The 94,800-nt window shown below is 61.0% G+C and carries 78 protein-coding genes and 2 pseudogenes; 54 read left to right on the top strand and 26 right to left on the bottom strand.

The features are described 5' to 3' along the window. Positions 1 to 15 precede the first annotated feature (15 nt). The 7 genes from CAY35_RS07980 to CAY35_RS07950 form a co-directional block, all read right to left on the bottom strand. Complete coding sequence (locus tag CAY35_RS07980) at positions 16 to 369, bottom strand: cupin domain-containing protein (protein WP_109304099.1); 354 nt, start codon at positions 367 to 369, stop codon at positions 16 to 18. Positions 370 to 399: 30 nt separating this feature from the next. Beyond that, entirely contained in the window at positions 400 to 1,002 is a 603-nt protein-coding gene (locus CAY35_RS07975; protein ID WP_109304098.1) for a response regulator transcription factor, read from the bottom strand. Positions 1,003 to 1,025: 23 nt separating this feature from the next. After that, positions 1,026 to 2,159, bottom strand: a complete 1,134-nt coding sequence (locus CAY35_RS07970; RefSeq protein ID WP_109304097.1) for a sensor histidine kinase — start codon at positions 2,157 to 2,159, stop codon at positions 1,026 to 1,028. Continuing rightward, positions 2,160 to 2,930, bottom strand: a complete 771-nt coding sequence (locus CAY35_RS07965; protein ID WP_109304096.1) for an ABC transporter permease — start codon at positions 2,928 to 2,930, stop codon at positions 2,160 to 2,162. Positions 2,931 to 2,945: 15 nt separating this feature from the next. Beyond that, entirely contained in the window at positions 2,946 to 3,851 is a 906-nt protein-coding gene (locus CAY35_RS07960) for an ABC transporter ATP-binding protein (protein WP_109304095.1), read from the bottom strand. A gap of 136 nt (positions 3,852 to 3,987) precedes the next feature. Further along, positions 3,988 to 4,458, bottom strand: coding sequence for a mycothiol transferase (locus tag CAY35_RS07955; RefSeq protein ID WP_109304094.1), 471 nt, complete (start codon positions 4,456 to 4,458; stop codon positions 3,988 to 3,990). Positions 4,459 to 4,506: 48 nt separating this feature from the next. Further along, positions 4,507 to 5,025, bottom strand: coding sequence for a hypothetical protein (locus CAY35_RS07950; protein ID WP_109304093.1), 519 nt, complete (start codon positions 5,023 to 5,025; stop codon positions 4,507 to 4,509). Between the two features lie 149 nt (positions 5,026 to 5,174). On the opposite strand from CAY35_RS07950, the gene CAY35_RS07945 reads away from it, so the two are divergent. The 3 genes from CAY35_RS07945 to CAY35_RS07935 all read left to right on the top strand — a co-directional run bounded on the left by CAY35_RS07945 (position 5,175) and on the right by CAY35_RS07935 (position 6,908). Beyond that, on the top strand, positions 5,175 to 5,606 hold the full coding sequence (locus CAY35_RS07945) for a hypothetical protein (RefSeq protein ID WP_109304092.1): 432 nt from the start codon (positions 5,175 to 5,177) through the stop codon (positions 5,604 to 5,606). 27 nt (positions 5,607 to 5,633) lie between these two features. Further along, positions 5,634 to 6,065, top strand: a complete 432-nt coding sequence (locus CAY35_RS07940) for a hypothetical protein (protein ID WP_258265703.1) — start codon at positions 5,634 to 5,636, stop codon at positions 6,063 to 6,065. A gap of 135 nt (positions 6,066 to 6,200) precedes the next feature. Further along, positions 6,201 to 6,908, top strand: a complete 708-nt coding sequence (locus CAY35_RS07935; RefSeq protein ID WP_109304091.1) for an FG-GAP repeat domain-containing protein — start codon at positions 6,201 to 6,203, stop codon at positions 6,906 to 6,908. Positions 6,909 to 6,926: 18 nt separating this feature from the next. On the opposite strand, the gene CAY35_RS07930 is transcribed toward CAY35_RS07935, so the two are convergent. From CAY35_RS07930 to CAY35_RS07890, 9 genes are all read right to left on the bottom strand, one after another. Then, entirely contained in the window at positions 6,927 to 7,310 is a 384-nt protein-coding gene (locus tag CAY35_RS07930; protein ID WP_146191952.1) for a hypothetical protein, read from the bottom strand. Next, positions 7,279 to 7,437 (bottom strand): hypothetical protein, encoded by a 159-nt coding sequence (locus CAY35_RS10045; protein ID WP_375231764.1) that lies wholly within the window; start codon positions 7,435 to 7,437, stop codon positions 7,279 to 7,281. The genes CAY35_RS07930 and CAY35_RS10045 overlap by 32 nt, the downstream gene beginning before the upstream one ends. A gap of 453 nt (positions 7,438 to 7,890) precedes the next feature. Further along, positions 7,891 to 9,516, bottom strand: a complete 1,626-nt coding sequence (locus tag CAY35_RS07920; RefSeq protein ID WP_109304088.1) for an inorganic phosphate transporter — start codon at positions 9,514 to 9,516, stop codon at positions 7,891 to 7,893. A gap of 138 nt (positions 9,517 to 9,654) precedes the next feature. Continuing rightward, a complete protein-coding gene (locus CAY35_RS07915; RefSeq protein WP_109304087.1) occupies positions 9,655 to 10,260 on the bottom strand; it encodes a response regulator transcription factor in 606 nt (201 codons plus the stop codon). Further along, on the bottom strand, positions 10,257 to 11,420 hold the full coding sequence (locus CAY35_RS07910) for a sensor histidine kinase (RefSeq protein WP_109304086.1): 1,164 nt from the start codon (positions 11,418 to 11,420) through the stop codon (positions 10,257 to 10,259). The genes CAY35_RS07915 and CAY35_RS07910 overlap by 4 nt, the downstream gene beginning before the upstream one ends. Continuing rightward, on the bottom strand, positions 11,420 to 12,226 hold the full coding sequence (locus CAY35_RS07905) for an ABC transporter permease (RefSeq protein ID WP_219930465.1): 807 nt from the start codon (positions 12,224 to 12,226) through the stop codon (positions 11,420 to 11,422). The genes CAY35_RS07910 and CAY35_RS07905 overlap by 1 nt, the downstream gene beginning before the upstream one ends. Before the next feature lie 5 nt (positions 12,227 to 12,231). Continuing rightward, positions 12,232 to 13,236, bottom strand: coding sequence for an ABC transporter ATP-binding protein (locus CAY35_RS07900; RefSeq protein WP_258265702.1), 1,005 nt, complete (start codon positions 13,234 to 13,236; stop codon positions 12,232 to 12,234). Positions 13,237 to 13,399: 163 nt separating this feature from the next. After that, a complete protein-coding gene (locus CAY35_RS07895) occupies positions 13,400 to 14,233 on the bottom strand; it encodes a PspA/IM30 family protein (protein ID WP_109304084.1) in 834 nt (277 codons plus the stop codon). 193 nt (positions 14,234 to 14,426) lie between these two features. Beyond that, the gene (locus CAY35_RS07890; protein ID WP_146191951.1) at positions 14,427 to 15,950 is read right to left on the bottom strand and encodes a hypothetical protein; all 1,524 of its coding nucleotides are present in this window, start codon (positions 15,948 to 15,950) and stop codon (positions 14,427 to 14,429) included. A 166-nt stretch (positions 15,951 to 16,116) separates the two neighbouring features. Here CAY35_RS07890 and CAY35_RS07885 point away from each other — a divergent pair, with 166 nt between their 5' ends. The 4 genes from CAY35_RS07885 to CAY35_RS07870 all read left to right on the top strand — a co-directional run bounded on the left by CAY35_RS07885 (position 16,117) and on the right by CAY35_RS07870 (position 20,473). Then, a complete protein-coding gene (locus tag CAY35_RS07885) occupies positions 16,117 to 17,619 on the top strand; it encodes a S1C family serine protease (RefSeq protein ID WP_109304082.1) in 1,503 nt (500 codons plus the stop codon). Positions 17,620 to 17,779: 160 nt separating this feature from the next. Then, complete coding sequence (locus tag CAY35_RS07880) at positions 17,780 to 18,586, top strand: electron transfer flavoprotein subunit beta/FixA family protein (protein WP_101629712.1); 807 nt, start codon at positions 17,780 to 17,782, stop codon at positions 18,584 to 18,586. Positions 18,587 to 18,676: 90 nt separating this feature from the next. Then, positions 18,677 to 19,648: an electron transfer flavoprotein subunit alpha/FixB family protein gene (locus tag CAY35_RS07875; RefSeq protein WP_181377529.1), complete on the top strand. Its 972-nt coding sequence runs from the start codon at positions 18,677 to 18,679 to the stop codon at positions 19,646 to 19,648. An 18-nt stretch (positions 19,649 to 19,666) separates the two neighbouring features. Further along, complete coding sequence (locus CAY35_RS07870) at positions 19,667 to 20,473, top strand: PIG-L deacetylase family protein (RefSeq protein WP_258265701.1); 807 nt, start codon at positions 19,667 to 19,669, stop codon at positions 20,471 to 20,473. A 9-nt stretch (positions 20,474 to 20,482) separates the two neighbouring features. Here the strand turns inward: CAY35_RS07870 and CAY35_RS07865 are convergent, their stop codons facing one another. The 3 genes from CAY35_RS07865 to CAY35_RS07855 are packed head-to-tail and all read right to left on the bottom strand — an operon-like array spanning position 20,483 to position 22,575. After that, the gene (locus CAY35_RS07865; RefSeq protein WP_109304080.1) at positions 20,483 to 21,031 is read right to left on the bottom strand and encodes an anti-sigma factor domain-containing protein; all 549 of its coding nucleotides are present in this window, start codon (positions 21,029 to 21,031) and stop codon (positions 20,483 to 20,485) included. A 14-nt stretch (positions 21,032 to 21,045) separates the two neighbouring features. Continuing rightward, complete coding sequence (locus CAY35_RS07860; protein WP_109304079.1) at positions 21,046 to 21,579, bottom strand: tRNA (cytidine(34)-2'-O)-methyltransferase; 534 nt, start codon at positions 21,577 to 21,579, stop codon at positions 21,046 to 21,048. Positions 21,580 to 21,609: 30 nt separating this feature from the next. Then, on the bottom strand, positions 21,610 to 22,575 hold the full coding sequence (locus CAY35_RS07855; RefSeq protein ID WP_109304078.1) for a J domain-containing protein: 966 nt from the start codon (positions 22,573 to 22,575) through the stop codon (positions 21,610 to 21,612). 80 nt (positions 22,576 to 22,655) lie between these two features. Between CAY35_RS07855 and CAY35_RS07850 the strand changes: the two genes are divergently transcribed. From CAY35_RS07850 to secA, 10 genes and pseudogenes are all read left to right on the top strand, one after another. Further along, on the top strand, positions 22,656 to 23,840 hold the full coding sequence (locus CAY35_RS07850) for a cysteine desulfurase family protein (RefSeq protein ID WP_109304077.1): 1,185 nt from the start codon (positions 22,656 to 22,658) through the stop codon (positions 23,838 to 23,840). Positions 23,841 to 23,899: 59 nt separating this feature from the next. Beyond that, positions 23,900 to 25,038 (top strand): annotated as a pseudogene (gene mnmA / locus CAY35_RS07845) (tRNA 2-thiouridine(34) synthase MnmA). 9 nt (positions 25,039 to 25,047) lie between these two features. After that, a complete protein-coding gene (locus tag CAY35_RS07840; protein WP_109304076.1) occupies positions 25,048 to 25,413 on the top strand; it encodes a chorismate mutase in 366 nt (121 codons plus the stop codon). A 27-nt stretch (positions 25,414 to 25,440) separates the two neighbouring features. Then, positions 25,441 to 26,625 carry a hypothetical protein gene (locus CAY35_RS07835; protein ID WP_109304075.1) on the top strand — a complete coding sequence of 395 codons (1,185 nt, stop codon included), beginning with the start codon at positions 25,441 to 25,443 and terminating at the stop codon, positions 26,623 to 26,625. Positions 26,626 to 26,723: 98 nt separating this feature from the next. Continuing rightward, positions 26,724 to 27,404 carry an MtrAB system response regulator MtrA gene (mtrA, locus tag CAY35_RS07830; protein ID WP_109304074.1) on the top strand — a complete coding sequence of 227 codons (681 nt, stop codon included), beginning with the start codon at positions 26,724 to 26,726 and terminating at the stop codon, positions 27,402 to 27,404. A 22-nt stretch (positions 27,405 to 27,426) separates the two neighbouring features. After that, entirely contained in the window at positions 27,427 to 29,208 is a 1,782-nt protein-coding gene (mtrB, locus tag CAY35_RS07825; protein WP_146191950.1) for an MtrAB system histidine kinase MtrB, read from the top strand. After that, positions 29,205 to 30,953: an LpqB family beta-propeller domain-containing protein gene (locus tag CAY35_RS07820; RefSeq protein WP_109304072.1), complete on the top strand. Its 1,749-nt coding sequence runs from the start codon at positions 29,205 to 29,207 to the stop codon at positions 30,951 to 30,953. The genes mtrB and CAY35_RS07820 overlap by 4 nt, the downstream gene beginning before the upstream one ends. A gap of 124 nt (positions 30,954 to 31,077) precedes the next feature. Continuing rightward, positions 31,078 to 31,911: a ComF family protein gene (locus tag CAY35_RS07815; protein ID WP_109304071.1), complete on the top strand. Its 834-nt coding sequence runs from the start codon at positions 31,078 to 31,080 to the stop codon at positions 31,909 to 31,911. A 187-nt stretch (positions 31,912 to 32,098) separates the two neighbouring features. Next, on the top strand, positions 32,099 to 32,743 hold the full coding sequence (hpf, locus tag CAY35_RS07810; protein WP_258265700.1) for a ribosome hibernation-promoting factor, HPF/YfiA family: 645 nt from the start codon (positions 32,099 to 32,101) through the stop codon (positions 32,741 to 32,743). A gap of 186 nt (positions 32,744 to 32,929) precedes the next feature. Beyond that, positions 32,930 to 35,620 (top strand): preprotein translocase subunit SecA, encoded by a 2,691-nt coding sequence (secA, locus tag CAY35_RS07805; RefSeq protein WP_109304069.1) that lies wholly within the window; start codon positions 32,930 to 32,932, stop codon positions 35,618 to 35,620. A gap of 144 nt (positions 35,621 to 35,764) precedes the next feature. Here secA and CAY35_RS09510 read toward each other — a convergent pair whose 3' ends face one another. Both CAY35_RS09510 and CAY35_RS07800 read right to left on the bottom strand, forming a co-directional pair. After that, on the bottom strand, positions 35,765 to 36,283 hold the full coding sequence (locus CAY35_RS09510; RefSeq protein ID WP_146191949.1) for an Rv3235 family protein: 519 nt from the start codon (positions 36,281 to 36,283) through the stop codon (positions 35,765 to 35,767). Between the two features lie 26 nt (positions 36,284 to 36,309). Beyond that, positions 36,310 to 37,071 (bottom strand): LysM peptidoglycan-binding domain-containing protein, encoded by a 762-nt coding sequence (locus CAY35_RS07800; RefSeq protein WP_109304068.1) that lies wholly within the window; start codon positions 37,069 to 37,071, stop codon positions 36,310 to 36,312. Between the two features lie 122 nt (positions 37,072 to 37,193). On the opposite strand from CAY35_RS07800, the gene CAY35_RS07795 reads away from it, so the two are divergent. From CAY35_RS07795 to CAY35_RS07780, 4 genes are all read left to right on the top strand, one after another. Next, positions 37,194 to 37,775: a hypothetical protein gene (locus CAY35_RS07795; RefSeq protein ID WP_146191948.1), complete on the top strand. Its 582-nt coding sequence runs from the start codon at positions 37,194 to 37,196 to the stop codon at positions 37,773 to 37,775. Between the two features lie 160 nt (positions 37,776 to 37,935). Continuing rightward, a complete protein-coding gene (locus tag CAY35_RS07790; protein ID WP_146191947.1) occupies positions 37,936 to 38,589 on the top strand; it encodes an SAF domain-containing protein in 654 nt (217 codons plus the stop codon). Between the two features lie 2 nt (positions 38,590 to 38,591). Further along, the gene (locus CAY35_RS07785; protein WP_109304065.1) at positions 38,592 to 40,004 is read left to right on the top strand and encodes an AAA family ATPase; all 1,413 of its coding nucleotides are present in this window, start codon (positions 38,592 to 38,594) and stop codon (positions 40,002 to 40,004) included. A gap of 52 nt (positions 40,005 to 40,056) precedes the next feature. Beyond that, positions 40,057 to 44,940 (top strand): NAD-glutamate dehydrogenase, encoded by a 4,884-nt coding sequence (locus CAY35_RS07780; protein WP_109304064.1) that lies wholly within the window; start codon positions 40,057 to 40,059, stop codon positions 44,938 to 44,940. A gap of 140 nt (positions 44,941 to 45,080) precedes the next feature. Here CAY35_RS07780 and CAY35_RS07775 read toward each other — a convergent pair whose 3' ends face one another. Then, entirely contained in the window at positions 45,081 to 46,412 is a 1,332-nt protein-coding gene (locus CAY35_RS07775; protein WP_109304063.1) for a lytic transglycosylase domain-containing protein, read from the bottom strand. Positions 46,413 to 46,714: 302 nt separating this feature from the next. Between CAY35_RS07775 and CAY35_RS07770 the strand changes: the two genes are divergently transcribed. Next, positions 46,715 to 47,107, top strand: a complete 393-nt coding sequence (locus tag CAY35_RS07770) for an Rv2175c family DNA-binding protein (protein WP_109304062.1) — start codon at positions 46,715 to 46,717, stop codon at positions 47,105 to 47,107. A gap of 33 nt (positions 47,108 to 47,140) precedes the next feature. Here CAY35_RS07770 and CAY35_RS07765 read toward each other — a convergent pair whose 3' ends face one another. Continuing rightward, positions 47,141 to 48,256 (bottom strand): polyprenyl synthetase family protein, encoded by a 1,116-nt coding sequence (locus tag CAY35_RS07765; RefSeq protein ID WP_109304061.1) that lies wholly within the window; start codon positions 48,254 to 48,256, stop codon positions 47,141 to 47,143. A 127-nt stretch (positions 48,257 to 48,383) separates the two neighbouring features. Between CAY35_RS07765 and dinB the strand changes: the two genes are divergently transcribed. The 6 genes from dinB to CAY35_RS07735 all read left to right on the top strand — a co-directional run bounded on the left by dinB (position 48,384) and on the right by CAY35_RS07735 (position 54,868). Beyond that, complete coding sequence (gene dinB, locus CAY35_RS07760) at positions 48,384 to 49,673, top strand: DNA polymerase IV (RefSeq protein ID WP_109304060.1); 1,290 nt, start codon at positions 48,384 to 48,386, stop codon at positions 49,671 to 49,673. 120 nt (positions 49,674 to 49,793) lie between these two features. Continuing rightward, positions 49,794 to 50,180: a DUF3040 domain-containing protein gene (locus CAY35_RS07755; protein ID WP_180754680.1), complete on the top strand. Its 387-nt coding sequence runs from the start codon at positions 49,794 to 49,796 to the stop codon at positions 50,178 to 50,180. Between the two features lie 288 nt (positions 50,181 to 50,468). Continuing rightward, positions 50,469 to 50,813, top strand: coding sequence for a hypothetical protein (locus CAY35_RS07750; protein WP_109304059.1), 345 nt, complete (start codon positions 50,469 to 50,471; stop codon positions 50,811 to 50,813). Between the two features lie 213 nt (positions 50,814 to 51,026). Then, positions 51,027 to 51,701: a hypothetical protein gene (locus CAY35_RS07745; protein WP_146191946.1), complete on the top strand. Its 675-nt coding sequence runs from the start codon at positions 51,027 to 51,029 to the stop codon at positions 51,699 to 51,701. 30 nt (positions 51,702 to 51,731) lie between these two features. Beyond that, complete coding sequence (locus tag CAY35_RS07740; RefSeq protein ID WP_109304057.1) at positions 51,732 to 52,955, top strand: hypothetical protein; 1,224 nt, start codon at positions 51,732 to 51,734, stop codon at positions 52,953 to 52,955. Further along, a complete protein-coding gene (locus CAY35_RS07735) occupies positions 52,955 to 54,868 on the top strand; it encodes an ABC transporter ATP-binding protein/permease (protein ID WP_109304056.1) in 1,914 nt (637 codons plus the stop codon). The genes CAY35_RS07740 and CAY35_RS07735 overlap by 1 nt, the downstream gene beginning before the upstream one ends. 126 nt (positions 54,869 to 54,994) lie before the next feature. Here CAY35_RS07735 and CAY35_RS07730 read toward each other — a convergent pair whose 3' ends face one another. After that, positions 54,995 to 59,512: a G5 domain-containing protein gene (locus CAY35_RS07730; protein WP_109304055.1), complete on the bottom strand. Its 4,518-nt coding sequence runs from the start codon at positions 59,510 to 59,512 to the stop codon at positions 54,995 to 54,997. An 811-nt stretch (positions 59,513 to 60,323) separates the two neighbouring features. Here CAY35_RS07730 and mraZ point away from each other — a divergent pair. From mraZ to nrdR, 23 genes and pseudogenes are all read left to right on the top strand, one after another. Further along, the gene (mraZ, locus tag CAY35_RS07725; RefSeq protein WP_101629624.1) at positions 60,324 to 60,755 is read left to right on the top strand and encodes a division/cell wall cluster transcriptional repressor MraZ; all 432 of its coding nucleotides are present in this window, start codon (positions 60,324 to 60,326) and stop codon (positions 60,753 to 60,755) included. Between the two features lie 258 nt (positions 60,756 to 61,013). Then, a complete protein-coding gene (rsmH, locus tag CAY35_RS07720) occupies positions 61,014 to 62,093 on the top strand; it encodes a 16S rRNA (cytosine(1402)-N(4))-methyltransferase RsmH (protein WP_109304054.1) in 1,080 nt (359 codons plus the stop codon). Continuing rightward, complete coding sequence (locus CAY35_RS07715) at positions 62,090 to 62,893, top strand: hypothetical protein (protein WP_109304053.1); 804 nt, start codon at positions 62,090 to 62,092, stop codon at positions 62,891 to 62,893. Before rsmH ends, CAY35_RS07715 begins: the two co-directional genes overlap by 4 nt. Before the next feature lie 47 nt (positions 62,894 to 62,940). Further along, entirely contained in the window at positions 62,941 to 64,743 is a 1,803-nt protein-coding gene (locus tag CAY35_RS07710) for a peptidoglycan D,D-transpeptidase FtsI family protein (RefSeq protein ID WP_258265699.1), read from the top strand. Then, a complete protein-coding gene (locus tag CAY35_RS07705; RefSeq protein ID WP_109304052.1) occupies positions 64,737 to 66,389 on the top strand; it encodes a UDP-N-acetylmuramoyl-L-alanyl-D-glutamate--2,6-diaminopimelate ligase in 1,653 nt (550 codons plus the stop codon). The genes CAY35_RS07710 and CAY35_RS07705 overlap by 7 nt, the downstream gene beginning before the upstream one ends. 17 nt (positions 66,390 to 66,406) lie before the next feature. Next, entirely contained in the window at positions 66,407 to 67,894 is a 1,488-nt protein-coding gene (locus CAY35_RS07700) for a UDP-N-acetylmuramoyl-tripeptide--D-alanyl-D-alanine ligase (RefSeq protein ID WP_109304051.1), read from the top strand. Between the two features lie 3 nt (positions 67,895 to 67,897). Continuing rightward, positions 67,898 to 69,007, top strand: a complete 1,110-nt coding sequence (gene mraY / locus CAY35_RS07695; RefSeq protein ID WP_109304050.1) for a phospho-N-acetylmuramoyl-pentapeptide-transferase — start codon at positions 67,898 to 67,900, stop codon at positions 69,005 to 69,007. Then, complete coding sequence (gene murD / locus CAY35_RS07690) at positions 69,004 to 70,542, top strand: UDP-N-acetylmuramoyl-L-alanine--D-glutamate ligase (RefSeq protein ID WP_109304049.1); 1,539 nt, start codon at positions 69,004 to 69,006, stop codon at positions 70,540 to 70,542. Before mraY ends, murD begins: the two co-directional genes overlap by 4 nt. A 46-nt stretch (positions 70,543 to 70,588) precedes the next feature. Beyond that, positions 70,589 to 71,806 (top strand): putative lipid II flippase FtsW, encoded by a 1,218-nt coding sequence (gene ftsW, locus CAY35_RS07685; RefSeq protein ID WP_109304048.1) that lies wholly within the window; start codon positions 70,589 to 70,591, stop codon positions 71,804 to 71,806. A gap of 23 nt (positions 71,807 to 71,829) precedes the next feature. Next, a complete protein-coding gene (gene murG, locus CAY35_RS07680; protein ID WP_258265698.1) occupies positions 71,830 to 72,933 on the top strand; it encodes an undecaprenyldiphospho-muramoylpentapeptide beta-N-acetylglucosaminyltransferase in 1,104 nt (367 codons plus the stop codon). Positions 72,934 to 72,995: 62 nt separating this feature from the next. After that, positions 72,996 to 74,462, top strand: coding sequence for a UDP-N-acetylmuramate--L-alanine ligase (gene murC, locus CAY35_RS07675; protein ID WP_109304047.1), 1,467 nt, complete (start codon positions 72,996 to 72,998; stop codon positions 74,460 to 74,462). Further along, complete coding sequence (locus CAY35_RS07670) at positions 74,459 to 75,349, top strand: cell division protein FtsQ/DivIB (RefSeq protein ID WP_109304046.1); 891 nt, start codon at positions 74,459 to 74,461, stop codon at positions 75,347 to 75,349. Before murC ends, CAY35_RS07670 begins: the two co-directional genes overlap by 4 nt. Before the next feature lie 335 nt (positions 75,350 to 75,684). Beyond that, positions 75,685 to 76,796 (top strand): annotated as a pseudogene (ftsZ, locus tag CAY35_RS07665) (cell division protein FtsZ). A 4-nt stretch (positions 76,797 to 76,800) separates the two neighbouring features. Continuing rightward, a complete protein-coding gene (locus CAY35_RS07660) occupies positions 76,801 to 77,553 on the top strand; it encodes a polyphenol oxidase family protein (protein ID WP_109304045.1) in 753 nt (250 codons plus the stop codon). A 12-nt stretch (positions 77,554 to 77,565) separates the two neighbouring features. Further along, complete coding sequence (locus CAY35_RS07655) at positions 77,566 to 78,339, top strand: YggS family pyridoxal phosphate-dependent enzyme (RefSeq protein ID WP_258265697.1); 774 nt, start codon at positions 77,566 to 77,568, stop codon at positions 78,337 to 78,339. Between the two features lie 55 nt (positions 78,340 to 78,394). Then, the gene (locus tag CAY35_RS07650) at positions 78,395 to 78,955 is read left to right on the top strand and encodes a cell division protein SepF (protein ID WP_109304044.1); all 561 of its coding nucleotides are present in this window, start codon (positions 78,395 to 78,397) and stop codon (positions 78,953 to 78,955) included. 75 nt (positions 78,956 to 79,030) lie between these two features. Further along, entirely contained in the window at positions 79,031 to 79,339 is a 309-nt protein-coding gene (locus CAY35_RS07645) for a YggT family protein (RefSeq protein ID WP_258265696.1), read from the top strand. 169 nt (positions 79,340 to 79,508) lie between these two features. After that, entirely contained in the window at positions 79,509 to 80,225 is a 717-nt protein-coding gene (locus tag CAY35_RS07640) for a DivIVA domain-containing protein (protein ID WP_109304043.1), read from the top strand. A gap of 187 nt (positions 80,226 to 80,412) precedes the next feature. Beyond that, complete coding sequence (gene lspA, locus CAY35_RS07635; protein WP_109304042.1) at positions 80,413 to 80,964, top strand: signal peptidase II; 552 nt, start codon at positions 80,413 to 80,415, stop codon at positions 80,962 to 80,964. Further along, entirely contained in the window at positions 80,961 to 81,878 is a 918-nt protein-coding gene (locus tag CAY35_RS07630) for an RluA family pseudouridine synthase (protein WP_109304041.1), read from the top strand. Before lspA ends, CAY35_RS07630 begins: the two co-directional genes overlap by 4 nt. Before the next feature lie 57 nt (positions 81,879 to 81,935). Continuing rightward, complete coding sequence (dnaE, locus tag CAY35_RS07625) at positions 81,936 to 85,499, top strand: DNA polymerase III subunit alpha (RefSeq protein ID WP_109304040.1); 3,564 nt, start codon at positions 81,936 to 81,938, stop codon at positions 85,497 to 85,499. Between the two features lie 107 nt (positions 85,500 to 85,606). After that, on the top strand, positions 85,607 to 86,953 hold the full coding sequence (gene hisD / locus CAY35_RS07620) for a histidinol dehydrogenase (protein ID WP_109304039.1): 1,347 nt from the start codon (positions 85,607 to 85,609) through the stop codon (positions 86,951 to 86,953). 227 nt (positions 86,954 to 87,180) lie between these two features. Continuing rightward, positions 87,181 to 87,669, top strand: a complete 489-nt coding sequence (gene nrdR, locus CAY35_RS07615) for a transcriptional regulator NrdR (RefSeq protein ID WP_101629606.1) — start codon at positions 87,181 to 87,183, stop codon at positions 87,667 to 87,669. Between the two features lie 113 nt (positions 87,670 to 87,782). On the opposite strand, the gene CAY35_RS07610 is transcribed toward nrdR, so the two are convergent. Together CAY35_RS07610 and map are read right to left on the bottom strand one after the other, a co-directional pair. After that, on the bottom strand, positions 87,783 to 88,733 hold the full coding sequence (locus CAY35_RS07610) for a dienelactone hydrolase family protein (protein WP_181377526.1): 951 nt from the start codon (positions 88,731 to 88,733) through the stop codon (positions 87,783 to 87,785). Between the two features lie 285 nt (positions 88,734 to 89,018). Further along, positions 89,019 to 89,918 (bottom strand): type I methionyl aminopeptidase, encoded by a 900-nt coding sequence (map, locus tag CAY35_RS07605; protein WP_109304037.1) that lies wholly within the window; start codon positions 89,916 to 89,918, stop codon positions 89,019 to 89,021. Positions 89,919 to 90,036: 118 nt separating this feature from the next. On the opposite strand from map, the gene CAY35_RS07600 reads away from it, so the two are divergent. From CAY35_RS07600 to CAY35_RS07590, 3 genes are all read left to right on the top strand, one after another. Further along, positions 90,037 to 90,219, top strand: coding sequence for a hypothetical protein (locus tag CAY35_RS07600; RefSeq protein ID WP_101629603.1), 183 nt, complete (start codon positions 90,037 to 90,039; stop codon positions 90,217 to 90,219). Positions 90,220 to 90,300: 81 nt separating this feature from the next. Further along, positions 90,301 to 91,641: a type I glutamate--ammonia ligase gene (glnA, locus tag CAY35_RS07595; protein ID WP_109304036.1), complete on the top strand. Its 1,341-nt coding sequence runs from the start codon at positions 90,301 to 90,303 to the stop codon at positions 91,639 to 91,641. Between the two features lie 22 nt (positions 91,642 to 91,663). Further along, positions 91,664 to 94,747, top strand: coding sequence for a bifunctional [glutamine synthetase] adenylyltransferase/[glutamine synthetase]-adenylyl-L-tyrosine phosphorylase (locus CAY35_RS07590; protein WP_109304035.1), 3,084 nt, complete (start codon positions 91,664 to 91,666; stop codon positions 94,745 to 94,747). Positions 94,748 to 94,800: the final 53 nt, after the last annotated feature.

Below are 94,800 nucleotides of genomic sequence, written 5' to 3'. Positions count from 1 at the left end.
ATCCCTAACCCGCGCTTATTTCGATGCGGGCCGGTTCAGCATATACAGCGCCATTTTTGCTTTGGTGAGCGCTTTGACAGCGTGCGGGAGGCGCGTGGTGAAATGAACCAGGCCGCCAGGGCGCAGCGTCACGGTTTCGCCGTCGCCGGTGACCTCCAATTCGCCTTCAAGAGCTTGCACAATAACAGGCATCGCCGCAGTGTGTTCGGTTAGTTCTTCCCCCTCATCGAACGCGAACAACACCACGTTCACGCCCTCAGCGCTCAGGACTTTCTTTGAGGCGGTTTCGCCCGGGGAGTAGTCGACGTGCTGCGCGAGGTTCTCGACGTAACCGAGCTTGCCGGTAGGTTCTGGTGTGGATTCACTCATGGTTGTGCTCCTTTGCATTGTTTGTACGAGTCAGCCGATCCAGCCGTTGCGGCGCGCGATCTCCGCAGCTTCATGCTTGGACCTGGCTCCAAGTTTGATCTGGATGTTGGAAAGATAGTTCCGTACTGTCCCGTCGGCGAGGTGTGCTCGCACCGCGATGTCATGCACAGGCAGGCCGAGCGCAGCGAGTTCAAGCACATCGGACTCCCGTGCAGTCAGCGGGGAATCCCCGGCGGCGATCGTGTCCGCCGCCAAAGTCGGGTCGATCGCGCGCCTACCGGTGTGAACCTCGGTGATAGCTCGCACAAGGTCCTCGGCGCGTGCATTCTTCGGCAGGAATCCCCGCACACCCGCCTCGAGCGCCTTCTTCAAATAGCCGGGCCTCGCGTGCGAAGTCAGGATCATCGTCGCGGCCGCAGCCCCGCTCGCCATGAGCGTTTGAGCGGTCTCGATCCCGTCGATCCCGCCCAGCTGCAGGTCGAGGATCGCGACATCCACCCCATCCATGTTCTCGACCGCTTCCTCCCCGGAAGCGTACTCAGCAACGACGGTGAGATCTTCATTGAGGGACAACAGCGAAGCCAGCGCTGAACGCACAATGGCCTCGTCGTCAACGAGCGCGAGCTTAATCATGATTCCTACCCGGCCTGCTTCCCTTACACATCACGTTCATTCTGGTTCCACTCTGCCGAGAGTATGAACGTGTCGTCCACTGTTTCCGCCGAGAGCGTGGTCGGGGAGAGGCGGCGTTGCAGCGCCGCCAGCCCAGTCCAGCTGCGCCCCGCACCGGCCGCATCGACTCCATTGTTGGAGACCTTCATGCCGGTGGCATCAAGCACGACGGAAACGTCAGTCGCGTTGGAATGCTTGAGGATGTTGGTGGTCGCTTCGCGGATGATGTAGGCGGCTTCGGGCTCCATGGAGGCCGGTGGTTTGCCCGTCACGGTGACGCGTGCGCCGCTCGCCTTGAGCAAGGAGATTGCGCCGGCAAGCTCGGCGCTCCACTCGGGCACTTGGTATGTGGTGACCATCGCCCTCATGTCCGTCATCGACTGATCGGCCAGCTCGACGATCGCTTCGATCGGAGCCGACGGGTCGCCACCTTGCCGGGCTAGCTGCCCGGCAGTCTGCGCCTGCAGTGAGATCGCAGCCAAACGTTGCCCCATGATGTCGTGCAGATCCGCGGCGAAGCGTAGCCGTTCTTCCGCCAACCGCATCGTGGTTTGGGCCTGCGCCGCTTCCTCCATCGCCCGCAGGATATCGAGGTACCAAACCGAGGATTTGAACGTCACCCACAAGGTTGCCGCGTAGATGGCGAAGCTGAAATACATCGGGGTAGGGGCGTCGATGGCGACGGAGTAGGCGAGTACGGTACCCACCGGGACGATGCCCGCCCACATCGGGCCCAAGGAGACGACGAGGGAAGACGCCGAGAGGAACGCGGCGACCATTCCCGCCGGGATCGCTTGGGGAGCGCCCGCCCACATGAACGCGAGCGGTGCAATCCCAACCGGGATGAGAAGGGCAACGGCCTGGCCCCACGAGGAGCGCAGGTCGATTCCCTTCATGATCCAGCCGCCATAGATGACGCCCGCGACGATGGCTTGGATGGCGATCGCCACATAGACCGGGGCGTTTGTGGCTGCCTCGAGGTGTTGAGGGTACACGTACAGCCACCAGGACAAAGCGGTGAGGATTGGTGCCGCTATGACTAGAGTCCATTGGAATCCGCGGTAGGCGCGTTGGCTCCGGTCAAGTTCGAAAGATTCAACGGGGCGGAAGCGCCACATTTACCCTCTCCTGGACCAGCGGAACTTTGTTGCAACGATCATAGCGGTAGCCACAACCCAGCCGATGAGGATCAGCATCGGCTTCGTGGCATCCGCTATGTCGCCGCCGAACCAGGCGATGGACATGACGTCGGCCATCGCTGTGGTGGGGACGTATTCGGTGATGGTTGCGAGCCTGTCGTTCATGATGCTGCGCATGGTGAGGAGGCTTGGGCCGATCGTGAGCACCATGATGACTGGCAACGATGTGATCTGTGCGGACTCCGGGGTGCGGGTGTAGATCGCGGTCACGAGGCCGGCGAGCAGGAACAACACCACAGTCACGATGACGCACGCGGCAAGCAAAGGAATGTTGGTGGGGATAGGTAGGTCGAGTGCCGCGATCGCGACGGCGAACATGCCCACTGACATGATCAGGCCGAGGAAGAGCCCTGGGGTGACGAGGGAAGTCAGGATGGTGCTGTCCCCAACTTCGCCGGCCCGCAGCCGGGTCAGCACTTGTTCCTCGCGGCGGTTCACGGCGGCTGAAAGCGTGTTGTAGTAAGAGACGAACGCGAGCCCGACCGCGAGGATGAGCGCCACGACCATGCTGATCTGCTCATTCATTGCCCCGTTATTAGCCAACGGGAGGAACAGCAGCGGGACGGCGAGTGGCAGCGCGATTGCGTACATGACTTGCACGGTGTTGCGGCGCAACAGCGTGAATTCTGCTTTAGCGAGCGCGGCCCACTGGGAGAACGGGGACACGGTGCGTGTTTCTTGCGTTGTCATTGTGCTCTCCAATCTTTAAGCGTTCTGCGCGGCGGCGTAGGTCGCGGGGTCGTCAGCGATGCTGAGGAACACGGATTCGAGCGATGCGTGGCGCGCGTCGATATCGGTCAGGGCCACGTTGTTGTTGCGCGCCCACAGAAGTAGCTCGGTCAGGTCGTGTTGCAGGTTCATGGTGCGGATCTCGGCCACGCCGTCGTTCGTGCTCATGTTCTCGAATCGAGGCAGGTCGGGGCGTGCACCCACCCGGATAGTTGAGTGGTGGCCGGCGACGACGTCGGCGAGGGTTCCGGAGGTTGCGATGCGTCCGCGGTGCATGATCGCGAGCCGGTCGCACAGTTGCTCGGCTTCCTCTAGGTAGTGGGTTGTGATGACGATGGTGGTGCCGTTCTCGTTGGCCTTGCGTAGCAGGTTCCAGGCGAGCCGGCGGGACTCTGGGTCGAGGCCGGTGGTTGGTTCGTCGAGGAATAGCAGACGCGGCTGGCCGACGAGCGCGCAAGCGAGGTCGAGGCGGCGGCGCTCGCCGCCGGAGAGTGAGGAGACGCGGACGCCGGCGCGGTCGGTCATGTCCACCATCGCGAGCACGTCGTCCACGGGGAGGGGAGTGGACAGCGTCCCGGCCCACATCTTCAGGGTCTCTTTGGTGGTGAGGTCGGGCGGGAATCCGCCTTCTTGAAGCATCACGGCCTGGTAGGGGCGGATCTTCTTGCGGTCCTTCACGGGGTTCTTACCGTAGACCCGCACGTGGCCTTCGCTGGGTTTCGCGAGACCCTCGAGGATTTCAAGGGTCGAGGTTTTCCCAGCACCGTTGGTGCCGAGGAGCCCGAAGATCTCCCCGGGGACAACATCGAGGTCAATGCCGTCCACGGCGGTGAAGTCTCCGTAGCGTCGGACGAGGTTTCTTACTTCGATGATTGAACTCATGTTTTCACCCTATGGAGGCTTGCTAGCCCGCCGGTAGGGCGTGATCACACGAGAAAACATGAGGATGTGTGGGGTAGGGGATGACAAATGTCACCGGTGTGGTTGTGGTTGTTGAGGTTCCGCAGTTTTCGGCCGATTAAATTTCAAGCAACTCGCAGACGGCGTCCATGTGCCCGGCGTGCCGAGCTACTTCGGCTAGCAGATGGGACAACACCCAGTCGACCGTGGGGCGGCTACCGTCCTCGTCAGCTTGGGACGCAAGCTCTCCCGGTGGGTACGCAGCGAGCAAAGACTGGGCGTGTTTCCACTCCTGTCGAAGAGCATCGACGAAGGTCTCGATTGGCACCTCAGGGTCGGCGTTCCAGTCTTCATGTGGCAGGTCATCAGTCCAGGGAACCGGAAGATCAGCTCCGACCACGACATTTGCGACCCAAAAGCGGATGACGTACCGCTGATGGTTCAGAAGCCCCGCAACGGTCCAGCGACTACGAAGGGGAACATGGGTCACACCTGCACGGTCGACTTGAATAGCCATTTCGATGATCGAATCGAGTTGGCGCTGGATCTGGTCAGTGAGCCCGGAATAGGGCTTCGCAGTGGTGGCCATGTGGTTTTCCTTCAGCGTCTATTGCGATCAAAGATACCGAATACCTCGTTACTTGAGGCCATCCATCAGCGTCTCAATTCTCGCCAGGCATGTTTTGTCGATTCCGCCTATATATTCTTCAATCCAGGTAAAGAACTCTCGCACAGCTCCCAAAACAGCCTTGACGAAAGAGTCAGGCTCCACGGGATACCTCTGTCCGCGTAGCTCAAAAACAGCTATCGTTCCCCTCTTCACGAGGGAGAAGGTAGCTGTTTCCTCGCTAAATTCCCCTTGCCCTCTGCCAGTAGATACATAGCTTTCAAGAGCATCAAGTAGTTCCTGCCAAAAAATGGCGACGTTTGTCCACGCATCCAGCGGCATGATCTGAGCCCCATTAAGGACGAACGAAACCCAGCCTTCACCAGGCAGAACCTTGTCGCTTTGCCAATGCCACCAACGAGCCGCCTCGGCTGGATTAGCGGAAATAGATACCAGATGCTCGTCGTGGTGCTGAGCAAAAAGCTCAGGAAACGTAACCCCTGTCCCTTTGAGGACAAAAGTTTCGATCTCCAGTTTCGTCTCATTCATCCAGTGGTTCATACGTTCCCAATCTGCCGTGGACAAAACCGCACAACGGACACAACTGCACAGCCCAGCCAATTAGTTCAAGCTTTACGAGCAGGCTTCCAATCAAGCATGATTCTGTGTGTAGCCCGAACGCAACTGGAGGGAACGCAGTGACTACACCCGACATCGAAGTTGACTACGATTCCGTGGACTCGATCCTGGACGTCATCGGCCGTTGCCTGCGTGTGGACCGGAAACTCAATCAGCGGAAACCGTGGGACGGCTTTGTGGTTGTGTCCGGCTACGAGGAAGGGCACTCGGCGCATCAGGCATGGCAGTTCAACGGCGACGAAACCCGCATCACCACGGTGTCCGGGGCCAACCCAGCGTTCAACCGTGCCTTGATCGCGCGGCTGCGCGAGCTCACCGCCGACCCGGAACGCGGAAACTGGCAGACCTGGATCGCCCGCTACGACCTCGCCTCCGACACCTTCGACCACACTTTCCTGTGGCCCGGAGAAGACGATGGCTACAACGTCCTCGCCTACGACACCCCGATGTCCACAATCAAAGCACTCAACCCGGCCTTCAAAGCTGAATAGCCTCACGACCGAACCGTAAGGAACGCAGTGTCTACACCTGATTTGAACGTCGACGCAGACTCCGCCGAATCGCTCCTTGAGGCCATGGCCCAATGCCTGGTCGTGGACGAACAGCTCAACGAGTACGACGATTGGCACGGCTTTGTGAGCATCGCCGGTCTTGATGAGACGCATGGCGCGCAACAGGCATGGCGGTTCGTCGGCGAAGAGACCCTGCCCACTCCGATATATATTATGAATCCGGCACTCAACCCTGACATTTTGGAGCGGCTGCGCGAGCTCACCGCTGACCCGGAACGCGGCAAGTGGCAGACCTGGATCGCACTCTACGACCGCGAGTCCGACACGTTCAAGCACACATTCCTGTGGCCAGGCGAAGACGCCGGGTTTAACGTCCTCGGCTACGACACCCCGATGGCCACGATCGAAACACTGAACCCGGCCTTCAAAGCCGAATAGCCTCTGCCCACCAATTCGATCCTGCGGCGTTGCCTTTTGCGGACACTTTTGACCCTTATAGATAGCCCGTTATAGATACCTGACCGAGTAAAATTAATGCACGGTTGTCACCAGGGATCTCCAAGGGGTTTCTTCATGAAGCGCTACGCTCTGCCGGTCATTGGTTTCGTGCTTGCGGGTGCCTTGGCCGGCTGCGGCCAAAGCCAAACTAGCGACAACGCTGCGTCGGCAACCGCAAGCGCTAGTGCTTCCCCATCTGAGAGCGCCTCAGAAACTCCGGGCGCGTCTGCATCTGAGAGCCCCGAAGCTACTGAAAAACCTGCCGAGAAACCCGCTGAGAAGTCGCCTCACGAAGAGCTCGCCGACGCCTACGACCACGTCCTGGACAACCCGGGCGACTACAAGTTCAACCATCCTGACCCTTACATGCCGTCAGGTTCCTACACGTACGCGCTCGCTGACATCACGGGAGACGGGCGCCCTGAGTTGCTTCTGCAACCTGACGTCACCGACTATTTCGCGCCAGTCACCGTATTCAGCAAACCTGCAGGCGAAAAGCTCTTCAACACGCGCCAAGTCCTCATCGCAGGAGCGGCCTCCACAGGCGGAAGCCGCTATTACATCGATGTTTCGGGCTCCGGGAACGGGCTCTACCAGATCTCTGGGCTCTCCACCCAACCCATGCACGAGGTTCAGCACTTCGTTGTGCGAGGCAACAAACTAGTGCCCGGCAAGCCCACTACCGAACGCCACATTGACGAGATCGAGGACAGCGAGCACGTCCTTCCTGATTGGCATCCATCCTCCGACCGCGGACCTTTGGAAGAGCTACGCAAGAAATAAGGCTTCCTCTACACCGGGTTACCGCTGGTAGGGGAGATCGCTACTATTCGGCAGCGGTTCAGGGTGCTCGATCACGTACTGCACTGAAGCCGCCTCGATAGCCTTGACCGCATCCTCGTCAATGAGCCCCCGCCTCAACGTCGCGATGGCCGCAGCATTGGTTCCGACGATGTTCAGCCAGGTATCGCACATGGCCCGGTAGTCGTCGTCCCAGTTCCCGCCGCCGTTGTTGAACAGTTCGCCGCCAATCCTCCCCGCGATGCGCACCATTTCACCCTGCACGGTCTCCGCTGGCCCGCCCATGGGCACTAGGTGATCCAACAGCCACGAGAACTGTTTCCGCACCGGAAGGTCAGGGACCTCGATGCGGCTAGTTCCATCGTGCGCTTCGATCAGTTGCACCGGCGGAACCCCGGAGAGCCGATACAGCTCCGGTGTAGTCGTGCGGCCATTCGAGGGCGTGGATGTTAGCGCCGTGCTCGAGGAGCATACGCACGTCTTCGACACGGCATGAGCGCGCCGAGATCATGAGTGGTAGGTGCCTGCTGTCAGGATTCGGGTTGGCACCAAGCTCCAGCAATAGCCGCATACGTGGAGTGTCCCAGTTGCTCGCCGCTTTCGAGGATCTCAGCGAAGTTCGAGGGGCAGGGTTTTACGCTTGCGAGCCATACGCTGATGTTAGCAACGTCACAGCGTGCCCGCCCGCTTGTGTTCCGCTATTGGGATGCGACGTCCTTGGCGCGCCGGTGACCCACTACGGCGCCCCAAACCAAGATGATGACCTGCAACGCGCACGCGGCGATCGGGATGACGCAGTGCAGAAAGGTGAGCGAACCGTCACTAGGCTCCCGGCTTCACCCCAGCATATGGGTTACGCGGTCCGGTTTGCGACCTGAACCACTGCCCAGCCGTCAGGCAATTCCCACACATAAAACGTGGCGGGCAGGTCCGAAAACCTGCCCGCCACAAGGACACTACTTAGTTAGGCGCCGAAGACGGCGCGCAGCACGAGCACGCCTCCCGCGCCCAAGATTGCTGCGACCGGAACCGTGATGACCCACGCGAGCGCGATCGGCTTCATGAGCTTCCAGTTAGCGGCCTTGTTGACAATACCGATACCCAAGACAGCGCCAATCAGGATGTGCGTCGAAGAAACCGGCAGGCCCATAACCGATGCCAACATCACGATACCCGCCGCGGAAAGCTCCGCCGCGAAACCGGACGCCGGGTGCATCTCAGTCAAACCAGAACCAACGGTCTTGATCACGAAGCGGCCGATGAACCACAGCCCGACAATCAGCGCGACGCCGGCGGTCAGCATCACGGCAGGCGGAACCCCGGCCTCGTCGTTGACCTGACCGGTTTTGAGAACATCGAGGATTGCTGCGAACGGACCAATCGCGTTAGCGATGTCGTTAGAACCATGGCTGAACGCAAACGCGGACGCCGTGAAAACCTGCATCCAGCTGAACAACACGAACGTGGAACGCGAAAGATCATGCTTCTTGAGCGAACGCGCGAAGATGAAAACCGCCATCCACACAGTCGCTGCGATCATCCCGAGAATCAGGAAGTTACCGACCGAGCTGAGCTCAAAGTTGAGGTTCTTCAACCCCTTGAACAGCATCATCGAACCGATCACAACCGCCCCGAACGCCGCGAGCAACGGAACCCATGTCTCAAGCGCGCGGTGCGCTTGAACCTCCCGAGCGCGGGTCTCTACGCTGTGCAGGTCCCGGTAGTACTCAGACTCGAGCTCTTCCGGGTCCAAGTCCTCACGCTGATACACCGAAGCGTCGCGGGCCATCGCGTTCGTGTAGGAAATCTTCTGCAGCTCGTCGAGCCGCTCAAAAGCCTTCTTATGGCGGGTACGCAGCTCAGCACGCTCACGCCTGAGCTCACGCAGCTTCACATCCATCTGCTCGTTATAAACCAGGATGTGCTTCTTGATCTGCCCGAACAGAACCCACGCAACAATGCCGCCCAGCAGCGGAGACAGCACCCACGAGAGCACGATCTTTCCGATCTCGCTCCACTGCACCATTTCGAAACCGCCGGTGCCGGTCGCGAAACCCAACGCGAGCGCCGCGCCAACAATACCGCCAACAATCGAGTGCGTCGTCGAAACCGGCCAACCCATGCGGGTAGCAATCAAGAGCCAGATCGCCGCACCGAACAGCGCCGACATCATGATGAACACGAAGTCCATCGGCGCAAGATCGATCGCGTTGAGGTCAACGATGCCGGAACGCACCGTCTCAGTCACCTCACCGCCCGCGAGCACCGCGCCACTGACCTCGAAAATCGCAGCGATAATGAGTGCTTGCTTCATTGTCAGCGTTCCCGCGCCAACACTGGTACCGAACGAGTTCGCGACGTCGTTACCGCCGATGTTGAACGCCATGAACAATCCGAGAAGGATCGTCAGAACAAGGACGGCCTTGTTCGCGCCCGGATCCACATAGCTGAACGACCACGTCATGAACACCGCGAGCGTGACCGCCATGAGAGTTCCGAAAGAAAGATGCCACCAGCGGTCTGGGCCTAAGAACCCTTGTTTGCCTGGTAGCGCTGAAGAATCTTGCTGGGGTTTGAGCGACTGCACCATAGAAAACCTTTCCCTACAGGGTTTATCGTGACGCAGACGGTTGAAATATAAGGAGGACTTACGTGAACTTCTTATGACCAGCGAGAACCGAAGGGGAGACCGTAAATTCCGCGGAATATCGCGGCAAGTGAGCGGTTATTAAATCCAACCATTTGACTTTGCGACATGAGCGGCCTCGAAGCGGTTACCGGCACCCGTCTTGGACATGATGCTCGAAATATGGTTGCGCACCGTGCCCGGCGATAAATGCAGCGCTTTCGCTATCGCAGGGGCGCTCTTCCCCTGAAACAGTTGGTCACATACCTCGGTTTCTCGTTCGCTCAACGGATTGTCCGGCGCCAACAAGCTATCCCGCGCCAGCGTCGGGTCGATGACCCGCAAACCAACGTGGACGCGCCGGATCGCCTCTGCGAGCTCATCAGGGGGAGTGTCCTTCACGATGAAGCCGTCCACACCCGCTTGCATCGCCTGCTTGACGTAGCCGGCCTTGCCGAACGTCGTCACGATCAAGCAACGGCACGGATGCCCCGCGAGTTCCTTAGCGACACCCAGACCGTTGAGGCCAGGCATCTCAATATCCAACAGCGCCACATCGATGGGGTGCTCACGTACCAGCTGCAGGGCTTCGGTTCCGGTGGCACATTGCGCGACAACCTCAAGGTCCGGCTCCGAACTCAGCAGAGCAACCAACGCCCCGCGAACCAGCGATTGGTCCTCAGCGATGAGTAAACGAATCTTCTTCACCGCACGCTCTCCTCAGATCCTGTACTGCCAGCAACAGCGCCATCCTTCAGCAGCACGTTGTCTCCACCCATCGAAACCAAAACGCGCGTCAGACCGTGATCGCGGGACACCGTCAGCGTCCCGCCCGCCGCCTCTACACGCTCACGCAAGCCAGCTAGCCCGCCGATATCGTTAGCCGGGGCATCAGCGCTACCCGTGGCATCAGCGCTGAAGCCGCAACCATCGTCGGTGACCTGCAGCTTATCCGCAGTCATACTGACCCAACACGTCCGCGCGCCGGAATGCCGAACCACGTTCGTCGTCAACTCACGCAAGCACCACGAGAACACGGTCTCGTGTTCGCCCGCCGGCGTAAGACGCTCCGGAAGGTGCGCCGCGATGCCCTTGGTCTCCAAGGCCCGACGCGCGCCCTGCACCTCGCCGGCAAAGGTTGGAGTGCGCATCCGAGTGACCGTCGCGCGAACCTCAGCAAGCGCCAAGCGCGACAGCTCACTGATCTCCTTGAGCTCCCTCTCCGCCTGCTCGGCGTTGTTGCGCAGCGCTCGCCGAGCAACCTCAGACTTCAGGTTGATCACGGTGAGCGAATGCCCCAAAAGATCGTGCACGTCGGTAGCGATATCTTCTCGTTGCTGCGCAAGATCAAGCTCATGTTGCAGCTGATAGCGGGACACGTCGTACTGACTGAAAACGCCCACCGCGACCAACAGGAAAGGCATCGCGAACAGAGGCAGCGACGACCAGCCAAGATCCTCCGGCGCTACAAGCCACACCGCAAGAGTGCCAACAACACCAGTCGCGGCCACGATGGGGAGTGACTTCCTCCACGGCACCGAGAACCCCAGGATCGCCGCGAGATACGGCGCGTAACTGATCACGCCCGTCTTGATGACTGGCACGCTCGCCAACGCAATCACCAGCAAGACGGCCCACCGCAGTATGGCCCGCGCAAACCGACTCCAGCCGCTCGGATAGGACTCCATCGAGCCGAACGCCCAGAAATAGAAGGCTGAAAAGACGGCCACGCACGCCGTCATCCACGCCTTGTCCCCGGTGCTATAGCCTGCCCCCACGTAAACCTGGACCAAGACCGCGGCCAGGAAAACGAGCCATATCGCGGCGAAGATCGCGTTGTTGAGCTGGAAGTTTTTGAAAGGGTGCATCAGCTTCGATTCTTGTCGCGTTTGCGCATCATCAGGCAGAAGCCCACGAAGATCGCCGTCCATACCGCGATGCTAACCCAGGCGTACCACATCGGCTCGTATGTAAAGCCCATGCCAGCTACCTGCCCGCCCTCGGCCAGCGGCCACCGAACCAGCATCATCGCGCCATACATCGGGGTGAACCGGCCAATATCCAGCAGTGCTCCCGTGAGCGGCATGAACATGTTGGCGGCGAACGCGAGGACCACGATCGAACCGGTAGCGATGCCCACAGTGTTTTCCTTCGGGATCGCCAGAGTCCAAGCCAAGCCATAGAAGCCGAACGGAATCGAACACAGAGCACACGCGAGGAAGGTCAACGCCCACTGCTCGGGTTGCATCTTCGCGTTCGTGAGAGCGCCAGCAATGAACACAGCGGCGATCGGCAACACTGCACGCACCGCGATGCTCACGGCATTCGCGAACGCAAGCTGCGCCGGGCGCAGGGGAGTCAGCGCGAGCTGACGGCCCCAACCGCTACGGCTATCCGTCACCGACGTTCCCGCCGCGCCGACCGCACCGACCACGCCCGCGTAGAACGCCATACCCAACATGACGTACGCGGCTACGTTGCCGCCGTTGATTTCCAACTGGCCGTAACTCTGCAACGCGCCGAAAATCAGATAGAAAAAGATCGGTAGCCCGATGCTGAAGAAGATCGTGGCCATGTCGCGGCGCAAACGCAGAAGCTCATGGCCGGCGAACCGAAGGGTCCGGCTCATTGAACTCGTTGACGTGGTGGTTGTGCTCATCGTTTTCGTGGTCATGAGTCCTACGCCTCCTGCGTGTTCTGCGTTGGAGCTGAGTTCTGGGTGAGTGCGGCGTCCTGGGGCAGTGCAGCATCCTGCGTGAGTGCGAGGAACGTGTCCTCGAGGCTGTGGCTCGTAATTCCGAGGTTGCGAGCGTCAGTTTCGGTCAGCAAGTACCGGGCCACCGCATCGGAATCCTGAGCGGTAATCTGCACACGGTTGCCGTTGGTTTCGTAGCTTTCAACGCCCGGTAGCTCGGCTAGTTCCGGGACCCCGCCGGGGAATTCGGCGCTCACCGTGCGGTGCGAGTTCATGTTGCGCAGCTCATCTGTGGTGCCGTCCGCGATGATCTCGCCCTTGTTGATGAGCACGATGCGCTGCGCGAACTGGTCTGCTTCCTCAAGGTAGTGGGTCGCGAAGATGATGGTGCGGCCCTGCTGTGCCTGATGCTTCATGGAATCCCAGAAGCGGTGGCGTGCGCCGGCGTCCATGCCGGCGGTGGGCTCGTCGAGGATGAGGATGTCCGGATCGCCGAGGATCGCCAGCGCGAAACGGATCCGCTGTTGCTCGCCGCCGGAACACTTGCCGACGCGGCGCTTATAGATCGGCTCAAGGTTGGCTTGGGCCACGACCTCGTCGAGGGGGAGGTGCTGCGGGAAGGTCGCCGCGATCATTTTCAACGTGTCTTTGACGGTGAGGTCATTGAGCAGGCCACCGGTCTGCATGAGCGCGCCGATGTTCTGGTTGTAGACCGCCTGCTTGGGCGTCTGGCCCATGACGCTGACGGTTCCTGAGGTCGGTGTGGTCAGTCCCAGGATGATGTCCACCAGGGTGGTCTTGCCCGCTCCGTTGGTGCCGAGCAACGCGATGATCTCACCCGGCTGGACCGTGAGGCTTACGTCCCTGAGCGCATGCACGGGATTGCCTGATCGGGCGTTAAACGTCTTGCTGACCCCGGCTAGTTCTATTGCCGGTGTGCGTGCCATGTTTGGAGTGCGGTGTGCCGATGTCTTATCTGCCGTTCTCATGGTTTTTACGCTATTCGGACAGCGTGCTTCGTGTGCATAGCGTGTGTCACCACTTACCCATGACAGTTGTCATGGGCGCGGTTAAAGCGGAAGGCTGGCTCCCTCGGGAAGTGAGGGAACCAGCCTGACGTTTGTCGCTAGTGCGGCGTTAGCTCAAGTGGCTTTAGCCTTCGAGCTTGCGCAGCGCCTCGAGCTGCTCTGGCGTCAAGTCCTCATCGATCTTGCCGCCAGCCTGCGCATCGTTGCCGGCCTGGGATTCAACAGCCTTAGGGGCCTGCTTGCCTGCACCGTGCTTGAGAGCCGCGAGACGAGCCTCAACCTCGGTCTTCTCGCCGAGGTCTTCAAGCTGCTCGAACTGCGAATCGATCGACGACGCCTGCAGCTCCTGCTGGCCACGAACCTGCGCCTCCTGGCGGCGGATCTTCTCCTCGAAACGGGAGATCTCGCTGGTTGGGTCCATGATGTCGATCGAACCGAGAGCCTCGTTGACCTTGCTCTGAGCATCAGCGGACTTCTGGCGAGCAACAAGCTGGTTGCGCTTAGTGCGCAGCTCCTCAAGCTTGTTCTTCATCTGAGCCAAGCCGTTCTTGAGGCGCTCAACAACATCCTCCTGAGCCGCGATGCCCGGCTCAGCTGCCTTCGCATCGTTCTCAGCGGACATCTGCTTCTGCAGAGCAACCTTGGCGAGGTTATCGAACTTATCCGCGTCTGCGGTGTTGCCTTCCGAACGGAACTCGTCAGCCTTGTTCGAAGCTGCGAGTGCCTTCTGGCCCCACTCCTGAGCAGCCTTAACGTCGGTCTGGTAGTCCTCCTGAGCCAGGCGCAGGTTACCGATCGTGGTGGCGATTGCAGCCTCAGCCTCACGAATGTTGTCCGTGTAGTCGCGGATCATCTGATCCAGCATCTTCTGCGGATCCTCCGCGTTGTCGAGCATCGCGTTGATGTTCGCACGGACCAACTGGCCAATACGGCCAAGGATCGACTGTTTCTTTGCCATGGTTCTCCTTTATTGGGGGCGTCAAGACTGATGAAGTATCAGGCTAGTGACATTTAACTTTCAGCCTAGTTGGCATGCGCCGTTCTGAGTAGATCTGACAGCGCCGAGTTTGCTGAGCGTTTGCCAAAGATTCCTCGGCAACAGCATCTCGGCATCGGCGGGCTCAGCTTCGGCCAACGCAGTTCCGTCAAGCTCAGTACCGGCGGCGTGAACGGTTGCGGCCGTTGTGCGGGTAGCCGTAGCCGAACGGGTTCCGGCGCCCGCCATAGCCTGGACGGCCGTAGCGTGGACCTGCGAACGTTTGGTTCAAGATGTTGAACACGCTTTCGAGGGTGTCGTCGTCTTCGTACCGGTTACTCGTTTCTGCCTCCGCGTTGCGTGCCGCTGCCTCGGCGAGCTTGAGCGCACGGTCAGCGTGCTGGGCCGCAGTCACAGGATCGCTCGCACGCATGTCCATCGCCTGATTCAGGAAACGCTGCGCTTCAGAAAGCCGCGTCCGGGTAGTGGACCCCACCTTGTTGCGGTTAGCGCGAACATAGTCCTCAACAGATTCGATGCGCGCCGCAGCACGGTTGGCAACGTCATCCAGGCGGGCCTGGGCGCTGGCCCGCTGCTCGTCCTCAGACTGCGCTTTACCGAGCGGGTCACTCAACGCATCGTGCGCGGTAGCGAGTTCATCGGTCAACGCGATCGGATCGTATGGGCCGGCATCCATCGCGCCGTAGACCTTCTTGACAACCCGATCCAGGCGGTCCGCCGGCCCCTGCAACGCGGAACGGCCCGCATCGACCATCGCGCGTGCCGCTTCGATATCCTTTTCAGCCTGGTGAATATGCTGCGGAAGCTCTTGCTTAGCGGTAGCAAGCCGCTCCCGCACAGTCTCCACGCGGGTCACCAAAGCATCGGCATCCACCTGCGCCGTCTCTGCCTGAACAATCGCGACGGCCGCGCTCGGCTGATCACCCGAATCCCACGCAGAACGCGCGCCCTTCAGGATCTCCGAAAGATCTTCGAGGCGGCTCGTCGCGCGCTCAACAACACCATCGACCCGGTCGCGGGCGCTCTGCGTGTACTCGGCTTCAACGCCGGCAATGTTCGCTTGCCCCTGCTCAAGCCGGCCCACCATCTCAACCAACGCCGCGTTCAGCTCGTCGATACGCTGTGGGGCATCGTGTTCGACGTTGCGCAGGTCGCTGAACTCTGACGCACGGCTCTGCAACGTATCGATAGCGCGCCTAGTACGCTCGAGGATCTCCTCGAGCCACGCGTTCTGATCCTGCGGGGAATCAGGCTTGTCATCATCAAGCAACTGCTGCCGCTGGAACGCTGCAGAAACATCGGCGCGAGCCTCTTCCAGCGTTGCGCGGAAAGACTCCACTTTCTCCTCGCCATACGCTGCCACAGCGAAATCGATCTCTTGGGTCGCGGCCCGCAACGCTTCATCGGCAGCGATGAGGGAAGCCGATGCGTCCTTGCGCTTGGCATCCAGCTGCTCAGCCGAAAGGATCTGCGGCGCCTGCTCAGCCACGCCCCCAACCGGGAGGCCCGTTGCGCCCCAGCCAGGGGAGTTGCGCCAGCGCTCACGCCGCTCTTTACGTTTCTTCCCTTGCAGGACGTTGAAAACCACGAACGCGCCAACGCCCGCGAGCACCAAGACTGCCAGCACCCCGGCCATCGAAAAGCTCGCGGCCAGCGGCAGCGGAGCGGTATGAAGCATGTCGATATGAAACGCCATGTCTAAAGCTTTCCACATAATTCCTGCGCTTCAAGGATTCTTTGGGCTACTTTCAAGAATCTGCAGACCCACATCCCAGCCACCTGCCAGGAGGTGTCGTTAGTGTGGACTGAGAAGTTTGGAACGCATCTCACACGAAAGTTCGCACATGTCCCATCCACATCCTGAAAACGAGCACACCGACACCGCGCGCTACAACGCGATGCCTCCAGCGCCAGGCGACAACGCGTTTGATCAAGCGCCGCCTCCTCCGCTCGAGAATGGTCCGCGCGAGAATGGTCTGCTCGAAGATGGGACGCAACAGCATCCTCAGCTGCACCCGCAGACGCAGCAACAGCAGAAGCAACAACACCCGCATCAGCCGCAGCATGAAGCAACGTATTCGGCACAGCAACATCAGCCGGCGAATCTGATGTATGGCGCGGTACAAGATCAGGATGCGTCAGCGCAGACTAAGAAAAAGTTGTCGCGGCGTCCTGGGTGGGGGATAGTCGCGGGTGCGCTGATCGTGGGTGCCGTGGCAGGTGGCGGTGCAGGTGCCGGTGTGGTTGCCCTCAACGGGAACAACACCACGCAGAACCCGGGAGTTCAGCAAGAGGTCCGCGATCAGATCGTCGCGAACCCCAAGACTGCAACCACGGTTTCGCAAGCGGCTCAGTCCGCGATGCCGTCCGTCGTGACGATTTCCGCGTCCGGGAACAACAAGTCGGGTAGCGGTTCCGGCGTCATCGTTTCTGAAGACGGCTACGTCCTGACTAATCAGCACGTCGCAACCTTGGGCGGCGCATCAGATAAGGCAACCATCGAGGTCCAGACCGCTGACGGCACGACGTACCCAGCCAAGCTAGTAGGGCAGGATCCGCTGTATGACCTCGCGGTGGTCAAGCTCGAGAACACGAACGGCAAGAAGTTCACCCCGATCACGTTCGCGAACATGGACGATGTGAACGTTGGGTCGGACGCGATCGCTATCGGTGCGCCGTTGGGGCTTCCGAACACGGTTTCGACGGGCATCATCTCTAATCGTGAGCGTTCCATTTCGATCGCCTCATCGGCGGTCAAGTCATCCCCTGAAGCCGATGGTGGGGAAAGTAGTCCGCATCAGTTCCAGATCCCAGGGCAAGAGCAACAAAAGGAGCCGGCAGGGCGTATTTCGATCAACGTGTTGCAGACCGACGCTTCGATCAACCACGGCAACTCAGGTGGCGCGCTCGTCAACAATAAGGGCGAACTGATTGGCATCAACGTTGCGATTTATGCTCCGAGCGAGGATTCCGGTTCGATCGGTTTGGGTTTCGCGGTTCCTGGCAATATCGCTCAGCGGGTTGCGAATGAGCTCATGAGCAACGGCAAGGCGTCCCACGGTCAGCTGGGTTTGTTGGCGCGTTCGCAGCCAAGCAACGAGGGCCGCTCTGCGATCTTCACTGAGGGCGCGGTGGTTTCGGAGGTTCCGTCTGGTTCACCCGCTGGTCAGGCCGGTATTCAGAAGGGAGACGTGATCACCAAGGTTGGCGGAAAACGCATGAATGACGCCGTTGATCTGACCGCGACGATTCGTTCGTACGCGGCCGGCACCAAGGTTCCGGTGACGATCCGACGTGACGGGCAGGAGCGCACGGTCGAGGTTACGTTGGGTAACGCGGAGGCATAACGGAGGCCTAGCGACGGGAACAGCCGAAAGCATAATCGGGGGCGTTTAAGGCCCCCAAGATAGCGGTGGCTTATACGATGGTCTAAGAACGGCGTCGTATAAGCCACCGTTTTGTGTTCATTGAGAGCAGTTTGTGTTCATTGCGACCGGGAGTGAAAACATGAGTACAGCCGAGACGAGCCCACAGAATGTGATGGTCTTGGTGAAGTACGTTCCTGATGCTCAGTTTGAGCGGCAGTTCGATTCGGAGAACCGTTTGGTGCGTGAGGAATCGATCTTGTCTGAGCTGGATGAGAACGCCATTGAGGCGGCTGTTGCGTTGTCTGAGGCTGCTGGCGGGGACAAGGTGTGCCCTGTGACGGTGGTGACGATGGGTCCGGAGGGCGCTAAGGCGGCGTTGAAGAAGGCTTTGCAGATGGGCGCTACGCGTGCGGTGCATGTTGTGGATGACCAGTTGGCTGGCTCTGATGCGCTTTCGACTTCGCGTGTTTTGGAGGCCGCTATCCGCAACGAGGATCCTGATGTTGTGGTGTTCGGCATGGAGTCCACGGACGCCGAGATGGGCGTCATGCCGTCGTTGGTTGCTGCTCGTCTTGGTTGGCCTCAGCTGACGATGCTGGACTCGCTTGAACTGGAATCGGGCCGTTTGCGGGGCCGCCGCGAGGGCATCGGCGAGACGCTTGAGGTTGCTAGCGGCTGGCCTGTTGTGGTTTCGGTGACGGATCAGGCGAATGAGCCTCGTTACCCGAACTTCAAGTCGATGCTTGCGGCGCGTAAGAAGAAGACGGATACGGTGACGCTCGCTGACCTTGGTTTGTCGGCTGATTGGGTGGGGTCGTCGGCGGCTTCGGCTGTTGTGACGTCGGCTGAGCCGGTTCCTGCGCGGAAGCCTGGCCGTGTGATTGTTGACGATGGTGCGGCTGGCGAGGCGTTGGCCGAGTATTTGGCTGAGAATAATCTGCTCTAACCCTGGTGCGCCGCTTGCGCTGGAAGTGTGCGTTGGGCGGCGTGTGAGGGCCGGGTCGGTATCGGATTTCGGACGTTTCTGGAGTTTCTTGTGACTGTTCTTGTGTATCTGGATTCTGTTGGGGCAGAGCTTTCGCCTTCGCAGAAGGATGTTGTTGCTGTTGCGGCTGGTGTGGGGCCGGTAGCGGTTGCTGTGGGCGCAGCTGTTACACCTGATGCGGTTGCCGCGTTGGGTGCGGCTGGTGCGGAGCGTGTGTACGCGGCTGAGCAGGATCCATCGGGTTCGCTTGCGGTGGGGCAGGCCGATCTTTTGGTGGGTGCTGTGCGCGCGAGTGAGGCCGTTGCGGTTCTGAGCGGTATTGAGCCGGTCGAGACGGAGGTCATGGCGCGTGCGGCTGCGTTGACGGAGTCGGCGCTGATCACGCAGGTTTCCTCGATTGCCTCCGCAGCCGAGGGTGAGCTCGCGACGGCTACGGGTCTCGCGGTGCGCAAGGATGTTCTTTCGGGTGAGTGGAGCTCCGCGGTGCGTCCGACGACCACGATCGCTTTCTTGACGCTTGTTCCGGGCATTCCTGCGCAGACCCCTGCACCGGTGGAAAGCCCCGAGGTGATTTCGGTGAGCACGGGCGGCCGCGAGGGCGCACAGGTTCTTTCGCGCACTCCGCTTGTTTACGGCGGCCGTCCTGATGTTTCCTCGGCGCGCGTCGTTGTTGCTGGTGGCCGCGGTACCGATGGTGATTTCGGTCCGGTTGAGCAGCTGGCTGACGCTTTGGGTGGCGCGGTCGGTTCAACCCGCGATGCGACGGATGAAGGCTGGATTCCTCACAACACGCAGGTGGGGCAGACGGGCGCTACCGTACGGCCTGAGCTGTATATCGCGGCGGGTATTTCGGGTGCGGTACACCACGTCGCTGGTATGCGTCAGTCCGGCACGATCGTTGTCGTGAACAATGACATGGATGCCCCGATTTTCGATATCGCCGATTTCGGTATTGTTGGCGACTTGAATACGGTTTTGCCTCAGGCCGCTGAGGCGATTCGCGCGCGCAAGCAGCAGGGGTAGTAGGGGAGTTGTGTGAACGTGTCAGCGTCGTTGAGCAGCTTCGCCGGGGTTGAAGGTACCGGGCCGTTGGATCCGCGCACGGGCGCTCCGGCGGATGTTTCGAAGGTTTTGGTGCTGACGGCACACCCCGACGATGTGGACTTCGGTTCCGCTGGCACGCTGGCCCGGTGGGCCGCCGGCGGCATCGAGATCCATTTGACGGTTGTGACCGGCGGTGGCGCTGGCGGTTTCAGCGATGAGGCGCGCGGTGACGACGTCGTGTCGCGGCGTCGCGATGAGCAGCGCCAGGCCGCTGAGGTTGTGGGGATCGCTTCGGTTGAGTTCTGGGATTACCCGGATGGCGACCTGCATGTGAGCGCTGACTTGCTCAAGAAGGTTGTTGAGGTGGGCCGCCGTGTTCGCCCCGACCTGATCCTGACGCATCACCCTGAGCGGGATTACACGAGCTTCCAGAAGTCACACCCGGATCATCTTGCGGTGGGGCAAGCTGTGACTCACGCGGTGTATCCGTCTCTTGAGAATCCGTACGCGTATCCGGAGCTTCTTGAAGCTGGGCTTGAACCGCATAAGTTGCGCCACTTGTGGTACTTCGCGCAGCCGGAGCATCTGACGAACATGGCGGTCGAGATCAGCTCGACTGTGGATACCAAGATCGAGGCGTTACTCAAGCACGCATCGCAACATCCTGATGTTGAGAAGATGCAGCAGTTCGTGCGGCAACAGGCCGCGCACATGGCGCAACAAGTGAACGTTGCAGAGTGGACAGCGGCAGAGACCTTCCACGCGGTGTGCGTGAACACCGCTGAAACGATCGCGGGCTTCTAACCCGCCCGGTTACTTCCCGCTGTCCTGCGGGATTTCGATGGACACGACGTCTTGCGCTGGTGGCCGTTGCTGGCCGCCTTTAGCGACCACGGTGACGTGGATTTCGCGTGTCGTGTTGAGTTCGTCGCGGACACCGAACCAGGTGTCGTTCGGCTTGGCGCCGAGCAAGGTCGATGGACGCAGGCCGTTCTCAGTGTCGCTCAGGTAAAGCTGGTATTCGTTGTCTTCAGGCGCGTTCGGCACACCTTTGACCTTGACCGCGAACGAGTTCAGCTCGGCGCTCGTGACCAACTCGATTTCGCCATCTTTGGTTTTGGTTGTGTGCGTTACGGCGTCGGACGCGTCGCGTACTTCTTTCGCTACCTCTGCAGCCATTTTGGCAGGGGAGGGCCACATTGCTTTGACCGCGAAGAACCCGATCACGGCGAGCACGACCACGGTGATGACGCTGAAGATCGCGATCTTGCCCGCGGAAGGCGCCTTGCGGCGGTTACGTGCCGATTCTTCCTCGTCGAAGTCCCCGAGCAGGTCAAGGTCGGCTTCATTGTGTTCGTTCATTGGGGAGCCTTTCCTTAGCCGTTTCCTGGGGCGAGTTCAGATGATGCTGCGTTGGGTGCTGTAACCGGCGTGGGCGTTCCGAGCGGCCGAGCGCCCGGGAATCCGTGTTGCCTCCACGCTTCATAGACCGCGATGGAGGCGGAGTTCGCGAGGTTCAAAGACCTGCGGGCCGGCTGCATCGGGATCGTGAGGCGGTCGGTGATGCGCGGATGGTTCTTTTCTTCTTCGGTGAGGCCCGATGACTCCTTGCCGAAGAGGAGAATGTCGTCTTCGCGGTATTCCACGGTGTCGTAACGGGTGTGCCCGTCGGTGGTGAACGCGAAGACACGGCCCGGGCCGAGTTTTTCGAGCGCGGTATTGAGATCCGGGTGGACGGTCACGACGGCGAGGTCGTGATAGTCGAGCCCGGCGCGGCGCAGCTTGGCGTCTTCAAAATCGAAACCCAGAGGCTCCACGAGGTGGAGTTCGGCACCGGTGATGGCCGCGAGTCGGATCGCGTTACCGGTGTTGCCGGGGATTTCAGGCGTATTGAAGACGATGCGTAGCACGCCGCCAGTTTAGCGAATGTAACGGTTTGATTACGAAACGCCGTTCTTTTTACGTGTGTCGCGTCCAGAGAGTTGGACGAGCTCTCCGTATACGGCGAGGTTGACACTGCTGGGGTTCGGGCCGCCCGCGAGGTAAGCGATCCCCTCGCCAGCGGCGCGGGCAATCGGCGAAGGACCAGTGTGTCCCGCGGCTGCGCCAACCCGTTTCACGACCGGATGCTGAGCCGAACGCCCCGGCGCGAACAACACGTGCAACGCTTCAGCTCGCGTGCCGCCGATCCTGCGTTCCAAAGCGTGTACCGCATCGTTGTTTGCGTTGTACGCCAGCGTCTTCCCGTTGGCGCGTAGCTTGGTTCCGTCCCACGTGTGTTCGGAGTCCACGGAGACCTCGACGTCCACCGCGAGCAGCCGCTGGCCCGCGAAGATCACGGCTTCAATGTCGGTGCCGTCGACGCGCACGCCCAGCACCATGCGGGCGGCGGGAACGTGTTCGTGGATGCGTTCAAATAGCTCAGTGACGGCCGCGGTGCGGGCTTCGCGGTAGACGCTGCGGTCGAGCAGGCCGCGGCGGCGGATCGAACCGCGCACGAGCGTGTGGGCGTCGTGTTCGCCCAGCGAAGCATGGCCGCCGTCGTAGGTCACGCCTTGAGAAGCTGGCCCGGATGGCGTGTAGCGGGTGCCGCTGGTGGCTCCCGATGTGGTGCGCGGGTTCCGCTGGCTAGGTTGCATCGGCCGTTGCGTTGGCGACTGTGTCGGCCGCTGCGCTGGTGGCTGCGCGGTCGCGGCGCGAGCTGATGCGGCGTCGGCCTGTGCTGCCGCGGCGGGGTCGGTCAGGACCGTGTAGGCGGTTGTGATCGCTTGGTAGGTTGCGGGGTCGCCGCCGAGGTCGGGGTGGTGGGTGCGGGACAGCGTGCGGAAAGCTTTGCGGATGGCTTGGGCATCGGCGTTATAGGGCAGGCCGAGGGTTTCGAAAGCTTGGCGGCGGCTGGCGGACATACACAGTATTCTGCCTTATCCGCCGCATCGAGTATGCGGCGCGGCCTTCGCTTCTACGCGGTGCCGACTACGCTTGAAGGGTGAGGAATCAGCCTGCCCATTACTTTGACCACGCCGCAACCACCCCGTTGTCTGAGCCGGCACGCGCCGCGCTCATCGAGCACATGGGGGTTGTGGGGAATGCGGGTTCGCTCCACACCGCTGGCCGTACCGCACGTCGCATCCATGATGCTGCGCGCATCGACGTGGCTCGTGCGGCAGGTGTGGACCCTGCCGAGATCATCTTCACCTCCGGCGGCACCGAGGCCGACAACCTCGCGATCAAGGGCCTCTACGCTCACCGTAACGCAGGCGATCAGGCGCGCCCGCGCATTATTTACACCGGCATCGAGCATCCCGCGGTGCTCGATGTGATCGAATACCTCGCCCAGCACCACGCGGCTGAGCCTGTTTTGGTTCCGGTGGGGCACGATGCGGTGGTTGATATCGATGCGTGGCGTGCGGCACTCGCTGAAGCTCCGGAACGCACGGCGTTGGCGACGCTGATGTGGGCTAATAATGAGGTCGGTACGATCCAGCCGATTGAAGAAGCCGCGGCCGCCGCGGCGGAGCATGGCGTCCCGTTCCACACTGACGCGGTTCAGGCGTTCGGCCACATCCCAACGCAACTGAACAACCCCGCGATCACGACCGCCGCGATCACCGCGCACAAACTCGGCGGGCCGGTCGGGATCGGGGCGCTCATCGTGCGTCGCGCGGCTCAGCTCACCCCGCACATCCACGGCGGAGGGCAAGAACGTGGGATGCGTTCCGGAACCGCAGACGTCGCCTCAGCGGCAGCCTTCGCGGCGGCCGTCCAGGCCGCGCAAGACGAGCTGGCAGCGGAAAGCGAGCGGCTCAGCCAGCTGCGCGAAAAGCTCGTCACTGCGATCACCGAAACCATCCCCAACGCAACCGTCTCCGGAAGTAACGACCCAGCGCAACAGTTACCCAGCATCGTGCACCTGAGCGTGCCGGGAGCCCAGGGTGACTCGGTTCTGTTCCTTCTGGACAGCCTCGGCTTCGCGACCTCGACCGGCTCCGCATGCACCGCCGGAATGGCGCAACCCTCGCACGTACTGCTCGCGATGGGCCGCAGCAAACAGGACGCGACCGACGTTCAACGCTTCAGCATGGGGCCGCTCACAACCCCCGAAGCGGTGCAAACGCTCATCGTCGCGCTTCCCGGGGTCATCGAGCAAGCCAGGGCCGCCGGCGGTGCATGAAACAATAGAAAACTGCTCTAGCATGCACAGCAACCACCACAGGTTTTGAGGGGGATCCCATGAAGGTTCTGGCCGCGATGTCCGGGGGAGTGGACTCCGCCGTTGCCGCCGCGCGCGCAGTTGAAGCCGGCCACGACGTCGTCGGCGTGCACCTTGCGCTGTCCCGCATGCCTGGAACCCTGCGCACCGGCTCCCGCGGTTGCTGCACCATTGAGGACTCGAACGACGCATTCCGTGCGTGCGAAACCCTAGGCATCCCGTTCTATGTGTGGGACTTCTCGGAACGGTTCAAGGCCGATGTGTGGATGACTTCATCGACGAATACGCCGCGGGCCGCACGCCTAACCCGTGCCTGCGGTGCAACGAAAAGATCAAATTCGAGGCGCTGCTGGATAAAGCGATCGCACTGGGTTTCGATGCGGTGGTGACTGGCCACTACGCCCGCGTTGATCAGGACGAGGACGGCCGCCCAACCCTGCACCGCGCCGCCGACATGGCCAAGGACCAGTCCTATGTGCTCGGGGTTCTGCGTGAAGATCAGCTCGCGCACTGCTGGTTCCCGCTCGCGCATGCTCCTACTAAGGCGGAGGTGCGCGCTGAAGCTGAACGCCGCGGGCTGGGTGTGGCCGAGAAGCCTGATTCCCACGACATCTGCTTCATCCCAGACGGCGACACCCGCGGCTGGCTCGCGGAACAGATAGAGATGCAGCCAGGCAAAATCATCGACCAAGAAGGCGCTCAGGTTGGCGAGCACGAAGGCGCTCAGGCGTTCACCGTGGGTCAGCGCCGCGGGCTTGCGATCGGCCGCCCAGCTCCCGACGGCAAGCCACGCTTCGTGCTGTCCATCCGCCCGAAAACCAACGAAGTCGTTGTTGGGCCTAAAGAAGCGCTCGCCGTGGATCGGCTGAGCGGCATCCGCGTCTCCTTCGCGGGTGCGGAGCCTGCCGAGGCCGCGCATGGTTCGTGGATGGACGTCACCGTTCAGGTTCGCGCCCACGGAACCCCGATCGCGGGCCGCGCCCGCTGGGTTGACGATGAGGAACACGGCCGCCGCGTAGAAGCCGAACTGGACGAGACCCTTAACGGTGTTGCGCCAGGCCAATCGATGGTCCTCTACACGGGCGACCGCGTCATCGGGCAAGCAACAATTGCGTCAGCTCATTCATCTACGTGGAATCCGGAGTCCCTCCCTGCGTAAGGTGAGGATATGAGCGAACAGCAGCCAGACATCGTGACCAACGAGTGGGATCCGTCAGCATCCTCACTGCCTGACAGTGTGGACCCTGCCGTGATGCAGGAGCTGTTGCGGATCCGCGGCAGCATCGACAACATCGACGCCACGCTCGTGTATCTGCTGGCCGAACGGTTCAAATGCACCCAGCGGGTCGGCCACCTCAAAGCCGAACACCAACTGCCGCCGAGCGACCCGGGCCGTGAAGCCGCACAGATCGCCCGACTGCATTCGCTCGCTCAAGACGCGCAGCTAGACCCGCAGTTCGCCGAGAAGTTCCTAAACTTCATCATCGCCGAGGTCATTCGCCACCACGAAGCGATCTCCGAACAACGCAACTGAGTTCGTTTTGTCAGGCTGGCTTTGCAGGTGACTTCCACATCTTCACTGTCCTCGGACGCTGGGCGTCCCGTCGCATGCGCGCCGCTGGTCCGCACGCGTGAACCGTTGCGTGCAACCCAGGTTCTCAACGAGGTCTTCGGCGGCCTCGACGGCGGCCCGCATGTTCTCCCTCTGCCGGAATCTGCCGGCGACACCGCGTGGGAACGCACCATCACGCATCTGGCCGATCTACCCGTGGACCTCACGGTTCACGGGTGGCGGCTGACCGGCTCCCGTGCCAAAGCGGGGATTGCGATGCGCCGCGCGGCCCGCGGGTTTAACGACCTCATCCAACGCACAGCGGATGACGCCCAAGACGCCCCGCTCGGGAAGCGCCTCGTGACCGTGATGGGCCCCGCGACAGTGATGTGCCGGTTGGCTCTGCCGAGCGGCGAACCCGTAGCGAGTGACCGTGGCGCCCGCATCGACATCGCGCAAGCCTGGCGCGAAGGGATCACGGAACTGGTTCCTGCGGTCGCATCGTTGCCGGGCGCGCAGCCCGTTGTGCGGATCATTGATCCCGATGTCGAGCTAGCGTTCGCGGGGAAGTGGCGTTCCAGCTCGGGTTACCGCACTCTGCCGCCGCTGGATCAGCAGTGGTGGGAATCCCTCATGGCCGATGCGGTGGAAGGAATATCGGCTCAGCCCGCCGCGCCGGAGGTGTGGGTTCCCGAAGCGGCGCGCGGCCGCGAGAACGCGGTGGCCAAAGCGGTTGCGAAGGCAGTCGAGAAGTCAGACGCTAACGCCGCGGTTGGTTTCGAGGTCGCCGCGTGGCCAACAACGGCCTACGATGCGGAACACCTTTTGGAGACCATCGAAGCCCTTCCCGACGATGATGAGGCTTATGCCGATCTGGTGGTTCCACTACCCAAGAACGCTGTAACAGCAAGCGCGGCTTCCGGGACAACCCAGCCCCTTTCACGCACAGCTGAGGATCTGTTGAAGCCGCTACACCAGGCCGGGATGGAACCCCGACACCTGCGCGCCATGACACTGCAAGCCAGCTTCGGCTACACAGAAACATTGCAGACCAACGCGGCAACCGCATCGGCCACCGCAACCACCGCATCGGGCCCCGCCGCCGCATCGGAACTCACCGACCTCGAGCTGGGCCGCGGCCTCACGAAACTCAACGACCTAGCGCAAGCCTTCACCGACATCGCGCACAGTTAACCCAAGCGGCATTTACGCGTTGATCGCATAGGATAAGAGGTGCGCCGGGGAGCACTCGGCGGTATCCGAGCGTCACTAGTGGGGGAATGCGGGGGACAATGAAGGGACACATCCTCGTCGTTGATGACGATGAAGCGTTGGCGGAAATGATCGGCATCGTTTTGAAAAACGATGAGCACGATCCCGTGTTCTGCCATGACGGTATGAAGGCCGTGGATATGTTCCGCCGCACCGAACCCGACCTCGTGCTACTTGACCTCATGCTTCCGGGTAAAGACGGCATCCAGATTTGCCGTGAAATCCGCGAAGAATCCGATGTCCCCATCATCATGCTCACCGCTAAATCTGACACACAGGACGTTGTGCGTGGGCTTGAGGCAGGGGCTGACGACTACATCCCTAAACCGTTCAAACCAGCCGAACTTTTGGCGCGCGTCCGGGCCCGCCTGCGTGGCGGCGGTCAACGCCACGACGGCAGCCAGCTCACCGTCAAGGACATCACGATCGACGTAGCCCGGCACACCGTTTTCCGTGGCAACGAACAGCTCCAGCTGACCCCGCTCGAGTTCGATCTGCTCTCCACGATGGCCCGCAAACCAGGTGAAGTGTTCACCCGCGAAGACCTCCTCAACGAAGTATGGGGATACCGCGAAAGCGCAGACACCCGCCTGGTCAACGTGCACGTCCAGCGTCTGCGTTCCAAAGTGGAACGCGACCCTGAAAACCCAGAGATCGTTTTGACTGTCCGAGGGGTCGGGTACAAGACCGGCCAGAACTAGCTCGGAAGGTAAGCGAGCACCCTTGCCCAATCGTTACTTGGTCCGCAGGCATCGCCGCAGCACGGTGGTGCCTGACCCGAGCGTGCACTCAAAGTGGGATCCACGCCGGTGGCTGGGCGTCGGGTTGCGGTTGTGGCGGCGTTCCGTCCAGTTCCGCACCGTCGTGATCACGGTGGTGCTGGTGGGGCTCGCAGAAGTTATTGTGGGCGGCTTCCTGAGCATCCAGATCTCCAAGGGCCTCTTCCAAGAACGCCTCGAACAGGTCTCCGCTGAAGCGACCAGGGGCCTCGAACAAGCCGATTCCTCGTTCTCGTCCGCATCTACCACCAATGCGAACGCGGCATCGACCCTCGTCATGGACACGCTGCGCGGCATGCAGGGCGACGGCGTGGCGGTGCGCCGCGACGTCGTGTTCCGGCTCCTTCCAGGCGCCTCCGCTTATTGGGTTCCGGGCCAGGACACCTCAGCGGAAGCATCGAGCGCCATCACCGATGAGCTGCAGAACCAAGTGGCCGCCGGCTCCGACATTTACTGGCAGTCCGTTGCGCTTCCGGGAGAGAAGGACCAGGTCAAGCCGGGGGTTGCGTTCGGCAAGCGCGTCACGGTTCCTCCTGGCCGCGACTACGCACTCTTCCTCGTGTACGACTTCTCGCAGGTCGCAGACACGCTCGTACTGGTTCAGCGCGTGCTGATCGCTGGCGGCGCGATCCTGTTGCTCACCATTACGGGTATTTCTTGGTACGTGGCTCGTCGTTCGCTTCAGCCGGTTGCGGAAGCCGCGCAGACAGCGGAGAAGGTTGCCGCGGGCAAACTCGAGGAACGCATGAAGGTGCGTGGCCAAGACGAGCTCGCCCGCTTGTCCACGTCCTTCAACAGGATGGCGGACTCGCTCGCCGAACAGATTGTGCAGCTTGAAGCGCTGTCGCAAATGCAGCAACGGTTCGTGTCCGATGTGTCCCACGAGTTGCGTACGCCACTCACCACGGTGCGTATGGCGGCGGAGGTTCTGTACCTGAGCCGCGACGAATTCAGTACAGTCAACGCACGCTCAACTGAGCTTCTGTACGACCAGGTTGAGCGCTTCCAGGGCCTGCTCAATGACTTGCTCGAGATTTCGCGTTTCGACGCGGGTGCGGCACAGCTAGCGGAAACGAAAACCGATGTTGAAGCGGTCGTATCCCGCGCAATGGCTACCGCTCAGCCGTGGGCCGAGAAAGCCGGCTCGAGGGTCAAAATCACGATCGTTGGTGCCGAGAAAGGCCAGCGCGGGGTCTACGCATCGATGGATCCTCGCCGCATCGAACGCATCATCCGTAACCTCATCCTCAACGCGGTTGAACACGGCGAAGGCAACCCGATCGAAGTGTTCATAGGTGAAGATTCCGATGCGGTGGCGGTCGCGGTACGAGACCACGGCATCGGCCTCAGCGAAGAAGACGCGGTGCGCGTGTTTGAACGGTTCTGGCGTAAAGACCCAGCCCGCGCACGCACAACCGGTGGTTCGGGCCTCGGTTTGTCCATCGCACGCGCCGACGCGCAACTGCACGGAGGGGCGCTTGAGGCCTGGGGTAAACCGGGCGTCGGCTCGACCTTCCGCCTCACTCTGCCTAAAACCCTCGGTGCAAAAATCGCTGAGTCCCCGCTACCGCTGGGCCCATATGGCAAGGAGATCGGCGCCGTTGAAGCCGCGGTGGCCGCGGAAGCGGAGGAGAGCAAGTCCGCAGAAGACAAGGCCGTAACCGCGGGTGCCGCGACAGAGGACAAGAACGATCCGGCAAGCACTGAGGGAAGTGAGGCGCGATGACCTCGTCGACGTCACCTAACCACAGCGCACACAGCGCAAACCAGCGGGCAGCGTCACCGAGCTGGCGCATCGTGCTGATGTCCGTGCTCGCCGTCGTGCTTGCAACAGTGCTCGCCGCGTGCACAAGCATTCCCACTTCCGGGCCAGTGGGAACCTACGCGCCAGAGGATAAAGACGGCAACGAACACAGCTACACGTTCGATGTGCCAGGCCCGTCCCCGGGGGATTCGCCGGAAACGATCGTGAGGGGCTTCCTTGCCGCGGGCGTTTCAGCGCAGGACGACTGGGCGGTTGCGCGCAGCTTCCTGACCGCGGAACGGTCGCCGCAGTGGAACCCCACTAAAGAAGTCATCGTCACGGATTCAACGCCAAGCGTGAACCGCTCAGAAGAAGGCCAGGGCACGCTGGTCGCTAAGCCTCGCGTGCTGCGCACCGTCGATGCGTACGGCGTTCAGAACGAGAACCCTAACCCTCAAACCCGCACTCTTGAGTTCGAGCTATTGAAGGAAAACGGGGAATGGAGGATTTCCCGGGCGCCCGATGGCGTGGTCGTTGAATCTCAGATGTTCCAACGGGCCTACGAATCGGTCACGCTCGCGTTCTATAACCCGCAGTTGACCGCTGTTGTGCCGGATGTTCGGTGGTTCGCGCGTCGCCAGGGCATGGCTACCGCCGTGGTGACGGCATTGCTGCACGGACCAGCACCGTATCTTGAGGGTTCCGTTTCGAGTGCTTTCCCTAAGGATGCGGGGCTTGCCAGGCCTACTGTCCCGGTTCAGGATGGCCTGGCGCAGGTTGATGTTCCGGAAGAAGTCGTCTCTAGTGCCGACGATCGCCAGCGCAGCCTCATGATGCGGCAGCTGGATTTGAGCTTGAGCGAGGTGCCTTCGGTTCAGAAGGTCTCGATGTCGGTCGACCAGCAGGAACTCAAGGTTTCGGCCGATGCTGAACGTAATCCTCCGGTGGTTGAGCCGCAGGTTTCGGACAAGCTCGTGGGGCTTCAGAACGACCTGTTGGTGCGCGCGAATGAGTCGGGTAACCGGCTTGTCGATGTGCAGTCAACGCTTGGACCTGGTCTGAGTTCGCCGGCGATGCAGCCGGGCAGCGATGTTGTTTACGCTGTTTTGGCCGCGCAAAAGACCAGGCTTTTGTCTGTTGATGGAAGCACGGGTTCGTACCGTGAACTGCAGACTGGGCCGGTCATGACGGCGCCGTCGATGGATGGTTTCGGCTGGGTGTGGACCTCGGATGCTGATGGTGTTGTGGCTTATGACTCCGCGAGCGGCAAATCGGCCCGCATGGATCTTGACCTGAAGCCCAATAGCACTGTGACGTCGGTGCGGGTTTCTCCTGATGGCGCTCGGCTTGCTTTCACGTTGACGGATGCGGAGGGGGAGCGTCTGCTGGTTTCTGGTATTCAGCGTTCTAAGAGCGATCGCCCTACCGGTTTGGCGAAGCCTCTCAAGGTCAAAACGACCTCGAAGCCTACCCGTGTGCAATGGATTGGTGCCTCGGATTTGGTGGTGTACAAGCCGGATCCGAAGTCTCGCGTAGATGTTGAGCAGGTCTCGCTTTTGGGTGAGACGAAGATGTGGCGTCAGCCTTTGCTCGGGATGACTCATTTGACGGTGGGCGCGGGACAGGATGCTGTGTATGCGGAGAACGCGGATGGCGTGTATCAGCGGACTTCGAACGGTTGGAAGCAGGTCCGCCGGGACGATCATGAGCTTTCGTACGCTGGCTGATGGCGCGGGCTGGTGACACCGGTTCTAACCCACTGCGATGATCCACAGCCGTGAGTTTGGGGCGTTCTATCCACATTTTCTGTGACCCGGCCGTTGCGGTGTAGTGGCACGCGATGCTGGATGCATGACATGGCGTGAAGCAGCCGATGCGGCGTGGTTTGGTCCTGTGGTGAGCGCGGCGCGCAACGCTCTGAACGAAGCAGCTTTGGCGATTCTTCCGTCCCGGTGTGTGGGATGTTCATCCGATGCCGGCCCGTTGTGTGTCGAATGTGGGTCGGATTTGGGGCGGGCGCTGTTGCATCCGTCTGTAGTTGATGATCTGAGGGAGCTTGACGTTTTAGCTCCGCAGCATCGGGCGCCGGTTGTGGCCGCGGCGGCCTATTCCGGGGTTGTTTCGAATGCATTGCTGGCAGCGAAAACCCGGGGTGGTCTTGGACTGATCAGGCGTTTTCGTCCTGCAGTGGATCGGGCGTGGAAGCTGATGCGGTCGGTTACTGAACGCGGGCCAGTCGCGGTTGTTCCGGTTCCGTCGAAGGCTTCATCGGTGCGTGCGCGTGGATTCTCACCGGTCGAGGAGCTCTTGCGGGAGTCTGAGGTTCAGTCGGTTATGAACTTCTTGAGGGTTCGAACACTCACGAGCTGGGGTTTGACGCGGCAGGGGCCACAGAAATCGCGTGGTCGCAGCGGGCGGAGCGCGGCGGTCAAGGGGCAGTTTGCCATCGACCAGGCCGCGCTACAGAACGCGAAGCGGCGGGACCGGCACGGAAGGATCCCACGCAGGGTCGTGTTGTTCGATGATGTTATGACGACCGGGTCAACTCTCGCCGAGGCTGCTCGAACTCTGAGGGCTCAGGGCTTTACGGTTGTTGGCGCGTTCTGTGTCGCGTGGGTCAGGCCTCCCTGTGGAACTGCAGCCGTCAGCGCAAGTGAAGAGACCGAAAATAAGCCACCCGCTTAACTTGCTTCCAATACGGTTCAAACAGGTGCGAAACACGGTGTGACCGATGTAACTTTAAGCATGGGCTTGAGTTCGAGGTAGAGCCTCTAGCCAAACCCATCACCTGGCGTCAACGGCGGTGATGAGTTCATAGTCTTCCCGCCGGACCGTCACCGGGTGCTGTTTCGGAATTGAGGGAGGACCTCTCATGGATGTCAACGTCATTGGCCGCAACGTCAGCGTTACGGACCGGTTCCGCGAATACGCCGAGGATCGTGCCGCGAAGGTTGAGCAGCTTTCCCCGAGGGCACAAACGATCGATATCAAGGTTTCCCGCCAACCTAACGCTCGCGTCGCTGATTCCGAAATGACCGTCGAAGTCACCGTCATCGGCCCGGGGCCGGCGGTCCGCGCTGAAGCTCACTCCTCTGAGAAGTTCTCGGCCTTCGACCTCGCGTTCGCAAAGCTGCTTGAGCGTTTGCGTCGCGCTCGCGACAAAGCCAAAGACCACCGTCGTAATGACCGCGCACTGAGCCAGCCGATCGACCCTGAGTCAGTGCCAGCAAGCGATAAGTCCCTGCTCGAACAGGTAGAGGAAGCCCGCCGCGCAGAAGAAGTTGGCGACGTCCCGGTTGAAATCCGCCGCAAGCGTTTCCCAGCCGTTCCGATGACCGAAGACGACGCCGTGGACAACATGGAACTCGTAGGCCACCCGTTCTACCTGTTCCTCGACTCTGAGACCGGCTTGCCTTCGCTCGTCTACCGTCGCCGCGGATGGTCCTACGGCGTGATCGCCCTGGACGAGAACCTCACCGAGGTATCCAAAGACGGCATCAAGACCTACCGCAGCTAACGACCGCATCGGAATTTAGTGTTCCCATAACAGTGGGGCAGTAGAATTCTAGTAACTGTCATTCAGGCTAATGGCGGGGGATTTTCAGGAATCTCCCGCCATTGGCTTGGGGTAAAAACGTATTCAACGCGTAAGATGGCGAAGGGCCGGTAGATTCCGGTCGCTTCGTCATGGGGGAGAAAACACGTGGCCAATCTGTTCGAGCGCATCTTGCGAGCTGGCGATAAACGCATTCTGAAGCGTCTGCGTTCTTACGTCTCACAGATCAACGCACTCGAAGACTCCATCAAGGAGCTCACGGATGAAGAGCTGCAGTCCATGACGGACCAGTTCCGTGAACGGCATGAAGCGGGCGAGAGCCTCGACGACCTCCTCCCTGAAGCGTTCGCGGTGGTGCGTGAAGCGTCGCAGCGCACCCTGGGTATGCGTCACTTCGACGTCCAGTTGATGGGTGCCGCGGCCCTCCACTTGGGCAACATCGCTGAAATGAAGACCGGTGAAGGTAAGACGCTCGTTGCAACCGCGGCTGCTTACCTCAACGCGATCTCCGGTAAGGGCGTCCATGTTGTGACGACCAACGACTTCCTCGCAAACTATCAGGGCGAGCTCATGTCCCGCCTCTACCGTTTCCTCGGTATGAGCACGGGCGTTATCGTTTCGAACCAGCCGCCTTCGGTGCGCCGCCAGCAGTACGCCGCGGACATCACATACGGAACCAACAACGAGTTCGGCTTCGATTATCTGCGTGACAACATGGCGTGGTCCATGGATGAGCTGGTTCAGCGCGGCCACAACTTCGCGATCGTCGATGAGGTTGACTCGATTCTGATCGATGAGGCCCGTACTCCGCTCATCATTTCCGGCCCGGCGCAGGGTGACGTGAACCGCTGGTACAGCGGGTTCTCCAAGCTCGTGCGCGGCATGAAGATCGACGAGGACTATGAGGTCGATATCAAGAAGCGCACGGTGGGTGTCAAGGCTTCGGGTATCGACAAGGTTGAGGATTACCTCGGCATTGAGAACCTGTACGAGTCCGCGAACACTCCGCTGATCGGTTTCTTGAACAATGCGATCAAGGCGAAGGAGCTGTTCAAGCGGGATAAGGACTATGTGGTCATGGACGGCGAGATCATGATCGTCGATGAGCACACGGGCCGTTCGCTTCCTGGTCGCCGTTATTCGGAGGGCATGCACCAGGCGATTGAGGCGAAAGAGAACGTCGAGATCAAGGCTGAAAACCAGACCTTGGCGACCGTGACGTTGCAGAACTACTTCCGCCTCTACGACAAGCTCTCCGGCATGACCGGTACCGCAGAAACCGAGGCGGCGGAGTTCAACAACACCTACAAGCTCGGCGTGGTTCCGATCCCAACGAACAAGCCGATGCAGCGCATCGATAAGCCGGACTTGATCTACAAGAACGAGATCGCGAAGTTCGAGGCTGTTGCTGAGGACATCGAGGAACGTCACCGTTCAGGTCAGCCGGTTCTGGTTGGTACGACTTCGGTTGAGAAGTCCGAGTACTTGTCTCAGAAGCTCGCGAAGCGCGGTATCCGCCACGAGGTTTTGAACGCTAAGCAGCACGAACGCGAAGCTGCGGTTGTTGCTCAGGCCGGTAAGAAGGGCGCGGTTACGGTCGCGACGAACATGGCTGGCCGTGGTACTGACATCATGCTCGGCGGTAACGCTGAGTTCTTGGCTGTCACTGAGATGAAGAACCGCGGCTTGGATGCCGATGTTGATCCTGAGGGTTACCAGGCTGTCTGGGATGAGGTTTTCGAGAAGTTCCAGGCCCAGTGTGAGGCTGAGGGCGACGAGGTTCGTGAGCTCGGCGGCTTGTATGTTCTGGGTACGGAGCGTCACGAATCGCGTCGTATCGATAACCAGTTGCGTGGTCGTTCGGGCCGTCAGGGTGACCCGGGTGAGTCCCGTTTCTACTTGTCGATGTCGGATGAGCTGATGCGTCGCTTCAACGCCGGTATGGCGGAGCGCATCATGAACTCGCCAAGCATGCCGGATGACATGGCGCTTGAATCCAAGATGGTTTCGCGTGCGATCGAGTCGGCTCAGCGTCAGGTTGAGTCTGTCAACACGGAGCAGCGTAAGAACGTCTTGAAGTATGACGACGTGATGAACCGTCAGCGTGAGGCGATCTATGCTGACCGCCGTCAGATCCTCGAAGGTGAGGACTTGGAGGAGCGTATGCAGCACTTCATTGAGGATGCTGTTGGCGCGATGGTTACGGAAGCGACCCTGGCGGGCGAACCGTATGACTGGGATCTTGAGGCGCTGTGGAATAACCTGCGTGTCCTGTACCCGGTTACGTTGACTCCGGAAGACCTCATCGAGGAGGCCGGTGGTGATCAGGGCGGCCTGACTGCGGAGATGCTCAAGGAAGAGATCGTCTCTGACGCGTTGGTCGCGTACGAGCGCCGTGAAGAGTACTTGGGCGCTACGACGATGCGTGACTTGGAACGCCGCGTTGTGTTGTCTTCGATTGGCCGTAAGTGGCAGGAACACCTCTACGAGATGGACTATCTCAAGGAAGGTATTGGCCTGCGTGCGATGGCCCAGCGTGACCCGCTGGTTGAGTACCAGCGTGAAGGCTACGAAATGTTCGAGGCCATGATGGAGGGGATCCGTGAGGACTCGGTTTCCTTGATGTTCCACGCAGAGGTCGAACCTGGCCACGACGCCGGTGAGGCTAAGGGCGCTGGTCTGATGGATTCTGAGTCCAGCCAGGAAGATCTCGAGTATTCGGCTCCGGATGAGTCTGGTGAGGCACGCACTCGCCGCACCCGCTCCAAGAAGGATGAGCCTAAGGTGACCGGTAAGCAGGCGCGTAAGGCTAAGAAGAACGCTAAGAAGCGCCGCTAGGGTTTTCATATCAGCGCTGCGCGGTTATCGGCGTTGCAACAAAGCGGGCTCGCGCACCGAAAGGTGTGCGAGCCCGCTTGCTTAACTACCTCGGGCCTAGCCGATGGGGGGGTAGGCATGCTTACCCCGTGTGCCCTTCAGCTTTCACCCGATCTGGACATCCGTGCACCGGAGCCTGCGGCCGTGTGGTTTCAGGGTGAAGGCGATGGCGCGGACTCCTCGTGGGGTGAGGATGCTTGCACAGCATTCGAGTGTGGGTAGCGCTTCGCTACTAGGGCTACGGTATTGGGCTTGCACGTGGGTTGAAAGCACGCCTAGGGTGCGCCACGGCCATGGGGTTCCTTTAGCTGCGGAGGCTTCGCGTTCCCATCCGGCGCGGTTTTGTACCTTGTTGAGAGGCATGAGTTCGAACCACCCTGCCAAGGCGAGGGAAGGGCGTCGGCCGGAAAGCACATCGGCGATTGCTTGAGCTATGGTGCGGGCGAGCTGTTGATGCGCCGGAGACCCTGGTCTCACGGAAGAATCTGGTTGCGCTGTAGTCGGGGTGCCCGAAGTGGTGGAGCCTGCAGCGGGGCCGGCTGTGGCTGGGTCGGATGGGGCAGGGAACGGCGTGACGTTCGTTGCGGGATCGAGGCGTGGTTCGCAGAGTGGTGCGGTGGTCATGGGAATCCTTCGGTGTGAGTGCGCCCTTAGGCAGGGATGAGTAGTTCTTGTCCGGGCTGGATGAGGTGCGGGTTATCGCCTAGCAGCTCGCGGTTGCTGTTGTGCCACCGCTGAGTTTCTTTGGCGATCTGTTGTGGAGTTGCTCCCGGGCCGAGGTGTCGGGCGGCGAGGTCCCAAAGCGTGTCTCCCGTTTTGACGATCACCGTGTCGGCTCGGGCGGGTGTCCCCATGCTCCGCGGTAGTGGGACGGGGTCGGCTTTCTTGACGGTGAAGGCCGCGGCCTCTTGCTGTGTAGCTTCTTGCTTTGCCGGCGTGGCCGCTTGCTTGCCGTCGATGGGGAAGGCGGCTGATGCAGAGGGCGTGGCCGTTGTCGCGTTGGTTTCTTGTGTGCGGGTTTCTTGTGTGATGACAGTCGTGTCCGGTGGTGGTCCGGCGTGCGATGGTGTTGGCGCTGTGAGGATGAGGCCGGCGGCCAGCGCTGATGCGCGGGGAACCCATCGGTTCCAGCGTTCGGTACGAACGCCGAGGGCATTGAGGCCGCGCAGTGAGAGCGCCAATGCGTGGTTGAGGAGGAAGTAGAGGCTGATGAGGCACAAGCTCCATGCGCCGAGGCGTGCGATGAGTAAGTCTGGCGATTCGGCGTTGGGGAACCAGGGCCCTAGAGCAGTGAGTGCGGGCGTTCCGATCGCGAGCCCGGCCACGGGGGCGAGCCATGCCGCGGTGATGTGCAGAGACGAAGGTGAAGACGTCAGGTTTCTCGGAAGCCTTCGTGAAGCGTTAGGTGTCATCGGTGGTCATTCCTTCGAATAGTAAGAACCTATGTTCGTTTGCTGTGCTTTGATTCTGTTTGATGTTTTCCGTTGGTGTCAAGAGGGGGTTTTGCGTGGTGGATTTTCAGTAGGCTGTGGGCATGCGTTTCGACGACCTGTTTGAGGACATGTCCCACGAATTGCTCGCGGGGCAGTGGCAAGAGATGCGCGCTGAGGCAGGCGAACTTGCCCGGGCTGAATATGCGCGCCGCGATTTCTTGACAGAAGTAGCGGGAGCGCAGGTCAAAGTCCACGTGACCGGACATTCTTTTACAGGGAAGGTCGCCGCGGTTGGTTCCGGGTGGTTCGGGATTGAGTCGGCGCGAGAGTCGTGGCTTTTCCCTGATCAAGCAGGCGTGTGGGTTGAGGTTCTCGGCTCTACTGCAGGGGTTGGCTCCGTGCCCCGTACTGAAGTGCAGCCCCGCAATACAGCACAGTTCCGCAATGCAGCACAGTGCCGGAGCACTAAGGCGCCGTGGAAGTCCGCGCTGCGCGCCGTTGGTCGGGATCGGCAGAGTGTGCGTTTCGTTTTGTCCGACGGGGTTGTCGGTAGCGGCTTGATTGTTGCGGTGGGTGGGGATTTTGTCCGCATGCAGGCGCAGGTGGGTGGCTCGGCGTCGCGGTCGTTGGTGCTGGTTCCTCTGGGCGCGCTTGCTGCGGTTTCGGCTGTTTCAACGATCTGAGTGCCCTCGCCCCGGCAACGGAGCGGTATAGCTGTGTGCGATCTGTGTCCGGGATGTTGGATTGCGCCGCTTGTTACCTCTTGTTGTGTTTCGCGTTGGTCGTTATCGTCAAATCATCTTGAAGAATGCCCTCGATGGGCGTGACGTGTTTGAGGTGGCTATGAGCGATCGCGGTGGTTCTGCTGGGTCGGTTTTGAGGTGGCAGCCGGCGAGCTGGCGTGACCCGAGGTTGGTGATCGGCGTTGTGCTGGTTGTCGCTTCGATCTTGGGCGTCGTCTTGCTGGTGCGTTCGGTGACTCGCACGGAAACGTACATGGTTGCGGCTCATGATTTGGCCCCGGGCACTGTTCTCACTGAGAAGGATCTGGTTCCGGTTGAAGCGCGCTTGGCTGGGCCGGGTGAGCGTTATGTTTCGCGTGATGTTCCGGTGGCTGGCGCGACGGTGAGCGATTACGTTTCGAAGGGCGAGCTGTTGACGCGTCGCGCAATCGAATCGGATGTGCCTGCCTATTTGCGTTCGTTTTCGTTGACGGTCGAGGGCCCGTTGCCGGCGGGTGTCAAGGTTGGTCAAGGCGTGGATGTGTATGTCACGCCGAAGGTTGCGGAGGCAGACACCGAGCCGCAGCTCGCGTTGTCCGGGGTCCGGGTAGTGAAGGTTGAGCGCGCGGATTCTGGTTTCGGGGCTTCGCAGGGGCATGTTTTGGAGGTTTTGATCCCGCGTGATGAAGTCTCCGCGATGGTGGGCCACATCGCGCGTGAGAGCGTTGTGAGCGTGGTTTCTGCGCCGATTGCGGCGAGTGCTGCGGGGGAGTGACCGTGAGCTCGTCTGTTGTTTTGTTTGGCGAGTCGCCCGATGTTTTTGCTCGTTTGGAGTCTGAGGTCGGGTTGGTCACGGTCGTGCGGGTGTGCACTGATGGGGCGGAGCTGTTGGCGACGCTGGCCGCTGGCTTGGCGCGGTATGTGATCGTTGTTGATCAGTTTGACGATGTCGATAGTGGCTTGGTCGATGCTGTTCACGCCGCGGGTGGTCGTCTTGTCGCGGTGACCGACGATGCGAAGGCGGCTTCGCGTTTGTTTCGGCTTGGTGTGGGGTCGGTAGGTTCTTCGGCTTCCGCTGAGGTGATAGCGGAAGCGTTGTCGCGGGCGGAGCCTCTCAAGAGGCGTGGGCGGCGTCGTGCTGAGACCGTCGATGAGTTCGAGTCCGTAATCCCGGACGACCTTTCTCAGCTTCACGGGGTAGAGCCGCGCACGGGTCTGCCACATCTCTCGGACATCGAAGATCCCGCGAACGAGGAAAACCAGTCCAGCCAACCCGAGGGCATCGAACCTGAAACGGTCCAGCGCGAGCCGGGCCGCATCGTCGTGGTGTGGAGTGGCGCTGGAGCGCCGGGCCGCAGCTTTCTATCGATCGAACTGGCGACGGAAGCGGCGCTCGCCGGGAAGTCTGTGACCTTGGTGGATGCGGATACGCGGGCATCGAGCATTGCGGCGCGTCTTGGGATGCTCGGGGAGACGTCCGGAATTGTGCGGTTGTGCCGTTCGGTTGAAGCGGGAACGTTTTCACCGAATTCGGATACGGACGCGCATGCGCGGGTCCGCATCGGGAAAGCGATCTTGCGCGTCACCACGGGGCTTCCTCGTCCGAGCCGCTGGCAGGAGGTCGGGAAGGCCGCGCTCAAGCGGAGTCTTGAGGCATTGCGGGAGGCATCGGAGCTTGTGATTGTGGACGTTGCGGCGCCTGCTGATAATGATCAGGACATCGCGTTCGATACGTTCGCTCCGCAGCGTGATGATGCGACGCTCACGGCTCTTGAGATGGCTGACGATGTGGTGGTGATCGGTACTGCGGATGCGGTGGGTTTGCCGCGGCTGATGCGTGCGGTTGGGCAGGCGCCGGAGCTGACGCAGGGCCGTATCTCTGTGGTGGTGAATCAGGTTTCTAAGGGCGCGGCGCGTGGCGTCAAGCTCGCATGGGAGAGGTTTGGCCCTAAGGGTTTTCGCCCGGAGGTTTTCATCCCGAAAGATGATGCCGCGGTAGAGCATGCGTTGGATGCAGCGACGGCTTTGAGCCATGCCGCAGCGAGGTCTGCGGCACGTGGAGCGATCCGGGATTTCGCTTGTAGCTTGTGTGAGTGTGGAGAGAATCTGGAAACTCCCTTAAAAGCTGCACGCGGTGGGCTGTTTAAGGCTAGGGTGAAGGGAGCCCCAAGTGTGACCGGGGGCACCTAATAGAGGCCGTTGTTGCGGCCGCGCGTCGATTCTTGTGAAGGCGGTGGGTTGCGTGGCAAACACGCAGTCAGTTCCTCAATCTGGTTCGTTTGGCGACGATATCGTTCAGCGTTATGGCGCGGACATTGATGCTCAGGAATATGAGGCTTTTGGGCACGATCGGGTGAGGGACCTGCTGGAGCGTCACGCGGCGGTGGGCCGAGTCCGTAAGCAGGGCTCCGCGGTAGTGAGCGTTGAGCCGCATGAGAAGGGGACTGTTGTGTTCCTGGTTGCGGATGACATGTCGTTCATCGTTGACTCGGTCACTAACTGTGTTCTGGATTTCTCGAATAAGATCGGGTTTGTTTTCCACCCGACGTATATGGTGCATCGTTCGGTTGAGGATGGTTCGCTGGTTGATGTGCGGAAGGTTCCGCTTTCGGAGTCGACGCCGGCTACGGAGAGCACTGCGGCGTTGCCTGCTTTGGGTATGTTGGCGGCACCTGAGGGTGCGCGTGCTGTGATCGAGTCGTGGACCGCGGTGTTGATCACTGAGGAGCTGGGTGCTGATCAGCGTGCAGAGCTTCAGCAGGCTGTCGAGTCGGTTCTGGCGGATGTGCGTAGCGCGGTTGAGGACTGGGAGCCGATGCGCGTGCAGGCTCGCCGCTTGGCTGAACGGCTTGAGCAGGAGATCCCGTCGGTTTCTGAACGTGATCGTCGTGAGGCTGCCGCGTTCTTGCGGTGGATGGATGATGATTCGTTCACGTTCTTGGGCTACCGCTATTACGCGCTTGAGCAGGAGAACGGTAACGAGATTTTGCGTGGTGACGTCGATTCGGCGCTGGGTTTGATGCGCCGTACGGATGCTGCGTCACGTCCGCTGAGCGGTAAGGCTGCGGAGAAAGCGCGCGAACCGCGCCCGCTGGTTTTGACTACCGCTAACCGCCGTTCTACGGTGCACCGCCGCGTGTACCTGGATTATGTGGGCGTCAAGGATTTCGCTGCTGATGGTTCGGTGGTGGGTGAGCACCGTTTCATTGGCTTGTACACGTTTGAGGCCCTGCGTCAGCCGGTCACTGAGGTTCCGGTGGTGCGCTCTAAGGTCCGGCATGTGTTGTCGCGCATGGGTTACCTGGCGACCTCGCACACGGGTAAGTCGATTCTGCGCATCCTGGAGTCGTATCCGCGTGAGGAACTCATCCAGTCGAGCACGGATGAGCTGGTCGAGATCGTTTCGAAGATTTCCCGTATGGGTGAGCAGCGCCGTACTCGCGCGTTTGTGCGTGGGGATGCGTTTGGCCGTTTCGTGACGGTCATGGTGTATTTGCCGCGTGACCGTTACAACACTACGGTTCGTTTGCGTGTTGAGGACGAACTGAAGCGCACGTTCGCGGCGGAGACCATGGACCTGGACGTCTGGAACTCGCCGACCACGGTGGTTCGGTTGACGTACCGCATCAAGGCGGGCGAAGGCGTCGACACTGTGGGTGTCGACGAGCAGGCGCTTGAGGCTCGGTTGACGCGTGCGGTGCGTTCGTGGAGTGAAGGCATCCTCGAGGTGTTCACGCAGGAGCGTGGCACGGAGAAGGGCATGCAGCATGCTCAGCAGTGGGCTGAGGCGTTCCCGGCTGATTATCGCGTGCGTTATGAGATTGAAGATGCGCTGGATGACGTTCGCGCGTTTGAACGTCTTGAGGCTGACGCGGATTCGGCGGGTATTGGCCTGAGCCTGGATTCGATTGATCGTCCTGAAGAGCTCGATGTTGAGGCTGATGGCTCGACGATCGCTAAGCTGCGCCTCTACCTGACGGATCAGGCTCCGCTGTCGTCGATCATGCCGCATCTTGAAGCGCTGGGGATCCGCGTGATTCAGGAGCGCCCATACGTCGTCGAGCCTTTGGGTGCGCCGGAGCGCTACCTGTACATTTTGACGGTCGCGTTGGCTCCTGAGACCGATGTTGAGCGGATCGCGCCGCTGGTTGAGGATGCGTACCGGGCTGTTGCGGCTGGCCGTACGGAGTCGGATGCTCTCGAAGGTCTGGTTACCGCGCAAGGCCTGACGTGGCATCAGGTCGCGATTTTCCGCGCTTATGTTCAGTATCTGCGCCAGTGTGGTTCCTCGAACAGTGTTGAGTTCGCTGCGGCGACTCTGCTGCGTTACCCGGCTGTGACGTCGGCTTTGTTGGGCTTGTTTGAGGCTCGTTTTGATCCGGAGTTTGCGGGTGATCGCGAGCAGTCTCAGCAGGACGCCCGCGATGCGTTGGCAACCGCGCTGGATGATGTTGCGACGTTGGACGCGGATACGTGGATTCGCCGTATGCGGGACGCGATCGGTGCGACGTTGCGCACGAACGCGTATCAGGGCCGCCCAACTGTTGCGTTGAAGATTGCGACGGGGGAGTTGGCTTTCGCTCCGATGCCGCGTCCGTTCCGTGAGATTTGGGTTGATTCGCCGCGTGTTGCTGGTGTGCATTTGCGTTACGGCGAGGTGGCCCGTGGTGGTTTGCGTTGGTCGGACCGTGAGGAGGATTTCCGTACGGAGGTTCTTGGTCTGGTCAAGGCGCAGGCTGTGAAGAACGCTGTGATTGTGCCGGCTGGCGCGAAGGGTGGTTTCTTCGCCAAGCAGTTGCCTGATCCTGCTGTGGATCGTGGCGCTTGGATTGAGGCTGGTCGCGCGGCGTATCAGGAGTTCATCCGTAGCTTGTTGGATATTACGGATAACTATGAGTACGCCGAGGACGGCTCGCGTTCGGTGGTTCGTCCTGAGCGGGTTGTGGCTCACGATGGTGATGACCCGTACCTCGTGGTCGCGGCAGATAAGGGCACCGCGGCGTTCTCGGATACCGCGAACGCGATTTCCGCTGAGCGTGGTTTCTGGCTGGGCGATGCTTTCGCGTCGGGTGGTTCGGTTGGTTACGACCACAAGGCGATGGGTATCACCGCACGCGGCGCGTGGGAGTCGGCTAAGCGTCACTTCAAGACGTTGGGTACCGATGTGCAGTCTGAGGACTTCACGATGATCGGTATCGGCGACATGTCGGGTGATGTTTTCGGTAACGGTTTGATGCGTACTGAGCACGCCAAGCTGGTGGCCGCGTTCGATCACCGCGATGTGTTCATTGACCCGAACCCGGATCCGAAGGTTTCGTTCGAGGAGCGCGTGCGTTTGTACAACACGCCGCGTTCTTCGTGGCAGGACTACAACCGTGAGCTGATTAGTGCTGGCGGTGGCGTGTTCTCGCGTTCAGCTAAGTCGGTTTCTGTGACGGAGCAGATGCGCGAGGCCCTGGGTCTTGCTGATGACGTGCGTGAGTTGACTCCGCTGGAGCTGATCCGTGCGGTGCTGATGGCGCCGGTTGATTTGATCTATAACGGTGGCGTTGGCACGTATGTGAAGTCGGAGTCGGAGACGAACGCCGATGTGGGGGACCGCGCTAACGATGCGATCCGCGTGAACGGCTCGCAGTTGCGTGCTCGCGTGGTCGTTGAGGGCGGTAACCTCGGTTTCACTCAGGCGGGCCGTATTGAGGCCGCACAGAAGGCCGGCACGGTCAACAACACTGACGCGATCGATAACTCGGGTGGCGTTGAGTCTTCGGACCGTGAGGTCAACATCAAGATTCTGATGGATGCCGCGGTTCGCGATGGTCGTCTTGCGTTTGATGACCGGCCGGCGTTGCTGGCGGAGATGACCGATAACGTCGCGGACGCTGTTTTGTCGACCAACAAGGCGCAGAACGTTTTGCTCGCTGTTGAGCGGGGTGTCGCCTCCGAGTTCGCGCCGGCCTATGAGCGGTTGATGAGCTTCCTGGAGGAGACGGTTGATCTGGACCGTGCACTCGAGGACCTTCCAAGCTCGGATGAGTTCAAGCTGCGCAGGCAGTCCGGCGCGGGGCTCACGACCCCTGAGGCCGCGGTAGTTGTCGCGTACACGAAGATGCAGCTGATCGATGCTCTGGTGGATTCTGATCTGCCGGAGGATCCAGCGATGCAGAAGGTCCTGGAAGCGTACTTCCCGCCTCAGCTCGTGGAGCGTTTCCCTGACGCGCTCGCCGCGCACCCGTTGCGCCGTGAGATCATCGCGACGATGGTCGCTAACCGCATCGTGAACATCGGCGGTGTGACGTATGCGTTCCGCGCGATGGAGGAGACCGGGGCGGATGCCGCGCGTCTGGCACGTGCGTTCTTGGCGATGGACGAGGTCTTCGGCATCGCTCAGCATGTTGAGGCGATCGCGCAGTTGCCTGCCGGGATTGACTATGAGCTGTGGCTGCAGCTGCATGTCGATTCGAGGCGCCTGTTGGACCGCGCAACGCGCTGGGTACTTGAGCATGAGTCGCTCGATGCGTCGGTTGACGAGATTCTCGCGAAGTTCGCTGAGCCAGTGGCTCGATTGCGTGAGGGCCTGGCCGACATGCTGTGCGGCGTGGACGCTGAGCGTGCTCGGGCGTGGTTTGAGCGTGACGTTGAGGCGGGCCTCCCTGAGGAGCTGGCGCGTCGTCACAGCTTGGATTTCGAGTCCTACACGCTGCTTGACATCACTCAGCTGGCATCCGCAAGCGAGTTCTCTGCCCAGGAGGCCGCGGAGATCTACTACGCGGTGTATGACCGCTACGGGATCGATGATTTGTTGACGCAGATCAGCGATTTGCCACGTTCTTCGCGTTGGGAGGCGTTGGCTCGTAGTTCGCTGCGTGATGACCTGTATGCCGCGGTGCTGGGCCTGACTCAGGCTGTGCTTGAGGCTCCGAAGGACGTCGATGCTGGTGCCGCCGATGCCGATGCCGCGGGCGATCTTTCGGCCGCGCAGGTTCGCGTGGTTGCGTGGGAGCAGCGTGACGCGGCCCGTATTGAGCGGGCGCATGAGCAGCTCGACGCGGTGCGTGAGGTGGGTGGCGGCCAGATGGCTCCGCTGCTGGTCGCCACGCGTACCATGCGTTCGATGGTTGGGCGCTGACGTTCCAGCTGGGCGGGTTCTAACTGACACAGGTTCTAACTGGCCCAGCTAAACGCTCTGGTTAAACTCAACTGGGGTGGTAGATCTTCCCCGGATCTACCACCCCAGTTGGGTTTGTGGGGGCCGTTTGGCCCGTACGGTTACATGTGCGACTTGACCTTGCGGACGTAGTCCTTGGTGTCTGGGTACATGCCGTTGTTTTGTACGCCTGCGAGGCCCTGGTAGTACGCTGCGATGCCTTCGTCGCGGTTCTTCGCGTTGCTCTGCAGGTACTTGATGAACAGGACGCCAGCGGTGACGTTGTCGTATGGGTCGAGCGGGTCGAGCTGGCGGCCTACGCGGTCGCCCATCCACTTAGCGGTGGATGGAAGCACCTGCATCGTGCCGATCGCGTTGGCTGGGGATACGGCGCGTGCGTCGAATCCGGATTCAACCTGTGCGTGTGCAAGAGCGAGTGCTGGGTCGACGCCGTGGCGTGCTGCGGTGTCTGCGACGATCTGACGCATCTGTGCCGGGCTTGGGACCTGGCGCGAGAGCAGGGTGCGCTTGGATACGTTCGCGTTGGTGTGGGTTTGCGCGTCGTAGGTGTAGTGCAGGAATTTGTTGGAGACCAACGAGTTGTCCTGTGCGGCTACCTTAGGCGCGCTCTTCGCAGCGGTTGCGGTGCCGTTGAGCTTGATCTTCTGACCTGGGTAGATGATGGTCGAGCCGTTGAAGTTGTTGGCTTTGAAGATCGCGGAGAGGCTCAGGCCGTGCTTGGCGGCGATGCCGGAGAGGGTGTCGCCTGCGCGGACGGTGTAGGTCTTCGATGCGGCAGCTGGCTTAGGTGCTGCCTTTGCCTTGGCTGCAGGCTTAGCAGCGGCTACACGGGCTGGTGCGGCGGCGCTACCGCTGAGCTTGATCTTCTGGCCAGGGTAGATGATCGTCGAGCCGTTCATCTTGTTGGCCTTGAAGAGAGTCGAGAGGCTCACACCGTGCTTGGCAGCGATGCCGGAGAGGGTATCGCCCGAACGCACCGTGTAAGTCTTCGCGGAAGCCGAGGTTTTGGACGCAGAGCGCGCTGGCTTCGACTTCTTGGTGGTTGGCTTTGGAAGGCTTGCACCCTCGCTGAGGGTGAGCTTCTGGCCAGGGAAGATCAGCGATGAGGCCTTGAGCTTGTTGAGGCGCAACACCTGCTCTACGGATACGCCGTGGCGGGATGCGAGGGCCCATACGGTGTCGCCAGCTTTGACGGTGACGGTCTTGGCCTTCGGCTTGGCAGCGGCAACGAGTGCTGCGGCGCGTGCCTTGGCATCCGCGACGTTGGATGGTGTTGGCGTTGCTGCAGGGCGTAGCGTCGGCTTGGTGGCGGGGATGTTGCTTGCGTTCGCGGTTCCCGCCAGGGAGCCGAGGGTCGACAGTGTGATGATGGGCAGAGCCGCCGTGGCGATGGCGCCATTGACGGTCGTGCGGCGCGGAGGCGTTGGAGCCATGATTGCTGACCTCACGTTATGTGGATTTACTTTCTGCACATTGCAGGTGGAGTCCGCGAGATCTCAGGGGGAATGAGTCCCTGTGGGTGGCGTTGGGTGTGGACGTCCCCGTGGCCGTTTTGTTATCTCGCGGACAACACCGTGATGCAAATGTGACATCTGTGAATATACAAGAAGAAAGTTCTGGATGTAAACCCAAGTGAAGAATGGTGCGTATGTGATACATGTGAAAGATGTGACTTCTGTGAATGTTGAGCTTCTCGAGTGTGGGATCTAGGCGCTCTGTGTGTCACAGTGGTGGTGTGCAGAATTCAGTACAGAATCATGAGGCGCCGAACGGCGGACAGGATCTTGAAACGCTCGTAGGCGAGTGGACGACCGTTCCAGACATTGTTGAATCCACTGGCTTGGATGTGCGCGAGCTACGCCGCTTGCTTGATGTTCGCGCGATCGTCGCGGTTCCGATCGGGGAGCGCGGTGTTAAGAAGATTCCGGCTCGTTTCTTCCGAGATGGCGAACCGTTGGATTCGCTCAAGGGCACCATCCAGGTGCTCACTGACGCCGGTTATAGCGATGAAGAGCTCATCGCGTGGCTCTTCACTGAGGACGAGACTCTCCCGGGCAGCCCGATGGATGCGCTGGAAGCGGGCCGCAAGACTGAGGTGCGTCGCCGAGCATCGGCCCTAGCCTGGTAGTCGCGCCGCCTACGCGTGCCGGCGCACAGCCGCCTACGCGTGCCGGCGCACAGCCGCCGCCGCAACTGAGCGGAGTCCTTCGCGGGCTTGCTCGGGGATGTCGAGGGCATCGAGTGCGGTCATGGCTTCGTCGTAGAGCGCATCGATCTGGCGGGCGTGATCTTCTGCCGCTCCTGAGTTTCGGATGAGTTCGCGGACTTCTTCGATCGTGGAGTCATCGAGGTCTTCGCGTCCGAGCACGGATTCGAGCCACGCTTGCTGCTCTTCGCTGATCCGTTGGCGGGTTAGCGCGATGAGCAGGGTGCGTTTGCCTTCACGGATGTCGTCGCCCGCTGGCTTACCGGTTTGGGCGGGGTCGCCGAATACGCCGAGTTCGTCGTCGCGCAGCTGGAACGCTTGCCCCGCAGGAAGCGAGAACGCAGACAGTCCGTCCAGTAGTTCCTGATCCGCGCCGGCAAGTGCGGCTCCGAGCAGGGTCGGTTTTTCCGCGGAGTAGCGGGCGGCCTTGTAGGTCACGATGGTCCAGGCATTTTCCGCGGCTTCGTTGGGGGTCAGCTGGGATCCGGTTTGTTCGGCCAGCACGTCGAGGTATTGGCCGGCCATGACCTGGGTGCGCATTTCGTCGAAGAGTTCGCGCGCCTTCGCGCCGGCGTTGGCCTGGTTGAAGAGTGTTTCGCTCAAGGCCAGGGCGATGTCGCCCGCGAGGATTGCGCCCGCGATACCGAATTCGGATGCGGACCGGTTCCACTCGTTTTCGCGGTGGAGGGCTTCGAGTTTGCGGTGTACTGCGGGTTGGCCGCGGCGGGTGTCTGAGTGGTCGATGATGTCGTCGTGGATGAGCGCGGCCGCCTGGAAGAGTTCGAGCGCGGTTCCAAGCGTCAGGAGGCGCTCGTCGTTGGCGTCGCCGCCGGCAGCGAGCGCTCCCCAGAGGGCGAAGATCGGCCGGAGCCGCTTTCCGCCCGAGCTGAGCGAGCTGATCGCGTCGACCAGGGCGTTGGTGCGGTGGCTGACGCGGCTGAGGTCGTGCCGCTGCTGGTCCATGAATGTTTTGACGTGTTCTTCGATGGCTTCGCGGAAGAGGGAGCTGATGTGCTCGGGCGAGGTGTCTGGGCTGATGTGTGCCAGGGGTGCCTTCGTAGAATCGGTCATGGCCCCTATTCTATCTGTGGCGTTGCCGTCTATCCGTGGCGTCGCCCCCGATGGTGGGGATGGCTGCCAATGGGGCATAAAGGTAGCGGTGCACAGCGTGATGCGTTGAACGGAGGTGGACGCTGGGATGAGTGAGTCCAGGCAGAAGCCCGAGCGCGTGATCGCCCATGTGGACGTCGACGCGTTCTTCGTGTCGGTTGAGCGGATTCTTGATCCGCGCCTGCAGAACCGCCCGATCATCGTTTCGCAGGATAGCCCGCGGGCCGTGGTGTTGTCGGCTTCATATGATGTGCGTGCGTACGGGGTTCATTCGGGCCAGCCGGTGGCTCAGGCTAAGAACATGGCGCCTCACGCGTTGATTGTTCCGCCCACGCGCTCGACCTATGGCAAGGCTTCGGCGCGGGTCATGGAGGTGCTGAGGGATGTGACTCCGCTGGTTGAGCAGGTGAGCGTGGATGAAGCGTTCATGGACATCACCGGAGTTATGCGTCACTACTCGAGCCCGTTTCATTGCGCTGAGGTGGTGCGTCAGCGCATCAAGCAGGCGGTGGGGTTGCCGGCGTCGGTGGGGCTTGCGCCGAATAAGTTTTTGGCAAAGATGGCCAGCGATAAAGCGAAACCTGACGGCGTGTACGCGATCACCCCGGGCGCTGTTGATGATTTCATGCGTGAGCTTCCGGTGGGTGAGCTGTTTGGCGTGGGGAAGGCTACTGAGCTAAAGCTGCATTCGCAGGGGCTCATGACGGCGGGCGATGTTGCGCAGGCTGATCCGCGCCGTATGCAACGGCTTCTGGGTAAGCACGGGCCGGAGCTCATCAAGCTTGCTCGGGGGATTGATCCGCGGCCGGTGGTGACGGAGCGTGTGGAGAAGTCGGTTTCGCATGAGCACACGTTCGATGCCGATGTCACTGATGAGGCGGTGTTGCGCAGGTGGGTCAAGGAGTTGTCGTTTAAGGTTGCGGAGCGTGTACGGGCGGCCGGACATCGTTTTTATGTTGTGGGTTTGAAGGTCCGGTGGGATGACTTCACGACGATTTCCCGGCAACGCCGCCTAAGCGACCCAACGGATTCCTCTGCTGTTATGAGTGAGGTCGCGTTGTCGCTGCTGTCCGCGTTGCCGCGTCCGTTAAAGCCTGTCCGGCTGATCGGCGTGAGGGCGGGCGAGTTCGCGTCCGCGCGCGAAGGCGAGCAGCTCATGTTCGACTGGGATCAAGCCGTGGCCGAGAGCAGTGCGTCGACCAAGCGTGATGAAAGCCCTGAGTCAGGGAAGAAAACGAGCACGAAGAAGACGGGCACAGAGAAGACGGCGGGCGCGGAGAAGATGATGGACGCAATCAACGCACGGTTCAAGGACAGCGTGCGGCCCGCATCGTTCTTGAAGGGGCCAGTCAAGAAGGACGATGCGGGGCCTCGGTGAGAAGCGACCGCTCGGTGAACGCGGGGTAAAGCGTTTCGGTGTTTGAGGAACCGGCTCGAACTGTGTGGGCCCGCCTGAGTACAATAGGAGTTCAGGAATGGTCCGATGAAGGGGGAGGCCGTGGGTTTATCTGAGAGTGAGCGCCGTATGCTCGCTGAGATGGAGAAGCAACTCCACGCAGATCCACAGTTTTCGAGCACGATGCGTCGCGTTGAGCAGACGCCGCAGAACAAGCTGAGCACCCGCAATATTGCGTTGGGTGCGTTGATCGCGTTCGCTGGCTTGGGTGTTCTCCTTTCGGGTATCGCGATTAGCGCTGGACTGATCGCGACGGTCATCTTGGGTATTGTCGGGTTCGGGATCATGGTTGTGGGTGCCGCCCTCGCTATGAGGAAGACCGAGCAGGTTGTTACTACGACGAGCTCGAATAGTTCGAATGCTCGCCGCGGCGATAGTTTCATGGCGCGGCTCGAAAAAGAATGGGATAACCGCCACAACCAGGGATAGTTTCCCTCAGTCCAAAGAACGGGGTGTAGGCCCCTAGTCAGAGCTTGCAAGGTGGGTTCGGAACACGGTTCCGAACCCACCTTTCGGATGAAATATGCCCCGGCCTAGGCCGATGCAGAGCGTATCGAAAAGCCCGGTTGGGTAACCTCAGGAAATCGTCTCAAAAAACTTACATTTGTTACTTGACTCACAGAGAACCTCATCCTACTGTTATCTCATCTCGTGGATGTTTCCATAAATATACGAGGTGATTTCTAATAGCTTTATTTCTCCAAAAGGGGGATAAGTATGTCTAAAAAAGTTTCATCGAAGTTCTTCAAGCGAGGACTCGCTGCTGGTGCCTTGAGCCTGGTCGCGCTGGGATCGAGCATGCAGGCTTCGCATGCCGCTGTTTTGTATGACCACATCAACTATTCCGGTGAAATGGGAACCTGGAACTCTGGAAATCTTCCTAAGTGGGCTAACGACCGCGCGAGCTCGATCAAGAAGGGCAAGTCGCGTCAGATGTGCGAAAACGCTGGCTGTTATGGGCGAACCGCTCCGCTCAGACACGATTACAGTGACCTGCGTTCACTTCGCACCAACCTGCACCTAGGTGAAACCTGGAGTGACCGGATCTCAGCTGTTCGATAAGGCGGACATGTGACTATGAAACATGGAAAAAGGGCTCTGGCCGGTTTCGCCGCTGCTTTTCTCGGGGTTTCACTTGCGGCGTGTAGCGGATCGAATGCCAGTAGTGAGGGGCGAGACACCAGCGCGCGGGCTAAGCTTGACCGCGAGAGCGCACAAATCCTGACCCCGTTATCGGCCTATCTGGTAGTTGATGACCCCGCCGATCAAGCGTTGATGGATCAAGCCAAAAGGGTCTACACGTCTAAGTGCATGGCTGAGAAGGGCCTCACGTACACGGCTACCGGGCCTGAAGATGCGGTTCTTGATGACCGCACGTTCGGTATTTGGGATGAGCAACTCGCGGCTGACTACGGCTGGGGGACAAAACCTAGCAGTGTAACCGCGCTGGAGGAACAGGAAGAAGCCGCAGGTGGCGAAGCCTGGACAACGGGGTATGAAGAATGCCAGACGCGGTTCGAGACAGACCCGGATACCGAAGTCCTCAGGGATTACAACGTAGCATCCTCTGATAGGGCTGACGAGCTGAGCACGCAGGCTCTCAACGCTGCCGCGAAGGACGAAGAATGGGAGCGAGTCCATAAAGAATGGGCTCAGTGCCTCACCGAGGCTGGGCTTACAGCCCCGAAGAGCAAGGACACGTGGGCCTCGGATGAGTCCACGGAGCTTCTCGAGTCCAAAGGGTCGCAGACAACACAAGAAGGCATCCGACTCGCCAGCATTGAAGCCCGTTGCAACAACCAAACGTCAACAAGCCAACGCCTCGGCGACCTGGTTGCTTCCTATCAACAGCCACTCATCGATAAGCATGAGGCTGAACTTAAACCAGCTAAAGAAGATAAGGACCGCGTCTTGTCCGCAGCCCGTGAATACATTGCACAGAACGGATAATTAGGTCCCTCAGTAGAAAGGTGTTAACGCATGAAGAAAGCGGGCGCACCACATCTTTCGCGGGTCGCATTCCCCGTGCGGACCCTCGTCATCACTGTCGTAGTGATCGGAGCAGTGGTCGCCGCTTTCTTCATCGGCACCTTGACGGCACCGAAAAGCTCGGTTGCCACGGTCACGGACGAGAAAGTTCAAGCCACCGCAGTGGTCGAAGAGCGTCCCATCGTCCCTGACACAGTCATTCTGGGAGCCGTAGGGGAGGGCAAAACACGGGATGTTCTGCCGACCGTCCTGCCGGAAACCCCCACCGTCACCAAACAGGCGCTGAAGAAAGGTAAGGACGTTGTCCCCGGCCAACTGCTGGGCTCAGTAGCGGGCACGCCAGTGTTCGCCGTGTCGGGGCAACTTCCCCTCTACCGCGACCTCGCCGCTGGCGATAAAGGCGACGACGTCATTGCCTTCCAGAAAGCGCTAGAAACGACCGGCTACAACGTTCCAGCGTCCGGTGTTGTCGATGCAACCACGATCAACGCCGTAGCGGCACTGTTCCGGGAAGCCGGCTACGCCCTGCCGCAGCGCGAGACCGACTCCTCACCGAGCGGGCCCTCGGACGAGTCCGCTACCGAGGAAGACGGAAGCGACCAGCCAGCCGCGCCGCAGACCCAGCCTTACATTCCAGTGGCGGCTTTCGCCTCCATCGGTGGCAAGAGCGGGACTGTGCTGAGCGTTGCCGGCGTATCATCCACCTTGGGGCCTGAGCAACCGTTCGCCAAAATTCGCGTGGGTAGTCGCACCATCAAAGCCTACGTAAACGTGGCTGATGCCCAGCAGTTGAAGAAAGGTACAGAAGTTCGGATCATCGCCGGTGCTGCCACGTTCGCAGGAACCGTTGAGAACGTCGGCGAATTCGAAGGCGGCACGGACAGCCGCGCGCCCGGCCACCAAGTGAGCTTTGCAACCAAGGACGAGGCGTTTGAGAAAGTCCAGACGGGAACTCAGGTTCGTGTAGAGCTCACCACGAAAGCTAAACCACAGAAAGCCGTACCAGTGACCGCTCTGCGGCACGATGCTGACGGCGACTATGTGCTCGTCGCGGCACCGGGGTCGCGCGGCACAACCGGGCAAGGTTCCAGCAAGCAGGGCTCAAACGATAAGGAGGAGCCTCGTCGAGTCAAGGTCACCGTGGGGAAAACCGCCGCCGGATGGGCGGCCGTGGAATCCGATGACCTTGCTGTTGGTGACACCGTGGTGCTCTGATGGAACGCCGCAAACTCATTGAGATGCGCGGGGTAACTCGCCAATACGGTGCAGACAGCACCGCCGGTGTCTTCGACGTCGACCTGGACATTTACGCTGGCGAATACGTCGCCATAGTGGGTCCCTCCGGTGCGGGCAAGAGCACGCTCCTGCAACTGCTCGGTTTGCTCGACGCCCCGAACAAGGGCTCGTACGTCTTCGCCGGTCAGGACCTCACCAAAGCGACGGAGAAGGACCGCGATAGGCTCCGGGCAGACAGTATCGGCTTCGTATTCCAGGCCTCGCACGTGCTGCCGCACCTGGACGCGTTGTCGAACGCCTCCCTCGGGATGGTTCCGCACGCTGTACCGCTCCAGGAACGCTCCGAGATCGCGTTCGAAGCGATGAACAGCCTCGGCATCGGCGACCGCGCCACGTATAAAGCGGGGGTGCTGTCCGGCGGTGAGAGGCAGCGGCTCGCTGTGGCGCGCGCGTTGGCATCGCAACCCGAGCTGGTGCTCGCCGACGAGCCAACTGGTGCGCTCGACACCGCATCGGGGATGGCGGTGCTCGCCGACCTTGAACGAGCGCGTGAGCACGGCGCGACGCTGATCGTCATCACCCACGACGAAGAGGTTGCGGCCCGCGCCCACCGCGTGATCCGCATCGTTGACGGCAGGATCGCGGAAGACACCGGCGTCTCTGCTGCTGTGCCGAGCGCCGCGAGCGTAGCTCTTGAGAAGCCGCCGCGGGGGCCGTTACGTACCCGCGTGGCTGACGTGCTCGCCGAATCTCTCACGGAGGTTTTGCTCCGCGGGATCCGCACAGCGTTCCTGGTGTTGGCGTTCGCGTTAGGCATCGGCGGGCTGATCGCTTCCGTGGGGATCAGCCAGACCGCCGCAGTCCAGATCAACGAGCGCCTCGAAGCCGCCGCGTTCGACGAAGTGTGGGTTACCACCCCGTACTACGAGCGGGAAGAACTCGAGGAGAGCCTCACGCGCGATCAGGAACGGATTCAGCAGCTTCCGCACGTGCAGCGGGTGACGCGCATGATTCAGCTACCCGCCTCGTCGACTGGCTTATACCGTTTAGAACCCGGCGACGTGAACTCAGGCGGGGGACTGCAGATCATCGCGGTGGATGACGAGTTTTTCGCGGCCCAAGACCTCACGCTAGGGAAGAAGCAGACAGCGGATCTTTTCGGGATACCGGCCGTTAATTCGGTAGCGGTTGTGGGGCCTGACGCTCTGCAAGCCCTGAACCTCCCCAGCAGTGGCGCCGACGGCTCGATTGTGGTGGGCGACCATCGTTTGAGCGTCGTTGATTCCTTCACGACGGGGGAACGACGCCCTGGGCTGAGTAATGCGGTGTTGGTCCCGTTGTCTTTGGCTCCACAGCTGCATCTAGGGCAGCCTCAGTTGTTGATTCGCACAGAGAAGGGTTTCCCGGCCGCACTGGCGGAGGCCGTGCCGATGCAGCTGGATGCGGCTGATCCGGGAAGCTATCGGGTGCAAACTGTGGCTGATTTGCGGAACCTCCGCATGGGTGTGTCTACGGATCTCGATGCGCTGGTCGGCATCATGGCGGCCACCTTGCTGATTCTTGCGGCTGTGAGCGCTTCGACGTCGATGTATTTGACTGTGCTGTCGCGTGCGCCGGAGATCGCTCTGCGCCGCGCTCTAGGAACAACCCGGAAGGGTATTGCGGCGCGGTTCGTGACCGAAGGCGTGCTGATTGGTTTCATCGGTGGGGCAGTGGGTGCGCTCGCGGGTGTTATTGGTGTTGTTGTGGTGTCTGCCGCGCAGGGGTGGACGCCTCAGGTTGAGCCGTGGCTTGTGCCGGTAGGTTTGGGCCTCGGTGTCGTGGCTGGCCTTGTGTCTGCTGTTGTTCCGGCTTTTATTGCGAGCAAGCAGCCTCCAAGCAACGCTCTCTAATCCGCTGTTGCGGTGTTGTAGGACCGTGTTAAAACGCTGTGGCGGGGATACAGGATTTCTCCTGTATCCCCGCCACTTTTGGTTTGAGTTAGCGGTCCGCCGTGGCGGTTCCGCTAGCTCTCACCGTTAGCGCTGCGATGGACGCCGACGCAATGCCAGCAGGCTTACGCCACCGAGCATCATCAGAGCAACCGTAGCCAGCGCCCCGCCAGCGTTGACACCCGTACGAGCCAGAGGCGGCGTACCAGGCTTCTGCGGCTGAGCAGGCTTGTTGTTGTCTGCACCCGGAGCGCTTGGGCTATCGCTAGGCGATTCACCTGGCTCACCGGTTGGATCCTCGGTTGGGTCCTCGGAAGGCGCCGGCGTTGGATCCTCGGTTGGGTCCTCCGACGGATCCTCAGAAGGTTCCTCCGACGGTGCCGGGGTTGGTTCCTCGGATGGGTCCGGGGTTGGGTCCTCAGATGGTTCTGGGGTCGGTTCCTCGGAAGGATCTGGGGTTGGATCCTCAGACGGCTCCGGCGTCGGTTCCTCAGATGGTTCTGGGGTTGGCTGTTCGCAGTTGCACTTGGTGCCTACGCGCAGCTTGCGCGGCTGCGGTTCCGTCACGACCTTCTCGGATGTTTCCGGATCGCCGACTGGCTTGCCGTTTTCGAGCTTCCAGGTCTTGGTGATTTCCTTCTCGCCGAAGGCGCCAGCCTGGTCCTCAACGACCTTGCCGACCTCGAGGTTCGGGTCGTACTCGATGACGGTGTCGTACGGGGTCTTCTCGGTGTGCTTATCGGTGAGCTCAGTCTGGTTCTTGGCCGGACCAACCTCAATGATCTGCTTGACCGGGTCGCTGATCTTCTCGGAGGTGTCCTCCGTAGTGATCTCACCGTTTTCGGCGTTTACCTTGACGGTGTGCTTGACCTCGCCCTGCTTACCTTCCTGGACAACCTTGGTTTCACCAGGCTGCAGATCCGGGTTCACACGAATCTCGGTCTCGAACGGAGTCTTCTCAGTCCATTCGAACTCGGTGGAGGCAGGCTTGCCCTTCGTGCCGATCTTGATGATCTTCTTGACCGGCTCGGTCACACGTACGGTTTCGGTCTTGGAATCCACAACCTTCGAGTTCTCGATGGTCAGGGTAGTGGTGACCTTGTCCTTACCAAGCTGGCCTTCCTGGACAGTCTCCTGCTTTCCGGCTTCCATCGTGTCGTCGAAGATCACCTCGGTCTCGAATGGCACGTCCTTGACGTACTCACTGGTGTGAGTGCCTTCGGACTTGGTGCCCACGCGGATGATCTCCTCGGTCGGTTCCTTGGTGCGTTCAGAGGTCACGACTGGGTCGCCCGAAGGCTTGCCGTCCACGAGCTTCTGAGTTGAGGTCACAACCTCGGTACCAACCTCACCCTTCTGGTCAACAACCTGCTTTCCGGCTTCGAGGGTGTCGTCGAAGATCACCTTGGTCTCGAACGGAATCGGCTTCTCGATCTTGGTCACGAGCTCGCTCGGAGCAATGCCAGGGCCGTACTCGACGATCCGCTTGACAGGCTCCTTGGTGGTCTCTTCCTCGACGACCTCAGCCTGATCGCCCGAAGCGGTGAACTTAGCGGTGAAGGTCTTCTCGCCGTTCTCACCTTCCTGAACAACCCGGGTTTCACCAGGCTTCAGGTCCGGGTTCTCGCGAACCTCGGTCGGGTACGGGATCGGAACCGTCCAGGTGACTTCCTTGGCGCTCTCAGCAGGCTTGGTGCCGATGACGACGATCTCATTCTGAGGCTCTTCGGAGCGCTCCCAGGTGCCGTCCTTCTTCATCTTCTCCTTGCCAGGCTTGCCCTTGGTCTCAACCTTGTACTCGCCGGCAGGGATGGTGTCGTCGTACTTGTACTCGACCTTGAACGGAACCTCGCGTTCAGGCACTCCGAGGACGTTGACCACAGCATAGGTGATATCCGTAGAGCCGTCCTCGTAGGTCACAGTAACCGGAATCTTGACCTGATCGCCTGGCTTCGCATCCTCAGGTGCGGTTGCGGTGATCTGGCCATTGTCGTCAATGCTGACATTCCAGCCGGCAGGAATCTCACCCAACTTGTATGGGTTTTCCTCCGCGACGTTGACGTTGTCTGGCTTCTCCAGTGCAACTGGCAGCGTTGCGGTTTCGCCCGGGTACACGGTCTGTACCGGGTAGGACGGTTCGGCTTCCCAGGCGTTGGTCAGCTTCACCACGGTGGTGACAGGCGCCTGAGTGGTCAAGCCACCCGGAGCGTTAACGGTCACCGTGACGGTGTTCTTGTCACCCGGCTTAGCATCGGCCGGCGGGGTGGAGGAAACTTCACCGGTCTTCGGGTCAATGGTGTACTTCCAGCCGTTGACTTCCTGAGAAAGAACCGGCTTACCATTCTTGTTTCCGAAGGAGAACGTGGAGCCGTCAGGCGTGTCCTCAACCTGGTGCTTAACTTCCTGGCCCGGAGCTGTGGTCTGAACGTTGTAGTTCGCCTTGATGTCGCCCTTGATAACGACGACGGTGCCAACGACGGTCTGTGGCTTCTGCTTGCCTTCATCGCTGTAGTGAGCCTGGACCGGAACGTTGAGGATGTCGCCTTCCTGCGCACCCTTCGGAATCGTGGTCGTAATCTCACCGGTCTTCTCGTCAACGTAGACGGTCCAGGTCTTACCGTCCTTGCTGGTAAGGGTGGTCTGGTTGGTGCCGTCCTCGAAGGTGTAGCGCGACGGGGCCTCATCGGTCGTGTTACCGCTCAGACCGCGCTCCGGGATCTCAGGAGTAAGGCTGACGCTCGCGTTCGGCTGGCCGGCCACCGTGTCGTAGGTCGGGATCTTGATTTCCACGATCGCCTGGAACTGGACCTCAATCTCGTCCGTGGTCTGGTCAGGGTAGGTTGCCTTGACCTTCGGAGTGATGATCGTGCCCGGTGCCACGGTGTCGTCAGCCTTCGCGATGACCTTGCCGGTCTCGTCGACCGTCACGGTCCAGCCCTCAGGCACAGTGGACTCGTCGATCTCAAACTTCGCCGGGTGAACCGGCTTGTAGCCCTTCATGATCGACTTGGTACCCACCTGGGCCGTGAGGTCAGCCCCGATCTTGCCCTTGGTCAGACCAGGGCGAACCAGATCGGTGACCTGGGTGTTGTTCGGGTCAACAACTACGAGGAGTTCAAGCTTGTCAGTGGAACCGTTGGAGTACTCCACCGTGATCACAGGGCGCGCGAAGGTGCCTGGGCGCGGGTCCTCTGGAGCGGTGACGGTGACGTTGTAGTTCTCGTCCATCTCGACGGTCCAGCCCTCGTAGACGTACTTCTCGTCCAGGGTGACCTTGGCTTCGTAACCGCCGTCTGCCTTCTTCTTCGCCAGGTCCTTGATCAGGTCAGGGGTCTGGGTGAAGGTGACCTTCTGCGGCTCGGTAGCAATCGGACCGGTAGCGCTATCGACGCCGGAGATAATCGTGGCGTCCGTCTTGTCGTACTTCGGGGAGTGGTACTCGGTGTCATCCAAGGAGAATGCCTTGGAGTCGATGACGTTCGCCTTGTTGTAGCGGGTCAGCGAGTTGGAGCTGTTGAAGGCTGCGTCATGCTCAATAAACTCATTGTTGCTCTTAGCTGCAGCCTTGAGCTCGTCTACGCTACGCGGTTTCGCAAGAACGGAGAAATTCACGTTCTTATCGGTAGCCAGGTCGGTGCCGCGGTACTCAGGCCAGGTGAAGTAGATCTCGCCGGTTGTTTCGTCGATGCGCAGGTTCTTGGTGCCGCCAGACGCCACTGGGTCGGTGGTGCCGATGAACTTGCCGTTGCCGTCGTAGGCCTCCACGACCATGCGGGACATGGAATCATCCGTGCCCTGGCCGGTCACAGCCGGGATGTTGATCTTACCGACCTTGATTTCCGCGCCAGGGACGATGACGTGCTTCTCGAAGTTCTCCCACGAGACCGTGATCGGGTTACATTCGATGTTCTCGCTCGGCCACGGGTTCACGAGGGCGTCAAACGATGCGTTGCCCCCCTGGGTGGCCCTTGGCCCTTGAGGGTTTTCCTGCTTATAGTCGCCCTGCCAGGCGTAACGTACCGGGTTCGCGGCAGTGGCCTCAGCGAACTGCTTGACTTTCGCATCGGTCAGTTCAGCGTTGAGGTTAAGGTTCGTTTGTCGGCCACTGCGATCGATCGCAAGGGCTTCTGTAGCCTTTTGCGTAACCTTCTTATCAACAAAGGTCTGACCAGCATTCATAGAGGGAATCTGTCCCGCATCGAGGTACGCACTCATGAGGCCTGAATTGGTAAAGTTCCAATCGGCAAACGTGCGGTCCTTCGAGTTATCGAAGGCCACACTCAAGCCCCACCGGGTTTTGTTGGGGCTGCTCGCGCTCGGCTCAGAGGTATACCAGCTGAAACCAGCCTGGCTGCCCTGCTGAGAGTTGTCTGCCTGAACAACACACGATCCGGCCGGCAGGTCGGAGGCCTTCTGGGCGTCCTTCTCTACCGCGCCCGACTTGTCGCGGATGCCGCCGGAGAGTTCAGCGGCCGACGCCGGTGAGGCGGCCATGAAGCTAGGGACAGCCGCAAGCGACGTGCCTGTCAAGGCTATGACTGAAAGCGCGGCCAAGGACAAACGCGGAGCGCGTTTCTTCCTGTCCTCGCTGTTGTGTGTACGCATAAATGAGTCCTATCGAAATAGATTCGGCGGTACATGCGCCCTGAAAAGCCATCAAGAAAAACAGTGCAACAAGGGCACAACCTTGAAGGAGCATCACCTTTCCTGTGGCTAGGCTATGACTCCACTATATGCCCGCTGAGGGTGAACTATCTACTGCTTGCGGCGCTCATGCCAGGTGACATTGCCCTCACGCCCTGCTGGGGAGTGGCTTGTCTCCAACGATGGAGTCAACAACTTCAGCTGTGCCGAAGAGCGCATCGTCGTTGCCTGTTTGCCAAGCGCCGTGGTTGCAAAGTCGCGGTCGGAATGCGCTGGCAAGAACTGATGCCGTTGAATATGGCAGATCACCGATGCGGTATAGGTCCGACCGTGCGGCTAGGAGTGCTGTGGCGAACCGAGAGTCGTGTTGGGGTGTCACTGCTATACCTCGTCTCTTGCTGTGCTGTCGAGACCTGGTGTTGTTGCCACTCTTTCGGGCGGAATTGTTCGAAGACCTTGCTTCCAATCGATCTCCACTTTCATCCACCGTCAACCCCGCCCACGTGCTTTCGGGCCACTTTGGGTCGACTGGAGGCTAAAGAGGTCGCTAGTGTGAGCCGCCAAGATTATTTCCCTCCACTTTCACCCCACCTGCAAACTTTCCCGTGTTTTCAAGGAAAAACGGGCATAGGTATTTCACAGATTTTTCTCAAAACACGGGCAAACCATTTGACGGGGGAGTGAAGTGGAGTAAAGTGGGGGCTGTTGGAGCTAGATGGAGTTCAGGGAGTGGACGCCCTGAACTCCACCACTTTCAGAAAGGGGTGGCGGTATGTTCCTTGGGACGTACACGCCACGTCTTGATGAAAAAGGACGCATCATCCTCCCGGCCAAGTTTCGGGACGAGCTCAGCAAGGGCCTCGTCCTGACCCGCGGCCAGGAACGATGCATCTACGTTTTCAGCGCTAAGGAATTCGAGGCGGTCCACGAGCAACTCCGGGCCGCCCCGATGTCCTCAAAGCAAGCACGGGACTACATTCGCGTTTTCCTGTCCGGAGCCTCAGACGAGATGCCGGATAAACAGGGGCGCGTCACCATCCCACAACCACTGCGGGCCTACGCGGGCCTCGATCGCGACGTAACCGTGATCGGAGCCGGCAGCCGAGCAGAGATTTGGGACACCGAAGCCTGGAACAGCTACCTCACTGAGCAGGAAGACTCCTTCTCAGACACAAACGAAGAAGTGATACCCGGCTTCTTCTAAAAGGCCAGCCGGCACCTCAGCCAGCAGACCACGTAGAAGCACCGGAAACCGAGGGGCGCGCTCTCCTCCCGCGGACGCAGGTATCCCGACTCACCTTCCCCTGAGCCGGGCCACCAAACAGGTTCGCGGTGGGGGAACGAGCCCCTCGGAGCATCTTCACCACACACAAATATCTTCAACCCATACGAATTCAGTACAGACCGACCACGCAGCGGGCCGGCGCACATAGACCCAAGCCCCGCAGGAGGTGGCAGCTCAGTGCACGACGAAGCACCATTCGCCGATGCCGCGGCCACCCGCGCACAGCCCCCCGCTGAACACCAGACCCCAGCCGAACGTCACACCCCCGTACTGCTAGACCGTTGCCTCGACCTCCTCCAACCGGGCATCGACGCCGCGCGAGAAGCCGGCCGCACCCCCTGGGTCATCGACGCGACACTCGGCATGGGCGGGCACACTCACGAAATCCTCGCCCGCAACCCCGACACCCACGTGATCGGCATCGACCGCGACACCAACGCGCTCGCCATGGCAAGCGAACGCCTCGCCGAATACGGCGACCGGCTCGTCACGTGCCACACCACCTACGACAACATCGACACCGCACGCGAAACCACAGGTATCGATGCCGTCGACGGCATCCTCTTCGACCTCGGCGTCTCCTCGTATCAGCTAGACGAACGCGAACGCGGCTTCGCCTACTCCTACGACGCCCCGCTCGACATGCGCATGGACACTACGTCCACGCTCACCGCGGCCGACGTCGTGAACACCTACACGCACCAACAACTGACCCGCGTGCTCAAGGCCTACGGCGAAGAACGCCACGCGCGCCGCATCATCGACGCGATCCTGCGCACCCGCGAAACCCAGCCGTTCACCACCACCGGGCAACTCGCGCAGCTCATCATCGACGCCTACCCACGCGGAACCAAAGGCGGCCACCCCGCCAAACGAACCTTCCAAGCGCTGCGCGTAGAAGTCAACGACGAACTCGCAGTCCTCGAAGCCGCTCTCCCGGCAGCCCTCGACGCCGTCGCAACCGGCGGCCGCATCGTGGTCATGAGCTACCAATCCCTCGAAGACCGGCTCGTCAAATACGCCTTCGCGGAAGCCACCACCTCATCCGCGCCAGCCGGGCTCCCCGTCGAACCCGAAGAACACAAAGCCCAATACCGGCTCGTAACCCGCGGCAACGAAAAACCGACCCCACAAGAAGTCGAAGAAAACTCCCGCGCCGCTGCCGCCCGACTCCGCGCAGTGGAACGTACCCGCGAACCACTCAGCCGCCACCACTACAGCGACCGCTTCAGCCAACGCACCAGGAGGAACTCATGAGCGCACAACCACTGCTCAGGGTCAACCCCAACCACGCTGAACCCCAGTACGATGGCGGCACCTACCGTGACGCCCAGGCTGAAACGCGGACGCCGCTGTCCATCATCGAATACAAGCCCCGCAAACGCCTGTGGAGCTTCATCGTGCTGTGCCTCGTGATCATCGGCGTCACAGTCGCAACCGCACTCGGCATCAACGTCAAAGTAGCCAAAGGCCAGTACGAACTCGTCCAGCTGAACAAACAACAGCAGCAACTCGTCCAAGACAACCAGGCGCGAAGCGCTGAGCTCTACAACAAAAAGTCCCCACAAAATCTCGCCGCAAACGCAGCGAAACTCGGGATGACCGCCTCCGGAAGCGCCGCCACGATCGACATCGAAAAGAAGAAAATCTACGGCACCGCAACCGAAGCGAAAAAGAAAGACAAAGGTGCGGCCAACGGCCCCCACGTCAAAGCGCCTCGCGCGCACGACTACAGCGAACGCGAACTAGAGCGCGCCCGCGAAGCCATCCGCGCCAAGCAAAACGAAGCGGCTACTAAGCAGCAAAGCACCAGCTCGTCGATCGGATCTGCGGCTGTTCCGGGTGTGGACGCCAACGGAACAGGCGCTGCCGAGACCAGCAAGGGGGACGCTAACGTGAGCGACACCCCTCAGAAGAGCACCGACGCGAAAGACACCGCCGGCAATAATAAGAAGACCGCCGACGCTCAGAAGGAAACCAAGCCATTCGACGGCAAAGACCTCAACGGCGGAAGCATCCCCGGTCCACAAACCACCGGAGAAACCAGCGGGAACTAAACCTCATGCTGGAAACTACTCCCTGACCTACACCCCAGGAGACACGCATGGCACGTAGCACCGCTGAACTCCGCTCCGTGAAACGCATGCGGGTGCTGCTCGCGTTCGTGATGCTGCTCATGCTCGTGCTCGCAGGGCGGATGGTCTGGGTCCAAGGGATCGACTCCAAACAAGCCGCGGCCGATGCGCTCTCATCCCGCACCACAAAAGAAACCCTGCACCCCGTCCGCGGACGCATCCTGGACCGCAACGGGGAAGTGCTCGCGATGTCCGTGGTGCGCTACGACATCATCGTCAACCAAAACCTCGTCGCGGACGAATTCTCGCGGAAAAACCCCGAAACCGGGCAACGCGAAACCATCACCTCCGAACAAGCAGCGGAAGAAGTCGCCTATCAACTTGGCAAGGACCCCGACGAGGTACGCGACCTCATGCTCGGAGTTGAGGGCGAACGCAAAAACGGGTACTCCGTCATCGCTAAAAACGTGACGCCCAAGGTGCGCGACGAAGTCATGCGCATCGGGTTCCCATGGATGAGCACCGAACAACGTGCCCACCGCGAATACCCCAACGGCGCGATCGCCGGCCAAGTGCTCGGCTTCACCAACGCTGAAGGCAAAGGCGCGAGCGGCATCGAGCTCTCGCAACAAAAACACCTAGAAGGTATCCCCGGCGAACGCGTCTACGAACGCTCCGCAGACGGCGTGCGCATCCCCGGCGCCGCGCTAGCCGAAAAAGAGGCCGTCAACGGCCAAGACGTCCAACTTTCCATCGACCAAGACATCCAATGGGCAGCGCAAGAAGCCGTGATGTCCAAACGCAAACAATTCAATGCGCTCTGGGTCAACGCCATCGTCATGGACATCAAAACCGGCCGCATCCTCGCGATCGCCGACTCGACCCCGATGGACCCCAACGACCCCGCCGAGACCGACGCCGACTACCGCACCTCGACCGCGATCAGCCAAGCCATCGAACCCGGCTCAACCGGCAAGATCCCAACCTTCGCCCTCGCCTACGAGCAAGGGAAACTCAAGCCAGAAGAGAACTTCAAAGTCCCGAATAAGAAAAAATTCGGACAAGAACTCATCTCTGACTCCCTGCCACACGCAACCTTCGACATGACCGGAGCCGGTATCTTCGCACGCTCCTACAACACCGGAACCGTCATGATCGGCGAACGCCTCAAAGACAAAGACCGCTACGAATTCATGAAGAAACTCGGCATCGGTTCATCCCTCGACGTCGGGCTCGGCCCCGGCAACCCGGGAATCCTCGTGAAACCCGAAAACTGGGACCGCCGCCAACGCCTCACCACGATGTTCGGGCAGGGCTACTCGCTCTCACCCATGAACACCGCTTCGATGTTCCAAGCGATCGCCAACGGCGGAGAACGAATCACGCCCACCATCGTCGAAAACTACATCGACGCCGAAGGCAACAAAACCAAAGCACCAACCGGCGAGAAGCAGCGCGTGGTCTCCAAAGACACCTCACAGAAGATGCTGCGCACCATGGAATCCGTGGTTGAACACGGAACCGCGCAAGCCATGAAGATGCCCGGCTATCGCGTAGCCGGCAAAACCGGTACCGCGCAGGCCCAAGGACCGAGCGGTAAATTCGACCAACACTCCCAGGCCTTAGGCGGCGTCGTACCCGCGGACGATCCTCAGTACCTCGTGCTCGTGACCATGCACCACCCGAAAGGCAACTGGAAAGACTGGTCAGTAGGGGACACCTTCACCAGCATCATGGAAGCAACTGTGCGCAGCCGCGGCCTCGCCCCAAGCGATGCAAAATCCAAGGCCTATAAAGTATTCACCGGCGACAAACAGAACTACGGATGGTAAGGAAACCCGTGTCACACACCCCCAACAGTGCGGCGCAGGCCGAACAAGCCTTCCGTCCAAAGCACACAACCGGCGCAACACTTGCAGCACTCTTCTCGCAAGCAGAGTTCGCAGCTAACACCACGGAGCTCGCGCCCGAGGCCGCCGAGACCCGAGTTACCGGCGTAACCCTCGACTCCCGAGCCGTCCAGCCAGGCGACCTCTACGCCGCGCTGCCCGGAGCCAAAACCCACGGCGCGCGCTACGCAACCCAAGCCATCGACGCCGGAGCCGCCGCCATCGTGACCGACGACGCCGGCGCTGAACTCATCCGCGCCGAACTCGCTGGAACAGATGGCACCAGCACGCCCATCGTGGTCACCCAGAACCTACGCACCCGCCTTGGCGACCTCGCTGCAACCATCTACAGCGGCGGCGACCAAGGTGGCGGCAACGGCCGCCAGCTCCCGGCGCTCATCGGCGTGACCGGAACCAACGGGAAAACCACCACAACATATATGGTGCGCTCCCTGCTCAACGCGACAGGACACAACACCGGACTCATCGGCACCATTGAAATCCAGTCCGGAAACGAAACCATCGAAGCCAAGCTGACTACGCCGGAAGCCACCCAGCTCCACGCGCTCCGGGCCCGCATGAGCGAATCCGGCGTCGACACCATCGCGATGGAAGTCTCATCTCACGCGATCGAATTCCACCGCATCAGCGGGTTGCTCTACGACGTGGTCGGCTTCACCAACCTCACCCAAGACCACCTCGACCTCCACGGCTCGATGGAGGAATACTTCAACGTCAAAGCCCAGCTCTTCACGCCAGAACACGCGCGCACCGGCGTGGTCCTAGTCGATGACGCGTGGGGCAAGAAACTCTCCGAAACCGCGGGCATCCCGGTCCAAACACTGTCTGTAGCGGGCAACGACGCCGACTGGACCGTGCGCGACATCCGCCGCGACCACCTCGGCTACCGCTTCACCCTCACCGGCCCAGCCGACGACGCCGGCGCGCCACAAACGCTCGACGCGCACGTAGACATGCCAGGCGAATTCAACATCGCCAACGCCGCACTCGCGCTGGTCATGGTGCTCTCCTCCGGAGTGCCCGTAGCGCGGCTGCAGGAAGCCATTGCGAGCGAAGCCGCACCGCTGACCCCAAGCGTGCCCGGCCGGATGGAAGTCGTATCGACCCGCCCCGCGGTCATCGTCGACTTCGCACACAACCCCGACGCCCTCGAACGCGCCCTCGCATCCGTACGCACCGGCGAAGGCCGCGTCATCGTCGTCTTCGGTGCAACAGGGGAACGCGACCAGCTCAAACGCCCCATCATGGGACGCATCGCCGCACAAAACGCCGACGTCGTGATCGTGAGCGACGACGACCCACACGATGAAGATCCAGCCACCATCCGCGCCGCCGTGCTGGAAGGCGCACGCGAAGCAGCCGCAACCACCGGCGCCACCGTGCTCGAAGCCGCGCCGCGCGCCAACGCAATCCACCAAGCCGTCCACATGGCAGGCGACGACGACGTCGTACTGCTCGCAGGCCGCGGCCACGAAACCGCGCAAGAAGTCAGCGGAACCCTCGTACCCATCGACGACCGCGAAGAAGCGCGCGCCGCACTCACACAACAAAGCACCAAGACCGAGTAGAGTCAGTCAACAGAACCATGATCACTCTCAACTTGAAGCAACTCGCCGATGTCACCGGAGGCCGCATCTATGGCCCGGTGGACACCGAAGCGCACATCCAAGCAGTCACCACCGACTCCCGCGAAATCACGCCCGGAGCGCTCTTCGTAGCCAAGCCAGGTGAAACCACCGACGGGCACGAATACGCCGCAGCCGCGATCAACGACGGCGCCGTAGCAGTCCTCGGCGAACGCGAAGTCACCAGCGCCGACGGCCAGCCCCTGCCGATGATCATCGTCGACGACGTCGTCGCCGCGATGGGCGTGCTCGCTCGCCACGTCGTCGAAACCGTACGCGCCAACGGCGACCTCACCGTCATCGGGATCACCGGTTCCGCCGGCAAAACCACGACCAAAGACCTGCTCGGTGCGATCCTGAGCCACGAAGGCCCAACCGTGGTGCCGCAGGGCTCCTATAACGGCGAAGTCGGCCTGCCGCTTACCGTGTTCGAAATGACGGAAAACACTCGCTACCTCGTTGCCGAAATGGGCGCGACGCAGCGCGGCAACATCGCTTACCTAGCCGACATCGTCAAACCAGACATCGGCGTTGTGTTGATGGTCGGAACCGCGCACGTCGGCGAATTCGGTGGCGTCGAAAACATCGCGCTGACTAAGCGTGAACTCGTCGAAGCCGTGGGAACCGACGGGGCAGTGGTGCTCAACCACGACGACGCGACCGTATGGAACATGCGCGAAGCCGCCCAGGCACCCGTGTGGAGCTTCAGCGAAAGCAACCCCGCAGCCGCGAACGCAACCGGCACAAGCGAGGGCGAAGACCTCGCGGGAGCCGTCTACGGAACCAACGTGCACCTCGACGGCAACGGCAACCCCGTCGTCGCTATCACGTTCCCAGACGGATCCGTCCGCCAGGTGACCTCCGGCCTCGTCGGACGCCACCACGTACCGAACATCCTCGCCGCAGCTGCCGCGGCCAGCGCGGCCGGGATCGAATCTGGGCTCATCGCAGACACCCTCTCAGGACTCGGAGCAATCTCAAGGCACCGTATGGAACGAACAGAACGCGCCGACGGCGTCACCGTCATCAACGACGCCTACAACGCCAATCCGGAATCCATGCTCGCCGCACTCCAGCTGCTCGCCGAAATCGAACGCGGCAACGCACACAGCGAACCACGCCGTACGTGGGCCGTACTGGGGGAGATGCTCGAACTCGGCGACGACTCCATCACCGAACACGACCGCCTCGGCCGCATGGCCGTGCGACTCAACATCTCCAAGACCGTAGTCGTGGGGCAGGGCGCCAAGCCGATCCACTCCGCCGCCGTGCAAGAGGGGTCGTGGGGCGACGAAGCGTCCTGGTTCGAAACCGCAGACGAAGCCGAAGCGTTCCTCAACGAGAACGTTCAGGCCGGCGACGTTGTGCTGTTCAAATCCTCGAACGGTGCCGGCCTACGCTGGCTCGGTGAAAAGTTCGCTCAGGCCGACGTTGCGCGGGAAGGCTGATACATGCTTGGACTCGTTCTCGGTGGCGTCATAGCCCTCATCCTTTCCTTCGCCGGCACGCCGCTGTTCATCCGCCTTGTGACCCGGCGCGGCTACGGACAGTTCGTGCGCGAAGACGGCCCGCAAAGCCACATGTCTAAACGCGGAACCCCCACGATGGGCGGCGCAGTCTTCGTGACTGCCGCTATCCTCGCGTACTTCCTCACCCACCTCATCCTGTGGCTACTGAACTCACCAACCGCAGGGCCCACCGCATCGGGCTTGTTGCTGTTGCTACTCATGGCCGGCATGGCCTGTGTCGGGTTCTTCGACGACTACGCCAAGATCCGCCAAGAACGCTCGCTCGGCCTGACCCCGTGGCAGAAGATCCTCGGGCAAGGCATCGTCGGTGTGGCCTTTGCGGTGCTCGCGCTCATGTTCCCAGACGAACAAGGACGCACCCCAGGCTCCATGATGATCTCCGCTGCCCGCGACATCCCGTGGCTCGACCTGAGCTTCGCAGGCCCCGTGTTCGGTGCCGTGCTGTTCGTCATCTGGGCCAACCTGATCGCGACCGCAACAACCAACGGCGTCAATCTGACCGATGGCCTCGACGGCCTGGCAACCGGCATTTCGATCTTCGTGTTCTCCGCCTACGCCCTCATCGGGCTGTGGCAGGAATCCCAAACCTGTGGCAATGCACGCGCAATTGAAGGCGCCTGCTACGACGTCCGCGACCCTATGGACCTTGCGATCTGGGCCGTCATCCTCATCGGTGCTCTCGTTGGCTTCCTGTGGTGGAACACCAAACCGGCGCGTATCTTCATGGGGGACACCGGCTCGCTTGCACTCGGTGGCGCTGTCGCCGCATTCGCGATCCTCGGCCGCACCCAGCTGCTGCTCATCGTCATCGCCGGCATGTTCGTGCTGATCTCGCTGTCCGTCATCATTCAGGTCGGATACTTCAAGATCTCGGGCGGTAAGCGCGTGTTCCTCATGGCGCCGCTGCAACACCACTTCGAGCTCAAAGGCTGGCAGGAAGTCACCGTTGTGGTGCGTTTCTGGATCCTCGGAGGCCTCTTCGTGATCGCGGGTCTCTGCTTGTTCTACCTTGACTGGCTGGTGAGAGTATGACCGAGCAACTACCCATGCTGGGTGGGCTTGAACATCTTGACTCGTGGGGAGCCGACTGGGCTGGCCTGCGCGTCGTCGTAGCCGGAATCGGCGCGAGCGGTTTCGCCGCAGCCGACACCCTGATTGAGCTCGGCGCCAAGGTCGCGGTGGTCGACGGCGTGGATAACGAATACAACCGCGAACGCAAGCAGACCCTCGAGATCGTTGGCGCTGTTTCGGTTGCGCTCGGCGAAGAGCACGTCAAAGCGCTGCCGACGGTCGATGGTGAAAAGCCTGACCTGGTGATTGTTTCGCCAGGCTGGCGGCCTACGCATCCGTTGCTGGTTGAGGCTCGCGAGGCCGGGATTCCGGTGTGGAGCGAGATCGAGCTTGCGTGGCGCGTGCGCGATGGCCGCGAACTCGCGCAACCGGCCGAATGGCTGTGCGTTACCGGAACCAACGGTAAAACCACAACCGTCACGATGGCGGCCGAGATGCTCCGCCAGGACGGTTTCCGCGCGATCGCAGTCGGCAACGTGGGAACCCCAGTGCTGGATGCGATCCGTGACCCGCAGGGCTTCGACGTGCTCGTGGTTGAGCTTTCGAGCTTCCAGCTACACCACACGTATTCGGTCTCGCCTCTGGCCTCGACCGTTCTCAACATCGCCGAGGACCACGTCGATTGGCACGGCGGCTTCGAACAGTACAAGGCGGACAAAGCCAAGATCTATGAGCGCACCAAGATCGCCGCGATCTTCAACGCTGAAGATCCGGTAACGCTCACGATGGTCGAAGATGCCGATGTGGTTGAAGGCTGCCGCGGGATCGGTTTCACGACCAAGAGCCCAGCGGTTTCGATGCTGGGCGTGGTCGAAGACTTGTTGGTGGACCGCGCATACATCGCGGAACGCCGCACGCAAGCCCAAGAGCTTGCTCAGCTGTCGGACCTGGGCGAACGCCCTGCTCACCACACGGTCGCGAACGCGTTGGCTGCCGCCGCGCTGACCCGCGCCGCTGGGATCAATGCGGAAGGCGTTGCCGCAGGCCTGCGAGCTTATGACCGCGGCGAGCACCGCATCCAGACCATCGCTCAAGCCAACGGCATCACGTGGGTTGATGACTCTAAAGCGACCAACCCTCACGCGGCGCACGCCGCCCTCGCGGCATACCCCACGGTTGTGTGGATCGCCGGCGGGCTGGCCAAGGGCGTTGAGTACCACGAACTAGTTCAACAGCACAGCCACCACCTGCGCGCCGTAGTGCTCATCGGAACCGACACGAGAGCACTTGAGGAAGCTCTCAGCCAACACGCGCCCGACGTTCCCGTTCTACGCACCCAGGTGGGAGAAACTGGAGAACCAACCGAGGTCACCCCAGAGCTCGGCGAAGCCGTCATGAACCAAGCCGTCCAGCACGCGTTGAGCGTCGCGCAGGAAGGCGACACGGTTCTGCTGGCGCCCGCATCGGCGTCCATGGATCAGTTTGCTTCCTACGCCGCACGCGGGCATGCGTTCGCGAAGGCCGTGACGGACGCACTGGGCAACTCAACCGAGTAACGGCGTACAAACAAGGCAACATACCGGATCACTGCAGGAGGTACCCATGGCCAGCACCAAGCCACGCGTGGGTTTCCTGCGCAGGCAGCTCAGCCGCATCGAACTCACCGATGCCGCGGGGCTACGCACCACGGTCTATGTCCTCGTAGCGGCAACCCTGTTGCTGACCGCGTTCGGTTTCGTGATGGTGCTGTCCTCCTCAGCGGTCGAATTCGTTTCCGCTGACCGCGACCCGTATTCGCTGTTCATCAAGCAAGCGACATTCGGCGTCATGGGCATCGTCGCGATGTTCCTAATCATGGCGATGCCCACCGAATGGCTTAAACGGTTCGCGTGGCTCGCGATGCTCGGGATGATCGGCCTGCTAGGGCTGGTCTTGCTGATCGGTGTGAACGTCAACGGTAATAAGAACTGGCTCCAGTTCGGCCCGGTTACGTTGCAGCCTTCGGAGATGCTCAAGCCGGTCATGGTTTTGTTCGCTGCGACCATGTTTGAGCGTAAGCGCCGCTTGATGGATAAGCCGATACATGCGCTGGTTCCGGTTGCCTTGGTCGTGGGGTTTGCGATCGGGCTGGTCATGCTCGGTAAGGACCTCGGCCAGGTTCTGGTTCTTTCGTCGATTCTTGCGGTGATGTACCTGGTTTCGGGTGCTCCGTGGCGTGTTCTGGGTTTGCTGGGCGCGGCCGGTCTTGCGATGGTCATTGCGGCTATTGCGGTGAGCCCTAACCGCATCATGCGTATTTTGTCTTTCGCAGGTAAGGGTGCTGAGGACGATGCGCAAGGCCTTGGTTTCCAGGCGTTGCAGGGCCGCTTTGCGCTGGCTTCCGGCGGTTGGACTGGCGTGGGGCTCGGCCAGTCGCGTTTGAAGTGGAGCTACATTCCGGAAGCGCAGAATGACTTCATCATGGCGATCATCGGTGAAGAGATCGGTTTGTGGGGCACGCTCACGATTATCGCGGCGTTCATCGTGATGATCGTGTGCATTTACCGCATCGGTTTCCGCGGCGAATCGTTGTATTCGCGGGTTGTGTGTGGCGGCGTTTTGGCGTGGATCGCAATCCAGGCTTTCGTGAACATCGGCATGGTTTCCGGTTTGCTTCCGGTGATCGGTGTTCCGTTGCCGTTTATTTCGTATGGTGGTTCGGCGTTGTTGTCTACGCTGGTGGGTGTCGGTTTGGTGCTGAATATTGCACGGACTGAGATCATGGCGACGCAGCGGGCGGCATCCGTTGAGGCGCCGGCTGTTGAAAGCAACGGCGTGTAGCTGTGATGAGGAAGGGATCAGGCGTGGGCTCTGGACTGTCTGTTGTGTTTGCCGGCGGTGGCTCGGCGGGGCATGTTTCGCCGTTGTTGGCGATGGCGCGGGCGGTGGGCAAGAAGATGCCGGAGGCGCGCATCACGGTAGTGGGCACGCCGGAGGGCTTGGAGACTCGCTTGGTCCCGCAGGCGGGTTTTGATCTGGAGTTGATTCCGAAGGCTCCGATGCCGCGCCGGTTGAATAAGGCTGCGTTGCAGTTCCCGCGCAAGTATCTGGAGGCGCAGCGTCGTGCGGCGCAGATTCTGCGGGATGTTGATGCCGATGTGGTGGTCGGCGTGGGTGGGTATGTGTGCCCGCCGATGTATAAGGCTGCTTTCCGCGCGAAGGTTCCGGTGGTGATCCACGAGGCGAATATTCGCGCTGGTATGGCTAACAAGATGGGCGCTAAGAAGGCGGCCTTTGTTGGCACGGCGTTCGCGGAAACCAAGATCCCTGGCGCTCAGCATGTGGGGATGCCGATGCGGGATGAGATCGCGCAGTTGGACCGTGCAGCGGGTGCGGCTGATGCACGCCGCGGGTTCGGTTTGGACCCGGACGCCCCAACGTTGTTGGTCACGGGTGGCTCGCTGGGTGCCGTGAATCTCAACAAGGCGCTGGCTGGCGCGCTCGAGGAGCTGACCCGGAACGGTGTGCAGGTTCTGCACATCACGGGTGAAGGCAAGGGGATTGAGGCTCAGGGCGCGGAGGGTGGTGCCGCGTATGTTCAGGTCCCTTACGTTGACGCTATGGAGCGGGCGTATGAGGCCGCTGATGTGATTGTGTGCCGCTCGGGTGCGGGCACGGTGTGCGAGATCGCGGCCGCAGGCTTGCCGAGCATCCTGGTTCCGTTGCCGGTGGGCAATGGCGAGCAGGCGCTCAATGGCAAGGTTTTGGTCGATGCTCACGCCGCTCTCATGGTTAATGACGCCGAGCTCACGAGCGACTGGCTCACTGAGAATGTCATGGCACTTTTCAATGATCCGGTGCGCCTTGAGCGGATGGGCATCGCGGCGGCTACCGTTGGTATTACAGACGCGGCGCAGACCATGGCGGCCACCATCGTCGACATCGCTGCTGACCACGCATCTAAATAATCATTCGAGGCCAAGAAGCCACTGTTGAAGGTGGTTCTGGCTGTAAGTGGAGGAACCACACCATGACTGCATCGGGTTCTGATGCCCGCTCTGAAGGCCGAAGTATCGAGGATCTGAGTCTGCGTGACTTGGGTCCGGTGCATTTCTTGGGCATCGGGGGTGTTGGGGTTTCCGCGGTTGCGCGGCTGTACCTTGCGGCCGGCATGGAGGTTTCCGGCACGGATGCGAAGGACCTCCCGGTTTTGCGTGAGCTTGAGGCGGCTGGCGCGCGCACGTTTGTTGGTTTCAAGCCTCGGCATGTCGAGGGTGCGGAGACGATCGTGATGTCGTCCGCGATCCGCGACGATAACCCGGAGCTGGTCGAGGCCCGCGAGCGTGGTCTGCGGGTTTTGCATCGGTCTGAGGGGCTCGCGTTGCTCATGAAGGGCCGCGAGGCGGTCACGGTTGCAGGTACGCACGGCAAGACGACCACGAGCTCGATGATCACGACGATGCTGACCAAGCTGGGCGCGGATCCGTCGTTCGCGGTCGGCGCGACGGTGGGTGGTCTGGGCACGAACGCGGCCGCTGGCGGTGGCGATGTTTTTGTTGCTGAGGCCGATGAGTCGGATGGTTCGTTCTTGAACTATGAGCCGAGCATCGCGGTGGTGACCAACATCGAGCCGGATCACCTGGATCACTACGGGACTCCTGAAGCCGTTGCCGAGGCGTTCGAGAAGCATGTGCAGCGCGTCCCGGAGGACGGCGCTGTGGTGGTGTGCCTGGATGACGCGGGTGCAGCTGAGCTTGCGCAGAAGGTTTCCGCGTACGGCCATGGCCCGAAGGTGGTCGGCTATGGTTTCACCCCTGACGCGGATGTGCGGGTGTCTCGCATGCAGCCACAGGGCACCGGCATGACGGCTAAGGTCACGACCCGCAACGGTGTAGCTCAGCTGAGCCTGCCGTTCCCTGGTGCGCACAATGTGTTGAACGCGAGCGCCGCTATTGCGGTGGGCGTTTTGCTCGGGTTCGCCCCTCAAGAGTGTGCCGATGCGCTGGCTGACTTCAAAGGCGCCTCGCGTCGTTTTGATTTCAAGGGTGAGGCGCGCGGCGTGCGGGTCTATGACGACTACGCACACCATCCGACCGAGGTTACGGCCGCGCTGGGTGCGGCTCGCGACGTCGCGGAGGAAGGACGTGTGCACGCCGTGTTCCAGCCGCATTTGTTTTCCCGTACGCGGGATTTCGCGCACGGTTTCGCTGATGCGGTTTCGCTCGCTGACACGGTGACGTTGCTGCCGATCTACCCGGCGCGCGAGGATCCGATCCCGGGTGTCACCACCCAGCTCATCGCGGACCACGTGGGCGTTGAATACGCCCTGGTTGACGCGGAAGATGTTCCCGCGCGGATGGCTGAGCTTGCCCGCCCGGGGGATGTGATCCTGACGCTAGGCGCAGGCGATGTGACTGCGTTGGGTCCGCAGATCGTCGAAGAGATCGCTGAGCACGGCTTTGACGATGCCGAAAGCGGTGAAAGCTACAACGGATGAGTTCTGACGACGAGTTTGAGTTCAGCGCTGTAGCTCACCCACGGAAGCCAGCGGCTGGCAACGCCGATGCTGACGCTGGCGCGCATGACTCTGCCGCAAATGACGTTGCTGCAAATGGTGCTGCCGATGCCAGCGCCGCTGATTCCGGCGATGTTGCTGCTGAGCCTACGCCGATCCGCCCGCACAAGAAGGACCGTGCGCGGCGTCGCAAGATTCTGCGCTTCAGCATTGGCGCGGGTGTCTTCGTGTTGGTTGTGGGTGGTTTGGTTGGGCTTTCGCTCAGCCCGCTCGCTGCAGTCAAGAACGTGAGCGTTTCAGGTGCTCAGCTCGCGGATACCGACAAGCTCGTCGAGGCACTCGAGCCTCTCAAAGGCAAAGCCGTAGGTAGCCTCAACAACAAGGAAATCTATCGGCTGCTCAAGAAGTTCCCGGCGGTTCAGGACGTCCGGATCCAGCTGGATGGGCCGCGCGATGTGCGCGTTGAGATCGTGGAGCACCGACAGGTCGCTGTCATGGAACGTGACGGTAAGCGATGGATCGTGGGCGACAACGGTGTTCCGCTCAAAGTCGTAGCCGGCAAGGAAGGCGACAAGCTTCCGCTGGTCCGGGTTCCGGAGAAGGACCCAGAGCACCAGATTTTCGATGGCCTGGTTGAATCGCTCTCTGAGCTTCCGTCTGGAGTGCTCGGATCGCTTAAGGAAGCGGAAGCGAAATCCGTGGACACCATCACGTTCACGCTGAGGGATGGCCGGAAGATCGTATGGGGAAGCGCTACCGAGGGCCCTATGAAAGCCGCGCTAGTTGAGACGTTCCTGAAGCAAAAAGACATCAAGGACAAAGTCTTTGACGTCTCGACGCCTCAGCGTCCAGTAACGCGTAATAAGTAGGTGACCTGGCTCGGAGTCTCAACCAACGGTTGAAAGATGGGCCTCAGAAAACCGTCGAATCTGCCGCAAGATGGTCGAAAACATTCACAGCGCAACGACACGCCGAACGCAAGGTTTGAAGCAACCTAGCGCGGGCGGTTTACTCAATACATAGGCTCGGAGATCGCTTCAGCACCATGCCTATACATGGATCGCATGATGCTCCGGCGTCAGCTTAACTTTTACGAGCAAACAACTACGAGCAGGGGACCCGAAACGTGGCAGTTGGACAAGAAAACATCGCCGTCATCAAGGTGGTTGGTGTTGGCGGCGGTGGCGTCAACGCAGTCAATCGAATGATCGAAGAAGGCCTCCGTGGCGTCGAGTTCATTGCGATCAACACAGACCTTCAGGCCCTCATGTTGTCAGAAGCGGATGTCACGCTTGAGATCGGCCGTGAACTGACCCGTGGCCTCGGCGCCGGCGCAACCCAGACGTTGGCCGCCAGGCAGCAGAAGACCACGAAGACGAGATCAGCGACCTCCTCAGCGGCGCGGACATGGTCTTCGTGACCGCAGGTGAAGGTGGCGGTACCGGTACCGGCGCAGCACCAGTCGTCGCCCGCATCGCCCGCTCGCTCGGCGCACTCACCATCGGTGTTGTGACCCGTCCGTTCACGTTCGAAGGCCGCCGCCGCGCCAACTCGGCAGAGTCCGGCATCGACGCGTTGCGCGACGAAGTTGACACGCTCATCGTGATTCCAAACGACCGCTTGCTTGCGATCTCCGACGAGCGCATCACGATGATGGACGCGTTCAAGGCCGCCGACCAGGTTCTGCTTTCCGGTGTTCAGGGCATCACCGACCTCATCACGACCCCGGGTGTTATCAACCTCGACTTCGCGGACGTCAAGACCGTCATGGAAGGCGCAGGTTCCGCCCTCATGGGTATCGGTGCCGCAAGCGGCGAAAACCGTGCGCTTGACGCGGCCGAGCAGGCCATCGCGTCGCCACTTCTGGAAGCATCCATCGAAGGTGCACAGGGTGTCCTCCTGTCCTTCCAGGGTGGTTCGGACCTCGGCCTGTTCGAGATCAACGACGCCGCACGCCTCGTGCAGGAAGTCGTCCACCCAGAGGCCAACATCATCGTCGGTTCCGCAATCGACGAATCGATGGGCGATCAGATCCGCATCACCGTCATCGCAGCCGGTTTCGACCAGGTCGACAAGACCTCCCGCCCAGCGCAGAGCGCCCAGGCTGGCCAGCAGTCAGTCCCTTCCCGCGTAGACGAGCAGGGCGCTGCAAGCAAGGAAGCTGCGCCGGCCGCAGCCCAGCACCAGGCGCAGGATCAGGGTCAGCAGATTCCAGACAGCATCGAGGAAGACGCGGACAGCGATGTCCCAGAGGTCGTTGAGCCGGTCATGCCACCGGGACGCGATTCCCTCGACGTTCCGGACTTCTTGAAGTAATCCGATGCGCTGCGAAACGTTCACGCTTCACTCGAACGTTGGCGTAGCATTCACAGGTTGCACGGAGGGGAACCTCGCCGTACATACGGTGGAGGGCCCCTCCGTTGCGCATGTGATGCAGGCCCGCGAACGGGTAGCGGCAGAGCTTGGAATCGACCCGGCGGCGCTCGCGCTCATGTCGCAAGTGCACAGCCCCACGGTTGCGGTCATCGATTCCGATGGCGCATGGGCTGATGCGTGTGAACGCGTGCATGATGTGCCAACAGCCGATGCGCTGGTTGACGCAAGCGGAAGCTACGCCCCGGCCGTGTTGACAGCAGACTGCGTCCCAATTGCGATCGCGGCGAGCCTCCCGGCTGGTCGGACTGTGATTGCCGTGATTCATGCAGGCCGGAAAGGCCTGCTCACCGGGGTCATCCACAACACCCTCGCCGAACTTAAACGACAGCACGCTACCAACCTTGAGGCGTGGATCGGGCCAGCTATCTGCGGGCGCTGCTACGAAGTACCCGAACACATGGTCACCGAAGCGGCGGCAACCATGCCAGGGACAGCATCGGACGCCATCGCCTCCACAACCAGCTGGGGCACCCCATCGCTAGACCTACCGCGAGCAACCCGCGCGGTCCTCGAAGAGCACGGCGCCCTCGTCCACGAAACCGGGGAGTGCACCCTAGAAAACTCCGCGTGGTACTCGTACCGCGGAGCAGACCAGCGAGACCGCAACGCGACCATCATCTATCAGCGCAACAACTGAAAGAGGAACACAGTGAGCAACCAGGACAACCAAGCCCAGGACCTGCAAACACCAAGCCTCAACGCAACAGAGGAACGCCGCGAAGAACTCGCCGCCCGCCTCAGCGCTGTTAAAGAACGCATCACCAAAGCAACCCAAGCTGCGGGCCGCGCGAAAGAGCCCACGCTGATCGTCGTGACCAAGTTCTTCCCACCATCGGACGCCGCTGCCCTCTATGACCTCGGCGTGCGCGACATGGGCGAAAACCGCGAACAAGAAGCGACCCCTAAAGCCGCCGCGCTCAGCGAATACGCTCCGGACTTGCGCTGGCACTTCATCGGCCAGCTACAGAGCAATAAGGTTAACCGCGTGGTCCGCTACGCGCACGAAATTCACTCCGTAGACCGCGCATCGCTGGTCAAAGCACTTGCACGTGCAGGGCGGCGCCGCGCCGACGAAGGCCTCGACCCACTCGGCTGCTACGTCCAGGTGGATGTCCGCGAAAGCCAACCCGACGACGGCCGCGGCGGCGTCAGCATCAACGGTGCTCAAGCGGTAGCCGACAGCATCGCGGAAAGCCCGGGGCTCGCTCTGCACGGAGTCATGACCGTGGCCCCACTAGATGAAGATCCGGCCGCAGCTTTCGAGCGTTTAGGTGAACTTTCACAGCGAATTCGCCAAACACACCCCCAAGCAACTGGAATCTCGGCCGGGATGAGCCATGATCTAGAACAAGCGATCGCCGCAGGAGCGACACACCTACGCATCGGATCGGATGTCCTGGGTTCTCGCCCCGCGGTGGGTTAACTTTGAAAGGTGCCTGCACGTTAAGGCACCCACGCATCGACTAAAGGAGTATCCGATGGCAGGAGCCCTCCGCAAGACCATGATCTACCTTGGCCTGGCTGAGGCGGAGGACGACGACGTCAAACGCCAGGAACCGGCGAAGGACGTCACACCCGCCGCTTCGGAACAGGTGCGCCACGAGGTAAAGCCTGAACCAGCAGCAGAACAGCCTCAGAAGGCTAAGCCGCAGCTGGTCGAAGTTGCACAGCCAGAAACCGAACCGAAAGTTGCGGAAGACTTCCGCGCTCCGGTGACGCCTATCAAGCGCGCGGCGTCCGCGCCGGAGGAGGACACTGAGTTGCGTCAGATTACGACTGTTCACCCGCGCTCTTACAACGACGCGAAGACGATCGGTGAGAGCTTCCGCGACGGCATCCCAGTGATCATGAACGTCACTGACATGGGAGAGTCTGAAGCTAAGCGCCTCGTCGACTTCTCGGCCGGCCTCGTGTTCGCGCTGCGTGGCAACATCGAGCGCGTAACCAACAAGGTCTTCCTGCTCACCCCACATGGCGTCGAAATCCTGGGTGAAGAGCTCACTGGCGACGACCAGTCCGCATTCTTCAACCAGAGTTAACTCTTCCGCGCTGCGCTGCGGGTCACAACATTTCCGAGACGTAGAAACTCACCACACGGATAGGGCCAGGGATACATGGGTGCAAACGGCATGATTTTCGGTGCGATCTACCTTGCGCTGAGCCTGTTCATGTACTTGCTGATGGCCCGTATCGTTGTGAGCTTCATCGACTCATTCGTTCGTGACTGGAGGCCTCGCGGTGCCGCGCTTGTCTTCGCAAGCACGGTCAACCGCACCACGGAGCCACTGCTCGGGTGGGTCCGAAAAGTGATCCCGCCCGTGAATTTCGGAGGCGTCCAGCTGGACCTTTCGTTCATTCTAGTGTTCTTCGTGGTGTCCATCCTCAAGGGCTTCGTGTTCCGCCTGGGCGTAGGAATGATGTGAGCTAAGCCGCGTCTTACGGCCAGCGCGTCGCGAAAAACCGAAGCATGTTATAGAGTCGTAATCAGGCATTCGTCTAGCGGGGCTTCAGCGCGGGCGTTTCAAAGTCACTAAATGTCGTGACCAGCGTAAGTTTCGCTGGTGACCGTACCCGAGTAATCGAGGAGATCAGATGGCACTGACGCCGGATGATGTAGTCAACAAGCGCTTCCAGCCTACGAAGTTCCGCGAAGGCTACGACCAGGACGAAGTCGATGACTTCCTTGATGAGGTTGTCGAAGAACTTCGTCGCTTGAACGACGAGAACGCTGAACTGCGTCGCCAGCTGGCTGAATGCCAGGAAGGCAACGTTGTTCCAGCCCCAGTTTCCGCAACCTCGGAAACCGCTGAGGCAGAGGTTGAAGCTCCAGAGGCTGAAACCCCAGAGGTTGAAGAGACCGTCGAGGCTGCTCCGGTTGAGGAGACCCCAGAGGTTGAACAGCCAGCGGTTCCAGTTGCAGCAGCCGCTGAGACCTCGGCACCAGTTGCTCCAGCCGCATCGACCGGTTCCGCAGACCAGGCTGCAGGCGTCCTGCAGATGGCACAGCGCCTCCACGACGAGTACGTGACCCAGGGTGCTAACGAGCGCGACCGCATCATCTCCGAGGCTCAGGCCAAGGCACAGTCCCTTGTTTCCGACGCTGAAGCAGCAGCGAAGAAGACCACCGAGGACGCTGAAGAAACCAAGCGCCGCACCCTCGATGACTTGGCTGAGAAGAAGACCAAGCTCGAAGGCGAAATTGAGGACCTCAAGTCCTTCGAGACCAGCTACCGCGATCGCCTGCGCACCTACATCGCAGACCAGCTGTCTGACCTCGACGGCCAGACCCCGATTTCGGAGCAGATCTAATCTAGCTCTACGGCAGCTTCACTGCCAACGCATTTCGACGTCAACGAGCACGTCGGCGAGGGCGTAAGTTCAAGGCGGTGACCCGCGGGGTCGCCGCCTTGAACTATGTGTGCAACGATTCATGCCGGACCAGGTAGACCCGCTACCCATCCATATCCGCTCGGAACACGGCACCAGAAGGGTACCTATGACAACGCCGAAGACCACCGCAACACGTGGAAGCCTCGCGAGCATCGCAGGCATCATTTTGGTGATCGGTTACGGCTTTGATCAACTGACCAAATACTGGGTTGAAACCTCTATGAATGTTGGCGAGATTCGATGGGTTATCGAGCCGTGGTTCAAGTGGTATTCGATCCGTAACCCGGGGGCCGCGTTCTCGATGGGTGAGAACTTCACGTGGGTCTTCACGGTGTTCATGGCCGTGGTCGCAGTAGCTGTGGTTGTGCTGATGCTGACGAAGGCACGTTCGCGGTTGTGGATGGCCGCGCTTGCGGCTCTTCTCGCGGGTACCCTCGGCAACCTGACCGACCGCCTTTTCCGCCCGCCGGCATTCGGGCACGGCCACGTGGTCGACTTCATCTCGGTCGGCGACTTCGCGATCTTCAACATCGCCGACTCCCTGATTACGTGCAGCGTCGTGGCGGTTGTGCTGCTGATCTGGTGCAACGTTCCACTCGCTGGGGGTCCCCGCGTTACCGGGCATCAAAAGGACCAGTTGGCTGAGGAGAGCGCATGAGCACCGAGCCCGCTGAACAGGTCATCACGGTTCCGGGGACGGGTCAACGGCTCGACGTCGTGGTCGCCAAGGCCGCGGACGTCTCCCGCACCGTTGCCGCGCAGATGATTCAGGACGGCCTCGTAAGCGTCGACGGTCAGCGCGGTTTGAAATCGATGCGTCCGGACGCCGGGTCCGAAATCATCGTCACGATCGTAGCGGCCGAAGAAGTGGAGGAACCCGTGCAAGACATCCCGATTGTGTATGAAGACGCGGACCTCGTGGTCATCAACAAGCCGGTCGGGGTAGCGGCGCACCCATCCCCGGGCTGGGCCGGGCCGACCGTCACGGGGCAGCTCGCGCGCCAAGGCATCGCGATCGCAACCTCGGGCGCTCAAGAGCGCGCAGGCATCGTCCAGCGGCTCGACGTCGGAACCTCTGGCCTCATGGTCGTCGCGAAGTCCGAACCCGCCTACGCAGGCCTCAAGCAAGCGTTCAAAGACCGCACGCCAACCAAGATCTACCACGCCGTCGTCCAGGGCCTACCAGACCCCATGGAGGGCACCATCGACGCTCCCATCGGCCGGCATCCGAACGCAACCTGGCGATTCGCCGTCGTGACGGACGGCCGCGACGCCGTGACCCACTACAAGCTCGAAGAAGCGTTCGGGACCGCCTCGATGATGCGGGTCAAACTCGAAACCGGCCGTACCCACCAGATCCGCGTGCACTTCTCCGCGATGGGCCACCCGCTTGTGGGCGACCAACAGTACGGCGCAGACCCAACGCTCGCGGCACAGCTCGGGCTCACCCGCCAGTGGCTGCACGCCAAGGAGTTAGGTTTCACACATCCGGTAACTGGGGAAGAGATGTACCTCGAGGCCCCATACCCACAAGACCTCGTGGACTCGCTCGAGCTACTGCGCGAAGAGTAACCCGCCGCTACCAACGGTATTGCCCGTCCCGCCCGCGGCGATGGCTAACATGGTCATGTGGCTGGAAGTCTTGACGATGGTTTTGTTCACCTGCACACCCACACCGAGTACTCGATGTTGGACGGTGCGGCCCGTGTCGCTGACCTTTTCGATGAAGCCCAACGCTTGGGCATGGATTCGATGGCGATCACCGATCACGGGTACCTTTTCGGTGCCTACGATTTCTATCGGAAAGCTAAAGACAAAGGCATCAACCCCATCCTGGGTGTTGAAGCGTATGTGACACCCGGGACAGCCCGTTCCGACCGCACACGCGTGCAGTGGGGCACACGCGACCAAAAGGGCGACGACGTCTCCGGTGGTGGCGCCTACACCCACATGACCCTGTGGGCTGAGAACAACGAAGGCTGGCACAACCTCAACCAGGCGGTGTCCAAGGCCTCGCTCGACCAGGTCTTTTCGCGCTGGCCGCGCCTGGACCGCGAACTCATTTCCCAGCACTCCAAGGGCGTCATCGCAACCACCGGTTGCCCATCGGGTGAGATCCAGACCCGTTTGCGTCTAGGCCAATACGACGAGGCGCTGCGTGCCGCCGGTGAATACAAAGACATCTTCGGCGACGGTAACTACTTCCTCGAGCTTATGGACCACGAGCTTGAGATCGAGCATCGGGTGCGCGGCGACCTCATGCGCATCGCGAAAGACCTCAACCTGCCGCTCGTTGCGACCAACGACCTGCACTACACACACGAAGAAGACGCGAAGGCACACGAAGCGCTTTTGGCGATCCAATCCGGCTCCACGCTGCTCGAGCCGTCCTACGATCAGGGCGGTAAGCGCTTCGCGTTCAACGGCAGCAGCTACTACTTGAAGTCCCCGCGTGAAATGCGTGAACTGTTCAAGGAACTGCCTGAGGCGTGCGACAACACGTTGCTGATCGCTGAGCGGTGCAAGGTCGACTTCGAGGCATCGATCGGTAAATACATGCCGGAGTTCCCCGTGCCAGAAGGGGAGACGGAGAGCACGTGGCTCGTCAAGGAAGTTCAGCGCGGCCTGCACTACCGTTACCCGGACGGCATCCCGGAGGAATCACAAAAGCAGGCCGAATACGAGCTCGACGTTATTGAACGCATGGGCTTCCCGGGCTACTTCCTTGTGGTTGCGGACTTCATCAACTGGTCCAAAGACAACGACATCCGTGTGGGCCCTGGACGTGGTTCGGGTGCGGGTTCGATGGTCGCGTACGCGCTGCGTATTACGGACCTCGATCCGCTCGAACACGGCCTGATCTTTGAGCGCTTCCTCAACCCAGAACGTGTTTCGATGCCGGACTTCGACGTCGACTTTGACGATCGTCGCCGCGGCGAAACCATCCAGTACGTGATCGAGAAATACGGGGCCGACAAGGTTTCGATGATCGTGACGTACGGTTCTATCAAAACTAAGCAGGCACTCAAGGACGCGTCCCGCGTGCTGGGCCACCCGTTCGCGATGGGTGAGACGCTCACCAAGGCGTTGCCGCCAGCCGTCATGGCTAAAGACATTTCGTTGTGGGACGTCGAAAACCCCGATGCCCCGCGCTACGGCGAAGCTGGCGAGTTCCGCGAACTGCTCGAAACCGACCCCGAAGCCCGCAAGGTCTTCGAAACCGCGAAGGGCCTTGAGGGCCTCAAGCGCCAATGGGGTGTGCACGCGGCCGGCGTCATCATGTCCTCTGACCCGATCATCGACGTCGTCCCGATCATGCGTCGCCTCCAGGACGGCCAGGTCATCACCCAGTGGGACTATCCGATTTGTGAGTCGCTTGGCCTCATCAAGATGGACTTCTTGGGTCTGCGTAACCTCACGATCATTTCTGACGCCGTCGAGAACATCCGTCTCAACGGGGGAGAGGTACCGGACCTCGAACGTCTCGAAACCAACGATCCCGCAGCATACGAACTCCTGGCACGCGGCGACACGCTCGGCGTGTTCCAGCTCGATGGTGGCCCGATGCGGTCGCTGCTGCGCCTCATGCGCCCGGACAACTTCGAAGACATCTCCGCTGTCATCGCGCTGTACCGTCCGGGCCCGATGGGCGCTAACTCCCACACGAACTACGCGCTGCGTAAGAACGGTCAGCAGGAGATCACCCCGATCCACCCTGAGCTCGCTGAACCGCTCGCCGAAATCCTGGATACGACCTACGGTCTGATCGTCTACCAGGAGCAGGTTATGGCGATCGCCCAGAAGGTCGCTGGCTATTCGCTCGGCCAGGCAGACCTTTTGCGCCGTGCGATGGGTAAAAAGAAGAAAGAAGAGCTGGATCGCCAGTACCAGGGCTTCCATGACGGCATGGTTGAGCGCGGCTTCTCCGAAGAAGCGATCACTTCGCTGTGGAACATTCTGCTCCCGTTCTCCGACTACGCGTTCAACAAGGCGCACTCGGCCGCGTACGGGCTCGTGTCCTACTGGACCGCATATTTCAAAGCCAACTATCCGGCCGAATACATGGCCGCGCTTCTGACATCGGTCGGAACCGATAAAGACAAGATGGCGCTCTACCTCAACGAATGCCACCGCATGGGCATCAAGGTTCTGCAGCCCGACGTCAACGAGTCCCAAAACAACTTCGCCCCAGTCGGCAAAGACATCCGCTTCGGCCTTGGCGCGGTCCGCAACGTCGGCGCCCACGTCGTCGAAGCGATCGTTGAAGCGCGCGAAGAAAAGGGACGCTTCGAATCCTTCTCCGACTTCCTCAACAAAGTCGGCCCGCAAGCGCTCAACAAGCGCACCATCGAATCCCTCATCAAAGCCGGCGCATTCGACGACCTGGGCCACCATCGTCGTGCGCTCACCGCTATCCACGAAGATGCTGTGGACCAAGCGATGGCGCTCAAACGGCACGAGGCCGCGCACCAGTTCGACCTGTTCAGCATGTCTGGAGACGAAAGCCTCGCGAACGCGCTCGACGTCGAGATTCCGGACATCCCGGAGTGGGATAAGAAGGAAAAGCTCAGCCTCGAACGGGAAATGTTGGGCCTCTACGTCTCCGACCACCCGCTCCAGGGGCTCGGGGACGCGCTCGGCAGGCTAGCTGATATGCCAGTCGCTCAGGTCGTGTCCGACCGCGGGCCGCAAGACGGTCACACCGTGACGATCGCGGGCATGATCACGAACCTCGAACGCCGCGTTGCCAAGAACTCCGGTAATCCGTACGCCAAGTGCGAGATCGAAGACCTCTCTGGCTCGATCGAAGTCATGTTCTTTGGGCAGGCGTATCAGCCGATCGCGACCCTGCTCGCCGAAGACCTCATCGTGACCGTCAAGGGACGCTTCCAGCGCCGCGACGACGGAGCGATCTCGATCTCGGCGCAAGAGCTCAAGATTCCAGACATCACCGCTGACGGAGGGGCTGGGCCGCTTTTGGTCCAGATCCCAACGCACCAAGCGACAGAACCCATCGTGCGGCAGCTCGGTGACGTGCTTCGCACCCACCCGGGCAAGTCCGAGGTGCGCATCAGGCTCATCGGCAGCTCGACCATCGAGACCATGAGCCTCGGAGCGCAGTACGCGGTCACCCCGAACGCCGCGCTGTTCGGGGACCTCAAAGTGCTGCTCGGGCCGGACTGCCTCGTCTAGGTTGCGTAGAGCTTCGGGCCGCGCGTCACATGCTGTGATGCTGAGCTACCTTGTCACATGCTGTGACGCATAGCTACTTGGCGAGCCGCGGCTCCTAGACTGGAAGAGTGAGCAACGTAGCAGAAACTGATGTCCTCCCGCTGATCGACCTGCGTGGCACCGACGACGCCGCCCTCCGCGCCGGCCTGCCGCGCCTGCAAGCGAGCACGAGCACCGAGCATCAGAGCGTTGTCGCGAACATCCTCAAGATGGTCCGCGAAGGCGGGGCCACCGCCGTAACCGCGCTGACCGAACAGTTCGACGGCGTTGCAGTGCCGTCCCTGCGCGTGCCAGCGGGCGCGATGGTCGAAGCGCTCGAAGGCCTCGATGCGGATGTCCGCCGGGGTCTCGAAGTCGCGATCGAACGCGCCCGTACCTTCGCCGCCGACCACAAGCCTGCCCCCACCACGACCACCTTCGGCCCCGGTGCCAGCGTGACGATGCGCTGGGAACCGGTTCGCCGCGTCGGGCTGTATGTGCCCGGAGGGCTGGCGGTGTACCCGTCCTCGGTCGTGATGAACGTTGTGCCTGCGCAGGAAGCCGGGGTCGGGTCGATTGCGCTCGTCAGCCCGCCAGCCAAGGATGGCTCCGGACTACCGCACCCAACCATCCTCGCCGCCGCGCAACTGCTCGGAGTAGATGAGGTCTACGCGGTAGGTGGCGCGCAGGCGATCGGTGCGTTGGCCCATGGCCTCGACACCGATGCCGATGCTGGCCTGGACACAGCACTTGAGCCAGTCGACCTGATCACGGGGCCAGGCAACGTATTCGTTGCTACCGCGAAAGCGCTGGTCAAGGGTGAGGTCGGCATCGACTCTGAAGCGGGCCCTACAGAGATCGCGATCGTCGCTGATGCCTCGGCTGACCCGAAGATCGTTGCAGCTGATGCGATCTCGCAAGCCGAACACGATCCGAACGCCGCGAGCGTCATCATCACGTGGGACGAGGCGCTCGTTGACGTGTTCCGCTCCGCGACATGGGAACGCGCACAACACACCAAGCATTCCGAGCGAGTCTTGACGGCCCTGTCCGGGCCGCAGTCCGGCATCGTGCTTGTGGACGACCACGATGCGGCGATCGCGGCAGCGAACCACTACGCGGCCGAGCACCTCGAGTTGCTCACGGAAGACCCTGAGGCTGATGCGCAGCTCATCACGCAAGCCGGGGCAGTTTTCCTGGGAGCCTATTCGCCAGTCAGCTTGGGGGACTACGTGGCAGGTTCGAACCACGTGCTCCCGACCATGGGTACCGCACGGTACGCTTCCGGCCTCAACGTCACGACCTTCCTGAAAGCCGTTCAGGAGATCCGCTATGACCGTGCGGCGCTCGCCGAGGTGGCTGAGCACGTCGTGGCGCTGTCTTCGGCAGAGGACCTTCCGGCGCACGGCGAGGCCGTGACTGCGCGAGACCTCTGAACACGTCGCGGACCTCTGAACCCATTGCGGGGCCGGTTGTGACGAGCAGTTGTGCTAGCCCCTCGCCAGCGACCCCGCCCGCGACCCCTATGTGTAGTGGACGCTGGGGTGTCACGTCACTAGATGTAGTAATTACATGTTTGTGATTCGTGTGGCGCCCGGTTATGATTGTGATGCACGTTGCGTGTGTTAAAAGAGTGACGACGTCGCAAAGGGAGGTCAGCCACGTGTTTTGTCCGTTCTGCAGGCATGCTGAATCGCGTGTTGTTGACTCTCGCGCAACCGAAGACGGCTACTCGATCCGTCGCCGCCGTCAGTGCAGCTCCTGCGGCCGTCGTTTTACAACGATCGAAACCGCGAGCCTTTCGGTCGTCAAGCGCTCCGGCGTGGCCGAACCGTTCAGCCGCTCAAAAATCATTTCCGGCGTCTCGAAGGCCTGCCAAGGCCGTCCCGTTTCAGAAGACGACCTCGCGATGCTCGCACAGGAAGTCGAAGAAACCATCCGCGCTGAAGGCCGCGCCGAAGTCGACGCGCACCAAGTGGGGCTAGCAATCCTGCGCCCGCTGCGCCGCCTCGACCAGGTCGCCTACCTCCGCTTCGCGTCCGTATACCAGGGCTTCGAAACCCTTGAAGACTTCGAAGACGCGATCAAAGCGCTACGCGAAAACCCAGAAACAACTCTGCCGCCGCATCAACGCACACTGTCAGCAACCTAAGTGCGCATTAAACTCCGGCGGTGGTTCGGGAGGGGAAGCCCGAACCACCGCCGGTACTTTATATCTCAGACGCCTCTGAAGCGCAGCGTCTGACCATGCACCTTGAGTCTTGTTTAGATTGGACCCGTGGTCGAGGTGAAGGTCATCGACTCCTGAGGTGGAGCCTCAAGGAACTCCGCGTAACGGGTGTCGCCGTCAACGAAGTACTTCAGGAACGCAAGGTTGCGGGCCTGCAGTTTAGGATCATCGACGATGCCCGCCCAGTGCGTTCCAGCAAGGTGCGTGTGAAGCGCCTTGTACGGTGCGCCCTGGATGCCCGCGTAGATCGGGCCGGTGTACTGAGCCATGTCAGCGACGAAGTCCAGCAGGCCGCCGTTGACCATCACAGGAACCTTGACGTTGAAGATTGGGCGTTTAGCCCATGGGTGCAGCGAAATCACCGCACGCAGCTGCGGGTTGCGCTCAGCGGCGATCAGGACGCCACCGCCACCCATCGAGTGACCGATCAGTGCCAGGCGCTCCGGATCCAGGATCTCGCTAGCCTTGTGATCGCCGCGAGTCAGACGCTTCATAGCGTTCTCAACGGCGCGGGAACGAACGTTCGGCTCATCGAACGGAGTGAGGGACTCGGCACGCAGAACCACGAAGCCGTGGGAAGCCATGCGCTTGCCGAAGAACTCCATCGCGATGCCAGGCTCGGTGAACCCAGGCATCGTTACGATGCCGCCGAACTTCTCGCCCTTCTTAGCGACAGGGTAGTAGAGGGTGCCGCCATAGAATCCGGTGCGCAGATCCACAGGAAGCTTTTGTGTCTTGTATTCGTAAGGGCCCTGCTTAGTGAGCATTTCGGCCTTTGGGTTTGGGCCGTGGATCTCGCCAGGCTTAGGTTTAGGAAGCTTAGCTGGATCCGCTGGGCCGAATGGAGCAAGGTGGCTCGATGCGACGGCCGGGGCTGCCTGGGCTGGTGCTGGGGTAGGGGCAGCGTTGGCGGCAGGTGCGCCGAGGCTCAAGCCAACGCCGAGTGCGGCGACTGCTGCGATGCTGCGCATGGAGTTCTTTTTCATGGTGTTCCTATCCTCAAAGGGGAGTTCCTCAAGGGAAGTGATCATCATCAAGCTCGCGAAGCTTGTTACATATCGCACACCAAGTTCGCCACTAAAGGAATATCCAGAAAGATTTTCATAAATTCTCCACAGCAAAGCCATGGCGGGTCCTGGGATTCAGGGGCAATCAATCAGTTTCAAAGAAACTCAAAGGGGGCTTCTCGATGCTAAATAGCATCGAGAAGCCCCCTCGATAGATGTCCGGTACCCCGGATGAAAACGCTAAAAAGTTTACGCGCGAGTAGCTCAGGAGCTTGGCAGCGTGAGGATATCTGCGCCATCCTCAGTCACAACCAACGTGTGCTCAAACTGAGCCGTACGCTTCCGGTCAGCCGTCACCACAGTCCAACCGTCATCCCACTGTTCCCAACGGTGAGTACCCAGCGCAAGCATCGGTTCGATCGTGATGACCATACCAGGCACCATCTCCGTGTCATAAGCGGGCGCCGCATCGTAATGCGGAACAATCAAACCCGAGTGGAACGCGCCGCCCACGCCGTGGCCAGTGAAGTCACGAATCACTCCGAGACCGAAGCGCTTCGCATACACCTCGATCGTCCGACCAATCACATTGATCTGACGCCCCGGCTTGACCGCGCGAATACCGCGCATCATCGCCTCATGCGTGCGCTCAACCAGATCGCGCGACTCCTGATCCACATCGCCCACAAGGAAGGTCGCGTTCGTGTCGCCGTGCATGCCGTCCTTGTACGCGGTGATGTCCACGTTGAGGATGTCGCCGTCCTGGATCACCGTGTCATCAGGGATCCCGTGGCAAATGACCTCATTGAGCGAGGTGCACGTCGATTTCGGAAAGCCCTGATACTCAAGGCACGAAGGATATGCGCCGTTCTTGATCAGGAATTCGTGACCGATCGCATCCACTTCATCCGTGGTCATGCCAGGCTTGACCGTCTCACCGATCAGCTGCAACGCATCGGCAGCAATACGGCCGGCCGCGCGAATCCGTTCGACCTCCTCAGGGGAGTAAACATCCCCGCCCTCCCATTTCTCTGGGCCAGGCTTGCCAACATACGGTGGGCGCTGAATATCGGCAGGAACCTTACGCAAAGGCGAGACGCGGCCCTTAGTCAAGGTCCCGATGGGGGCGGTTGCTTTCGATGATGAAGCAGAAGAATCAGTCATGTCCCCAGTTTAGGACCCACCTGCGAGGCATAAACGCGTAATGTGAAGAACAGAAGAACGATGCTGTGCCGACGTTGGCGCGGCATCGCAGAAGATAGCCCAGGGAAAGGGGCCAGCCATGACTGATAAAGCACCTGAAGGCGAGTACTGGTTCAACACCTCAACCGGCGAGGTCGAGAAGGGCCCGCAGTCTGTTGGTTCGCACCGCATGGGGCCCTACCGCACCGCGGAAGAAGCCTCCCGAGCCTACGAGATCGCTGCGGAACGCACCCGCAAGTGGGACGAAGAAGACGAAGACTAAGCGGCCGCAAACCGAGCACACCACGCACCAATCCCGCCCGCAATCAACCCGCCCGCAATCAACGCGCTGAAGGAGCATTGAGTGAACCGTCAACAAGACTTCGTTCTCAGGACTATCGAGGAACGCGACGTCCGCTTTGTGCGTTTGTGGTTCACCGACGTCGTGGGCTCGCTTAAATCTGTCGCGCTCGCGCCAGCGGAAGTCGAGGGGGCTTTCCGTGAGGGGCTCGGTTTCGACGGCTCCTCGATCGAAGGCCTCTCTCGTATCTTCGAATCTGACATGCTCTTGCAGCCCGACGCGTCAACGTTCCAGTTGCTTCCATGGCGAGGCAACATCGAACCGACCTCCCGCATGTTCTGTGACATCCTGACCCCCGATGGCGAACCATCGATGGCCGACCCACGTCACGTCTTGAAGCGGCAGGTTGAAGAAGCCGCCGACATGGGGTTCACGTGCTACACGCACCCTGAAGTTGAGTTCTATCTGCTGCGCAGCGACGAGATGGACGCCAACGGCCACCCGCAACCCGTGGATTCGGCGAGCTATTTCGACCACGTTCCCGGCGGCATCGCCCAGGACTTCCGCCGCAAAGCCGTGACTTCGCTCGAAGAAGTCGGCATCTCCGTCGAGTTCTCGCACCACGAATCCGGGCCGGGGCAAAACGAGATCGACCTGCGCTACGCCGACGTTCTGGCTACTGCCGACAACCTCATGACGTTCCGCACCATCATCAAAGAGGTCGCGCTCCTGCAAGGCATCTACGCGACGTTCATGCCTAAACCGTTCTCGCATCACCCTGGGTCCGGGATGCATACGCATTTCTCGCTGTTCGAAGGGGAGCGGAATGCGTTCTTCGAAGGCGGCCGCGAATATCAGCTCTCCACGACGGCGCGCCAGTTCATCGCGGGCGTTCTGACACACGCCCCGGAATTCACCGCGGTAACCAATCAGTTTGTGAACTCGTACAAGCGTTTGTGGGGCGGGGGAGAAGCGCCAAGCCACATCTCGTGGGGCCACAACAACCGTTCCGCCCTCGTGCGTGTACCGCTCTACAAGCCAGAGAAGGGGCAGTCCGCCCGCGTCGAGTACCGCGGCATCGACTCCGCCGCCAACCCGTACCTCGCCTACGCGTGCATCCTGGGCGCCGGCCTCAAAGGCATCCGCGAACGCTACGACCTCGGTGATCCAACCGAAGAAGACATTTTCTCGCTCACAAGCCGTGAACGCCGTGTGCTCGGCCTCGACCCGCTGCCGTCCACGCTGCACGAAGCGATCAACGTCATGGAGAACTCCGAGTTGGTCGCCGACATCCTGGGCGAATGGGTCTTCGACGCTTTCCTACGCAATAAACGAGCCGAATGGGACGAATACCGTCAAGATATCTCCCCGTTCGAGCTACGCCGCTACCTCGGGATGCTCTAGAAGGGTGCTCTAGAAGAAGTCCATGGCATCCCAGCAAGACGAAAAGACGCCTGCAAACGCAGAAGGGTCATCCTCCACGATCGACCGCGCTGTACGAGCCGCGGGGTTCCACGACCCGCGGCGTGCGCGCACCCTGCTGAGGTCGAAAGAACTCGCCCAGGTCGATCACATGACGGTGCTCGAGGCTTTGCGCGCCACCGCCGACCCGGACATGGCTCTGCTCAACGTGATTCGCTTGCTTGAGCGGATCCCGTCGCTAGCCGGCGCAGTCCAAGACCCAAACCGCAACCAACCGTTGTTCATGCTCGCAGGCGCGTCAGAGGCGCTCGTGGACTTCGTGTTGCGGCACCCGGATCAAGCCGATGCGCTCACCGTTGAACGGCCGAGCGAATACGATCCATCCGATCCGAGCGGTCTCCGCGCCAAAATGCTCACGGCCGTCGGCGCTGATCCGGAAGCCGAGGTTCCGATCGCGGCGTCAGCAGAGGACGCCACGGTCGCCGCGCTCCGCGTCGCGTACCGCGCCGAGCTCCTGGACACCGCAATGAAAGACGTGTGCGCCGATGAGGCCTCGGACTCGGTGCGCATGGTCGCAGCTGAGCTTGCAGACCTAGCCGCGGCCGCCGTCGACGGGGCGCTAGCGATCGCCTACCGGCACGTCGCCGACACCTATCCGGACACCGACGTGACCCAAGTCCGGCTCGCGGTCATCGGCATGGGCAAGTGCGGTGCGAGGGAACTGAATTATGTTTCCGACGTCGACGTGATCTATGTGCACTCCGTCGCCGAGGGCGCGGACGAGGAGACGGCCGACCGCGCCGAAGACATTGCCGCGAGCCTCACGAAAGCCATGGGGCACATCGTAGGCTCTACCGGCAAAGAACCGGCCCTCTGGGAGCTAGACGCGAACCTGCGGCCCGAAGGCCAAGACGGCGCGATGTCCCGCACACTCGCTTCACACGTTCAGTACTACAAACGCTGGGCTGACCACTGGGAGTTTCAGGCGCTGCTCAAGGCTCGGCCCATCGCAGGTGACGCCGCGCTGGGCGAGGAATACATCGAGGCGATCTGGCCGATGGTGTGGGAGGCGTCCCGCCGCGATGGCTTCGTTGAGGCCGTGCAGAAGATGCGCCAGCGCGTCACCGACAACATCCCGCCTGCGGAGATCGAACGGCAGATCAAGCTCGGCCCTGGTGGGCTCCGAGACGTCGAGTTCACGGTTCAGCTGCTGCAGCTGGTTCACGGGCGTGTGGATGAGGGCCTGCGGGTCCGCGGAACCCTGGAAGCGCTCGATGCGTTGGCGAGTGCCGCGTATATTTCGCGTGATGATGCGCGCCAGTTCAGTGCGGACTACCGGTACTTGCGGAGCCTCGAGCACCGCATCCAGCTGGTGCGGTTGCGGCGCACGCACGCGATGCCTAAATCGGAGGCCGAACAGCGGGCGCTTGCGCGTGGTATTGCGGCGCCCGGTGAGCGGCAGGTCGCTACCGCCGAGCACATGCTCAAGGCGTGGAAGAAGATCAAGAACCGCGTGCGGGGTTTGCATCAGAAGATCTTCTTCCGGCCGCTGTTGGCTGCGGCGGCTGGCCTGCATGACGATGAGGTTCGGCTGACCCCTGCAGCGGCTGAGGCGCGCCTGAAGGTTTTGGGTTATGCAGACCCGAAGCAGGCGATGCGCCACATCGAAGCGCTGACGGGCGGGATTTCGCGTACCGCGGCTTTGCAACGGCATCTGTTGCCGGTCATGTTGGAGTGGTTTGCGGACGGCGTGAGCCCTGACGCTGGGCTGTTGGGTTTCCGGCGGCTTTCGGATTCCTTGGGATCGACCCCGTGGTTCATGTCGATGCTGCGTGATTCTGCGGCGGGTGCGGAGCGTTTGTGCCGTATTTTGTCGACCTCGCGCATGGTTGTTGATTTGCTTGAGGTTTCGCCTGAGGCTACCGCATGGCTGGGTAATGATGCCGATCTGAAGCCTCGCAGTTGGGAGAAGCTGTGGAAGCAGGTTTCGGCCAAGCTGGACCGGCATGAGGATGCCGCGGATGGTGGCATGCAGCTGGTTCGGACCGCGCGGCGGCGTGAGACGTTGAGGGTCGCGTTGGCGCACGGTTCTGGGCTGATCGATGTTGAGGAGCTGGGCCGGGCGCTGTCGAACGTGGATCAGGCCGCGGTCATGGGTGCGTGGCATGTGGCCCGGCATCAGGAGGTCGCGGAGCACGGTGAGCTAGCTCGATTCGCTGTGATTGCGATGGGCCGGCAAGGTGGCGCTGAGATCGGTTACGGATCTGATCTGGATGCGATGTATGTGTATGAGCCGGTTGAAGGCGTCGACCCGGAAGCGGCGAAGCAACAAGCGAACCGTATGGCTTCTGCGCTAGGGCATTTGCTGTCGGGTTCGTTGACGCCTCCGATTCTGGCGGAGCATCGGTTGAAGATCGATGTTGACTTGCGTCCCGAGGGCAAGAATGGCCCGTTGGTGCGTTCGCTGGAGTCTTATGCAGACTATTACGAACGGTGGGCTGAGACGTGGGAACGTCAGGCGTTATTGCGTGCCCGACCGTTCGCTGGGGATGAGGAAGTTGGGCGGAAGTTCATCGAGCTGATCGACCCGGTGCGGTACCAGCATGGGCTTTCGGACAAAGAGCTTCAAGAGATCCGTCGGGTCAAGGCGCGGGTTGAGGGGGAGCGGTTGCCTCGCGGCGTGAACCCGAAGCGGCACGTGAAGCTCGGGCCGGGCGGTTTGAGCGATGTCGAGTGGCTGGTTCAATCGATGCAGCTGCGTTTCGCTAAGCGGCACCCGGGTTTGCAGACCACGAACAGCCTCGAGGCATTGCGCGCCGGGCATCATGCTGGGTTGGTTAGCCAGGAGGACGCCGAGAGCCTCGAAACGGCGTGGAAGCTGGCGACCGATGTGCGTGCCGCGAATATGGCGTGCACGGGGCGGGCGTCGGATTCGTTCCCGTCGAGCCGCTCGGAGATTTCGGCGGTCGCGACGTGGATCGGCTGGGGTAAAGACGCCGGACCGGAGCTGGAAGAAGCGTGGCTTCGTGTCGCGCGGCGTTCGCGGCAGGTGTTCGAGGAACTGTTCTACGGCGAGCAACCGCGGTAGTCGTCGCGGCTGTCCTAGCTGATCTGTAACGCTCAAAGTCGGAGGGGCTGACG

The sequence above is a fragment of the Pseudoglutamicibacter cumminsii genome, from assembly GCF_003143995.1.
Taxonomy (GTDB): Bacteria; Actinomycetota; Actinomycetes; order Actinomycetales; family Micrococcaceae; genus Pseudoglutamicibacter; species Pseudoglutamicibacter cumminsii_B.
The sequence above is the reverse complement of the archived record's forward strand: the minus strand, read 5'-3'. Positions and strand labels throughout refer to the sequence as shown.

Excerpts from the sequence above, each read along its gene's own strand:
- CAY35_RS07980 (WP_109304099.1), bottom strand. The coding sequence starts at position 369 with ATGAGTGAATCCACACCAGAACCTACCGGCAAGCTCGGTTACGTCGAG.
- CAY35_RS07975 (WP_109304098.1), bottom strand. The coding sequence starts at position 1,002 with ATGATTAAGCTCGCGCTCGTTGACGACGAGGCCATTGTGCGTTCAGCG.
- CAY35_RS07970 (WP_109304097.1), bottom strand. The coding sequence starts at position 2,159 with ATGTGGCGCTTCCGCCCCGTTGAATCTTTCGAACTTGACCGGAGCCAA.
- CAY35_RS07965 (WP_109304096.1), bottom strand. The coding sequence starts at position 2,930 with ATGACAACGCAAGAAACACGCACCGTGTCCCCGTTCTCCCAGTGGGCC.
- CAY35_RS07960 (WP_109304095.1), bottom strand. The coding sequence starts at position 3,851 with ATGAGTTCAATCATCGAAGTAAGAAACCTCGTCCGACGCTACGGAGAC.
- CAY35_RS07955 (WP_109304094.1), bottom strand. The coding sequence starts at position 4,458 with ATGGCCACCACTGCGAAGCCCTATTCCGGGCTCACTGACCAGATCCAG.
- CAY35_RS07950 (WP_109304093.1), bottom strand. The coding sequence starts at position 5,025 with ATGAATGAGACGAAACTGGAGATCGAAACTTTTGTCCTCAAAGGGACA.
- CAY35_RS07935 (WP_109304091.1), top strand. The coding sequence starts at position 6,201 with ATGAAGCGCTACGCTCTGCCGGTCATTGGTTTCGTGCTTGCGGGTGCC.
- CAY35_RS10045 (WP_375231764.1), bottom strand. The coding sequence starts at position 7,437 with ATGATCTCGGCGCGCTCATGCCGTGTCGAAGACGTGCGTATGCTCCTC.
- CAY35_RS07920 (WP_109304088.1), bottom strand. The coding sequence starts at position 9,516 with ATGGTGCAGTCGCTCAAACCCCAGCAAGATTCTTCAGCGCTACCAGGC.
- CAY35_RS07910 (WP_109304086.1), bottom strand. The coding sequence starts at position 11,420 with ATGCACCCTTTCAAAAACTTCCAGCTCAACAACGCGATCTTCGCCGCG.
- CAY35_RS07905 (WP_219930465.1), bottom strand. The coding sequence starts at position 12,226 with ATGACCACGAAAACGATGAGCACAACCACCACGTCAACGAGTTCAATG.
- CAY35_RS07900 (WP_258265702.1), bottom strand. The coding sequence starts at position 13,236 with ATGAGAACGGCAGATAAGACATCGGCACACCGCACTCCAAACATGGCA.
- CAY35_RS07895 (WP_109304084.1), bottom strand. The coding sequence starts at position 14,233 with ATGGCAAAGAAACAGTCGATCCTTGGCCGTATTGGCCAGTTGGTCCGT.
- CAY35_RS07890 (WP_146191951.1), bottom strand. The coding sequence starts at position 15,950 with ATGCTTCATACCGCTCCGCTGCCGCTGGCCGCGAGCTTTTCGATGGCC.
- CAY35_RS07885 (WP_109304082.1), top strand. The coding sequence starts at position 16,117 with ATGTCCCATCCACATCCTGAAAACGAGCACACCGACACCGCGCGCTAC.
- CAY35_RS07880 (WP_101629712.1), top strand. The coding sequence starts at position 17,780 with ATGAGTACAGCCGAGACGAGCCCACAGAATGTGATGGTCTTGGTGAAG.
- CAY35_RS07865 (WP_109304080.1), bottom strand. The coding sequence starts at position 21,031 with ATGAACGAACACAATGAAGCCGACCTTGACCTGCTCGGGGACTTCGAC.
- CAY35_RS07855 (WP_109304078.1), bottom strand. The coding sequence starts at position 22,575 with ATGTCCGCCAGCCGCCGCCAAGCTTTCGAAACCCTCGGCCTGCCCTAT.
- CAY35_RS07840 (WP_109304076.1), top strand. The coding sequence starts at position 25,048 with ATGAGCGAACAGCAGCCAGACATCGTGACCAACGAGTGGGATCCGTCA.
- mtrA (WP_109304074.1), top strand. The coding sequence starts at position 26,724 with ATGAAGGGACACATCCTCGTCGTTGATGACGATGAAGCGTTGGCGGAA.
- CAY35_RS07820 (WP_109304072.1), top strand. The coding sequence starts at position 29,205 with ATGACCTCGTCGACGTCACCTAACCACAGCGCACACAGCGCAAACCAG.
- CAY35_RS07815 (WP_109304071.1), top strand. The coding sequence starts at position 31,078 with ATGACATGGCGTGAAGCAGCCGATGCGGCGTGGTTTGGTCCTGTGGTG.
- hpf (WP_258265700.1), top strand. The coding sequence starts at position 32,099 with ATGGATGTCAACGTCATTGGCCGCAACGTCAGCGTTACGGACCGGTTC.
- CAY35_RS09510 (WP_146191949.1), bottom strand. The coding sequence starts at position 36,283 with ATGACCACCGCACCACTCTGCGAACCACGCCTCGATCCCGCAACGAAC.
- CAY35_RS07800 (WP_109304068.1), bottom strand. The coding sequence starts at position 37,071 with ATGACACCTAACGCTTCACGAAGGCTTCCGAGAAACCTGACGTCTTCA.
- CAY35_RS07795 (WP_146191948.1), top strand. The coding sequence starts at position 37,194 with ATGCGTTTCGACGACCTGTTTGAGGACATGTCCCACGAATTGCTCGCG.
- CAY35_RS07790 (WP_146191947.1), top strand. The coding sequence starts at position 37,936 with ATGAGCGATCGCGGTGGTTCTGCTGGGTCGGTTTTGAGGTGGCAGCCG.
- CAY35_RS07775 (WP_109304063.1), bottom strand. The coding sequence starts at position 46,412 with ATGGCTCCAACGCCTCCGCGCCGCACGACCGTCAATGGCGCCATCGCC.
- CAY35_RS07765 (WP_109304061.1), bottom strand. The coding sequence starts at position 48,256 with ATGACCGATTCTACGAAGGCACCCCTGGCACACATCAGCCCAGACACC.
- dinB (WP_109304060.1), top strand. The coding sequence starts at position 48,384 with ATGAGTGAGTCCAGGCAGAAGCCCGAGCGCGTGATCGCCCATGTGGAC.
- CAY35_RS07750 (WP_109304059.1), top strand. The coding sequence starts at position 50,469 with ATGTCTAAAAAAGTTTCATCGAAGTTCTTCAAGCGAGGACTCGCTGCT.
- CAY35_RS07745 (WP_146191946.1), top strand. The coding sequence starts at position 51,027 with ATGGATCAAGCCAAAAGGGTCTACACGTCTAAGTGCATGGCTGAGAAG.
- CAY35_RS07740 (WP_109304057.1), top strand. The coding sequence starts at position 51,732 with ATGAAGAAAGCGGGCGCACCACATCTTTCGCGGGTCGCATTCCCCGTG.
- CAY35_RS07735 (WP_109304056.1), top strand. The coding sequence starts at position 52,955 with ATGGAACGCCGCAAACTCATTGAGATGCGCGGGGTAACTCGCCAATAC.
- CAY35_RS07730 (WP_109304055.1), bottom strand. The coding sequence starts at position 59,512 with ATGCGTACACACAACAGCGAGGACAGGAAGAAACGCGCTCCGCGTTTG.
- mraZ (WP_101629624.1), top strand. The coding sequence starts at position 60,324 with ATGTTCCTTGGGACGTACACGCCACGTCTTGATGAAAAAGGACGCATC.
- CAY35_RS07715 (WP_109304053.1), top strand. The coding sequence starts at position 62,090 with ATGAGCGCACAACCACTGCTCAGGGTCAACCCCAACCACGCTGAACCC.
- CAY35_RS07710 (WP_258265699.1), top strand. The coding sequence starts at position 62,941 with ATGGCACGTAGCACCGCTGAACTCCGCTCCGTGAAACGCATGCGGGTG.
- CAY35_RS07705 (WP_109304052.1), top strand. The coding sequence starts at position 64,737 with ATGGTAAGGAAACCCGTGTCACACACCCCCAACAGTGCGGCGCAGGCC.
- CAY35_RS07700 (WP_109304051.1), top strand. The coding sequence starts at position 66,407 with ATGATCACTCTCAACTTGAAGCAACTCGCCGATGTCACCGGAGGCCGC.
- mraY (WP_109304050.1), top strand. The coding sequence starts at position 67,898 with ATGCTTGGACTCGTTCTCGGTGGCGTCATAGCCCTCATCCTTTCCTTC.
- murD (WP_109304049.1), top strand. The coding sequence starts at position 69,004 with ATGACCGAGCAACTACCCATGCTGGGTGGGCTTGAACATCTTGACTCG.
- ftsW (WP_109304048.1), top strand. The coding sequence starts at position 70,589 with ATGGCCAGCACCAAGCCACGCGTGGGTTTCCTGCGCAGGCAGCTCAGC.
- murC (WP_109304047.1), top strand. The coding sequence starts at position 72,996 with ATGACTGCATCGGGTTCTGATGCCCGCTCTGAAGGCCGAAGTATCGAG.
- CAY35_RS07670 (WP_109304046.1), top strand. The coding sequence starts at position 74,459 with ATGAGTTCTGACGACGAGTTTGAGTTCAGCGCTGTAGCTCACCCACGG.
- CAY35_RS07660 (WP_109304045.1), top strand. The coding sequence starts at position 76,801 with ATGCGCTGCGAAACGTTCACGCTTCACTCGAACGTTGGCGTAGCATTC.
- CAY35_RS07650 (WP_109304044.1), top strand. The coding sequence starts at position 78,395 with ATGGCAGGAGCCCTCCGCAAGACCATGATCTACCTTGGCCTGGCTGAG.
- CAY35_RS07645 (WP_258265696.1), top strand. The coding sequence starts at position 79,031 with ATGGGTGCAAACGGCATGATTTTCGGTGCGATCTACCTTGCGCTGAGC.
- CAY35_RS07640 (WP_109304043.1), top strand. The coding sequence starts at position 79,509 with ATGGCACTGACGCCGGATGATGTAGTCAACAAGCGCTTCCAGCCTACG.
- lspA (WP_109304042.1), top strand. The coding sequence starts at position 80,413 with ATGACAACGCCGAAGACCACCGCAACACGTGGAAGCCTCGCGAGCATC.
- CAY35_RS07630 (WP_109304041.1), top strand. The coding sequence starts at position 80,961 with ATGAGCACCGAGCCCGCTGAACAGGTCATCACGGTTCCGGGGACGGGT.
- CAY35_RS07610 (WP_181377526.1), bottom strand. The coding sequence starts at position 88,733 with ATGAAAAAGAACTCCATGCGCAGCATCGCAGCAGTCGCCGCACTCGGC.
- map (WP_109304037.1), bottom strand. The coding sequence starts at position 89,918 with ATGACTGATTCTTCTGCTTCATCATCGAAAGCAACCGCCCCCATCGGG.
- CAY35_RS07600 (WP_101629603.1), top strand. The coding sequence starts at position 90,037 with ATGACTGATAAAGCACCTGAAGGCGAGTACTGGTTCAACACCTCAACC.
- CAY35_RS07590 (WP_109304035.1), top strand. The coding sequence starts at position 91,664 with ATGGCATCCCAGCAAGACGAAAAGACGCCTGCAAACGCAGAAGGGTCA.